Source organism: Streptomyces longispororuber (assembly GCF_024448165.1).
GTDB lineage: Bacteria > Actinomycetota > Actinomycetes > Streptomycetales > Streptomycetaceae > Streptomyces > Streptomyces longispororuber_A.
Window position 1 is genome coordinate 1 of record NZ_JAMOLN010000014.1, and the last position, 81,633, is coordinate 81,633.

Here is an 81,633-nt window from a genome sequence, read left to right on the forward strand (position 1 = left end):
GGCCGGGGGTGTCGCGGTGGCGGCGCTGCCCGCGCGGGTGCGGATGCGGGCCGAGCTGCGCAGACGGTGGCGGAGCTGGGCCGTGGCCGCGCCGCTCTTCCTCGGGGCCTGTCTGGCGGGGCCGGTCGGCGCAGTCGCGCTGGCGGCCGGTCTCGGGGTCGTCGCCGTGGGCGAGTACGCGCGGATGGCGGGGCTCGGCCGGGGCGAGCACGGGGTGCTGGTCTGCGCGGCGGTCGCGGCGCCGGGGCTGGCGTGGGCCGCGCCGGGGGCGGACGCGCTGCGGGTGGCCGGGGTGCTGCTGGTGGCGGCCGTGGCGGTGGCCGTCGTCCGGGGCGACGCGACGGGCGGGTTCACCCGGGCGTCGCGGACCCTGTTCGGGCTCGTGTGGATCCCGGTGGCGCTGAGTTGTCTGGTGCTGCTCGACGCGGACACGGCGCTCGCCGTGGGGATCGCCGTCGCGTTCGGGGACGTCGGGGCGTGGTGCGGCGGCACGGCGCTGGGGCGGCGCGGTCCGCTCGCCCGGCCGCTGTCGGCGCTCTCGCCGAACAAGACGTGGGCCGGTGCGGCGGGCGCGGCCGCGGCAACCGCTGGGGCGCTGGCCGCCGTCGGGGCGTTCTCCCTCGCGCTGTGGGCCGCGGTGCTGGCCGGCGGGGTGCTCGGGGATCTCATCGAGTCGATGGTCAAGCGGGAGGCGGGCGTGAAGGACGCGGGGAACTGGCTGCCGGGGTTCGGGGGGCTGCTGGACCGGATCGACTCGCTGCTCGTGGCGCTGCCGCTGGTGGCGGCCCTGGGGGTGACGGCATGACGGCGGACCTCGGGACGCGGCCGGTCCCTACGAAGGGGCCGGGGGCGAGGCTGCGGCGCGCGCTCTGGCGCACCGTCCTCACGCTCACCGGCGGCGTCGAGACCAAGGGGCGGCTGCCGCGCGGCGGTTGCGTGGTGGTGGCCAACCACTCCTCGCACGCCGACACCGCCGCCCTCCTCGCCGCCCTCGACGCCCGGCACGCCCCGGCGATCGGCGCGGCGGCGGACTACTGGTTCGCGTCGCGGTACCGGGCGCGGATCTGCCGCCGGCTGGCCGCCGGGTTCCCGGTGCGGCGCACGGGCGGCGGCCTGGACGACCTGCTGGCCCACGTCCCGGCGCTGCGCGCGGGCGGCGCGGTCGTGCTGTTCCCGGAGGGGACGCGGGGGCGGGACGGTGCGCTCGGCTCGTTCCACCGCGGCGCCCTGGTGCTCGCCGAGCGCGCGGGCGTCCCCGTCGTGCCGGTCGGCATCGCGGGCACCGCACGGCTGCTGCCCAAGCACGGCCGCCTGCGCCCCGCGCTGGTCCGGGTCCGGATCGGCGCGCCCCTGCCGCCGGACGCCACTCCCGACGAGGCCAGGGACGCGGTGGCCGCCCTGCACGACCGCACGGTCGCGGAACCGCTCGCCGACTCCCCCGTCCGCAAGCCGGTCGCCCGGCTGGTCGGCTCCCGCTGGGGCCTGCCGCTCGCCTTCGCCTGGGCGTTCGCCGAGGCGCTGAGCTGGCCGCTGATGCCGGAGCTGCTCCTCGCGGTGGCCTGCGTGGCGGTGCCGCGCCGTGCCCTGAAGCTGTCCCTCTCCGCGCTCGCGGGCAGCCTGGCGGGCGGCCTGCTCGCCCTCCAACTCGCCGCGTCGGGAGTCCAGTTGCCCGCGCCGCTCACCACCGACCGGATGCGCGCCGAGGTGCGCCAGGAGCTGGCCGTCGAGTCCGCCGCGGCCGTCCGCCACCAGCCCTGGAACGGCATCCCGTTCAAGGTGTACGCGAAGGAGGCGGGCCGCGCGGACGTCCCGGCCGCCGACTTCCTCGCCGCGGCGGCCCGCGCCCGGGGCGCCAGGACGCTCGCGGTCGGCCTCGCGTTCGGCGCGTTCGGCTTCCTGGCGCACCGGATGCGCCGCAGGTACGGGACGTATCTGGTGCTGCTCGGAGCCGGGTTCGCGGTCGGACTCACGATGATCGTGGCGGGGTGGTCCTGAACGGTCCGCACCGCCGCCCGCTGCTGACCCACGGATCAGCAATCCGACGAATATGGCGCCACAAGCCTTGACTGGCCTGTCACGCCCCTCCATGCTCCGATTCATCGGATGTCTCAGTGATGTGGAGTACGCACATGGAGGCTCAACCCCGTTTCCGTACGCCCCTGTTGACGCTCACCGCACTGCTCACCGCCGCCCTGCTCACCGCCCCGACGGCCCGCGCCGCACCCGCCCCCGAGGAGCGCCCCGCCCACGGGGGCCCCGCCGCGACCGTGACGCTCGACGACGGCAGACCCACCCTCTCCGTCACCACCGGCGGCCGGCAGGTCGTCACGCCGTCCCCGCTGGGCCTGGTCACCGAACACGCCGATCTCAGCGCCGGCCTGCGACTCGACGGCCGGCCCACCACCCGCGCGGTCGACGAGACGTACCGGACGGCGGCGGGCAAGTCCCGGCTGCGCCAGGTGCACGCCCGCGAGACCACCTACCGCTTCGCCTCCACCACCACCGACGCCCGGCTCGACGTCCTCGTACGGGAGTCGGCGGACGGCGTCGCCTACCGCTACCGGCTGCCCGCGGCGACGACGGCGGCCTCGGGGAACATCCTGCGCGAGACGTCGGCCTTCACCTTCCCGGCCGGCACCGACGCCTGGCTGAACGTCTACCGCCAGGACAACGAGAACCAGTTCAAGCAGTACACCGCGGCCGCCGCGCCCACCGGGAGCTACGGCATGCAGGGCCTGTTCCGCACCGGCTCGACGTACACGCTCGTCGCCGAGTCCGATCTGACCGGCCGCTACGCGGGCGCCCACCTGACGCACACCGCGGGCTCGTCGACGTACGGCGTCGGCCTGTGGAACGACGACCCGGTGCGCGTCACGGCGGGCGAGACGCTCGCCACGCCCTGGCGGGCCCTCGTCACCGGCTCCCTCGCCACGGTCACCGAGTCCACGCTCACCGACGACCTCGCACCCGCCTCCCGGGTCCGGGACACCTCCTGGATCGAGCCGGGCGCGGCCCTGTGGACCTGGCTGGCGGGCGGCAAGGAGGCGGGCCAGAGCCTGGAGGCGCAGAAGAAGTACGTCGACTACGCGGTCGAGCGCGGCTGGCCGTACGAGGTGGTCGACGCGGGCTGGTACTACCTGCCCGGCCAGTGGGAGGTCGTCGATCCCGAGTGGCAGGCCCGCAACTGGATGCCCCAGCTGGTGAGTTACGCGAAGGAGCGCGGCGTCCGGATCCAGGTCTGGCTGCACTACACCCTCCTCACCGACCCGGTGGAGCGGGAGAAGTGGCTGTCGACGCTGGAGCGCTGGGGCGTCGCGGGCGTGAAGATCGACTTCATGGACAGCGAGTCCCAGGACCGCTTCCGGTGGTACGACGAGATCCTCCCGGCGACCGCGAAGCACCACCTCCTGGTCAACTTCCACGGCTCGACGATCCCCAAGGGCATGCAGCGCACCTGGCCGCAGGTGATGACGATGGAGGGCGTCGGCGGCGAGGAGAAGCGCACCAACACCGCCGAGCACCTGGCCACCCTGCCCTTCACCCGGAACGCGATCGGGTCCATGGACTTCACCCCGGGCGCCTTCCACCGCCCCTACCGCCCGAACGTCGGCTCCGACGCGGGCGAACTGGGGCTCGCCGTCCTGTACGAGTCCGGCGTCACCAACCTCGCCGGCACCCCGGAGTCGTACGACGAACGCCCCGAGGCGCGCCGCTACCTGGAGCAGCTGCCGCGCGCCTGGGACGCCACCCGGCTGCTCGTCGGCGATCCCGGCCGGGCCGCGGTCACGGCACGGAAGGCGGGCGGGCGCTGGTTCATCGGCGGCACCTTCGCGGGCCCGGCCCGCACCGTCGACGTACCGCTGCGGCTCGGCCCCGGCCGCTGGCTGGTGGAGACGGTCACCGACGGCCCGGCCGGGCTCGTGCGCACCCCGTACGTCGTCCGCGGCGACGCCACGCTCTCCGTCCCGGTGCAGGCCGACGGCGGCTTCGCGGCACTGGCCTGTCGCCGGAGCCCCGCACGCACCACGTGTGACCGATGAAATCCCTTTGCGTTCAAGGGAGTTGACGTACCGCACACTCCCCGCACGATGGACCCAGAACCGGCCGGGCCGCGGTGGCCCGGCCGGACCCTGGGGAGGTCCCGCCATGAGCGCCACCATGCGTGTCATCAGCCAGCGCCGCCTCGGCGGCCCCGAGGTACTCGAAGTGGTGGAAGCGAAGCGCCCCGAGCCGCGCGGGGGCGAGGTGCTCGTCCGGGTGCACGCGGCGGGCGTCAACCCGGTCGACCTGCTGGCCCGCAGCGGCGCGGCGCCGATCTTCGGCGACCCGCCGTTCACGCTCGGCTGGGACGTCTCCGGGGTGGTCGAGGAGGCGGGCCAGGACGTGGACGGGTTCCGGCCGGGCGACGAGGTGTTCGCCATGATCCGGGGCGGCGGCTACGCCGAGTACGTCCTCGTCCGCGTCGAGCACCTGGCCCCGAAGCCGTCGACGGTCGACCACGTGCACGCCGCCGCGGCCCCCGCCGCCGCGCTCACCTCCTGGCAGGCCCTCGTCGACCTCGGCCAGGTCGGTCCGGGGCGCCGGGTCCTCGTGCACGCGGCGGCCGGCGGCGTCGGCCACATCGCCGTACAGATCGCCAAGGCCGAGGGCGCGCACGTCATCGGCACCGCCCGCGCCGACCACCACGACTTCCTGCGCGGCCTGGGCGTCGACGAACCCGTCGACTACACGACCACCGACTTCGCCCGGACCGTACGGGACGTGGACGTCGCCTTCGACCTGGTCGGCGGCGACTACGGCCCGCGCAGCCTGGCCACCCTGCGCCCCGGCGGTCTGCTGGTCTCCGCGATCCTCGCCGACCTGGGCGTCACCCCGGAGGAGGCGGAGACGCGCGGGGTGCGGTTCGCGCCGGTGGCGGTGCAGCCGTCGGGCGCCACGCTGCGCAAGGTGGCGTCGCTGATGGCGGCGGGCCGGGTGCGCCCGCACGTCGCGGCGCTGCTGCCGATGGAGGAGGTCGGCAAGGCGCACGAGATGGCGGCGACGCACCGCACGCAGGGCCGGATCGTGCTGACGGTCACGGACGGCTGACCGCGAGGTCGTCCAGGGCCGGGTAGTCCGTGTACCCCTCGGGGCCGTGCGTGTAGAGACGGCTCTCGTCGACGGTGTTCAGCGGCGGCGCGTCCGCGGTCGCGAAGCGGCGCGGCAGATCCGGGTTGGCGAGGAAGGCCCGCCCGTACGAGACGAGGTCGGCGCGCCCCGCGTCGAGCACGGCCTCGCCCTGGGCGCGGGTGGTGGGCTCGTGGTTCTCCCCCACGTTGGCGATCAGGGTGCCGCTCCAGCGGGGCCGCAGGTCGGCGAGTGCCGGGTAGCGGTCGTCGTCGGTGAGGTGGAGGTAGGCGAGGCCGAGGCCGTCGAGCTCGGCGAGCAGGGCGCGGTAGACGGGGCCCGGGTCGGCCTCGGCCATGCCGAACTGCGGGTTGCCGGGCGAGAGGCGCAGGCCGAGCCGCCCGGCGCCGATGGCGTCGGCCACGGCGCCGACGACCTCGACGGCGAACCGGATGCGGTCGGCGACGGAGCCGCGGCCGTACCGGTCGTCGCGGAGGTTGGTGTTGTCGGCGAGGAACTGGTGGATGAGGTAGCTGTTGGCGCCGTGCAGCTCGACGCCGTCGAACCCGGCGTCGAGGGCGTTGCGCGCGGCGGCCACGTGGTCGTCGACGGCCACGCGGATGTCGTCGAGGGTCATCACCCGCGGCACGACGGCGTCGGCCTTGGCGCCGTCGCGCACGTGCACGGGTCCCGGCTGGGCGACGGCGGACGGTCCGGCGGGGACGTCCGCGTCGATCCGGTTGAGCGGGTGGCCCTGCCGGCCGCCGTGCATCAGCTGGGCGAAGATCCGCCCGTCGGCCCGGTGCACGGCGTCGGTGACCCGCCGCCAGCCCTCGACGTGCGCGGGCGTCTCCAGGCCGGGCAGGCGCCAGCCGCTCTGGCCGCGGCTGCTGGGCCAGATGCCCTCGGTGACGATGAGCCCGGCGCCCGCCCGCTGGGCGTAGTGGTCGGCGACGACCGGCAGCGGGGTGCCGTCCTCGGTGGCGCGGTAGCGGGTCATGGGGGCCATGACCATCCGGTTGGGCAGGGCGAGTCCTGCGGGGGCGAGGGAATAGGGGCGCAGAAGCGAACTGTTCGACATGCCGGGACGGTAGATCCTGACACCAGTGTCAATTTCAAGTCCGGAGGTGAACGGCCCGTGCGCATCGGCGAGTTGGCGCGACGCACCGCCGTCAGCGAGCGCTCCCTGCGCTACTACGAGCAGCAGGGTCTCCTCGCGGCCGACCGTACCCCGGGTGGGCACCGCGCCTACCCGGAGTCCGCGGTGGCCCGTGTCGTCCGCATCCAGGAGCTCTTCGCGGCGGGCCTGTGCAGCACGAAGATCGCGCAGCTGCTGCCGTGCACCCGTGACGAGGACGGCGCCCCTTCGGCGTCGGCCACGCCGTGGCTCCTCACGGAGCTGGCCGGTGAGCGGGCCCGCATCGACGAGACGATCGCGGAGCTCTTGCGTGCGCGGGCGGTTCTGGACGAGGTGATCGAAGCGGCGCGGGTCGCTCCGCGGGTGTGACGGTCGTGGGCGGGTGCCGGTCCGGTGGGGGCTGGTCGCGCCCCGCGGCGGAGCCGCCAATGACACAGCCCCCACCGGCCCGCAGCCGGAAAAGACAACACCGCCCTCGGCCGGGGTGGGGCCCTGGCCGAGGGCGGGGGTCAAGGGGTGGGCGTCAGCCCATGTGCGGGTACGTGTAGTCCGTCGGCGGGACCAGCGTCTCCTTGATGGCGCGGGTCAGCGTCCACCGCATCAGGTTCTGCGGGGCACCGGCCTTGTCGTTCGTACCGGAGGCGCGACCGCCACCGAACGGCTGCTGGCCGACGACGGCACCGGTCGACTTGTCGTTGATGTAGAAGTTGCCCGCGGCGTAGCGGAGCTTCTCCATCGTGGCCGCGGCGGCGGCACGGTCGTTGGAGATGACCGAGCCGGTGAGCGCGTAGTCCGACACCGACTCCATCTGCTCCAGCATGGCGTCGTAGTTCTCGTCCTCGTAGACGTGGATCGCGAGGATCGGGCCGAAGTACTCGGTCGTGAAGACCTCGTTGGCCGGGTCGGTGCACTCGATGACCGTCGGGCGCACGAAGTAGCCGGTCGAGTCGTCGTACGTGCCGCCCGCGACGATCGTGCAGGACGCGTCGCCCTTGGCGCGGTCGATCGCGGCCTTGTTCTTCGCGAAGGAGCGCTCGTCGATGACGGCGCCGATGAAGTTCGACAGGTCGGTGACGTCACCCATGGTGATGCCGTCGACCTCGGCCGCGAACTCCTCCTTGAAGCCGTCGTTCCAGATGGACGCCGGGATGTAGGCGCGCGAGGAGGCCGAGCACTTCTGGCCCTGGAACTCGAAGGAGCCGCGGGTCAGGGCCGTCTTGAGGACGGCGCGGTCGGCGCTCGGGTGGGCGACGACGAAGTCCTTGCCACCGGTCTCGCCGACGAGGCGGGGGTAGGTGCGGTACTTCTCGATGTTGGTGCCGACCGTCTTCCACAGGTGCTGGAAGGTCTTGGTCGAGCCGGTGAAGTGGATGCCGGCCAGGTCGCGGTGGTTCAGGGCCACCTCGGAGACGGCGAGGCCGTCACCGGTCACCAGGTTGATGACGCCCTTGGGGAGACCCGCCTCCTCCAGGAGCTGGAGCAGCAGGACGGCGGCGTGCGTCTGCGTCGGGGACGGCTTCCAGACCACCACGTTGCCCATGAGGGCGGGGGCGGTGGGCAGGTTGCCCGCGATGGCCGTGAAGTTGAACGGCGTGATCGCGTAGACGAAGCCCTCCAGCGGGCGGTGGTCCATGCGGTTCCACACGCCGGTGGAGTTCGCCGGCGGCTGCTCGGCGAGCAGGTTGCGGGCGTAGTGGACGTTGAAGCGCCAGAAGTCGACGAGCTCGCACGGGGTGTCGATCTCGGCCTGCTGGGCGGTCTTCGACTGGCCGAGCATCGTGGAGGCGGCCAGCGTCTCGCGCCACGTGGTGGAGAGCAGCTCGGCGGCGCGCAGGATGATCGCGGCGCGGTCGTCGAAGGACATCGCGCGCCAGGCCGGGGCGGCGGCCAGGGCGGCGTCGACCGCGTCCTGGGCGTCCTGCTCCGTGGCGTTCGCGTACGTACCGATGACGGCCTTGTGGTTGTGCGGCTGCACGACGTCGAAGCGCTCGCCGCCACCCATCCGCCGCACGCCGCCGATGGTGCAGGGCAGCTCGATCGGGTTCTCGGCCAGCTCCTTGAGCTTGGCCTCCAGGCGGGCGCGCTCCGGGGAACCGGGGGCGTAGCCGTGCACCGGCTCGTTGACCGGGGCGGGGACCTGGGTCACGGCGTCCAGCGTCATGGGTCCGTATCTCCTTCGGGGGGTCGGGGAGTTATCGGTTGAGCGAGTGGGCCCTACGAGTAGGGGGCTCAGCCCTTGGTGAGGATCGAGCGGGCGAAGAAGAGCAGGTTGGCCGGCTTCTCCGCGAGGCGGCGCATGAAGTATCCGTACCAGTCGGTGCCGTACGCGGTGTAGACACGCATCCGGTGACCCTCGGCGGCGAGCCGCAGGTGCTCGTCGCTGCGGATCCCGTACAGCATCTGGAACTCGTACTCGTCCAGCTTGCGCCCGGCCTGCCGGCCGAGCTCCTGGGCGATGGAGATGAGGCGGGGGTCGTGGGACCCGATCATCGGGTACCCGTCGCCCTCCATGAGGATGCGCATGATCCGCACGTAGGCCTTGTCGATCTCGGCCTTGTCCTGGTACGCGACCTCGGCGGGCTCCTTGTAGGCGCCCTTCACGATCCGCACGCGGCTGCCGGCGGCGGCCAGGCGGCGGGCGTCGTCCTCGGTGCGGAAGAGGTAGGACTGGATGACGCAGCCGGTCTGCGGGAAGTCCTTCCGCAGCTCCTCGTGGATGGCGAACATCGAGTCGAGGGTGGTGTGGTCCTCGGCGTCGAGCGTGACGGTGGTGCCGATGGCGGCGGCGGCCTCGACGACGGGGCGGACGTTCGCGAGGGCGAGCTCGTGGCCGCCCTCCAGCGCCTGTCCGAACATCGACAGCTTCACGGACATCTCGGCCTTGGTGCCGAGGCCGAGCACCTTGAGGCGCTCGATCAGCTCCAGGTAGGCGTCGCGCGCGGCGTGCGACTGCTCGACGGTGGTGATGTCCTCGCCGACGACGTCGAGGGTGACCTCGAGGCCCTTGGCGGCGGCGTCCTCGATGATCGGCACGACCTGCTCGACCGTCTCACCGGCGATGAACCGGTCGACGACCTGCTTGGTGCCCGGCGCCGCCGACACGAAGGAACGCATCTTGTCGCTGCGCGACGCGGCGAGGATCAGGGGAGCCAGCACGGGGCACCTCCACGGAGCATGAGTTGAGGACAGGCCGAACCACCGCAAAGGGGGAACGGCACGGGGAACCACCGTGAAATCTAAGGATCCCCCCGATCCTGTGCCATCGACAGCTGTCACGCATCTGTGGCCGCCACCTCAGACATATGTATGAAGCCCTGCATGAGATGCGTGAGAATGGTGGGGTGAAGGGTGACTACCAGGAACTGGTCGACGAGATCTCGGCGCTGCTCGGCGCCCCCGCGACCCTGGAGAACCGCGACTTCCGGCTGATCGCGTTCGGCGCGCAGCTCAGCGACGGCGAGGACGGGGACACCGACTTCGACGCGTCGACCCTGGACCCGGTCCGCACCCGTTCGATCCTCACGCGCAGCTCCACCGCCGCCGTCCGCGCCTGGTTCGAGGGCTTCGGCATCGCCCGTGCGACGGAACCGGTCCGGATCCCGGCGACGCCCGAGGCGGGGGTGTACCGGGGCCGGATCTGTCTGCCCGTGCGCCACCGGGGCATCGTGCTCGGATACGTGTGGCTGCTCGACGACGACCCGGGGCCGACCGGGGAGCAGCTGGACGCGGCCATGGAAGTGGCCGGCCGGATCGGCGCGCAGCTGGCCGACGAGGCGCAGGCGGGCGCCGATCTGACCCGCGAGTTCCACTCCGTGCTCACGGCCGAGCGGGGCTGGCAGCGGGACATGGCGGTGGCGGCGCTGCGCACGGCGCTCGGCTCCCGCGCGGACGGCCTGCACACGGTGGTGTGCGTGGCGCCGTGGCCGTCGGCCGACCCGGCCGACGCCCCGTCGGTCCGTACGCTGCCGGCCGCGGACGCGCTCTGCACGGTGCCGTGGGGCCTCACGGGCCAGTGCCTGGCGCTGCTGGTGCGGCTGCGGTCGGCCGAGGTGCTGGCCCCGGCGCTCACGGCGGCGGCGAAGCTGCGCGCACGGGCCGGTGCGGGGCCGGTGGCCGCGGGCATCGGCGCGCCCCGCACCGATCTTGCGGAGCTCGCCACGGCCTGGCAGGAGGCGACGGCAGCGGCCCGTACCGCGCTGGCCAATCCCCGGCTCGGCCCCGACACCCGGTGGTCGGCGATCGGCCCCTACCGCCTGCTGACCGCCCTGCCCACCGAGGCGGCCCACGATCCGGTGGTCGCCCCGCTGCTGGCCCCCGCCCACCGCCAGCTCGCCCGCACCGCCGAGGTGTTCCTCGACTGCGCGGGCCAGGCGGGCCGCACGGCGGCGGCGCTGGGCATCCACCGGCAGACCCTCTACTACCGCCTCTCCCGCGTCGAGCAGCTCACCGGCCTCGACCTGGACGAGGGCGAGGACCGGCTGCTGCTGCACATGGGCCTGAAGGCGGCGCGCCTCTAGAAAGTCAGGCGGCGCGCCAGGACGACGTCCCGTGGATCGTGTCGCAGGAGAGCACGGCGCAGCCCGTGCGGCGGACGGCGTCCAGCACCGCGCGGCGGGCCGCCTCGCTGTCGGCGGGCGGGAAGGCGACGCGGAGCGTGTGGCCGTACGCCGTCTCGTAGGTGAGGTGCCAGCCGGTCCGGGTGACGAGGAAGTGGTCCTGGCGGGCGCCGTCGTGCTCGAAGGAGCCGCGGTCCGCGGTCGGGCCGAGGGCGTCGCGCAGGATGCCGAGCCGCTCGTCGTACGGGAGGTCTCCGTCCGCGAGCCGCACGTAGACGTGGTCCTGGGCGATCGCCGCGTCGAAGTACGGGGCGAGGCCCGGCTCGGGCCGCAGGAGCTCGCCGGGGAGCCGGCCGGCGGTCCACTCGTCGAGGAAGGCGGCGGCGCCGCACGCGAAGCGCTCGTACTCGTCGTCGCGCGACCACACGACGACGGGCCAGGCGTCGGGCTCCCCCTCGGTCAGCCAGCACACGTGTCCGCCGCTGTCGGTCAGCGCCCAGGAGAACAGGCCGCCCGGCTCGGGGAAGAGGGGGTAGGGGTAGTCCTCGGGCGACATCTCGCGCAGCGGGCCGAAGTCCGCGGCGAGGTCCGCGGCGAGCCGCAGCGGCCCCGCGCCGCCGAACGGCGTGCGCAGGCTCAGCACGTCCCAGAAGGTGCCGCGGCCGTACGTCTCCACCAGCCGTCGGTAGTCGTCGGGCAACCGGAGGCCGAGCGCCCGCTCCGCGGCGGCCCAGTCGCCCTGTGCGTCGACGGCCGCGGCGGGCGGCGGCAGGCGTGCGGTCAGGCGGTCCAGCGGGGTCTGCTCCGGCTGCTGCTCGGGCACGCGGCTACTTCGCCTTCGCCACGGACTCGGTCAACTGCCGCAGCCCCTCGGTGAGTTGCTCCGCGCTCGGCGAGAACTCCGGGTCGAAGGTGTGCTGCGCGATCAGCCCGAGCACCAGCACCGAGAAGAACTTGCCGAGGGTGTCCACGCTCGGGTCGTCGGCCGGCGGCTCCTCGCCGCCCATGATCATGCCGATGAAGCCACGGCCGGCCTCCCGCTGGGCCGCCGCCAGGTACTCCCGTACGGCCGGGAGCTTGTCGCCCATCGTGATGAGCTCGATGCTCAGGTGCCAGATGGAGCCCGGCTTGCCGAGGCTGCCGGTGATCCCCGACATCACGGCGCCGAACCGCTCCAACGACCCGGGCTCGCCCGGCAGTTCGTCCTGCTCGCCCCAGCCCTCCGACGCCACCTCGGCCAGCGCCACGTAGGCCTGCGCGAGCAGCGCGTCCTTCGACCCGTAGTGGTAGCCGATGGACGCCAGGTTGGTCCCCGACTCCTTCACGATGTCGCGCGCCGTCGTGCGCACGAACCCCTTCTCCAGCAGGCAGCGCTTGGCGCCCTCGAGCAGATCTTCGCGATGTCCCATGCCCCCACCCTACCCAGGATCCAGACGACTGTCTTATACATTCGTTCTAGACAAGCGTTTAAGACGCCCGTACAGTTCCTGGCATGACGAACCCGACGAGCACCACCACGAGCCCCGACTCCCTTGCGGGGCGCAAGGAATGGACCGCGCTGGCGGTCCTGATGCTGCCGCTGCTGCTGGTCTCCATGGACGTCTCGGTCCTCTACTTCGCGATCCCCGAGATCAGCGCCGACCTGGAGCCGTCCGGCACCCAGCAGCTGTGGATCTTCGACATCTACGCGTTCGTGCTCGCGGGTCTGCTGATGACGATGGGCTCGCTCGGCGACCGCATCGGGCGCCGCAAGCTGCTCCTGATCGGCGCCGCCGCCTTCGGCACCGCCTCCGCCCTGGCCGCCTACGCGAACAGTGCCGAGACCCTGATCGCCGCCCGCGCCCTGCTCGGCATCGGCGGCGCGACTCTCATGCCGTCCACCATGGCGATCGTCCGCACGATGTTCACCGACGCCGGCCAGCGCGCGAAGGCGATCGGTCTGTGGTCGGCCGTCATGACCGGTGGCGTGGCGCTCGGCTCGGTGATGAGCGGCGTCCTCGTCGAGTACTTCTGGTGGGGCTCGGTCTTCCTGGTCAACCTGCCCGCGATGGTGCTGCTCCTGGCCCTCGGCCCGTTCCTGCTGCCGGAGTCGAAGAACCCGGAGCCGGGCCGCTTCGACCTGCTGAGCGTGCCGCTGTCGATGGCGGCCGTGCTGCCGGTCATCTACGGCATCAAGGAGATCCCGTCCGAGGGCTGGCAGGCGCAGTACGTCGTCTCGATCGCCGTGGGCCTGCTGTTCGCCGCCCTGTTCGTCCGGCGCCAGCGCACCGCGACGTCCCCGCTGATCTCCCCCGCCCTGTTCCGCGGCCGGGGCTTCGCCCCCGCCGTCGTCCTGAACCTCGTCTCCTCCTTCGGCATGATGGGCTCGGCCTTCTTCACCACGCAGTACCTCCAGTCGGTGCTCGGCAAGAGCTCGATGGCCGCCGCGCTCTGGGCGCTGCTCCCCACCGTCCTGGTCGGTGTCGCGGCCCCCGTCTCCGCCCAGCTCGTCGCCAAGGGCGTGCACCGGGCCCACGTCGTCGCCGGCGGCTTCACCGTCGCCGCCTGCGGATACGGGCTGCTGACCCTGGCCGGCGCCGACTCGCTCTGGCTGGTCCTGGCCGGCGCGGGCGTCCTCGCCGCCGGCATCGTCACCGTGATGTCCCAGATGATGGACCTGGCGCTCGGCACCGTCCCGCCCGCCAACTCCGGCTCCGCCGCGTCCCTCCTGGAGACGGGCGCCGAGTTCGGCGGCGCCCTCGGCATGGCCGTCCTGGGCTCCATCGGCACCGCCGTCTACCGCCACGACGTCCCGGCCGACGCCCCGGCCGCGGCCCACGAGACGCTCGGCGGCGCGCTGGCCGTCGCGGGACAGCTGCCGGGCGAGGCCGGACGCGCCCTGACCGCCGCCGCACGGGAGGCCTTCACCCACGGCATGCAGGCCGCCGCGATCGCCGGGGCGGTGCTGCTCCTCGCCGCCGCCGTCCTCGCCGTGGCGAGCCTGCGCAAGGTGCCGGCCCCGGAGGCCGCGGCGACCGACACCACCGCCGCCGACGTGGCCGCGGTCTGACCCCACGACGCCCCCTGCCGACCACCGCTGACGACCACCGACGACCGCCACCGACGACCCTCACCGACGACCACCTCTGCCGGGCACGACGCCGGGCGGGCCGGACCACTCCGGCCCGCCCCGCATCGCGTCCGGCAGCACCGCGTCCCGCGCCCGGCAGTACCGGGACGCCCGGAACACCCGGGACACCCGGCGCCGGCCCGGAGCGTGCCAGGATGGGCCCGTGGCACAGACATTCGACACGCCGCTCATCGGCCGGGACGACGAACTGGCCCGGCTCACCGGCGTGCTGGACCGGGCCGCGGCCGGCGAGCCGCGCGCGGTCCTGGTGGCGGGGGACGCGGGCGTCGGCAAGACCCGCACGCTGACGGAGGCCGCGGCCCACGCCGCCGCGACCGGCACGACCGTCCTGACCGGGCACTGCGTGGACCTCGGCGACGTGGGCCTGCCGTACCTCCCGTTCACGGAGATCCTCGGCGCGGCCGCCGCGGACGAGCGGCTCGCCCCGGCCTTCGCCGCGTACCCCGCGGTGAGCCGGCTGATCGGCACGGCCGCCGGATCGGACGCGGGCGGCCGGCTCCAGCTCTTCGAGGGCGTCGCGGGGCTCCTCGCCGACCTCGCCGACCTGACCCCGCTGCTGCTGGTCGTCGAGGACCTCCACTGGGCCGACCAGTCCTCCCGCGACCTCCTCCGCTTCCTGCTCAGCCGGGGCGTCCTGCAGCGGCCCGCGCCGGGCGGCCCGCCCCGCCGCCTCGCGGTCCTCACCTCGTACCGCACGGACGACCTGCACCGCCGCCACCCGCTGCGGCCGCTGCTCGCCGAGCTGATCCGGCTGCCCGCCGTGGACCGCCTCGACCTGCGCCCGCTGGCCGACGCCGACGTGGCCCGGCTGGTGCGCGCGCAGCACTCAGGCCCCGTCCCCGACAGCACGGTCCGCCACATCGTCGACCGCGCCGAGGGGAACGCCTTCTACGCCGAGGAGTTGCTCGCCGCGCTGCCCGACGACGAGGACCCCGGCTCCCCCGCCGTGCCCGGCGGCCTGGGCGGCCTGGCCGACGTCCTGCTGATCCGGATCGAGCAGCTGACCGAGACCGCGCAGCAGGTGCTGCGCACGGCGGCCGTCGCGGGCCGCCGGGTCGGCCACGACCTCCTGCGCGACGCCGTCCAACTCCCGGAGGAGGAGCTGGAGTCGGCGCTGCGCGAGGCCATCGGGCACCAGCAGCTGGTGCCGGGCGACGACGCGACGTACTCGTTCCGGCACGCCCTCACCCGCGAAGCCGTCTACGCGGACCTGCTGCCCGGCGAACGGATCCGGCTGCACCGGCTGTTCGCCACGCTCCTGGCCGCGGACGGCCGGGCGTCGGAGAGCGCCGCCGAGCGCGCCCACCACTCGCGCGCCAGCCACGACCTGGCCGACGCGCTGGCCGCCTCCCTGGAAGCCGCCGACCACGCCCGGCGGGTGCGCGCGCCCGCCGAGGAACTGCGCCACCTGGAGACCGCGCTCGAACTGTGGGCCGTGGTGGACGCCGCCGCCCACCCCGAGCACACCGACCCGGTCACCCTCACCCTGCGCGCCTCCGGCGCCGCCGCCCACGCGGGCGAGCCGCACCGGGCCGTCCAGCTGACCCGCTCCGCGCTCGCCCGGGCGGGCTCGGACGCCGACTCCGAACTCGCCGCGCGGGTGCGCTACACCCTCGCGGACAACCTGATGCGGATCGACAACCTGGAGGCCGCGTTCACCTACAGCAGCGAGGCGCTCTCGCTGATCCCCGCCGAGCCGCCCACCCGCACCTGGGTGTGGGCGGCCGCGACCCACGTCATGGCCGCCCGGTACGTGGGCCGCGACGAGGACGCCGAGCGGGTCGCCCGGCAGGCCATCGACATCGCCGAGCGGCTGGGGCTGCCGGACGCCCAGGCGGATCTGCTGATCTCGCGGATCGGCCTGCGGACGCACAACCGGCGCACCCCCGAGGGCCGCCAGGACCTGGTGCGGGCCCGCGAACTGGCCCGCACCGCGGGGAACCTGTCGGTGGAGATGCGGGCGCTCTACAACCTCGCCATCGGCTGTTACGAATCCGGCGACCTGGACGCGTGCCTGACCTGGATCGGCGACGGCCTCGACGGCGCCCGGCGTGCCGGTGTGCTCTCCTCGCCGTACGCCCTGGAGCTGCGCTACCTCCAGTCCCTGCTGCTCTACACGCTGGGCCGCTGGGACGAGTGCGTACGGGCCGCCGCCACCGACGCCGAACTGCTCACGGCCGCGGGCGGGTTCACCACGGCGCCCGCCCTGTACGTCGTCCTGGCCCGCGGCGACCACGACGCGGCGGTCGCCGGGACCCGTGCGCTGCTCGACGCCACCAGCGACTGGATGGCGACGCTCGTCGCGAGCATCGTGCTCACCGACGACGCGGCGCTGCGCGGCGACGCCGAGGACTGCGTGCGGCAGATGCGGGACTGGGTCGACAAGCTCACCGAGAACTCGGGCTCCGAGCGCCCCGACGCCGTGGTGCGGCTCGCCGCGCTCGCCCTGTCGGCGGTCGCGGACGCGGCGGAGGAGTCCCGGCTGACCGGCGACGCGTCCGCCGCCGGACGCTGGACGGGCACCGCCGCCGAACTGGTGGAGCTGGCCCGCAGCACGGCGGCCCGGGGCGAGGACGGCACCGAGCAGGGTCCGGAGGGGCTGGCCTGGCTGGCCCGCGCCGAGGCCGAGGGGGTCCGCGCCACGACCGGTCCCGACGTCGCGGCCTGGGAGCGCGCCGTGACGGCGTTCGGCTACGGCGAACCGTACGAGCTGGCGCGCTGCCGACGGCGGCTCGCGGAGGCCCTGCTCACCGCCGACCGTCGCGACGAGGCCGCCGAGCAGGCCTACGCGGCCCGCGACACCGCCGTCCGGCTCGGCGCCGCACCCCTGCTCGACGCGCTGGACGCGCTGATCCGGCGCGGCCGGCTCTCCGACGCCCCGGCCGCCGGGGAGCGCATCGCCGCGCTGACCGCCCGGGAGAGCGACGTACTGCGACTGCTCGGCCGCGGGCGCACCAACCGCCAGATCGGCGAGGAGCTGTTCATCAGCGGCAAGACGGCGAGCGTCCACGTGTCGAACATCCTCGCCAAGCTGGGCGCTTCGAGCCGCACCGAGGCGGTGGGCATCGCCTACCGCGAGGGGCTGATCGAGCCGGAGACCAGCGCGTCCTCCTGATACGGGAACGGCTGAGGGCCGGGTCACCCGCGGGTGACCCGGCCCTCAGCCGTTGCTCTGCCTGGTCGGACCTCAGACGAGGTTGACGGATCGCGCCGAGTTGGCGCCGATCTCCGCGGCGACCTCGCTGAGGACGCCCGCCGGGACGGTGTCGTCGACGGTGAGGACCGCGAGGGCCTCGCCACCGACCGCGGCGCGCGCGACCTGCATGCCGCCGATGTTGATGCCGGCCTCGCCGAGCACGCGGCCGACGGTGCCGACGACGCCGGGACGGTCCTCGTAGCGCAGGACGACCATGTGGTCGGCGAGCGCCAGGTCCACGTCGTACTCGCCGACGGCGACGATCTTCTGCAGGTGCTTGGGGCCGGCCAGCGTGCCGGAGACCGAGATCTCCTGGCCGTCGCCGAGGGTGCCGCGCACCGTGACGACGTTGCGGTGGTCGGGCGACTCGGAGCTCGTCGTCAGCCGGACCTCGACGCCGCGCTCCTGGGCGAACAGCGGCGCGTTCACGTACGACACGGTCTCGTCGACGACGTCCTCGAACACGCCCTTGAGCGCGGAGAGTTCGAGCACCTTGACGTCGTGCTGGGTGATCTCGCCGTAGACCTCGACGTCGAGGCGGACCGCGACCTCACCGGCGAGCGCGGTGAAGATCCGGCCGAGGCGCTCGGCGAGCGGCAGACCCGGCTTGACGTCCTCGGCGATGACGCCGCCCTGGACGTTCACCGCGTCCGGCACGAGCTCGCCGGAGAGCGCGAGCCGCACCGACCTGGCGACGGCGACACCGGCCTTCTCCTGCGCCTCGTCCGTCGAGGCGCCGAGGTGCGGGGTGCAGACGACCTGGTCGAACTGGAACAGCGGGGAGTCCGTGCAGGGCTCCTTCGCGTACACGTCCAGACCGGCGCCCGCGACGCGGCCCTCCTTGAGCGCCGAGTACAGCGCCTCCTCGTCGACGATCCCGCCGCGCGCGGCGTTCACGATGCGCACCGACGGCTTGACCTTGTGCAGCGCCTCGTCGCCGATGAGACCGATCGTCTCGGGCGTCTTGGGCAGGTGCACGGTGATGAAGTCGGAGACCTCGAGCAGCTCGTCGAGGGACAGCACCTTCACGCCCATCTGCGCGGCGCGCGCGGGCTGCACGTACGGGTCGTACGCGACGACCTTCATGCCGAAGGCGGACATGCGCTGCGCGACGAGCGCGCCGATGCGGCCGAGGCCGACGACGCCGAGGGTCTTCTCGGCGAGCTCGACACCCGTGTACTTGCTGCGCTTCCACTCGCCGGCCTTGAGGGCCTGCGAGCCCTGCGGGATGTTGCGCGCGGTGGCGATGAGGAGACCGCAGGCCAGCTCGGCGGCGGTCACGATGTTCGACGTCGGGGCGTTCACGACCATCACGCCGGCCTTGGTGGCGGCGGACACGTCCACGTTGTCGAGGCCGACGCCGGCTCGTGCGACGACCTTCAGCTTGCTCGCGGCGGCGATCGCCTCGGCGTCGACCTTGGTGGCCGAGCGGATCAGGATCGCGTCGACATCGGCGATGGCGGGCAGCAGCTCGGCGCGGTCCGCGCCGTTGCACTGGCGGATCTCGAAGTCCGGGCCCAGCGCGTCGACGGTCGCGGGCGACAGCTCTTCAGCGATGAGTACGACGGGTTTGCCGTTGGCAGCAGTGCTCACGTGAGTCCTCACAAGTCCCAATGCGGACGGCCGTCCCGACGGCCGCAAGCGGTGGAGGGGTGGGTGCATGGCCGCGTGGAAGACGCACGACGCTGTGGGCCCGACGCGAATAGTTCAGCAGTGTAGTGGCGCGCGGGAGGCACTCTTGCGCCTCCCTGGAAGGATCACTCGTCCGTGGCTGGACGCCGTGGACAAGCCGGGGCCGGCCGTGTGGACGACCTATGGAGAACGGGGCCGCGGCGTGTGCCGCGGCCCCGTCGTCCCGAGACTTACGCCTCGTCGTTGTCCACCCAGCTCATGAGCTTGCGCAGCTCCTTGCCGGTGGTCTCCAGGAGGTGGTTCTCGTCCTGGGTCTTGTACTCGTTGTACTTCTTCAGACCGCCGTGGTACTCGGCCATCCACTCACGGGCGAAGGTGCCGTCCTGGATCTCGGCGAGGACCTTCTTCATCTCGGCCTTGGTGGCGTCCGTGATGATCCGCGGGCCGGTGACGTAGTCGCCCCACTCGGCGGTCTCGGAGATCGACCAGCGCATCTTCTCCAGGCCGCCCTCGTACATGAGGTCCACGATGAGCTTCAGCTCGTGCAGGCACTCGAAGTACGCGATCTCCGGCTGGTAGCCGGCCTCGGTCAGCGTCTCGAAACCGGCCTTCACCAGGGCGGCGGTGCCACCACAGAGGACGGCCTGCTCGCCGAAGAGGTCGGTCTCGGTCTCCTCGGTGAAGGTCGTCTTGATGACGCCGGCGCGGGTGCCGCCGATGCCCTTCGCGTAGGACAGCGCCAGCTCGAAGGCCTTGCCGGTGGCGTCCTGCTCGACGGCCGCGATGCACGGGACGCCGCGACCCTCCTCGTACTGGCGGCGCACCAGGTGACCCGGGCCCTTGGGGGCGACCATGCAGACGTCCACGCCGGCCGGGGGCTTGATGAAGTCGAAGCGGATGTTGAGGCCGTGGCCGAAGAACAGCGCGTCGCCGTCCTTCAGGTTGTCCTTGATGGACTCCTCGTAGACCTGGGCCTGGATCGGGTCCGGCACCAGGATCATGATGACGTCGGCCTCGGCCGCGGCCTCGGCCGGGGTGACCACGCGCAGGCCCTGCTCCTCGGCCTTCGCCTTGGACTTGGAGCCCTCGTGCAGACCGACGCGCACGTCGACGCCCGAGTCACGCAGGGACAGCGCGTGCGCGTGGCCCTGGGAGCCGTATCCGATCACCGCGACCTTGCGGTTCTGGATGATGGACAGATCGGCGTCGTCGTCGTAGAACAGCTCGGCCACTGGGGTTCTCCTTGGTGTGCTGGTGTTGCGTCCCACCGTACGGCGGGAGAAGGACAGGAAGTTTTCGGGTCTCGCTATGCGAGCAGGGTCAGGCGCTGCGGTCGAGGGCGCGCAGGCTCCGGTCGGTGATGGAGCGCGAGCCGCGGCCGATGGCGATGGTCCCGGACTGGACGAGCTCCTTGATGCCGAAGGGTTCCAGCATCTTGAGCATCGCCTCCAGCTTGTCGCTCGATCCGGTGGCCTCGATGGTGACGGCCTCGGGCGACACGTCGACGGTCTTGGCGCGGAACAGCTGGACGATCTCGACGATCTGCGAGCGCGTCTCGTTGTCGGCGCGGACCTTGGCGAGGACGAGCTCGCGCTGGACGGCGGAGCCGGTCTCCAGCTCCACGATCTTCAGGACGTTGACCAGCTTGTTGAGCTGCTTGGTGACCTGTTCGAGCGGGAGCGCGTCGATCACGTTGACCACGATGGTGATGCGGGAGATGTCGGGGTGCTCGGTGACGCCGACGGCGAGGGAGTCGATGTTGAAGCCGCGGCGCGAGAACAGGGCGGTGATCCGGGCCAGGACACCCGGCTTGTTCTCCACCAGGACGGAGAGCGTGTGCTTGGACATGTCGGTGGTCTCTCTGTCTCTCTCGCTCAGTCGTCTTCGTTGTCGCCGAAGTCGGGGCGGACCCCCCGGGCTGCCATGACCTCGTCGTTCGAGGTGCCGGCGGCGACCATCGGCCAGACCATGGCGTCCTCGTGGACGATGAAGTCGATCACGACCGGGCGGTCGTTGATCGAGTTCGCCTCCTCGATGCACTTGTCGAGGTCCTCGGGGCGCTCGCAGCGGATCGCGTAGCAGCCCATCGCCTCGGACAGCTTCACGAAGTCGGGGACCCGGGTGCCCTTGTTGGGGCCGATGTCCTCGGGGCCGCTGTGCAGCACGGTGTTGGAGTAGCGCTGGTTGTAGAACAGCGTCTGCCACTGCCGGACCATGCCGAGGGCGCCGTTGTTGATGATGGCGACCTTGATCGGGATGTTGTTCAGGGCGCAGGTGGTCAGTTCCTGATTGGTCATCTGGAAGCAGCCGTCGCCGTCGATCGCCCAGACCGTGCGGTCCGGGGCACCGGCCTTGGCGCCCATGGCGGCGGGCACCGCGTAGCCCATGGTCCCGGCGCCGCCGGAGTTGAGCCAGGTCGCCGGCTTCTCGTACTGGATGAAGTGCGCGGCCCACATCTGGTGCTGGCCGACGCCCGCCGCGAAGATCGTTCCCTCGGGGGCGAGTTGGCCGACGCGCTCGATGACCTGCTGCGGGGAGAGCGAGCCGTCCTCGGGCTGGTCGTAGCCCAGGGGGTAGGTCTCGCGCCAGCGGTTGAGGTCCTTCCACCAGGCGGCGTAGTCGCCCTGGTGGCCCTCGGCGTGCTCCTTCTGGACGGCCTGGATCAGGTCGGCGATGACCTCGCGGGCGTCACCGACGATCGGCACGTCCGCGGCGCGGTTCTTACCGATCTCCGCGGGGTCGATGTCGGCGTGGACGATCTTGGCGAACGGGGCGAAGCTGTCCAGCTTGCCGGTGACGCGGTCGTCGAAGCGGGCACCGAGGGCGACGATCAGGTCGGCCTTCTGCAGCGCGGTGACGGCGGTGACCGCACCGTGCATGCCCGGCATCCCCACGTGCAGCGGGTGGCTGTCGGGGAATGCGCCGAGCGCCATCAGGGTGGTGGTGACGGGCGCTCCGGTGAGCTCGGCGAGGACCTTGAGCTCGGCGGTGGCGTGCGCCTTGAGGACGCCGCCACCCACGTAGAGGACGGGACGCTTCGCGCTCGTGATCAGCTTCGCGGCCTCGCGGATCTGCTTGGCGTGCGGCTTGGTCACCGGGCGGTAGCCGGGCAGGTCCTGCTGCGGCGGCCAGGAGAACGTCGTCTCCGTCTGCAGGATGTCCTTCGGGATGTCCACGAGGACCGGACCCGGGCGACCCGTCGAGGCGATGTGGAACGCCTGGGCGATCGCCTGCGGGATCTCCTCCGCCTTGGTGACCAGGAAGCTGTGCTTGGTGATCGGCATCGTGATACCGACGATGTCCGCCTCCTGGAAGGCGTCCGTGCCGATCGCCTTGGAGACGACCTGGCCGGTGATCGCCACCAGCGGCACCGAGTCCATCATCGCGTCGGCGATCGGCGTCACCAGATTGGTGGCACCGGGGCCCGACGTCGCCATGCAGACGCCGACCTTGCCGGTGGCCTGCGCGTAACCGGTGGCCGCGTGCCCCGCACCCTGCTCGTGCCGGACGAGCACGTGGCGCACCTGGCTCGAGTCCATCATCGGGTCGTACGCCGGAAGGATCGTGCCGCCGGGAATGCCGAATACGGTGTCGACCCCGACCTCCTCAAGCGAGCGAATGAGGGACTTCGCACCCGTGACGTGCTCGACGGGGGCGGACTGCTGTCCTCCGGAACGGGGCCGCGGCTGCGGATGGTGGGCCCCGGTGGCCTGCTCGGTCATCGGCATTCTCTTCTCGATGCTGAGGGTTTTTGCGAGGTTTGTGCAGAGGTCTTACGAGTTGCGTCCTGTGCCGGTGCAACAAAAAACCCCTCGTGCCGTGAGGCAAGCGAGGGGAGCGCGCCGGGAGCGGTTGCTGGGGATTCCGGTGCTTCGTGATCTCAGCCCGGTGGGTCCCAGCTTCAGCCGACGCGCTTTCCAAGTACGAGAATTCGGGTGCGCATGGCATTGACCCTCCCCCCGGCACACTGTGCGTGTCAAGTAGGTGGGACGGGAGTCTCATTATGTGAGCGGAGGGCGGGCACGCCCGCGAACACCGGCTCGGCCGGACCCGTGGGCACGGGGAACTCTCCCGAGACGAGCGCGCGGCGCAGCCGGTACTCGTCGAGCGGCCCGGAGAACGCCATGCCCTGTCCGTGCGTGCATCCCATCGCCCGCAGCGCCACGACCTGTTCGGGCAGGTCCACGCCGTCGGCCACGGAGGTCAGCCCGAGGTCCCCGGCGATCCGCAGCAGCCCACTGGTGATCTTGTGGAGCCGGGCGGACTCGACGACGCCCTCGACGAGCGATCTGTCCAGTTTCAGTACGTCGACGGGGAGTCTGCGCAGCGCCGTGATGGCCGCATAGCCGCTGCCGAATCCGTCCAGCGCGATCCGGACACCGAGTCGGCGCAGCGCCGTCAGCCGCCGCTCCAGCTCCTCCAGGGGCACTCTGGGATCGCTGTCCGCGAGCTCGATGATCAGCGCGCCCGACGGCAGCCCGTGCCGGGTGAGCAGCGCTTCGATCGAGCCGAGCGGCATGGCGCGGTCGAGGAGTCTGCGGGCGCTCATCCGGACGGCGACCGGCGTCGCGTGCCCGCTGTGCCCCCGCTCCGCGGCCTGCTCGACGGCCTCCTCCAGCATCCAGCGCCCCAGCTCCGCGGTGCGCTCGCTGTCCTCGGCCACGCGCAGGAACTCGGCGGGGGTGAAGAGGATGCCCTGCGCCGAACGCCATCGGGCCTGCGCGGCGACCGCCGTGATCCGGCCGTCGTCGAGCGACACGATCGGCTGGTGGAGCAGGGCGAACTCGCCGTCGTGCAGCGCGGACCGCAGCCGCGTGGCGAGCTCCGCCTTCCGTACGACATCGGCCTGCATCTGCGGCGCGTACAGCTCGACCCGGCCCTTGCCCGCCGCCTTGGCGCGGTACATCGCCAGGTCCGCGTTGCGCAGCAGCTCGCCGGCCGTGACGTCGGTCTCGGCGAAGGCGACCCCGATGGAGGCCGCGACGCGCACGTCGTCGTGCCCGTCGATCGAGTAGGGCTGGGACAGGGTGACGCGGAGCCGGTCGGCCAGCTCGTAGATGTGCTGCTCCCTGGCGGTGTGATCCCTGCCGCCGTCTCCGACGATCAGTGCCGCGAACTCGTCACCGCCGAGACGAGCCGCGGTGTCTCCGGAACGTACGGAGTCGGCCAGCCTTCTTGCCGCCTGCACGAGCAGTTCGTCGCCCGCCTGGTGGCCGATCGTGTCGTTGACCTGCTTGAAGCCGTCGAGGTCGATGAAGAGCACGGCGGTGCCGTGATCGGTGGCCCGCCGTCCGGTGAGGGCCTGGCTGACCCGCTTGGTGAACAGGGCCCGGTTGGGCAGGTCGGTGAGCGGGTCGTGCTCGGCGTTGTGCTGCAACTGCGCCTGGAGGCGCACCCGTTCGGTGACGTCTCTGCTGTTGAGGATCAGGCCGCCGTGGTGGCGGTTGATCGTGGACTCCACGTTCAGCCAGGCTCCGGTGCCGGACCGGAAGCGGCACTCGATGCGGGTGGTGGGCTCCTCGATCTGGCTCGCGGCGAGGAATCTGCGCACCTCGTGCACCACGCGCCCGAGGTCCTCGGGGTGGATGATCGACGCGAGCTCGGACCCGACGAGCTCCTCCGCCTCGCGCCCGTAGACCCCTGCGGCGGCCGGGCTGACGTACCTCAGGATCCCGTTCGGCGCGGCGATCATGATGACGTCGCTCGAACCCTGCACGAGCGAGCGGAAGTGGTTCTCCTTCTGCGCCAGCTCCTGGGTGAGCGTGATGTTGTCGAGAAGCATGATGCCCTGGCGCACCACGAGGGCGAGCACGACCGTGCAGGCCGTGAAGAGCACGACCCGGTCGACGCTGTGGCCGTTCAGGACGTTGTAGAGAATCCCCAACGTGCAGACGGCCGCGGCCAGATACGGCGTGAGCGCGGCCAGCGATCCGGAGATGGGCCGCGTGTAACTGACCTGATAGCGACCGCCCGGCCCCTTGGGCGGCTCCTCGTGCCGCACCCCGTGCCGCGGGCCCACCCAGGGCGCGTACGCGAGCAGCAGCGACCCGGCGAACCAGCCCGCGTCGAGGATCTCCCCCGAGCGGTAACTGGCGTGCAGCAGGGGCGAGGTGAACAGGGCGTCGCACATGACGGTCAGCGCGAGGGCGCCGATCGCGGTGTTCACCGCCGTGCGGTTGCCGGGCGAGCGGCGGAAGTGCAGCGCGAGGACCATGCTGACGAGGGCGATGTCCAGCAGCGGGTACGCGAGGGAGAGCGCGGTGCGGGTGACGCTCTGCCCCTCGAACTCGGCGGTGTGCGCGAGGGCGAGGCTCCAGGAGAGGGTGATCAGCGATCCGGCGATGAGCCAGGCGTCGAGCGCGAGGCAGATCCAGCCGGCCTTCGTCACGGGCCGCTTGGCGAGGACCAGCAGGCCGATGATCGCGGGTGGTGCGAAGCAGAGGAAGAACAGGTCGGCGAGGCTCGGGCTGGGCACCGGCAGGCGCAGCACCACCTCGTACCAGCCCCACACCCCGTTACCGAGCGCTGCCATGAGGGAGGAGAGCGCGAACAGGAGCCAGGCGGGTCGAAAGCGGCTGCGGCTGCTCCGGGCGAACAGGAAGTTCGACACGGCGGCGACGAAGGCCGCGACGCTGAGGCCGAAGTCGCCCATGAACAGGGCGAGTTCCTCGGAACCCCAGCCGAGCGCCGATCCCGTGGCATACCCCGTGCACAGCAGGGCGAGCACCACCTGGGTCCCCATGCCGCCACCGCGCCCCTGCGCGCGCATCGACAACGGGCCGCCGGGGTGCAGCGCGGCACCCAGCGCGGTGCCCGGCGGCGGGTGGGCGGTCACCGGGCCGCCTCGGTCCGTCGGGCCGCTCCCCTGTCCCGCTTGCCCTGCCCGGTGTGCGGATGCCTCCTGCGGCCGCCGCGCGGGCCGCTCCGGTGGGCATGGCTCCTGCGGCAGCCGGGACTTCGCCCGTGCATCGGTGCGCGTGAGGGTCCCCGTCGGTGGCCCCGTCGCGTCGGATCGTTCGCCCATAGGCCGTGCATCGCCCGTCGCCCCCCTCGCAGTCCGTCACTCATCCCCGGCGCCGCGTGCTGCGCGGCGCTGCCCCAGTCGGGACGATACACCAGTCTCGTCACTCAGGGACATAGTTCCTCTACTCTCCGTGACGACCAGCGGAGATGCGGGCACTGGGTGCAGCCGGACGGGCGCGGAGCGTGGGCGCCCAACGGCGAGCGACCGCACGGGGGTTGTCCGTGGGGCCGGTGGGGCTGCTGTCGACCGGTGTCAACCGACGGTGAGCACGACGTTGTCGAGCGGCTCCCCTGCCGCGAACCGAGTGAGCTGTGTGGCGAGAAGCCTCTTGGCCCGCGGCATGAAGGCGGACGTCGGACCGCCGACGTGCGGGGAGATGAGCACTCCCGGAGCCTGCCACAACGGGTGGTCCCGGGGCAGCGGTTCGGGATCTGTGACATCAAGTGCCGCGCGGATCCGGCCGCTCTCCAGTTCGGCGAGGAGCGCCTTGGTGTCGACGACGGGGCCGCGGCCGACGTTCACCAGGAGGGCGCCGTCCTTGAGCCGGGCGAGGAAGGCGGCGTTCACGAGGCCGCGGGTGTCCTCGGTGAGCGGGGTCACCAGGATGACCACGTCGGCCTCGGGCAGCAGCGCCGGAAGGTCGGAGAGCGGGTGCACGGGACCGCGCTCCGTCGTGCGGGCGGAGCGCGCGACGCGCACGACGGGCGCGACCTCGAAGGGGACGAGCCGGTCCTCGATCGCGGAACCGATGGCGCCGTAGCCGACGATCAGGACGCTCTTGTCGGCGAGCGCCGGACGGAACCCGGATCGCCACTCCCCCAGGTCCTGCCCGCGCACGAAGTCGGGAACGCCGCGCAAGGAGGCGAGGATCAGGGTGAGCGCGAGCTCGGCGGTGCTCGCGTCGTGCACCCCGCGCGCATTGCACAACTGAACGCCAGGACGCAGGTACTTGAGGCCGCCCTGTACGTGGTCGACGCCCGCGGAGAGCGTCTGCACGGCGCGTACGGAGGTCATCTCGGGCAGCGGTCGCACCCCGACGCCCGGGGGCTTCATGTAGGGGACGACGTAGTACGCGCAGTCGGCGGGGTCCGCGGGGTAGTCGGGCTCACCGTTCCAGAAACGGTAGTTGAGCCCCTCGGGGAGCCCCGGAACCTCGTCGGCGGGGAAGGGCAGCCATACATCATCAGTCATGGTCAGGAGGCTATGTCAGACGTGCCGACGTGCAGAGGTTAGGTTGGTGACCTCTGACGGGGAGGGCCAGGGGGGCCAGGGAGGGTCACGAGCAGGTGGAGCGCAAGGCGATCGGCGCGGCGGCACTCGAAGTGGGGGCAGTCGGACTCGGCTGCATGCCGATGAGCTGGGCGTACACCGGCTCACGGCAGCGCGGCGAGGAGTCCCTGCGCACCGTGCACGCCGCGTTGGACACGGGGTGCACGCTCCTCGACACCGCGGACATGTACGGGCCGTTCACCAACGAGCTGCTGCTCGGCCGCGTCCTGAAGGAACGGCGCGCGGACGCGTTCGTGTCGACCAAGGTGGGCCTGCTGGTCGGTGAGCAGCACATCGTCGCCAACGGCCGTCCCGGCTACGTGAAGCGGGCCTGCGACGCGTCGCTGCGGCGTCTGCAGACGGACGTCATCGACCTCTACCAGTTGCACCGGGCCGACCCCGAGGTGCCGGTCGAGGAGACCTGGGGCGCGATGGCGGACCTGGTGGGCGCGGGCAAGGTGCGCTCGCTGGGGCTGTGCGCGGTCGGCGCGCGGGCCGCGCGCCGCGACGGCCGGGCCGGACTGCATGCCGGAACGATCCGGCAGCTGGAGCGGATCCAGCAGGTGTTCCCGGTGAGCTCGGTGATGGCCGAGCTGTCGGTGTGGTCGCCGGAGGCGCTGGAGGCGCTGCTGCCGTGGTGCACGGCGCGGGGCGTCGGGTTCCTGGCGGCGATGCCGCTCGGCAACGGGTTCCTGTCCGGGACGCTGACGCCGGGGCAGGGCTTCGAGCCGGACGACGTGCGGGCCCGGCACCCCCGGTTCACCGCCGAGATGATGGCCGCGAACCAGCCGGTCGTGGTGGGTCTGCGCCGGGTGGCGGCACGGCACGGCGACGACGTGACGCCGGCGCAGGTGGCGCTCGCCTGGGTGCTCTCGCGCGGGCGGAACGTGGTGCCGGTGCCCGGCGCCAAGCACGAGCGGTGGGCGCGGGAGAACGCGGCGGCGGCCGAACTGCGGCTGACGGACGCGGACTTGGCGGAGCTCGCGGAGCTGCCGACGGCGCGGGGGTCGTGGGACTGACCTCCGCGGCCACCGGCCCGCCCGCCGGCTGTCGTCGTCGGCACCGGCAGTCGTCCCCGGCTGCCGTCTGGCCGGATTGTGTGCGTGGAGATCGGGAACCTGGGCGGCGCGAGCGGTGTATGAACAGTAGAACCTCGCGTCGAAGGGATCCTGATCGTGCTTCGTCCAGCTGTGCGGCCCACCGTGGCCCTGGCCGCTTGTGCCACGCTCCTGCTCACGGCCGGATGCTCCTCCGGCGACGACGGGCAGTCGAGCACCGACAAGAGTTCCGCGCCGAGTGCGAGCGATCCGGGCGGCTCCGCCGCGCCGAAGTCGGACGACGTGCCGCCGGCGAAGGGCTCGGTGAGCGTCGTGCGCACGGTCACCGAGGACCTCAAGTCGCCGTGGGGCCTGGCCCCGCTGCCCGAGGGAGGTCTGCTGGTCTCGTCGCGTGACGAGGGCACGATCACCCGGGTCGACACGAAGACCGGGAAGAAGACGGAGCTCGGCTCGGTCCCCGGGGTGGCGCCGGCGGGCGAGGGCGGACTGCTCGGCCTCGCGCTCTCCCCTTCGTACGCGTCGGACCACATGGTGTACGCGTACTTCACGACGGAATCGGACAACCGCATCGCGCGCATGCAGTACGACGAGAAGAAGCCGGCCGGTGAGCAGCTGGGCGCGCCGGACACGGTGTTCAAGGGCATCCCCAAGGGCACGAACCACAACGGCGGGCGGATCGCTTTCGGCCCCGACGACCTGTTGTACGTGGGCACGGGCGAGACGTACAAGACGGAGCTGGCGCAGGACAAGAAGTCCACGGGCGGAAAGATCCTGCGGCTGACGCCGGAGGGCGAGCCCGCCCCGGGCAATCCGTTCGGCGACTCTCCGGTGTACTCGTACGGGCACCGCAATGTGCAGGGCCTGGCCTGGGACAAGGACAAGCGGCTGTGGGCCTCGGAGTTCGGCCAGGACACCTGGGACGAGCTGAACAACATCGTGGCGGGGGACGACTACGGCTGGCCGGACGCCGAGGGCAAGGGCGGCGGCTCCGGGTTCCACGACCCGATCGCCCAGTGGCACACCCAGGACGCCTCACCCAGCGGGATCGCCTACGCGGCAGGGTCGATCTGGATGGCGGGCCTGCGCGGTGAGCGGCTGTGGCGGGTCCCGCTGGACGGCACCAAGGCGGCACACGATCCGCAGGCGTTCCTGGAGGGGAAGTACGGGCGGCTGCGCACGGTGGTCGCGGCGGGCGGCGACAAGCTGTGGCTGGTCACGAGCGAGACGGACACACGGGGCACGCCGGGGAAGGGGGACGACCGGATTCTGGAGCTGAAGGTCAGCTGACGGCACCCGGACCACTCGGGCCGGCGACATCTTCGCCGCGCTCGCCGTCCTCGCCGTGCTCAGGGTGGCCGTCACCACCGTCACCACCATCTCCGCCGTCACGGCCATCGGCGTGATCGTCCTCATCGGGTGCGTCCCGCTGCTGGACGCGTACGACGACCTTGCCCGAGGTGAGGTCTATGGGGCCACGGCCGGGATCACCGTCGTTGAGGTCGACGCGGGTGAGCTCCAGGCGCTTGCGCTCGTCGTTGGTGTGCTTGCGGCCAGGGGCGAACAGTTCCTCGAACATGTTGAACACTGCGCCTCCAGGGGTCCTGGCCGAGCCTCCCGTCCAGCGTACGGGAGGCCCCTGCGGGCGGGCTCAGGCGGTCGGCTGGGGGAAGAGGCGCAGCCGGTGGGCCAGGGCCGCCGCCTCGCCGCGGCCGGCGACGCCCAGCTTGGCGAGGATGTTGGAGACGTGGACGCTGGCGGTCTTAGGGGAGATGAAGAGCTCCTCGGCGATCTGCCGGTTGCTGCGGCCGGCGGTGACGAGGCGGAGGACGTCCCGTTCGCGGCTGGTGAGGCCGAAGTCCTCGGCGGGGTCGGCCGGGCCGTCCGGGCGCGGCACGTCGCGGGTGAGGCTGAGCCGGGCGCGCTGGGCGAGCAGGGCGACCGACTCGGCGAGCGGGCGGGCGCCGAGGTGGTCGGCGACGGCGGAGGCGAGGCGGAGCAGTTCGGTGGCGCGGTCGCGGTCGTCGCCCTCGGCCCTGGCGAGGAGGGAGTCGGCGAGGCGGGTGCGGGCGCGGGCCAGGTCGTAGGGGCGGTCGACGGGTTCGAGGGCGGTGACGGTGGCGGACCAGTCGTCGGGGGTGACGCGGCCCTCGGCACGCAGGAGCTCGGTGCGGACCCACAGTTCGTACGCCTGCCAGACGGGGACCGGGGTGGCCTGGCGCTTGGCGGCGTCCCGGATGCGGGCGACGGCCTCGGCGCGGCCGGCGTCGGCGGCGGGCAGGCCGCGGGCGTCGGCCTCGGCCTCGGCGGCGGCGAGCAGCAGGGGCCAGATGTAGCGCTGCAGGGAGGGCGGCAGGCCGGCGGTGACGAGGCGGTCGAGTTCGGCGCGGGCGTCGAGCAGGCGGCCCTGGGCGGCGGCGAGTTCGATGGCGCGGTGGGCGAGGGGGAGGTCGTGCTGGGGTTGGGGATCGTGGGTGCCGAAGTACCGGCGGGCGGCGGCGAGGTGGTCGGTGGCCTCCTGGAAGGCGCCGCGGCCGAGGGCGACGGACGCGAGGTGGGTGGTGGCCGTGGCGCGCGGCTTGTCGCTCAGGGCGAAGCGGGACGTCCAGTTCGCGGCCTTGACGGCGTCGTCCCAGCGGCCGAGCGAGACGAGGGACTCGGCCTGGTTGGAGCGGACCCAGGCCTTGGTGTCGGTGAGGCCGAACCGGCGGCACAGCTCGACGCCCTCGTCGCAGATCCGGACGGCTTCGGCGGAGCGGCCGGCGCCTTCCAGGTGGGAGGGGAGGTTGACGTTGACGTTGCTGATCCGGGCCATCAGGCCGAGTTCGGCGGAGCGGTCGCGCACGGCGTACATCTCGGCGAAGCCCTGCTCGATGGAGCCGGCGTCGACGAGGAGGCCGCCGCGGATGAGGCGGGCGTGCAGTTCGGTCTCGTCGTCGCCGACCATCTGGGCGTACTCGACGGCCCGTTCGGCGGCGGCGAGGGTCTCGCCGCCCGGGTTGTGCAGCATGCCCCAGGCCGCGGCGTGCGCGAGGACCTCGGCGTGCACGGCGGACGGGGGCAGGCCGCGGACCAGTTCCTGGGCCTTGGCGATCTCGTCCCAGCCGTTGCCGCGGGCGATGTGGGAGATGATCCGGGAGCGCTGGATCCAGAACCAGGCGAGGCGCAGCGGGTCGGCGGCGCCGCCGGCCGCGGCCTCGTCCAGGATGCGGATCGCGCGCTTGCCGATCTTGAGGGCGCGCTCCCGCTCCCCGCAGAGGCGTCCGGCGGCGGCTGCCTCGGCCATCAGGTCGAGGTAGTCGAGGCGGGTCTCGGCGGGGTCGCAGCCGCAGGAGAGATAGGCGACCGCGTAGTCGCCCATCCGCAGCTGCGCGCGGATCTCCTCGGGTGCTTCGTCCCACAGCTCCATCGCCCGCTCCAGGAGCCGGAGCTGCTCGGAGTAGGCGTGCCGGCGGCGGGCCTCGACGGAGGCGTCGAGGACGGCGGGCAGGGCCTTCGCCGCGTCGTGGGCGTGGTACCAGTAGCTGGCCAGGCGCATGACGCGGGCCTCGGCGGGGACCAGGGCGGGGTCGTCCTCGAGGGCTTCGGCGTAGCGGCGGTTGATGCGGGAGCGCTCGCCGGGCAGCAGGTCGTCGCTGACGGCCTCGCGGACCAGGGAGTGGCGGAAGCGGTAGCCGTCGCCGTCCGTGGAGGCGAGCAGGATGTTGGCGCCGACGGCGGCGCGCAGCGCCTCGATGAGGTCGTCCTCGCCGAGCCGGGCGACGGCGGCGAGCAGCGGGTACTCGACGGTGGAGCCGCCCTCGGCGCAGATCCGGGCGACGCGCTGGGCGTCCTCGGGCAGCGACTCGACGCGGACGAGGAGGACGTCGCGCAGCGAGTCGGTCAGGCCCGTGGCGCAGCCCTCGGCGGCGGAGACGGCGAGTTCCTCGACGAAGAAGGCGTTGCCGTCGGAGCGGCGGAAGATGTCGTCGACGACGGCGCGGTCGGGTTCGGCGGCCATGATCCCGGCGACCTGGCGGGCGACCTCTTCGCGGCTGAGGCGGCCGAGCTCGATCCGGGTCACGGTGCGCAGCCGGTCGAGTTCGGCGAGGAGGGGGCGCAGCGGGTGGCGGCGGTGGACGTCGTCGGCGCGGTAGGTGGCGACGACGGCGAGGCGGCCGTTGCGCAGGGTGCGGAAGAGGTAGGAGAGCAGGTGCCGGGTGGAGGCGTCGGCCCAGTGCAGGTCTTCGAGCACGACCACGACGGTGCGCTCGGCGGCGACGCGTTCCAGGAGGCGCCCGGTGAGTTCGAAGAGGCGGGCGGTGGCGCTCTCGTCGCCGCGTGCGTCCGATCCCGGCACGGTCCGGTCGCCCAACTCGGGGAGCAGTCTGGCCAGTTCGTCCTCCCGGCCGGCCGCTGCCGCGTCGACCTCGGCGGGCAGGGTGCGGCGCAGGGAGCGCAGGGCGGTGGAGAAGGGGGCGAAGGGCAGCCCGTCGGCGCCGATCTCGACGCAGCCGCCGGTGACGACAACGGCGCCCTGCTTGCAGGCCTCGGCGGCGAACTCCTCGACGAGTCGCGTCTTGCCTACGCCGGCTTCGCCACCGAGCAGCAGCGCCTGGGGTTCACCGGCGGCGGCTCGCTCGAGGGCGGTGTTCAGTATGCCCAGCTCGTCGGAGCGACCGACGAACACCGGGCTGACGGACCTGGTCTCCACGTCGCCGAGCATCGCACACGAATACGTGACCTGGGCAGCGATTTCAGCGGCGGGCGAAGCCGGTGCGCGGCGGCCCTGGGCGGGCGGCGCGGCCTGCGACGGCACGGGGGAAAGCGGAAAGGGGAGGACGGCAGGCAGTCCGTCCTCCCCCGCTCCCCCGTGCCGGGGTGCCGCGCTCACGCGGTGCGCGCGGCACGGTGCCGACGCGGGCGGTGGGTACTCACCCGCCCCTCGGCGTCCTGGCTGTCCGAACCGCCCTGCGGGCGGCGGGACTTGCGGGCCGCGCGCGCCTCGCGGGCCAGTCGGTAGTTGTCGGCCTCCCGGATGAGCTCGGCGGCGCGGACCTGGTGAAGCTCGTACTCGAACATGCCGTCTCCCTGGTGACGATCCCTGTCGGTCTCGCGGGGTGTTCCCTGCGATGCCTCAAGATTCGTCTCCCAGGGGGGTGCGGCACATCGGGAGAGTGCCGGATCTCCTGGGGCGGGGATGCCTTAGCCCCCGCCTGAGGGGCCTTAGGTACCCCCGGTCCGGGGGCTCACCGCCTTAGGCGGGGCCTCAGCTGGTCTTCGGCAGGCCCAGAAGGATGTCCGAGTACTTGGCCACGGCGAGCAGCAGACCGAGGACGGCGAGCGAGACGCCGGCCCACGCGGTCGACCTGATCCACAGCGCCTGCGGCTTGCCGGGGACGCCGAACGCGGGCTTGACCAGCACGAACGCGCCGACCAGCAGGGCGATGAGCGAGATGGTCCCGCCGACCACGGCGGCGGCGTGCCAGGAGTCGCCGTAGACCTCGGAGACCTGCTGGGCGACGCTCGCGGACTGCGAGGTGTTGAGCTGGCCGATGAGCGACTCGCGGGCCGAGGCGATCGTGCCGAGCCAGCTGCCGCTGAGGGCGACGATGCCGAGGGCCACGGACACGATGGCGCCGGCGCCCTGGCCGACGCCGGACGGGCCGGACTGGGCCTCGGCCTCGGCCAGAGCGGCGAGCTCGGCCTCGGCGGCGGCCTCCGCCGCGTCGTCATCGGCGTCGGCGGCGGCGCCATCGGCGTCACCGGCAGCGGCCTCGGCCTCCGCCCGGTCCACCGGCTCGGCCGTGTCCGCCTTCCCGGTCTTCTCGGCCTTCTCCGTCTGCTCGGCCGTCTCCGTCTGTTCGGCGGCGGCCTCGGCCCCCTCCGTGACGGCCGTCTCCTCCGCAACCTCGGCGTCGCGCTGCGCATCAGTCTTCGTAGTCATGCTGCGCACCGTACGGACGGAGTCTGAGAGGTCTCTTAACGTTTCTTGTGTCCGTCGCGTGCGCTGCGCCACTCCGGCGCGAGCACGGACCAGACCTCCAGGTCATGGCGGATCCCGCGCCACGGACGGGCCTCGCGGTGCACGCCTTCCTGGGTGAATCCGAGGCGGCGGGCGACGTTCAGGCTCGGCGTGTTGCCGGACGCGGCCACCCATTCCACCCGGTGGAAACCGCGCTGCTCGACGAGCGAGTCGATCAGGAGGCGCATGGCGCGGGTGACCAGACCGCGGCCGGACGCGGCGGGCTCCAGCCAGCAGCCGACCTCGGCGTTGCCGAGCTCCGCGTCGACGTTCAGCGTGAGCACACCGCCGACCAGCTTTCCGTCCAGCCAGATGCCGTGGAGCCCGCCGGTGTCGGCGCAGCGCATGTCGGCGTACCGCTGGAGGGTCGCGCGGGCGGAGGCGACGTCGGTGGCCTTCGAGCCGAAGGGGATGAACTGCCCGATGAAGTCCCGGCCGCGGTCGAGGTGCGCCAGGAACTCCTCGGCGCGCCAGGGGTCGAGGGGACGCAGTTCGGCGCCGTCGTCACCCAGGGATATCGCGTACATCAGGCTCCTTCGCCAGCAGATCGTCCAGCTCGGCGACGGTGCCGCGCTGTCCCGGGATCCTCGCATCCGCGGCGGCCCGGCACTCCGGCGGCTCGATGCTGAGGCGGGGCAGGCGCCGGTCGAGCCACTTGGGCAGCCACCAGTTGGCGCCGCCGAGCAGGTGCATCAGGGCCGGCACCAGGAGCGTCCGCAGGATGAACGCGTCGACGGCGACGGCGACCGCGAGCGCGATGCCGAACATCGCGATCACCCGGTCCCCGCTGAGCACGAAGGCCAGGAAGACCGAGATCATGATCACGGCGGCCGAGTTGATCACGCGGCTGGTCTCGGCGAGCCCGACCCGCACGGCCCGCCGGTTGTCGCCGGTCTCCAGCCACTCCTCGTACATCCGGCTCACCAGGAACACCTGATAGTCCATGGAGAGCCCGAACAGGACCGACACCATGATCACGGGCAGGAAGGGTTCGATGGGCCCCGAGCGGCCGAGCCCGAGCAGTTCGCTCCCCCAGCCCCACTGGAAGATCGCGACGACGACGCCGAAGGCGGCGGCGACGGCGGCGATGTTCATCGCGGCGGCCTTGAGCGGGATGCCGATCGAGCGGAAGGCGAGGAGCAGCAGGAGGCAGCCGAGTCCGACCACGACGCCCACGAACAGGGGCAGCTTGCCGACGATGACCTCGGCGAAGTCGTCGTAGCTGGCGGTGACGCCGCCGATCTGCGCGTCGAGTCCGGAGTCCGGGACGACGTCCGTGCGCAGCCGGTCGACGAGCGCGCTGGTCTGCTCGGACTGCGGGGCGGAGGTCGGGACGACGGTGAGGTAGGCGGTGCTGTCGTCGGCGTTGTAGGTGATCGGGGAGACGGAGGCGACGCCGTCGGTGGTCCGCAGGGCGCCGGTCAGCTCGGTCAGGGCGGCCTTGTCCTGGGCGCCGTCGACCTCGGTGACGAGGGTGAGCGGCCCGTTCACGCCGGGTCCGAAGCCGTCGGCCAGCAGGTCGTAGGCCTGCCGGGTGGTGGCCGACTTCGGGTTGTTGCCCTGGTCGGAGGTGCCCAGGTGCAGCGACATCATCGGCAGCGCGAGGACCGTGATCACGGCGAGGGCGATGCCGCCGAGGAGCTTGGGGTGGCGCTCGACGAAGGCGGCCCAGCGGGCGGCGAGCCCGGTGGGCAGCTCCGGCTCGGGCCCGTGCTCGGCGAGCCGGCGCCGCTCGCGCCGCGACAGGGCGCGCATCCCGATGAACGAGAGCAGGCCGGGCAGCAGCGTCACCGACGCGGCGACGGTGAGCAGCACGGTCACGGAGGCGGCGATGGCGACCCCGTTGAGGAAGCTGAGCCGGAGGATGAGCATGCCGAGGAGGGCGATGCAGACGGTGGCGCCCGCGAAGACGACGGCGCGGCCGGTGGTGGCGACCGCCCGTTCGGCGGCGACCGCCACCGGCAGTCCGCGCTTGAGGCCCTTGCGGTGCCGGGTCACGATGAACAGCGCGTAGTCGATGCCGACACCCAGCCCGACGAGCATGCCGAGCATCGGCGCGAAGTCCGCGACGGTCATGGCGTGTCCGAGCAGCACGATGCCCGCGTACGCGGTGCCGACGCTGACCAGTGCGGTGGCGATGGGCAGCGCGGCCGCCGCGAGGGAGCCGAAGGCGAGGAACAGGACGACGGCCGCGACGACGACGCCGACGATCTCCGAGGTGTGCGCGGACGTCGACTCGGTGAGCGCGACGGCGCTGCCGCCGAGCTCGACCTGCAGCCCGTCCGGGCCGTGGTTCTCGGCGTCGAGCGCCGTGTCCACGACGGCCCTGGCCTGGTCCTTCGGGATGTCGTCGGCCTGCTGGTCGAAGGTGACCGTGGCGTACGCGGTGTGGCCGTCGGCGCTGATCTGGGCGGCGCCGGCCGCCTCGTACGGGGAGCCGACCGACGAGACGCCCGGCAGCTTGCCGATCTCGTCCACCGCGTTGCTCATGGTGGTCTCGACGTCGGCGGCGCGCACCGTGGAGCCGTCGATGTGCCAGACGACGGTGTCGCTGTCGCCGCCGAGGCCGTGGAAGCCCTCGTCCAGGAGCTGGGTGGCGCGGCCGGACTCGGTGCCGGGTGCCTCGTAGTCGTTCGAGTACGCGGACCCGGCGACCGCGGCCGCCGCGCTGGTCCCGCCGAGGGCGAGCAGCCACAGCAGAACGACGACGAGCCGATGACTGACACACCAGCGTGCGAGTGCGGCCACGGACGTGCTCCCTGGGTGTTTCGTGGATCTTTATCGGGAACAGTCGGTGATCGCCTGAACAGCCCGCAAAGAACACATGAGCAATGGCCAGACACTCTTGCAGTCAGACGTGATCGTTTGTCGCTTTCGTGCGCTTACTCACACGAGGCGTCGGTCAGCCCGAGACGCTGGGCCGTCCGTTCTCGATGTGCCCCATGAGCCGCCGGTACGGGCCGTCCGTTCCGTCCGGGCCGGCCGTGGCGACCTCGACGTCGTACCAGCCGTGCTCCTTGCCCGCGTCGTGCACGACGGTCACCGTCCGCCCGGCCCGCACGGTGACGGTCCGCTTCCCCACGGTGAACGTCCGTGCCGTGTCCCCCGTGGCGCGCAGCCGGATCCGGAGCGCACGGGCCCGCGCGTCCACGGTGGTCGTGACGTCGGCCCCGGCGTCCACCCGGCCCCGGAACTCGCGCCGGAAGCCGTTCGGCCCGGTCACCACGAAGTCGTAGGCGCCGTCCCGGACGGGCACGGCCACGGCCGCCTCCCGTACGACGTCGACGTGGAGCGGCGCCGTGAACTCGCCCGCGTACGGGTAGAGCGCGAAGTGCGCGCTGGAGCGGCCGGAGTTGTCGAGGTGCAGCGTCAGCTTCCCGTCGGCCGTCCGCACCCAGGCGTCCGGCTGGTACGGCAGCGGGCGGGCGGGCCTGCTGCCGGGCTCCTGCTCGGGCATCGTCTGGTTCAGGGGCGGCTGCGGGGCCCAGCGGCCGCTGAACTCCGGGACCGGGCCCGGCTGCTCGACGGAGGGCCGGCGCGCTGCGTGCTTGAAGTCGAAGGCGCCGGTGAGGTCGCCGGTGACCTGGCGGCGCCACGCCCCGATGTTGGGCTCGCGCACCCCGGTCCACTGCTCCAGGAAGCGGATCACCGAGGTGTGGTCGAAGACCTCCGAGCACACGTAGCCGCCCACGGTCCACGGCGAGACGACCAGCATCGGCACCCGCACGCCGAGCCCGGTGGGCAGGCCCTTCCAGTGCTCCTCGGTCACGTCGGCGCCCGGCACCGGCGGCGGCACGTGGTCGAAGAAGCCGTCGTTCTCGTCGTAGTTGATGAAGACGGCGGTCCTGCGCCACACGTCGGGGTGCGAGGCGAGGGCGTCGAGGACCTTGTAGACGATGGTCGCGCTGTGGATCGGCGACGACACGGAGGGGTGCTCGGAGTCGACGGCGGACGGCACGAGGTAGGAGACGCGGGGCAGCTTCCCGGCGGCGACGTCGGCCGCGAAGGTCTCGGCGAGCTTCCCGGTGGGCACGCGGCGCAGCGCGCGCTCGAACAGCGACCGCTCGCTCTTGGTGAGCGTGGCGACGCCCTTGTCGAGGCCGGCCAGCAGCGTCGCGCGCTCGGCGTCGTCCTTGGCGTCGCGGACCTTCGCGTAGAAGGCCTCCATGTAGGTGAGGCCGGTCCCGGCGAGGACCTTCTTCGCGATCGCCTTGAAGGTGGTGAAGAACTCGATCTGGTTGTCGGTGAAGTTCTCCCACTCGGTGTACGTCCGCCAGCTCACGCCGGCCTTCTCCAGGCGCTCGGCGTACGTGCCCCAGTCGTAGCCGGGGTGGGTGCCCTCGTCGTACGCGTCGTTGCCGACGGCCCGGTTGCCGTTCGCCTCGTAGCCGGTCTTGCCGCTCCACAGGTGGTTGCGGTTGGGGCTGGTGGAGGAGTGGATCGAGGAGTGGTAGGCGTCGCAGACCGTGAAGGTGTCGGCGAGCTCGTAGTGCAGGGGGATGTCCTCGCGCGTGTAGTACGCCATGGTGGCCGCGGTCTTCGCGGTGATCCACCCGTCGTGCCAGCCGTCGTGCCAGGCCTTGGCGCCGCCGGACCACGAGTGGTCGAGGGCGCCGATGTACTGGAGGTCCTTCTTCTGCGTCGCGGCGGCCTCGCGGACCGGGAACGGCAGGACGGTGCGCAGCGCGCCCGGCTGCTCCAGAACGCTCTTGCCGCTGGGCAGCCGGATCGCGTTGCGGTCGCCGAAGCCGCGCACGCCGCGCAGGGTGCCGAAGTAGTGGTCGAAGGACCGGTTCTCCTGCATCAGGATGACGACGTGCTCGACGGCGTCGAGGCCGCCGCGGGGCGGCGCCCCCGCCTCGGCCTGTGCGGCGAGGGCCTGTTGGAGGGAGGGCGGCAGGAACGACCCGACGGCGGCGACGCCGAGCGCGCCTCCTCCGACGGCCATCAGGCGTCTGCGGGACAACTCCGGGGACTCCGGGGACACGGGGACCTCCGCGCGTAATGGTCTGCTACCGACCCATTGACTCTTTCGGCGGGGACGGTAGCGAGGCCAGATGTCCCTGGGAAGTACGAGAACCAGCCAAGACGTAAACGTCCAAGCGTCCGTGACAAAGGTCCAACTGCTAGCCGAGGAGCGCGAGTCCGGCCCAGAGCGCGACGGTCGAGGCGAGCAGCGTCGCGGGCACGGTCAGCAGCCCGAGCCGGGTGAACTCCCCCAGCTCCGGTTCGGTGCCGTGGGCGTGCACGATGCGCCGCCACAGCAGGGTCGCGAGCGAGCCTACGTAGGTGAGGTTCGGCCCCAGGTTCACGCCGATCAGCGCGGCGAGCACCGGGCCGGGACCGGCCGGGCCGACCACGGGCAGCAGGGCGAGGATCGCGGGCAGGTTGTTGATGAGGTTGGCGAGCACCGCGGCCACACCGGCGATCGCGAGCAGCGCGGGCAGCGACGAGCCGTCGGGCAGGAGGCGCCCTATGGCGTCGCCGAGGCCGTTGTCGACGACGGCCTTGACCACGATGCCGAGGGCGAGGACGAAGACGCAGAAGGGCAGGTTGGCGGCCTTGAGCAGTTCGCCGGGGGTGCTGTGGCGCCGGGCGAGCGCCCTGGCGCCCAGGACGGCGGCGCCCGCGAGTGCCGCCCACAGCGGTTCGATCCCGGCGAAGGACGTGACGACGAAACCCACGAGGGTGAGCGCCAGCACGGTCAGCGTGAACACCGGGACGCCGGTGGGCGCCTCGGCGTCGGGCTCGTGCGCCGGGGCGGCCAGGTCGTCGGCGAAGTAGCGCCGGAACGCCGCGTACTCGACGGCGATCGCGACCAGCCACGGCAGCGCCATCAGCCCGGCGAAGCGCAGGAAGGTGAGCCCGCTCGCGGCGAAGGCCAGCAGGTTCGTCAGGTTGGAGACGGGCAGCAGGAGGGACGCCGAGTTGGCGAGGTGGGCGCTCGCGTAGACGTGCGGGCGCGGGCGGGCGCCGATCCGGGCGGCCGTGGCGAAGACGACCGGGGTGAGCAGGACGACGGTGGCGTCCAGGCTCAGTACGGCGGTGACGGCGGCGGCCACGGCGAAGACTCCGCCGAGCATCCGGGTCGGGCTGCCGTGGCAGGCGCGGGCCACGGCGTCGCCGGCGGCCCTGAACAGGCCCTCGTCGGCGCAGAGTTGCGCGAGGAGGAGGATCGCGGCAAGGAAGCCGACGACCGGGAGCAGGTCCTTCGTCTCGGCCCAGGCGTGGGTGACGCTGACGCTGCCGGTGGCCACGGCGACCGCGGCGGCCGGTACGGCTACGACGGCCTCCGGCCAGTTGCGGGGACGGACCACCGCGAAGGCGAGGGTGAGCAGGAGGAGGGTGACGGCCAGCACTTCGGCCGAGGTCGTACTCAAAGGGTGCTGCTCCGTTCCACGGGGCTCCGCCCCGGACCCCGCTCCTCAAACGCCGGAGGGGCTGGACGTGCCCAGCCCCTCCGGGAAAGACCCACTCAGCCTTCGCTGACGCCCAGCTTCTCCAGGATCAGTTCCTTGACGCGGGCCGCGTCGGCCTGGCCCCGGGTCGCCTTCATGACGGCGCCCACGAGCGCGCCGACGGCGGCGACCTTGCCACCGCGGATCTTGTCCGCGATCGCGGCGTTGCCCGCGATCGCCTCCTCCACGGCCGTGGTCAGCGCGCCCTCGTCGGAGACGACCTTCAGGCCGCGCTTCTCGACGACCTCGTCGGGCGTGCCCTCGCCCTTGAGGACGCCGTCGATGACCTGGCGGGCCAGCTTGTCGTTCAGGTCGCCCTTGGCGACCAGCTCCGACACGCGCGCCACCTGCTCCGGCGTGATGGGCAGCTCGCCGAGCTCGACGCCCTGCTCGTTCGCGGAGCGGGCCAGCTCGCCCATCCACCACTTGCGGGCCGACGTGGAGTCCGCCCCGGCGTTGATCGTGGCGACGATCGGGCCGACGGCCGCGGCGTTGCGGATCGACTGCATGTCGTGGGCGGTGATGCCCCACTCCTCGATCAGCCGGTTGCGCTGCGCGAGCGGCAGCTCCGGCAGACCGGCACGCAGCGCCTCGACCCACTCGCGGGACGGGGCGACGGGGACCAGGTCGGGCTCCGGGAAGTACCGGTAGTCCTCGGCGTTGTCCTTGATGCGGCCGGAGGTGGTGGAGCCGTCCTCCTCGTGGAAGTGCCGGGTCTCCTGCACGATCGTGCCGCCGGAGGAGAGCACCGCCGCGTGGCGCTGGATCTCGAACCGGGCCGCACGCTCCACGGAACGCAGCGAGTTCACGTTCTTCGTCTCGCTTCGGGTACCGAACTTCTCGGTCCCGTGGGGACGCAGCGACAGGTTCACGTCGCAGCGCATCTGGCCCTTGTCCATCCGGGCCTCGGACACGTCGAGGGAACGGATGACCTCGCGCAGCTCGGCGACGTACGCCTTCGCGACCTCGGGGGCCCGCTCGCCCGCGCCCTCGATGGGCTTGGTGACGATCTCGATGAGCGGGATGCCGGCGCGGTTGTAGTCGAGCAGCGAGTGCGAGGCGCCCTGGATGCGGCCGGTGGCACCGCCGACGTGCGTCGACTTGCCGGTGTCCTCCTCCATGTGGGCGCGCTCGATCTCCACGCGGAAGACCTCGCCGTCCTCCAGCTGTACGTCGAGGTAGCCGTTGAAGGCGATGGGCTCGTCGTACTGGGAGGTCTGGAAGTTCTTCGGCATGTCCGGATAGAAGTAGTTCTTCCGGGCGAAGCGGCACCACTCGGCGATCTCGCAGTGCAGCGCGAGGCCGATCTTGATGGCCGACTCGACGCCGATCTCGTTCACGACCGGCAGCGCGCCGGGCAGACCGAGACAGGTCGGGCAGGTCTGGCTGTTGGCGTCCTGCTTCAGCTCGGTGGAGCAGCCGCAGAACATCTTCGTCTTGGTGCCGAGCTCGACATGGACCTCAAGGCCCATGACCGGGTCGTACGACGCGAGTGCGTCCTCGTACGACAGCAGCTCGGGAGTGGTCGTGGCAGTCACGATTTCTGGTACTTCCCTCTCAGCCCAGCAGGACGTCGTCGTCGCCCAGGCGCTTCAACTCGCGCAGGAGCAGGGCGAGGCCCGTGGCGATGGCGGCGGCGGAGACGACGGCGTCGACGAGGCGCAGCGTGTCGTTCTCGCTGCGGGCCTTCTTCGCCTGCTTGGCGACGCTGAGCGCGCCGAAAGCGGTCGTCCCGATCGACAGGTACGTGCCGGACTTGGACTTCTTGAAGCCCTTGGCCTTACCGATTGCACTCACAGCGACGGAGCCTCCTCGAGCAGCGGGTGGCCCCACTTTTCCACGAAGGCGGCCTCGACGGCGGCGCCCACCTTGTACAGGCGGTCGTCCTTCATGGCGGGGGCGATGATCTGCAGGCCGACCGGCAGGCCGTCCTCGGGGGCCAGGCCGCAGGGCAGCGACATGGCGGCGTTGCCGGCCAGGTTGGTCGGGATGGTGCACAGGTCCGCGAGGTACATCGCCATCGGGTCGTCGGCACGCTCGCCGATCGGGAAGGCGGTGGTCGGCGTCGTCGGGGAGACGATGACGTCGACCTGCTCGAACGCGGCCTCGAACTCGCGCGTGATGAGCGTACGGACCTTCTGGGCGCTGCCGTAGTACGCGTCGTAGTAGCCGGAGCTCAGTGCGTACGTGCCCAGGATGATGCGGCGCTTGACCTCGTCGCCGAAGCCGGCCTCGCGGGTGAGCGCGGTGACCTCCTCGGCGGAGTGCGTGCCGTCGTCGCCGACCCGCAGGCCGTAGCGCATGGCGTCGAACCGGGCGAGGTTCGAGGAGCACTCGGACGGCGCGATCAGGTAGTACGCGGACAGCGCCAGGTCGAACGTCGGGCAGTCCAGCTCGACGATCTCGGCGCCCAGCGACTTCAGCAGCTCGACGGACTCGTCGAAGCGCTGCACGACGCCGGCCTGGTAGCCCTCGCCGCGGAACTGCTTGACGACACCGACGCGCATGCCCTGCACCGAGCCGTTGCGCGCGGCCTCGACGACCGCGGGGACCGGGGCGTCGATGGACGTGGAGTCGAGCGGGTCGTGCCCGGCGATGGCCTCGTGCAGCAGCGCCGCGTCCAGGACCGTACGGGCGCAGGGCCCACCCTGGTCGAGGCTGGAGCTGAACGCCACCATGCCGAAGCGGGAGACTCCGCCGTAGGTCGGCTTGACGCCGACGGTGCCGGTGACGGCGGCGGGCTGGCGGATGGAGCCGCCGGTGTCCGTGCCGATGGCGAGCGGCGCCTGGTACGCGGCGAGGGCGGCGGACGAGCCACCGCCGGAGCCGCCCGGGATGCGGGTCAGGTCCCACGGGTTGCCGGTGGGCCCGTACGCGCTGTTCTCGGTCGAGGACCCCATGGCGAACTCGTCCATGTTGGTCTTGCCGAGGATGACGACGTCGGCGGCCTTGAGGTTCTTGACCAGCGTCGCGTCGTACGGCGGGATCCAGCCTTCGAGGATCTTGGAGCCGACCGTGGTCGGGATGCCCTCGGTGGTGAAGATGTCCTTCAGCGCGAGCGGGACACCGGCCAGCGGGCCGAGCTTCTCGCCCGCGGCGCGCTTCGCGTCGACGGCGGCGGCCTGCTTCAGGGCGCCCTCGCGGTCGACGTGCAGGAAGGCGTGCACCTTCTCGTCGACGGCTTCGATCCGGGCCAGGTGGGCCTCGGTGACCTCGACGGCCGTGAGCTCGCCGGAAGCGATCTTCCCGGCGATCTCGGCGGCGGTGAGCTTGATGATGTCCGTCATGGTGATTAGTCCTCCCCCAGGATCTGCGGCACCTTGAAACGCTGCTGCTCCTGGGCCGGGGCGCCGGAGAGCGCCTGCTCGGGGGTGAGCGACGGACGGACCTCGTCCGCGCGCATGACGTTCGTCAGCGGCAGCGGGTGGGAGGTCGGCGGTACGTCTTGGTCGGCGACCTCGCTGACGCGGGCGACCGCGCCGATGATGTCGTCGAGCTGGCCTGCGAAGTGGTCGAGCTCTTCGGGCTTCAGCTCCAGACGCGCCAGCCGGGCGAGGTGGGCGACCTCCTCGCGCGTGATGCCAGGCATGCAGCGATCCTCTGGGGTGAGTGTGTGTGGTTTGGGCCCAATCCTATGGGGCGGGGGCCCGTGACCCCTAAACGGTTTCCCCGGAGCCGCCGATCACCTCGGCGTCGCGCTCACGAACGAGCACACATCGGGTGACCTTTCTCGGGGGCGCGGGGACCTGCGCGCCCGGCCACGACGAACCCGCACCCGCCGACGAACCTCACAGCCCTCCCCCGGAGGGCGCCCCCGATCCCGCTCCGGGCCGAGCTCAGCTGAAGGGCCGGGGATCGTCCCCCTGGGCGGCCGGAAGCGCCGCAGGCTCCCGCTGCCAGCCCCGGTCGCCCCGGGCCCGCAGCCACGCGGTCGTCTCGTCCGGCGGCATCGCGGCGGCGACCAGCCACCCCTGCACCGCGTCGCAGCCGAGGTCCCGCAGCCGCTCCCACGTCTCGTCGTCCTCGACGCCCTCCGCGACGACCAGCAGTCCGAGGGAGTGCGCGAGGTCGACGGTGCAGCGCACGATCTCCGCGTCCTCGTTGTCGACGGCGAGGCGGGCCACGAAGGAGCGGTCGATCTTCAGCTCGCTCACCGGGAGCCGCCGCAGGTGCACGAGCGACGAGTAGCCGGTGCCGAAGTCGTCGAGCGACATCTTCACGCCGTGCCCGGTGAGCCCGGCCAGGGTGTCGGCGGCGCGCTGCGGGTCCTCCAGGAGCACGTGCTCCGTTATCTCCAGCTGCAGCGATCCGGCCGGGACGCCGTGCCGGGCGAGCCGCGCCGCGACCGCCCCGGCGAACCCGGGCGTGTGCACGTCACGCGGTGACACGTTCACCGCGACCGGCACGTGCAGGCCCTGCGCCCGCCAGCGGGCGACCTGCGCCAGGGCGGTCTCCAGGACGTACTCGGTGAGGTGCGGCATGAGCCCGGACGACTCGGCGATGGCGATGAACTCGTCCGGCGGAACCTTCCCTCGCTCCGGATGCACCCAGCGGACGAGCGCCTCCAGACCGGCCACCTGCCCGTCGAAGCGCACCTTCGGCTGGTAGTGCAGCTCCACGTCCCCGGCGTCGAGCGCGCGGCGCAGATCGCCCAACAGGCCGAGGCGGTCCGGGGTGTTGGAGTCCCGCTTCGACTCGTAGACCTCGACTCCCGTGCGGTCCCGCTTGGCCTGGTACATCGCGACGTCGGCCCGGCGCAGCAGCCCCTCGGCGTCCAGCGCGTGGTCGGGGAAGACCGCGAGTCCCGCGCTCGCCTCAAGGACCAGCGTCAGCCCGTCCAGGTCCAGCGGCGAACCGAGCGCCGCGACGAGGTTGCGGGCCACGCGGGTCGCGGACGTCGTGGAGTCGGCGACCGGGAGCAGCACGGCGAACTCGTCGCCGCCGAGCCGCGCGGCCTCCGCCCCGCGCGGCAGGGCGGCCCGCAGCCGGTCCGCGATCTGCAGCAGGAGCCGGTCACCGGCGAGGTGACCGAGGGTGTCGTTGACCGACCGGAACCGGTCGAGGTCGATCAGCATGAGCGCGCTGCGCGCCCCGATCCGCTCGGCGTCGTCGAGCGCGGTCCAGGTCCGCTCCAGCAGCCACTGCCGGTTGGGCAGTCCGGTGAGCGGGTCGCGCAGCTGCTCCTCGGCGCGGGCCCGCGCGATCCACAGCGTCGAGTCGAGCGCGATCAGCGGGACCGCGAACAGCGGGAGCAGCACGGGCAGGGCGATCGCGACGACGCAGACCAGCGGCGCGATGCCGAGCAGCGCGACACCGACCAGGCCCTGCCGGACGAGCGCCGTGCGGGCGACGGTGGGCAGTCCGTGGGGGCGCGGTGCGTGCACGTACCAGAGCAGCGCCCGCGTGACCAGCAGGTACGCGGACGCCACGAGGATGACTTCGGGGACCGCGTACAGGTCCCAGGTCTCCGGTTTCCACGGGGCCTCGACCGACGGCACCCGGCCGAACGCGGCGAGCACGAGCGCGCCCGCCCCGATCCCGAGGATGTCGATGGCGCCGTGCAGCACGCCCTGGCGCCAGCGGTGCCGGCGGGCGGCGCCGACGAGGACGACGACGGTGAGACTGACCATCCCGGCGGGCACCCAGCCGTACAGGAGCAGCACGGCGAGGGTGAGGGCGGCGCCCGATCCGGTGCCGCCCCACCAGCGGTCGCGGCCGAGCGCGACGAGATGGCCGACGATGATGCCGGTCAGGACGGCGAGGGACCAGCCGACGGTGCCGGACGGGAAGAGTGCGTGGCTGCCGGTGAACGCCCGGTAGAAGCCGGCGGCGAGGACCACGGCGGCGCCGGTGACGATCGCGCCGGGCAGCAGCGGGAGCGCGGCGGCCCGCGAGGTGTCGGCCGGGCCCGTCTGGTGGTTGCGGGCGGGGGTGGCCGCGCCGACCCGGCCGCTGCCGGGCGGCCCGACGGGTACGCCCGGCACGCCGGCGTCCGCGGTCACTCCGGTGGCGAGGCCGCCGTGCACCGCGGGAGCGCCAGGGACGCGGGCACCCGCCGTGCGGCGCTCGCCCGGCACGACGGTCGCGCCGGGGCCGGTGCCCTCGGGGCCGGCCGGGCGTGAACTGCCGCTGCCCGCAGGGGGCGAGAGGCCCGGTGGGCCGTCGGCCGCGGCCCTTCGTGTCCGATCCGCGCCCGGGCGGACGAGACCCAGTCCGCTCCCGCGCCACCAATTGCGCCAGTTCACCACACCACCGCGCTCGTTCTCCCCGCGACCGCTCTCGATGCCGTCGCCCCCGTCCGTGCTTCGAGCCGTGCCGCCGCGCCGAACGCGTCGGCGCGGGCGCAGGCGTGAGTCCGGGGCGGCGCTATCGGTCGGTTCCATTCCCGTCCCTCTCACAGCCGGCGGTGCCCACGTCCGCTGCCCGCTCCCCCGCTCCGGATGAGCTTCTGATGAGCAGGAGATGCCCCATCCGCAGCAGGACACGGCAGGCGCACACCTCAACAGTAGGCCGCAGAAGGCTTCCACGGGCACCAGACGGACGCGCCCGAGCGCGGTTGCCCGAATGCGACCCGGCCACTCGTATGCATCTGGTATGCGCTGAACGGGTGGTCTTCAACCGCTACTGCTCGGTCGGCTCTTCGGCGGGAAGCGCCACGTCGATGGCTGCTTCCGGCCCCTGTTCGAGCAGGACGGCGAACCCGTCCTCGTCCAGAACCGGAACCTTCACCTGCATGGCCTTGTCGTACTTGGATCCCGGGTTGTCCCCGACGACGACAAAAGACGTCTTCTTGGAAACGGAACCGGTCACCTTGGCGCCTCTGCTCTGCAGGGCCTCTTTTGCGCCATCTCGCGTGAAGTTCTGCAGGGTGCCGGTGACGACGACGGTGAGACCTTCGAGGGGCCGCGGCCCCTGGTCCTCGCCCGCGCCCTCCTCCTCCATGCGGACACCGGCCTCGCGCCACTTGCGCAGGATCTCGCGGTGCCAGTCCTCGGCGAACCACTGCTTCACGGAGGCGGCGATGATCCCGCCGACGCCGTCGGTCGCGGCGAGCTCCTCCTCGGTGGCCTCGTCGATGCGGTCGATGGAGCGGAACTCGCGGGCGAGCGCCTCGGCGGCGACGGGGCCGACGTGGCGGATCGACAGCCCGTTGATGATCCGGGCCAGGGGGCGGTCCTTGGCCGCGGCGATGTGCTCCAGCATCGCGACCGCGTTCTTCTTCGGCTCGCCCTTCTGGTTGGCGAAGACCGTGACGACCTTGTCCTCACCGGTCTTCGGGTCGCGCTTGGGCAGTCCGCTGTCGGCGTCGAGGACGTACGCCTTGATGGGCAGGATCTCCTCGATGGTGAGGTCGAAGAGGTCGCCCTCGTCGGTGAGCGGCGGCTCGGCGGGCTCCAGCGGGGCGGTGAGCGCGGCGGCGGCGACCGCGCCGAAGTTCTCGATGTCGAGGCACTGGCGGCCGCCCAGGTAGAAGAGGCGCTCCCGCAACTGGGCGGGGCACGTCCGCGCGTTCGGACAGCGGAGGTCGATGTCGCCCTCCTTCATGGCCCGCAGCGGGGTGCCGCACTCGGGGCAGTCGGCGGGCATCACGAACTCGTACTCGCTGCCGTCGCGCAGGTCGACGACGGGGCCGAGGATCTCGGGGATGACGTCACCGGCCTTGCGGATGACGACGGTGTCCCCGATGAGGACGCCCTTCTTCTTGACGATCTCCTGGTTGTGCAGCGTCGCGAACTCGACCTCGGAGCCCGCCACGGTGACCGGCTCCACCTGCGCGTACGGGGTGACACGGCCGGTGCGGCCCACGCCCACGCGGATGTTGACCAGCTTGGTGTTGACCTCTTCGGGCGGGAACTTCCAGGCGATGGCCCAGCGCGGAGCGCGCGCGGTGGAGCCGAGGCGGCCCTGGAGCGGGATCTCGTCGAGCTTGATGACGGCGCCGTCGATCTCGTGCTCCACGGAGTGGCGGTTCTCCCCGAAGTACGCGATGAACTCCCGGACGCCCTCGAGGTCGTCCACCACCTTGTTGTGCTTCGCGGTCGGCAGGCCCCATTCGTGGAGGAGCTCGTACGCCTCCGAGAGGCGGACGATGTCGAAGCCCTCGCGGGCGCCGATGCCGTGGACGACCATGTGCAGCGGGCGCGTGGCGGTGACGCGCGGGTCCTTCTGGCGGAGCGAACCCGCCGCCGCGTTGCGCGGGTTGGCGAAGGGCTTGTCGCCCGACTCCACCAGGCGCGCGTTCAGTTCCTCGAACTTCTCCATGGGGAAGAAGACTTCGCCGCGGATCTCGACGAGGGCGGGGATGCGGTCGCCCTTGAGGCGGTCGGGGATCTCGGCGATCGTGCGGACATTGGGCGTGATGTCCTCGCCGACGCGGCCGTCGCCGCGGGTGGCGGCGCGCGTCAACCGCCCGTTCTCGTACGTCAGGTTGACCGCGAGGCCGTCGACCTTCAGCTCGCACAGGAAGTGGTAGTCGGTGGTGCCGACGTCCTTCTGGACGCGCTCGGCCCAGGCCGCCAGCTCCAGGTCGTCGAAGGCGTTGTCGAGGGAGAGCATGCGCTCGCGGTGCTCGACGGACGTGAACTCCGTCGCGTAGTTCCCCGCGACCTTCTGCGTCGGGGAGTCCGGGGTGCGCAGCTCCGGGTACTTCTCCTCCAGCGCTTCCAGGGAGCGCAGCAGCTTGTCGAAGTCGGCGTCGGAGACGACCGGCGCGTCCTTCACGTAGTACCGGAAGCGGTGTTCCTCGATCTGCTCGGCCAGCTGGGCGTGCTCGTCCCGCGCCTCGGCGGGCACGGAGTCCTTCGTCTCCGGCGTGTTTCCAGCGCTTGCGGCAGCCACCGTCTCGTCCTCCCGATTTCCTTCGTCCCCGGTCACTCAGGGTTGTCCGCGAGTGATCTCGCCGCCCGGGCGCAGTGGGCGAGGGCCGCACGGGCGTACGCGGGAGAGGCGCCCGCGAGTCCGCACGACGGGGTGACCACGACCGCATCCGCGAGCGATCCCGGATTCAGCCCCAGCCTGCGCCACAGCGTCCTGACACCCATGACGCTACCGGCAGGGTCTGACAATGGAGCGTCCACGCCGGGCACGACACCGGCGAACAGCTTCGTGCCCGCCTCGACCGCCTCACCGATCGATTCCTCGTCACGCTCCGTGAGGAGGGCGAGGTCGAAGGAGACGGCGTCGGCGCCGGACCGGCGCAGCAGGGCGAACGGCACGTCGGGGGCGCAGGAGTGCACGACGGTGGGGCCGTCGTGCACGTCGATCACGTCCCGCAGCGCGCTCTCGACGAGCTGCCGGTCGACGGCGCGGTGCGTGCGGTAGCCGCTGGCGCTCTTGATCTGTCCGCGCAAAACGGCGATGAGGGAGGGTTCGTCGAGCTGGAGGACGAGCCGGGCGCCGGGGACCCGGCGGCGGACGTCGGCGAGGTGGGCGCGCAGCCCCTCGGCGAGGGATCCGGCGAGGTCGCGGCAGGCGCCGGGGTCGGAGAGCGCGACCTCTCCGTTCCTCAGCTCCAGTGCGGCGGCGAGGGTCCACGGCCCGACGGCCTGCACCTTGAGCGGGCCCTCGTACCCCTGGGTGAACTCCTCCAGCGCGTCGAGGTCCTCGCCGAGCCAGGACTTCGCGCGCTTGGTGTCCCGGCCCGGCCGGTCGCCGATCCGCCAGCCGCTGGGCTCCACGCGCGCGTAGAGGTCGACGAGCAGTCCCGCGGTCCGGCCGATCATGTCGGCGCCGGGACCGCGCGCGGGCAGCTCGGCCAGGAACGGGAAGTCCTCGAAGGACCCGGTCACGGTCTTGGCCGCCTCGCGGGCGTCACCGCCGGGCATCGAGCCGATGCCCGTGGCCGGCCCCCACCTGAAGTCGCTCTTTTCGCTCACCCAGGAAGGGTACGTAACGCCCGGGGCGGCCCGTCCCTCAGCGCCCGGGGCGCACCGTCAGGTCGTTGACCTCCGCGTCGCGCGGCAGGTCGAGCGCCATGACGATCGTGGTGGCGACCGACTCGGGGTCGATCCAGCGGGACGCGTCGTACTCCTTGCCCTCCTGCTGGTGCACCTTGGCCTGCATGGGGCTCGCGGTGCGGCCGGGGTAGACGGTGGTGACGCGCACCCCGTTGCCGTGCTCCTCGTGGCGCAGCGAGTCGGCGAGCGCCTTCAGGCCGTGCTTGGAGGCGGCGTACGCGGACCAGTCGGCGGAGGCGTTGAGCCCCGCGCCGGAGTTCACGAAGAGCACGTGTCCCTGGGCGACGCGGAGTTGCGGCAGGAAGTGGCGGGTCAGCTCGGCGGGGGCGACGAGGTTCACCTTGAGCTGGTGCAGCCATGTCTTCGGGGTGAGCTCGCCGACCGGGCCGAGGTCGACGACGCCCGCGATGTGCAGCAGCGAGTCGATCCGGTCGGGCAGCGTCTGGTGCGAGAACGCCCAGGACAGCTTGTCGGGGTCGGAGAGGTCCCCGACGAGCGTCCTGGCGCCGGGGAACTCGGCGGCCAGCTCCTTCGCGCGCCCCGCGTCGCGCGCGTGCAGGAAGAGTTCGTCCCCGCGCGCGTGGAGGCGGCGGGCGACGGCGGCGCCGATGCCGGAACCGGCACCGGTGATCACATGGGTGGTTGTGCCTGTCATGGCCGCCATGCTCGCACTACTCGATGCCGCGCGACTCTTCCAGGTAGGCCAGGGCGCCGACGGGCTCCTCGGCGAAGAAGACGAGGTCGGTGAGGGGGATCGGCAGGAACCCCTCGTCCTCCATGCGCCGGAACTGCTGCCTGAGTCCGTCGTAGAACCCGGCCGAGTTGAGCAGCACGACGGGCTTGTCCGTCTTCCCGTGCTTCTTCAGCTCCAGGATCTCGGTGGCCTCGTCGAGGGTCCCGGTGCCACCCACCATGATCACGACGGCGTCGGCCTTCTCCAGGAGCAGCGCCTTGCGCTCGGCGAGGTCCTTGGCGATCACCATCTCGTCGGGCGCGGTGACGGCCCGCGCCTTGGCGGCGAGGAAGTCCACGGAGACCCCGACGAGCCGCCCGCCGGCCTCGGCCACCCCGTCCGCGACGACCTTCATGAGCCCGCTCTCGCTGCCGCCCCACACGAGCGTGTGGCCGCCCTTGCCGAGCAGCTCGGCGAATTCGCGGGCGGGGCGGGTGTAGCGGTCGTCGAGGTCGGCGGCGGAGAGGAAGACACAGATGTTCATGGCGTCCACGGTACGGCCCGCCGCCCGCGGTCCTCCCCGGCCCTCATGCGCCGCCCTTCCCGCCGAGCGGGACCCGGCGTGCGACCACCTTCCGGTGCGCGATCCGCCAGCCGTCGGCGCCGCGGACGACGGTGTCCTCGTAGGTCACGCTGCCGGTGGTGCCGTCGGCAAGGACGCCGAGGCCCTTGGACAGGACCAGGGCCCGGTCGTCGGTCACCTCGGTCAGGACGACGTTCGTGATGTGGTGGGCGACCGGATTGCCGGCGCCCAGGGCGAGCGCCGCGTCGCGGAGGGCGGCCACGCCCCGGAGCGGTGGCCCGCCGAAGTCCGCGACGTCGTAGACCACGTCGACGGTGAAGAGCTCGTCCAGCCGGTCCAGCTCACCGGCGTCGAACAGGTGGCCGTGCAGCGCGAGCAGTTCGGTGACGGCGGTGCGGTCCTCGTGGGTGAACGCCATGGCAGTCCTCTCGTCGCCGGTGATCCTCCCAGACGGCCCCGGACGAGTGCCGTGCGCCGGGAAGAACGCCCGCGCGCCGGGCGCTGCCCTATACATGGCTCACATGACGCAAGGATCCGCAGGACACACGATCACTGTCGAGCAGAGCGCCGAGCACGTGCGCGTCGTCCGTGACGGGCACGTGCTGGCCGACAGCACCCGCCCGCTGGTGCTGCGCGAGACGGGCTGCCCCGTCCGCTACTACCTCCCTCCGGAGGACGTCCGCACGGACCTCCTCTCCCCCTCGGACACCACCACGTACTGCCCCTTCAAGGGCACCGCCTCCTACTGGTCGCTCCCGGACGCGCAGGACCTCGTCTGGGCCTACCCGGAGCCGAAGAGTGAAGTGGCCGCCATCAAGGGGCACTTGTGCTTCTACGAGGTCGAGGTGGTGGGATAGGGCGGTGGGGCAGGCCCGGCGGAGCGGTCCCCCACGCACACGAAGGAGCGGGCAGAAGTGACACAGGGACCGGGGTACGGGCACCAGGGCGGCGCGCCGGGCGGTTTCGGCGCGCCGCCTCCCATGTTCCAGCCGGTGCCGGTGCCCGTGGCGTCACCAGGGACGGGGCCGGAGTTCGTGGCGGCGGACCAGTACAACGGGCTGGTCGTCGACGCCGACGGCGTCCACCTCGAACAGGGCCCGCACGCCATCGACCTGCCCTGGGCCCGCCTCCGCACGGTCCAGTTCCAGCCGCTGGACGCCGGGGTGAGCGTCACCGCGGTGACGGTGGACGGCCCGGTCTACACGTGCGCGGTGCGGGCCCGCCGCCGCTCCCAGGCCCGGACGTGGTGCGCCGAGCTCCCCCCGGTCCTCGCCCACTACTTGCGGGGCCGCGCCTGATTCACCATTCACCTCCGCCGGACGGGAGTTGACTCCTCGCCCGATCGGATGAGGCGGTGCGGCGGCGCGCGATCAAGACCCCGTTGAGCGGTTTCGTTTCGCCCGGGGCCGCGCCGTCGCTCGGTGTGCTTTTCGCAGGGAATGACATCACTACTGTGCCGCTCTCCCGCGCTACCGCACCGAGGAGACGCCTGGTGACCCCCGAGACCCCGCCCCCGCTCGACCGGGCGGCGTACATGGACCTGACGGACGATCCCGTCCAGCAACGCTTACTGCGCAAGGCGCTGGAGGTGTTCCGGCAGGGCGGGGGTGGCCCCGTCCTGAAGGAACTGGCCCAGGAGGTGCTGGCCGGGCGGGTGGGGTTAAGAGAGGCCACCCGTATTCCTGCATATGCGGAGGCGGTCCTCGACCAGGGCCACGAGTTCCGCACGCGGTGGGATTCGATGCCGGACTCCGAACGGGAGGCGCTCGCGCGTGACGGCGAGCGGCAGGTGGCGGAGGAGCGGGCGCGTATGGATGCGGAGCGTGTGGGGCGGGGGCGGTTGTGACGCTGACTGTGAGGTCGGACGACCTGGTCGGATACGCAGACCTGGTGCGCCGGGCAAGCGAGGACAGCGGGAGCGCAGGCGCGTATCTGGCCCGCAGCACCGGCATCGAAGCTTCGGCAACTGCACCTCTCTGGGACAAGGTGCTGGGGCACCACGAGGAGCAGGTACGAGACGCCCGCAACCTCCTGAGCCGCTTCGGCACGATCCTTCAGGCGTCGAAGAGCGAACTGAAGAAGACCGCCGCCTGGTACGACTCGATGGACCTCGACACGGCCAGAAAGCTGGACGCCACCTACCCGTCCGGGCATTCCTCCGCCCCGGTTCCCCGTGTCGTGCCCCACGGCGCCACCTCGTTCCGCGATGTGCGCGATACCGTCAGCCGACTCAAACCCCCCGGAGGGGCGGACAGCTGGCTGCAAGGACATCTGGCAGAAGCCGCATTTGCCCCCGCCAACAAGGGGGTCGGCACCCTGCTTGATTTCGGCAGCCCATCGGCCCTGGTCAACGAAGGCCTCAAACTTGCTTTCGGATGGGACATTCTGGGCTATTTCGCCAATCTCTTCGGAGGTGACTGGCAGAACTACGCAGGATGCGCCGATGCCTGGAAATGCCTTGGCGACGCCTGTGCCGACATGGCCGAGAACATCCGGCACGGAAACGGCGTGCTGAGTACCACGTGGCGCGGAAATGCTGCAGAGGCCGCAGGGAAGTACTTCGACAACATCGCCAAGAAGCTCGATGCTGCGCGCGACGCCTTTTACGATCTGCGTGACCTCTACAAGAGAGTGGCCACGATGGTCTACTCGGTCGCCGAAACGGCCAAAGGGGTCCTGGCAGAGGTTTGCGACGAGGGCGTGCAGGCCGCCGTGGCAGCCGCGGCTTCGACTGCCATGGCGGCATCGGGAGTCGGGTTCACCGGAGCGTTCGTGGGCGCGGCATTCGCCGCGCAGCGTGTGGCCTCCATGGTCGCGAAGTACAAGAGTCTCGTGGAAAAGTACGAGCACCTCATGCAGGCAGTCAACGCGGCTTTCGCCGCGGGCGGATTCATCTGCTCCGTCAGCAAGGACGTGCGGGACTTCCCGGTCGTTGGCAAGAGTTACGACAACGCACTCGTCTAGTCACCGATCGAGAAGCAAGGAATTCACGTGGAACTCGGGCAGCGGAACCGCCCCAGAACACAGGCGGAAAGAGTTCAGGAGAAGGTGGCGTTCCTGACTGCCATGCTGTGCGCGCTTGCGACAGGGAATCTGATGGTGGATCTCTGGAAAGGGATGTTCTCCCTTGCCTGGTTCGCCGCCGATCTCGTCTTGATCTGCAACGGGTTCATCGCATTCCAGGGCTGGCGAAAGAAGCGCTTCCCACTTACCGCCATCGCCGTAGTCGTGCTGCTCGGGTTGGCAGGCGTGAGCCGTCTGTTCATGTCTGCGTGACCACCCGGCAGTCACGTTCCATTCCGCCATGAGAGATCAGATGAACTTAGAACATCCCATGCCCAGTGAGGCAGAATTTCACCACAGCCAGCGCATTATCACTGCCTGGGTGAGCGTCTTCACCGCCGTCTGTGGGTACGTGACGGTGCCCCGGGCACTGCGCGGCGTCATCACCTGGCCCCTGATCGGCCTCCAACTGGTCCTGCTCTACGGCCTCTGCCTGGCTGTCCAGGGGTGGCGGCGCAAACAGCCCATGCCGTCGTGTGCCGCACTGCTGGTGGTGCCGGGCATGCTGTTGGCCGCGTGCCTCTTGAAGTTCACGTAAGCCGTCAGACCCCCGCCGCCACCCGCTCCGTAGTCGCAATGGTCGCCGACCCCACCACACGCGTCCCGTCGTACAGGACGATCGCCTGGCCCGGTGCCACGCCCCGGGCCGGCTCCGTGAAGTGGACGTGGAGTTCGTTGTTCAGGAGGTCCGCGGTGACTTCCGTCTCGCCGCCGTGGGCGCGCAGCTGGGCCGTGTACGTGCCGGGGCCCGAGGGGGGCGTGCCGCACCAGCGGGGCTTGATCGCTGTCAGGGACGTGACGTCCAGGGAAGTGGCGGGGCCCACCGTCACCGTGTTGTTCACCGGGGAGATGTCCAGGACGTAGCGCGGCTTGCCGTCCGCCGCGGGGGTGCCGATGCGCAGGCCCTTGCGCTGGCCGATCGTGTAGCCGTAGGCGCCCTCGTGGGTGCCGAGCTTGGTGCCCTGCTCGTCGACGATGTCGCCCTCGGACTTGCCGAGGCGGGCCGCGAGGAAGCCCTGGGTGTCGCCGTCGGCGATGAAGCAGATGTCGTGGGAGTCGGGCTTCTTGGCGACCGCGAGGCCACGCCGCTCCGCCTCCGCGCGGATCTCCTCCTTCGTCGTCTCCGTGTCGCCCAGCGGGAACATCGCGTGGGCGAGCTGCCGGTCGTCCAGGACGCCGAGGACGTACGACTGGTCCTTGGCCATGTCGGAGGCCCGGTGCAGCTCGCGCTCGCCGGACTCGGTGAGGATCACCTGCGCGTAGTGGCCGGTGCAGACCGCGTCGAAGCCGAGGGCCAGGGCCTTGTCCAGGAGCGCGGCGAACTTGATCTTCTCGTTGCAGCGCAGGCACGGGTTCGGCGTACGGCCGGCCTCGTACTCGGCGACGAAGTCCTCGACGACGTCCTCGCGGAAGCGGTCGGCCAGGTCCCACACGTAGAAGGGGATGCCGATGACGTCCGCCGCGCGGCGCGCGTCGCGGGAGTCCTCGATGGTGCAACAGCCGCGGGCGCCGGTGCGGAAGGACTGCGGGTTCGCCGAGAGGGCCAGGTGGACGCCGGTCACGTCGTGGCCCGCTTCCGCGGCGCGGGCCGCCGCCACGGCGGAGTCGACGCCTCCCGACATGGCGGCGAGGACGCGGAGGGGGCGGTCGGCGGGGAGCATCGAGGTCTGCGAAGTCATAGCACTAACAGGGTAAGGGGCCGCGGGAACCGAATCCCGCGGATATCCGTTGTGGATCTCGTACGGGCTGGTGGGGGACGGGGGCGTCACATGGGGAAGCAGGGAGCCGGCAAGGGCCGGGACGGGGACCGGGTGATCAGCCGGCGGACCCTGATCGTGGGGGGCGCGGCGTCCGCCGTGGGCATCGGGCTGCTCGCCCGCAGTGATCTCGCCCGCATGTGGTGGCAGGTGCCGGGCGTCGACAAGCCGCGCAAGTCAGGCGAGGTCGACTTCAAGGGCGCGGAGTGGGTGGCCGCGGCCGCGGCGAACTGGCGGCGGGCGGACCGGCCCGCGGACTACGCGATCGACCGCGTGATCATTCACGTCACCCAGGGCAGCTACCAGGGGACCCTGAAGGTGTTCAAGGATCCCTGGCACGGTGCCGCCGCGCATTACGTCGTGCGCCAGGACGGGCACATCGCGCAGATGATCCGGGAGCTGGACGTCGCGTTCCACGCGGGGAACAAGGACTTCAACCAGCGCAGTATCGGCATCGAGCACGAGGGATTCGTGGACCGGCCGCAGGACTTCACGACCGCCATGTACGAGGCGTCGGCGCGGCTGACCGCCCGCATATGCAGACGCTACGACATACCGGTCGACCGGGAGCACATCATCGGGCACGTGGAGGTGCCGGGGACGGACCACACCGATCCCGGTCCGCACTGGGACTGGGACCGGTACATGAAGCTGGTGCGGGCGGCCTACGACCGGGCGGGGTCCGCCAAGGCGTAGCCGCACGTCGCCGCACGCAGCCGCATGTAGCCGTCGCGGCGCTACGAGAGCCCCGCCGACCTCGCCCGCTCCACCACCGGCCCGATCGCCTGCGCCACCGCCTCCACGTCCGCCTTGGTCGACGTGTGGCCGAGGGAGAAGCGGAGGGTGCCACGGGCCAGGTCGGGGTCGGTGCCGGTGGCGAGGAGGACGTGGCTGGGCTGGGCGACGCCCGCGGTGCAGGCGGAGCCGGTGGAGCACTCGATGCCCTGGGCGTCCAGGAGCAGCAGGAGCGAGTCGCCCTCGCAGCCGGGGAAGGTGAAGTGGGCGTTGGCGGGGAGCCGGCCCGCGCTCGCCGGGTCGCCGCCGAGGATCGCTTCGGGGACGGCCGCGCGGACCGCCGTGACGAGGGCGTCGCGCAGTCCGCCGATCTCCCGGGCGAACCAGTCGCGCTGCTCGGCCGCGATCCGGCCGGCCGTGGCGAAGGCGGCGACGGCCGGGACGTCGAGGGTGCCGGAGCGGACGTGCCGCTCCTGGCCGCCGCCGTGCAGGACGGGGACGGGGGTGTGCTCGCGGCCGAGGAGGAGGGCGCCGATGCCGTAGGGGCCGCCGACCTTGTGGCCGGAGACCGTCATCGCGGCGAGTCCCGAGGCGGCGAAGTCGACCGGGACCTGGCCGTAGGCCTGGACCGCGTCGGCGTGCAGAGGGATCGCGAACTCGGCCGTGACGTCGGCGAGTTCGCGGACCGGCTGGATGGTGCCGATCTCGTTGTTCGCCCACATGACCGTGGCCAGGGCGACGTCGTGAGGGTTGCGTTCGATCGCGTCCCGGAGCGCGTCGGCATGGACGCGGCCGTGGGCGTCGACGGGCAGGTACTCCACCGTCGCGCCCTCGTGCTCGGCGAGCCAGTGCACGGCGTCGAGGACGGCGTGGTGCTCGACGGGGCTGGCGAGGACGCGGGTGCGGGCCGGGTCGGCGGCGCGGCGCGCCCAGTACAGGCCCTTGACGGCGAGGTTGTCGGCCTCGGTGCCGCCCGAGGTGAAGACGACCTCGCTGGGGCGGGCGCCGAGGGATTCGGCGAGGGCCTCGCGGGACTCCTCGACGGTGCGCCGGGCGCGGCGTCCCGCGGCGTGCAGGGACGAGGCGTTGCCGGTGACGGCGAGCTGGGCGGTCATCACCTCGACGGCCTCCGGAAGCATCGGAGTGGTCGCGGCGTGGTCGAGGTAAGCCATGGTGGGCACGATTCTACGAGCCCGTCGGCGGCCCTCCGCCGCCGCGTGGGGTCCCGTCCCACACGGTGGACATCGGACGGCGGAGATCGGCGGGGTGTCAGCCCGTGATGCTCCAGGACATCGTGCCGTCGGCGGCGATGAGCGCGCCGAGCACGACGAGGTCGGCGATGCCGAGACCGAGGCCGAGCAGGGCGCGCCCGCGGCGGGCGGTGCCGCGCCACAGGGCGAGGCCGGCGAGGACGATCGCGACGGGGCCGAGGAAGACGTTCAGGACGAGCAGGCCGACGAGGCCGAGGACGAACGAGGCGACGGCCATGCCGTCGGTGTCCCGGCGGCCGACCGGACGGTCCGCACGGTCCTGACCGGCCTGACCGGCCTGACCGGCCTGACGGACCGAGGACTCGGACTCTGCGGTGAGTTGCATGGTGTACCCCCTGATGGACATGGACACGGGCGCGGTGTCAGTGCTGGTGGCGGCGGGCGTGGCGCTCGCGGATCGCGAAGACGGTCAGCCAGACGCCGATGACGGCGGCCGCGACGAGAGTGAAGGAGAGCGGGGCGTGGGCCACGGTGCCGAGGGCGAAACCCAGGAGCAGGAGGGCCGCTACGAGGAACAGCATGGAGAACCTCTCGAGGACGTCACGGAGTTGGTTCGAGTTGGCCCGGGTGAGCGGGTTACAACTGTTCACTGACTGACGAGTCTAGCGCCGGACACGGGTTCCCAAATACAGAGAACAGTTGTTAACTGGATGACATGAGTCACACCCTCGGCATCCGGCAGGCGCAGAAGCAGAAGACCCGACAGGCGCTCCTGGACGCCGCGTTGGAGCTTCTGGAGGAGCAGAGCCTCAGCAGCCTGGGGCTGCGCGAGGTCACGCGCGCCGTGGGCGTGGCCCCGACCGCCTTCTACCGGCACTTCGACAGCACGGCCGACCTCGGTGTCGCCCTGGTCGAGGAGGCGCTCGGCAGTCTGCACGCGGTGATCCACGACGCCCTGACGGCGACCTGGGACAGCGACGAACGCATCGCGCGCACCGTCGAGTTGATCGCCCGCCACGTCCGGGCGTACCCCGCCCACGTCCGCTTCATCGCCCGCGAGCGGCACGGTGGGGTCCGGCGGGTGCGGGAGGCGATCAGCGAGCAGCTCGGACAGTTCGCGGACGAGGTGCGCGCGGCGCTCCGGCTCGACCCGGAGGCGGCGGGCTGGACCGAGGAGGACCTGCTGATGCTGGCCTCCCTGTACGTCGACCACATGGTGATCACGGCATCGGCGTTCCTCACCACCGCCCCGGAGGACCTCGCCCGGGTGTCCGGCCTCGCCGAGCGGCAGCTGCGACTGGTGACGCTCGGGCGAAAGCACTGGCTCGACCTGTCATGAGCAACTAGCCTTACGCTCATGACAGCAGTCGTGTGGAACCTCGACCGCAGCTACTCCAGCCCGTCCGGCGAGATCCGGTGGGCCGCGCTCGGCCCGGCGGACGCACCGCCCGTCGTCCTCGTCCACGGCACGCCGTTCTCGTCCTACGTGTGGCGGGGCCCGGCCCGCGCGCTCGCCGCCCGGCACCGCGTGTACGTATGGGACCTGCCCGGCTACGGCGCGTCCGCGAAGCACCCGGGCCAGGACCTCTCGCTGGACGCGCAGGCCCGGGTGCTCGCCGATCTGCTCGACCACTGGGGCCTGGCCGAACCGGCCGTCGTCGCCCATGACTTCGGCGGCGCCATCGCGCTGCGCGCGCTGCTGCTGCACGGCGCCCGGTACTCCCGGCTCGCCCTGGTCGACCCGGTGGCGATCGCGCCGTGGGGCTCCCCCACGTACCGGCTGCTCGGCGAACACTCCGACGTCTTCCGCCAGTTGCCCGCCGATCTGCACGAAGCCCTCGTGCACCGGTACATCAGTTCCGGCAGCCACCAGGGCCTGCACCCCGACACGCACACACGGCTCGTGGAACCCTGGCTGACCGAGGCGGGCAAGGACTCCTTCTACCGGCAGATCGAGCAGAACGACCAGCGCTTCACCGACGACATCCAGGGCCGCTACGGGGAGTTGGATCTGCCCGTGCTGGTCTGCTGGGGTGCCGAGGACACCTGGATCCCGGTGGCCCGGGCGCACGAGCTGGTCAAGCTGATCCCCGGTGCCGAGCTGCGGATCGTCGAGGGCGCGGGGCATCTCGTACAGGTGGACGCTCCGGCCGAACTCACCGTGGCACTGCGGGAGTTCCTGCGTACAGCCGGGTGACGGCGGCCGCCGCGTTCGCCAGCTCCTCGCGCACCTCGGGCGGGTCGAGTACTTCGAGGTGGTCGGCGAAGGGGAGCAGGGTGCGGGCGGCCTGGAGGATGCCGAAGCCGAGGCGGACCGTGATCCATTCGGCGGCGCCGTCGTCCTCGGGGTGCTCGGGGTGCTCGGGGTGCTCGATCAGGGAGTTGCCGCACATCTTCAGGAACAGGTCGTAGCGGCTGCGATGGACCCGGGCGGTGACCGCGATACCGCCCGGGCGGACCTCCACGCGGTGCTTCAGGACGGCCCAGACGTCGGCGAGTTCGATGCCCGCGCGCCGTTGGACGGGTGCGTCGGTGACGGTGGCCGCGTGCACCCGGTCGGCGCGGAACAGCCTGGGTACGGCGCGGCGGTCGGCGACGAGGTACCAGACGCCGGCCTTGGAGACGAGGCCGTACGGGTCGACGGTGTACGTGCGCGGGGTCTCGGTGCCGCTGTGCCGGTAGCGGATGCGCAGGCGGCGGTCGGCGAAGACCGCGTCCTGGAGGGCGCTGACGTCGACCTCGCGCGGGGGCGGGCCCATCCACCGGGACGACTCGACCAGGATGCGGCGGCGGGTCAACTCGGCGGCTGGGCGGTGGGGTTCGGGCAGGGCGGCCATCACCTTGCGCAGGGCCGAGCCGAGGGCCTCGTCCAGGCCGAGGGCGGCGTGGGCGCCCTGGGCCGCGAGGATGAACAGGGCGCGGGATTCGTCTGCCGTCAGGCCGGTGACGTCCGTGCGGTAGCCCGGCAGGAGCGTGATGCCGCCGTGGCGTCCGCGCTCGGCGTAGACCGGGACGCCGGAGGCCGAGAGGGCTTCGATGTCGCGGTAGATGGTGCGGACGGAGACTTCCAGGCGGGTGGCCAGGTCGTGGGCGGGGACGCGGCCGCGGGTCTGTAGCAGCAGGAGGATCGAGAGCAGGCGGTCGGACTTCACGCGCTCAGCCTGCCGCGTACGGTGGGCTGCCGCCATGTTCGGGTGCGGGTCCGGTGGGGGTTGGTCGCGCATTTCCCCGCGCCCCTGAAAGCCGACTGCGTCTGCTCGGATGGGGTTTCGTCGCGGGCCGCGGGCCGGTGGGGCTTCTCGCGCAGTTCCCCGCGCCCCTGGGGAGATGCGCCCTTCGGGCGGCATCTCCCCAGGGGCGCGGGGAACTGCGCGGCCGACCCACCACGCACCCGCGGACGCCGCTATCCGAGGCGGACCCTTGCCAGTTGGCGGGACTGGGCCACCAGGCGGTCGGCCGAGTCCCAGACCTCCGCGTCCTCCTCCAGGAAGCCACCGGCAAGGTTCCGCGTCGTGATGGACACGCGCAGCGGGCCGGGGGCCGGGCGGCAGCGGATGTGGGTGGTGAGTTCGACCGTGGGGACCCAGCCCTTGAGGCCGAGCTCGAACGCGGTGGGCGGCAGCGCGTCCACCGCGAGGAGCAGCGAGAACGGGTCGGCGTCACGCCCGTCGGCCAGGCCGAACCACGCGCGCATCTCGCCCTTGCCGGAGGGCGCGCCGAGCGCCCAGCCCAGCGTGGCCGGGTCCAGCTTGAGGGCGAGACGGTCGGTGATCGCCGAGCTGCCGGGGACCGGCGGCGCACCCTCGGGCGCGTCACCGGCGCCGAAGCACTGGTCGATCGGCGGGATGGCGGGCGGGGTGGCGCTGGTGCGCACGTCGTCGGGGAGCGCGTCCAGGTCCCCGTACGACGCGAGGACGCGGATGCGCTCGACCTCGGAGCCGTCCTCCGCGTACTGGAACAGGGAGGCCTGCCCGGTCGAGAGGGTGCGGCCGGTGCGGACGACGTCGGTGCGGATCACGGCCGGGCCCGGCGCGGACGCCGTGAGGTAGTGCGCCGAGATCGTGAACGGGTCGGCGTGCGGCAGGGCGTCCGCGAGGGCGCGGCCGAGGACTGCCAGCAGGTAGCCGCCGTTGACGGCGTTGATGATCGTCCAGCCCTCGGAGAGATCGATGTCGTAGACACCGGGCTCGCCCGGCCGCCGGGTGACGGCGGTGTCGCGGTCGAACTCACTGTCCCCGATGCGGGCCTGCGTGGATGCTGCTTCTGCCATGCAGGAAACATACAACAGGAAATTACTAAGCGGTAGCTTCGGTAGCCGACGGGCTCCGCGCTAGAGCGTCTCCTCCGTCACGTCCACCCCTGTCGACCTGCGGTTCCAGGCCCGCGGCGCCCGCCAGTGGTAGCGCATCGCGAGCAGCCGCAGGATGAAGGCGGTGAGCACGGCGGTGCTGCTGCTGAAGGCGTTGAGGGTGTCGAACCGGATGCACAGGACGACGATCACGGCGCCGACCATGGCCGGGACCGCGTACAGGTCGCGGTCCCAGCGCACGAGCGAGGGCACCTCGTTGGCGATGATGTCGCGCAGCACACCGCCGCCGACCGCTGTGGCGAGGCCGAGCGCGGCGGACGCGGTGAGGCCGAGCCCGTAGTCGTACGCCTTGGTCGTGCCCGTGACGCAGAACAGGCCGAGGCCCGCCGCGTCGAAGACGTTCACGGCCGTCTGGGTCCGCTCGACCTCCGGGTGCAGGAAGAAGACGAGCGCGGCGGCGACCAGCGGGGTCGTGAAGTAGCCCAGGTCGGTGAAGGCGGCCGGCGGTACGGCGCCGATGACCAGGTCACGGAAGACCCCTCCGCCCAGGGCGGTGACCTCGGCCAGCGCGGCGATCCCGAAGACGTCCCAGTTCTTGCGGACGGCCATCAGGGCACCGGAGATCGCGAAGACGAAGATGCCGATGAGGTCGAGCCAATGCTGGACGGAGGGGGTGAACAGTTCCTGGATCACCCGAACATTTTGCCTGCCGGTCAGGGCGCTACAGACTCGGCTTGCCCGTCGTGAACAGCCAGGTGTCGAAGAGGTCGTCCAACTGCTGCCCGGAGACCCGCTCGGCGAGGGCGATGAAGTCGGACGTCTGCGCGTTGCCGTAGCGGTGCAGCTTCGTCCACGTCGGCAGCAGCTTGAAGAACGCCTTGTCACCGATGCGCTCGCGGAGCATCTGGAGGGTCATCGCGCCGCGCTGGTAGACCGCGGAGACGAACATCGTGTCGCGCTGCGGGTCGCCGACCTTCGTCTGCCAGAAGGCGGAGTTCGCCGGTCGGGAGTTGTAGCCCGCGAGGAACGAGTCGTGGGCGGAGGCGCCGCCCTTGTGCTCGGTCCACAGCCACTGCGCGTACGTGGCGAAGCCCTCGTTCAGCCAGATGTTCTTCCACTGCTCGACGGAGACGGAGTCGCCGAACCACTGGTGGGCCAGCTCGTGCACGATCGTCGACTCGGAGCGGACGGCCGAGTAGATGGGCTTGGACTGGGTCTCCAGGGAGAAGCCCGCCTGCGGCATGTCGTCGACGATCGCGCCCGTCTCCTCGAACGGGTACGGGCCGAAGACGCTCGCCCAGTAGTCGGTGGCCTCGGCGGTCACCGCGTACACGTCGACGGTGTTGCTGTTCGCGAGGACCGGGTCGATGGCGACGTAGATGGGCGTGCCGGCCGGCGTCCGGCCCGACTTCACGTCGAAGGTGCCGATCGTGGCGGTCGCGAGATAGGTCGCCATCGGCTTCGACTCGCGCCAGTGGTGGACGGTCCGCGTGCCCTTGTCGGTGTCGTACGTGTCGACGAGCCGGCCGTTGGACACGCCCGTGAGGCCCTTGGGGGCCTTGATGCGGATGTCGTACGTCGCCTTGTCGGCGGGGTGGTCGCTGGACGGGAACCAGGTGGAGGCGGCGTTCGGCTCGCACGCGACGAAGACGCCGTCGGTGGTCTTCATCCAGCCGTAGTCCGAGCCGAAGACGATGGGGCCGCTGAGGGCCTCGGGGACGCCGCCGTACGTGACCGTGACCGTGAACGTGGCGTTCTTGCGCAGCGCGGTGCGCGGGGTGACCACGATCTCGTCGCCCGAGCGGCTGAACTGCGCGCGTCTGCCGTTCACCTCGACCCCGGTGACCGTGAGCTTCTGCAGGTCGAGGTCGAAGGAGGAGAGGTTCTGGGTGGCGCGGGCGGTGAGGGTGGTGCGGCCGTCGAGGCGGTCCGTGGCCGGGTCGTACGCGACGTCGAGCGCGTAGTGGCGGGCGTCGAAGCCGCCGTTGCCGAGCTGCGGGAAGTACGGGTCGCCGATGCCGTCGGAGCCGGGGGTGGGGGCTGGAGCCGCGGCGATCAGGGTGAACGAGGCCGCCGCGACGGTGAGGGCGGCGAGGCGTGCCGAACGGGAGAGAGCCATGGGCGTGCGTCCCTTCGAGCGTGTTCCGGTGTATCGGACACGGAGACACTGCCGTTCGAAGGGCGACGTGTACATGACCCTTGCGGGTCATATCGGGTGCAGATACGGCGAAGGTGCCGCCGCCCCGGGTGACGGGGCGGCGGCACCTCGGGGTGCTACTTGTCGTCCGCGGCCGGGGCGTCGGACGCGGTCGGCGCGTCGGCCGCGGGGGCGTCGGCTGCCGGGGCGTCCACCGCCGGGGCATCGGCTGCCGGCGCGTCTGCCGCCGGGGCGTCGGTCGCCTGGGCGTGCGCCGCCGGAACCTCAGCCGCCGGGGCATCGCCTGCCGGAGCCTCAACCGCCGAAGCCTCAACCGCCGAAGCCTCCGCCGCCGGGGCGTCCGCCGCCGGGTCGTCTGCCACCGGGGCATCGCCTGCCGGAGCGTCGGCCGCCGGAGCATCGCCTGCCGGAGCCTCCGCCGCCGAAGCATCGGTCGCCCGGGCGTCGGTCGCCGGAGCAGCCGCCGCCGAAGCCTTCACCGCCGAAGCCTCCGTCGCCGAGACGTCCGCCGACGACGACGCCTCCGTCGTCTCCGGCTCGTCCGCCGGTGCCGCCGGGGCCGGGACCGTCACCACGTCGATCGCCTCCTTGGCCACCGAGAGGAGCTGGGTGTCCTCGGGGGCCTGGTCGGCGGCGTTCTCCGGGTGGTGGCAGGCGACCTGGTGACCCGTGGCGAGCGGGATCAGCGGCGGCTCCTTCGTCGCGCAGATCTGCGTCGCCTTCCAGCACCGCGTGTGGAAGCGGCAGCCGGAGGGCGGGTCGATCGGCGAGGGCACGTCGCCGCGCAGCAGGATGCGCTCGCTCTTGGTGCCGCGGCGCTTGGGGTCCGGCACGGGCACCGCGGAGAGCAGCGCCTTCGTGTACGGGTGCATCGGCTTCGAGTAGAGGTCGTCGCGGTCGGCCAGCTCCACGATCTTGCCCAGGTACATCACCGCGATGCGGTCCGAGACGTGCCGGATGACCGAGAGGTCGTGCGCGATGATCACGTACGTCAGGCCGAGCTCGTCCTGGAGGTCGTCCAGCAGGTTGACGACCTGCGCCTGGATGGAGACGTCGAGCGCCGAGACCGGCTCGTCGGCCACCACGAGCTTCGGCCGCAGGGCCAGCGCCCGGGCGATGCCGATGCGCTGCCGCTGACCGCCGGAGAACTCGTGCGGGTAGCGGTTGTAGTGCTCCGGGTTGAGGCCGACGCGCTCCAGGAGGTCCTGGACCGTCTTCTTCACCCCGCCCTCGGGCTTCACGCCCTGGAGGCGGAACGGCGTGCCCACGATCGTGCCGATGTTGTGGCGCGGGTTCAGCGACGAGTACGGGTCCTGGAAGATCATCTGCACGTCACGGCGGAGCGGACGCATCCCGCCCGTGCCGAGGTGCGTGATGTCCTTGCCCTCGAACTCGACGCGGCCGCCGGTGGGTTCGAGCAGCCGGGTGATCAGCCGCCCCATCGTCGACTTGCCGCAGCCGGACTCGCCGACGACACCGAGGGTCTCCCCCGCGCGCACGTCGAAGCTGATGCCGTCGACCGCCTGCACGGCCGCGACCTGCCGCTTGAGCAGGCCCTTCCTGATCGGGAAGTGCTTGACCAGGCCGTCGACCTTGAGCAGCGGTTCGCCGGCCTCGGCGTCCGGTGAGGTCGTCACCTGCTGGGGGATCGAAGGGGTCGTCATCTCGGGTTCGGGTCCTTTGGCGTCCGTCACAGCTTCGGCGCAATCTCTTCGGTCCAGATCCGCTCCCGCTCCTCGGCCGCCATGTGGCAGGCGGAGAAGTGGCCGGAGCCGACCTCGCGCAGTTCGGGGCGCTCGGTGCGGGTGATGTTGTCCTTGGGGACGTCCGCGTAGGGGCAGCGCGGATGGAAGGCGCACCCGCTCGGCAGGTTGATCAGGCTGGGCGGGGAGCCCTTGACCGGCGTGAGGCGCTCGGTCTGCTCCCGGTCGATCCGCGGCATCGACCCCAGCAGGCCCCAGGTGTAGGGGTGTTGGGGCTCGGTGAAGACCTTGGTGGCGTTGCCGCGCTCGACGCACCGGCCGCCGTACATCACGAGCAGCTCGTCGGCCATCTCCGCGACGACACCGAGGTCGTGCGTGATCATGATGACGGCCGAGCCGAACTCCTTCTGGAGGTCGCGGATCAGGTCCAGGATCTGCGCCTGCACCGTCACGTCGAGGGCCGTGGTCGGCTCGTCGGCGATGAGCAGCTCGGGGTTGTTGACGAGCGCCATGGCGATCATCGCGCGCTGGCGCATGCCGCCGGAGAACTCGTGCGGGTAGGCGTCGACCCGCTTGTCGGGCTGCGGGATGCCGACCCGGTCGAGCATCTCGATCGCCCGCTTGCGCGCCGTCTTCTTGTCGACGTCGTGGTGGACCCGGTACGCCTCCACGATCTGCTTGCCGATCGTGTAGTACGGGTGCAGCGCGGACAGCGGGTCCTGGAAGATCATCGCCATGTCGCGGCCGCGCAGCTTGCGCACCTTGTTCGGGTCGCCCGTGAGCAACTCGGTGCCGTCCAGCCAGATCTCGCCGCTGATCTGCGCCTTGCGCCGGCCGTACTGACCCGCTGTGTGCAGGCCGAGGATGCCGAGCGACGTCACCGACTTGCCCGATCCGGACTCGCCGACGATGCCGAGGGTGCGGCCCTTCTCCAGCGAGAAGGACAGCCCGTCGACGGACTTGACCAGGCCGTCGTCGGTCGGGAAGTGCACCTTGAGGTCGCGGACCTCGAGGAAGGCGCGGGGTGCACCGGAAGCGGAGACGGGTTCACCGACCGCCGCTCCGGTCTTGTGCAGATCGGTCATCCCAGCCTCACTCGCGGGTCGATGACGGCGTACAGAAGGTCCACGACGAGGTTGGCGACGGCGATCGCGAGGGCCGCGAAGAGCGTCACGCCGAGGATCACGGGCAGGTCCTTGTTGCTGATGGCCTGGACCGCCGCGAGGCCGAGGCCCGGCAGGTTGAACGTGGACTCGGTGAGCACGGCGCCGCCGAGCAGCACACCGAGGTCGAGTCCGAAGACGGTGAGGATCGGGGTCATCGCGGAACGCAGGGCGTGCCGGGTGATGACGGCGGGTTCACCGAGTCCCTTGGCGCGCGCGGTGCGGATGTAGTCCTCGCCCAGGATCTCCAGCATGGTGGCTCTGGTGAGGCGGGCGTACATCGCGGCGTTGAGGAAGGCGAGCACGATCCACGGCAGGATCAGCGTCTGCAGCCAGGTGCCGATCGAGTCGTCGGTCGAGAGGCTGTCGGCGATCTTGACCCAGCCGAGGCTGTGGACGAAGACCCCCATCGCGACCATGCCGGTGAAGAAGACCGGCAGGGAGACACCGCCGAGGGCGATGGTCATGGCGGAGCGGTCCCAGACGGTGCCGCGCTTGAGGGCGGAGAGCACACCGGTGGCGACACCGGCGGCCAGCCACAGGACACAGGCACCGGCGGCGAGCGCCAGGGTGACGGGCAGCGCGTCCTTGAGGGTGTCCCAGACGGGCGCTTCGGTGCGGAACGAGTACCCGAAGCAGGGCGCTGCGCAGTGGGTCACGTCATTGCCGTTGACGTAGTCCCGGCCCATCGGGATGCCCTTGACGAAGTCCCAGAACTGGACCAACACGGGGTCGTCCAGGCCGAGTTTGACCCGGATACCGGCGAGCTGCTCGGCTCCGGTGGCCTTGCCGGCGAAGAGGACGGCGATGTCCTGACCCGCCCATTTGGGCAGCATGAAGAAGATGGTGAAGGTCGCGAGCAGAACGACGAGCACCATGATGACTACGGCGAACAGGCGCCGGATGAGATAAGCAAGCACTGTGCGCGGCCGCGGCGGTCACCGGCGCCCCTTGTGGGGGCCTCGGTCATCGCCAGGGGCCATCACCTGCCCTTCGGACTGGCGGGTTTCGGCGGCTAAGCAGGAGAGGGGCCGGGCACCGGATCGACTCCGGTGCCCGGCGGGGGTGTTACTTGACGACGCCCAGCGAGGCGTAGTCGTAGCGGCCGTTGTACGCGTCGGACATGTAGACGTTCGTCAGACGCGGACCACGCCAGGTGATGTTCTTCTCGTAGATGAAGGGCATCCAGTCGGCCTGGTCGAGGATCCGCTTGTCGAGCTCCTCGTAGATCTTGCCGGCCGCCTCGGGGTCGGTCTCGGCGATGGCCTTGTCGAAGAGGCCGTCGATCTTCTTGTCCTTGATCTGGGACTCGTTGTAGTTACCCGTGTCCGCGAGGAAGCGGCTGTCCCACAGCGGCTGGCCGAAGCCCTGGCCGGACGGGAAGTCCGGGCCCCAACCGCTCATGGTCATGCCGTAGCCGCGGGCCTTGACGACCTTCGGCGAACCGGTGATCGCGGAGGTCTCGGCGCCGTCCAGGGCGTCCACCTCGAGCTTGATGCCGACCTTGCCGAGCTGCTCCTGGAGCGCCTCGGCGGTGTCGACCTCGCCCGGGTTGTTGTTGCGCGCGGTGATCTTCGTGGAGAAGCCGCCCGGCTTGCCGCACTGCTTGAGCTCGTCCTTGGCCTTGGCGGCGTCCGGCTTGCCCTTGCGCTCGATGACGCCGTACGGGTCGTAGTCGCTGTGACCCTTGATGGAGACCGGCAGGGTCGAGTTGGCGATGTCGCCACCGGCCAGCTTGCCGCCGCGGACCTGCTGGAGGCCGGCGAAGTCCGTCGCGTAGAACACGGCCTTGCGGCAGTGGACGTTGTCGAACGGCTTGGCGGTGTGGATCAGGGCGACGTAGCGGACGAAGGAGGTCCGCATGTTGTCGACGCTGTCACGGTGGTCCTGGACGGCGGTGACGCGACCCGACTGGGTCATGCCGGTGCCGTTCAGGTCGACGTCGTAGTCGCCTTCCATCAGGCGCTTGTCGTTCTCCTCCAGGTTGGCGGAGATCGTCACGTCGATCTTGTCGGGCAGCGCCGCACGGATCGGGTCCGAGGCCTTGGACCACTTGTCGTTGCGGACCAGCACGATCTTCTTGTTGGCCTTGTACGACTCGAACTTGTACGGGCCCGCGGAGAACGGCTTCTGGGTGTACTTGGCGCCCGTGTCCTTGTCCTGCTTGACCGGCGAGCCGGACGGCATGGCGAGGAACTGCTCGAAGTCACCGTTGGGCTTGGGCAGCTTGAAGACGATCGTCTTGTCGTCGGGCGTCTCGATCGCCTTCAGGCCCAGCTTGTCCTTGGCCTTGTCCTTGTACGGACCCTTGTACTCGAGCTTCGGGTCGAGGTTCTGCTGGAGGTACTGCGGACCACCGGTGATGGTGTCCTTCGCCCAGATGCGCTCGATGCCGTACTTGACGTCCTTGGAGGTGATCGGCGAGCCGTCCTCCCACGTCACGCCGTCGCGCAGCGTGTACGTGTACGTCTTGCCGCCGTCCGTGATCTTGGCGTTGTCCGTGGCCAGGTCGGGGACCAGCTCGGTGGAGCCGGCGCCCGCCTTGGGGGCGTAGGTGACCAGCTGACGCGTGTAGAAGCGCATGAAGTCCCACGACATGCCGTAGTAGGCACGCTGGGGGTCGGCCGAGTCGAGGTCCTGCTTGCCGACCATCTTCAGCGTGCCCCCCTTCTTCGTGGAGGCGTTGGCGATCTTGTTGTACGCCGCGTCGTAACCGGCGCCCTTCGACGAACCCTTGGAGTTGTCGTCGCCGTCGCCGCCGCCGCACGCCGTGGTCGTCACCAGCGCCGCGACCACGAGGGCCGCGCCGGCGGCGAGCCGTCGTTTCGAGGAACTTGTGGGCATTTTCTCGTAACCTCCGAGATCGCGGTCCTGGGCACACTGCCGGAGAACCATGGAGTCAAGCCACCTGACGGTGCGGCAGGGGCAGGTCGTGTGGGCCTGTCGGGCCTTACCGGGTGCCCTTCGGGTCGAGCGCGTCGCGCAGCCCGTCACCGAAGAGGTTGAACGCCAGGACCGTGATGAAGATCGTGACGCCGGGGAAGACCATGAACATCGGGTCGTGCTCGTACGTCTCCAGGGCGTCGCGGAGCATGCCGCCCCAGGACGCCGTGGGCGGCCGGACACCCGCACCGAGGAAGCTGAGCGCCGCCTCCGTCAGGATGTTCGTCGGGATCATCAGCGTCATGTAGACGACGATCGGCGCGACCAGGTTCGGCAGCAGTTCACGGAAGAGGATGTGCCGCGAGCCACCGCCCAACGACCGTGCCGCTTCGACGTATTCGCGCTCGCGCAGCGAGAGCGTCTGGCCGCGCACGATGCGTCCGATGTACGGCCAGCCGAAGAAGCCGATGACCAGGACGAGGACGGCGATGCGCACCCCGCTGCCCGTCAGACCCAGCAGGTCGTCCGGGAGCACCGAGACCAGGGAGATGATGAAGAGCAGCTGCGGGAACGAGAGCAGCACGTCCATCACACGGCTGATCAGGGCGTCGATCCAGCCGCCGAAGTAGCCGGCGATGATGCCGAACAGCGTGCCCAGCGCCACCGCGACGATGGCGGCGAGGAACGCCACGAGGAGCGAGATCCGGGCGCCGTAGACGACCCGGCTGAACACGTCCCGGCCCTTGTTCGGCTCGACGCCGAACAGGTAGTCACCGCTCACGCCGCCGAGCGAGCCGGTGGGCAGGTTCGTCAGGGGGTCGAGCTTGTCCTGGTGGAACTCGTTCGGCGGGTGGCCGAGCAGACTGACGATGAGCGGGGCGAAGATCGCCACCAGAACCAGGAAGACGACAACGATGCCACCACCGAGGGCGACCTTGTCCCGCTTCAGGCGGTTCCAGGCGATCTGCTTCAGCGACCGACCCTCGACCTTGCGAACACCTTCGCTCGCGGCGGCGTCGACCGGTGCGGTCGGTTCCGCTTCCGCAGTCGTGTCGTGCAATGGTGCCGTCATCGTGGCAAGGACCCCTCTCAACCGGCGGTGACCGGCCCGCACTTGCCGCTGTAGCGGCTTTGGTTCAGTCCGTGGAACTCGTCGTACACAGAGGCGAAACCCCTTGGAGCGGGAGTCTTCAACCTGTGTGCGATCTGTTGCCAGACTTGACGGGGAAAGGATGCCTAAACGTGATGCTGTCTGGGGGGTTCCGTTATCCGGACGGCCGTGAACGGCGTGCGGACGGTGGGCAGTTGGGGTGGAAGTAGCGCCAGTCCGGACATTGGGGCCACAAGCGCCGTTCTCTCCGCAACCCGCCCCTTCCCGAAATCACCGCCGTGCGGAGGGAGTTGAGGGAGGCCGAAGAGGACAAAGCGGTCAGTACGACGCGCCGTACGGCGGCGGATACCCGTAGCCCCCGCCGGCCTGCCCCGCGGGAGCGACGTGCGCCTCGCGGTCGTAGAACGGCCGCGCGTTCGCGCGCAGCCACATCGCGACCGGGTCGTACTCGTCGGACATCGCGACGGTGGACACCGGCAGCCCGTCCGGCACCGAGGAGATCGACTGCTGCATCATCGCGCGGACCGCGTCCACCGACGCCGGGGACGTGTCGTACACGTCGAGGCCGATGGCCAGGTACGGGGCGCCGAGCGTCGGCTGCACCCAGGCCCGGCGCAGCGAGCGGACCGCCGTCGTGCGGTGCGCGTTCTGCGCGAGCACCGCGTAGAACTGGGGGATCTCGATGGTCGGCTCGGAGAGCCGGAGCGGTCCCGCGGGCTGTCGGTCCAGGCCGCCCGCGATGCGCCGCAGGTCCAGCCAGGGCACACCGACTCCCCCGCCGGGCGCGTGCGGGTTCAGCCAGAGGCCGTAGTGGTCGGGGTAGAGCGTGCGGGCCGCGTCGACGCCGCCGACCACCTCGTAGGCACGGGACCAGCCGGAGGCGGAGAGCTCCTGGGCGGAGGTGACGCAGGGGGCGTACGAGAAGCCGTCCACATCCATGTTCCCGTACTGGGCGTCCGGGGAGCCGGCCTGGCCGTGCCAGAGCAGCATCCAGACCTGGCCCGACGCGGGGTCGGCGAGGGCCTTGAGGAGCGCCTCGTACGCGTCGTAGCGCCCGGGGGTCACCTGGCGCAGCATGTGCTCGACCTGTCCGGCCGCGGCCGTGCCCGACGCACTCACCCGTAACCGCCCCTTCGTGAACTGCTGCCAGTCCGTGTTTCGCCAGTTCGCCCGATCGTCCATCACCGGTGGGTGTGACGCCGCCCGGTCAGGTCATGAAACCAGCTTAAGCGGCGTTACTGACACCGACTTGACGGACGGCGTCACCGTTCCTGTACGTAGAACGGACGTACGTGCGTGCGTAGCCAGTCGGCCACCGGGTCCTGGGTGACGTCGAGGAAGACCAGGTTCACCGGCCAGACGACCCCCGCACGGCCCAGCGCGCGGCCGAGCGCGTCCAGCGGGACGTCGCGCGCGGCGCCGGGCTCACCGGCCAGTTCCACGCCGATGAAGAGGGACGGCGCGCCGTCCTCGACGACCGCGAGGCAGCGCCGGGCGGTCAGCACCGTGCCGGCCGCCGCGAACTCCTCGCGCACGGCCGCCAGGAAGTCGACCGGGTCGTCCTGCCAGTCCGGCTCGGACAGCACGACGCGCCCGCCGGTGGACGGGCCGTCCAGCGGGGTGCGGCCGCCGCGGGCCAGTTCGGCGACGGCGGGCGGCGGCAGCGGGACGCCGATGGTGCCGTCGGGGTTCACGGCGAGTCCGACCTGCGGCGGCAGTCCGCGCGCGAACTCGACGGCCGGGGCCACGGTGCAGTCCATCCGGCCGCCGGTGACCTGCATGAACTCCTGCTCGGAGCTGAACACGGGGACGTAGGCCTGGCCCTCGATCTCCAGGGTGGGCAGATCGAGGTCGCGGCTGGCCTGGCCGCCGCCCTTGGGCAGCGGGATCCACACGTGGCTGCGGCCGAGCACCTCGACGATGCGGCCGCCCGCCTCGGGCCGGCCGAGCGCCGCTGCGAGGACCTCCTCCAGCTCGTTCGCGGGCCAGCCCTGCGAGGGGTGGGCGTGTCCGCCCTCCTGGCCCTGGGAGTAGTGCTCGTGCCCCTGCTCCGGGGTGCCCGGCGTGTCCATAGCTGTCTTCAACCTCTGCTCTGCCCGCGCGCGGCCTCTCCTGCGCGAGGCCGACGATAACGCCTACCCCCGGGGGACACCCTCCGCATCCGTCCGGTCGCCCAGGGCCGCGGCGGGCGGCGGGCGGCGGGCCGGTCAGTCCTCGCGGAACGTGATGCCGCTGAGCACGTCCGTCGCCGCGCGGTCGAGCAGCACCGCCGACTCGATGCCGGCCGGCAGGTCGCCGCGCTCCGTCGACGTGACGAGCGCGCCCACCGCCCTGCGGTGCCGGGCGAAGGCGTACCGCGACACGCCCCGGCCCCGGTCCCGCTGGCCCGCCAGGGCGGTGTCCGGCGGCACGTCGAGGAGCATCAGGTGGACGGCCGCGCCGCGCCGCCTCGCGGTGCGCGTCACCCAGCGGCGCACCCAGGCCTGGGTGCCGCAGTCGTGCACGACGACGCTGGCGCCGGAGCGCATGGCCCGGCGCAGCCCCACGTAGTGCGCGACGCGGACGAGGGGCCGGTACAGCGCGTACGGGACGAAGCGCGGCACCCGGGCCGCCCAGCGCTCCCGGGTGTCCTGCGAGTCGACGCGCACGACCGTGACGGCGCGCCGCATCAGGGTGGACTTCCCGCTGCCGGGCAGTCCGGAGATCACGACGAGATCACCCGCCGCGAAGCCGATCCTGCGCGGGGTGCGGCCGCCGCGCCCGCGCAGGTCCCGCACCGAGCGCTGGCGCGGGATGCGCACTCCGGCCACCGCTCCCGCATACGCACCCGCGACTGCCTTGTGCACCGTGATCGTCCTCCCCGTTCCGGTCACGCCACTGTTGCCCGCCAAGTGTAAAGAGAAGGTAATGCCCTACGGAGGGTTTCCCCGTTCCACGGGCATGCAATGATGTGCGCGCAAACTGCATACCGGCCGCTTGAATCCGCGCGGGAGAGTTCCGGAACTCGTCGAAGACTGTGACGAGTGCCCGGACGCCGAAGGAGCAAGTTCCTCCCTTGAATCTCTCAGGCCCCGTACCGCGCGGGCGAGGCAGATCTGAAAAGCGGGCCGCCCTGCGACACGGCGGCCCCACCCAAGGTGCAAGCCCCTCGGGGCGAACCTCTCAGGTTCCGATGACAGATGGGGAGGACTACCTCGCCATCTGCCATGCCCGGGAGCACCAGCCATGACCGTCACCCCTCCTCGTCTGACCGCCCTCGACGCCCTGCACCGTTCGCTGGGCGCCACGATGACCGACTTCGCCGGCTGGGACATGCCCCTGCGCTACGCCAGCGAGCGTGACGAGCACAACGCCGTGCGTACCAAGGCCGGTCTGTTCGACCTGTCCCACATGGGCGAGATCACGGTGACCGGTCCGGCCGCCGCCGACCTGCTCAACCACGCACTCGTGGGCAACATCGGTTCCGTCGGCGTCGGCCGCGCCCGGTACACGATGATCTGCCGCGAGGACGGCGGCATCCTCGACGACCTGATCGTCTACCGGCTCGGCGAGACCGAGGCCCCCGAATACCTGGTCGTGGCGAACGCGGGCAACGCCCAGGTCGTCCTCGACGCCCTCACCGAGCGCGCCGCCGGGTTCGACGCCGAGGTGCGCGACGACCGGGACGCGTACGCGCTGATCGCCGTGCAGGGCCCGGACTCCCCGGCGATCCTGAAGTCGGTCACCGACGCCGACCTCGACGGCCTGAAGTACTACGCGGGCCTGCCCGGCACCGTCGCGGGCGTCGACGCGCTCATCGCGCGCACCGGCTACACCGGTGAGGACGGCTTCGAGCTGTTCGTCGCGCCGGCCGACGCCGAGAAGCTGTGGCAGGCGCTGACCGAGGCGGGCGCCCCGTACGGCCTGATCCCCTGCGGTCTGTCCTGCCGGGACACGCTGCGCCTGGAGGCGGGCATGCCGCTGTACGGGCACGAGCTGACCACCGCCCTCACCCCCTTCGACGCCGGTCTGGGGCGCGTCGTCAAGTTCGAGAAGACGTCGCACGGGGACGACTTCGTCGGGCACGACGCGCTGGTCGCCGCCGCCGCGCGCGCCGAGACCGCGCCGCCCCGCAAGCTCGTCGGCCTGATCGCCGAGGGCCGCCGGGTGCCGCGCGCCGGGATGTCGGTGGTGGCCGGCGGACAGGTGATCGGCGAGGTCACCTCCGGCGCCCCGTCGCCCACCCTCGGCAAGCCGATCGCCATCGCGTACGTGGACGCCGCGCACGCGGAGCCCGGCACGGCGGGCGTCGGCGTCGACATCCGCGGTACCCACGAGCCGTACGAGGTCGTGGCCCTGCCGTTCTACAAGCGCCAGAAGTAGCGCCTCCCAGCCCCGCCGTCAGCAGCACCTTCCCGCGTACAGGAGAATTCGCATCATGAGCAACCCCCAGCAGCTGCGTTACAGCAAGGAGCACGAGTGGCTGTCGGCCGTCGAGGACGGCGTCGCCACGATCGGCATCACGGAGCACGCGGCCAACGCGCTCGGTGACATCGTGTTCGCCCAGCTCCCCGAGGTCGGCGACACCGTCACCGCGGGCGAGAGCTGCGGCGAGCTGGAGTCGACCAAGTCGGTCTCCGACCTGTACTCCCCCGTCACCGGTGAGGTCGTCGAGGCCAACCAGGACGTCGTCGACGACCCGGCCCTGGTGAACTCGGCCCCCTTCGAAGGCGGCTGGCTGTTCAAGGTCCGCGTCTCCGAGGAGCCGAAGGACCTGCTCACCGCCGACGAGTACACCGAGTTCTCCGGGAGCTGACCCCTGATGTCCGTACTGAACGAGTCCCTGCACGAGCTTGACCCGGACGTCGCGGCCGCCGTCGACGCCGAGCTGCGCCGCCAGCAGTCGACCCTGGAAATGATCGCGTCGGAGAACTTCGCTCCGGTCGCCGTCATGGAGGCCCAGGGGTCGGTCCTCACCAACAAGTACGCCGAGGGCTACCCCGGCCGTCGCTACTACGGCGGCTGCGAGCACGTCGACGTCACCGAGCAGATCGCGATCGACCGGGTCAAGGAGCTGTTCGGCGCCGAGTACGCCAACGTGCAGCCGCACTCGGGCGCCTCCGCGAACCAGGCCGCCCTCTTCGCGCTCGCCAAGCCCGGCGACACGATCCTGGGCCTGGACCTGGCGCACGGCGGCCACCTCACGCACGGCATGCGCCTGAACTTCTCCGGCAAGCAGTTCGACGTGGTCGCGTACCACGTCGACGACTCTGGCCTGGTCGACATGGCCGAGGTCGAGCGCCTGGCGAAGGAGCACCGCCCGAAGGTGATCATCGCCGGCTGGTCGGCGTACCCGCGCCAGCTGGACTTCGCCGAGTTCCGTCGCATCGCCGACGAGGTCGAGGCGTACCTGTGGGTGGACATGGCCCACTTCGCGGGTCTCGTCGCCGCCGGTCTGCACCCCAACCCGGTGCCGTACGCCGACGTCGTCACGTCCACCACGCACAAGACGCTCGGCGGTCCGCGCGGCGGCATCATCCTCGCCAAGAAGGACTTCGCGAAGAAGCTGAACTCGTCCGTCTTCCCTGGCTTCCAGGGCGGCCCCCTGGAGCACGTGATCGCGGCCAAGGCGGTCTCCTTCAAGGTCGCGGCGAGCGAGGACTTCAAGGAGCGCCAGCAGCGCACGGTCGAGGGTGCCCGCATCCTGGCCGAGCGGCTGACCTCCGAGGACTCCCGCGCCCACGGCGTGAACGTGCTCTCCGGCGGCACGGACGTGCACCTGGTCCTCGTCGACCTGCGCGACTCCGAGCTCGACGGCCAGCAGGCCGAGGACCGGCTCCACGAGGTCGGCATCACGGTCAACCGCAACGCGGTCCCGAACGACCCGCGCCCGCCGATGGTCACCTCCGGCCTGCGGATCGGCACGCCGGCGCTCGCCACCCGCGGCTTCGGCGCCGAGGACTTCCGCGAGGTCGCCGACGTGATCGCCGAGGCCCTCAAGCCGTCCTACGACGGTGCCGCTCTGAAGGCCCGGGTGACCGCTCTGGCCGAGAAGCACCCGTTGTACCCCGGCCTGTAAGGGTTCCGAGGGAGTTACGTACCCTGGCGTACGTACGAACTTCCGGGGCACCGCGCACACTGGAACCACAGGAACCAGCGCGCGGTGCCCCTGCCGCTGTTCCCGGCGGTCACCGCTCTTCACGTTCCACGCTTTGCCGCACCACCCGGCAGACAACGGCGTCTACCACCCACCATTGGAGTACCACCGTGGCCATCTCGGTCTTCGACCTGTTCTCGATCGGCATCGGCCCGTCCAGCTCCCACACGGTCGGCCCGATGCGCGCGGCCCGCATGTTCGCGCGGCGCCTCAAGAACGAGGGCCTGCTGGCCCACACCGCCTCGATACGCGCCGAGCTGTACGGCTCGCTGGGCGCGACCGGTCACGGGCACGGCACCCCCAAGGCGGTGCTGCTCGGCCTGGAGGGCGAGTCCCCGCGCACGGTGGACGTCGAGACGGCCGACGAGCGCGTCGCGACGATCAAGGACTCCGGCCGGATCAACCTGCTCGGCGTGCACGAGATCGGCTTCGACCACGACGACGACCTGGTCCTGCACCGCCGCAAGGCCCTGCCGTACCACGCGAACGGCATGACGCTGTGGGCGTACGACGCCGACGGCGGGGAGCTGCTGAGCAAGACGTACTACTCGGTGGGCGGCGGCTTCGTCGTCGACGAGGACGCCGTCGCGGGCGACGACCCGATCATGCCGGACGACACCGTCCTCAAGTACCCCTTCCGCACCGGTGACGAGCTGCTGCGCCTCACGCAGGAGACGGGCCTGTCCATCCCGGCGCTGATGCTGGAGAACGAGAAGGCCTGGCGGACGGAGGAGGAGATCCGCGCGGGGCTGCTCGAACTCTGGCGGGTCATGCAGGCCTGCGTCTCGCGCGGCATGTCCCGCGAGGGCATCCTGCCCGGCGGCCTCAAGGTCCGCCGCCGCGCGGCGAGTTCGGCCCGCAAGCTGCGCGCCGAGGGCGAGCCCCTTGCCCACGCCATGGAGTGGATCACGCTGTACGCGATGGCCGTGAACGAGGAGAACGCGGCCGGCGGCCGGGTCGTCACCGCTCCGACGAACGGCGCGGCCGGCATCATCCCCGCGGTGCTGCACTACTACGTGAACTTCGTGCCCGGGGCCGACGAGGAGGGCGTCGTCCGCTTCCTGCTGTCCGCCGGGGCGATCGGCATGCTCTTCAAGGAGAACGCCTCGATCTCCGGCGCCGAGGTCGGCTGCCAGGGCGAGGTCGGCTCGGCCTGCTCGATGGCGGCGGGCGCGCTCGCCGAGGTCCTCGGCGGCTCCCCCGAGCAGGTGGAGAACGCGGCCGAGATCGGCATGGAGCACAACCTCGGCCTGACCTGCGACCCGGTCGGCGGCCTCGTGCAGATCCCGTGCATCGAGCGCAACGGCATGGCCGCGGTGAAGGCCGTCACCGCCGCCAAGATGGCGATGCGCGGCGACGGCTCCCACAAGGTGTCCCTCGACAAGGTCATCAAGACCATGAAGGAGACGGGCGCGGACATGAGCGTGAAGTACAAGGAGACCGCGCGGGGCGGTCTCGCGGTGAACATCATCGAGTGCTGAGCACCGCCCGGTACGGGCGCTCAGCCCACCCCGTGCGCCCTGGCCCGCTCCCGTAGCGTGCCCGGCGGCAGGCCGAGCCGGGACTCGGCGGCCTCGATCACCAGGTCGCCGAGGTCCAGGCCGTCCACCTGCGGGTCGCCCGAGTCGTCGGCGTTGGCGTACGTGCCCATGCCGTCGACGGCGATCAGGATGTGCACCGCCGCCCGCAGCGCACCCCCCTCGGCCTCGAAGCCGCCCTCCCCGATCAGCGCGACGAGTTCGCCGCGCGTCGCCGTCTCCTGGGCGGCGACCGCCCTGCGCAGCGGCTCCTTGAACCGGCTCAGGTGCCGGGCGTTCAGCCACAGCCGGCTCAGGTCGGCGTAGTCGCCGCCGGTCAGCCGCACGAGGAAGAGGCCGAGCCGGTCGACCGGGGCCAGCTCCCCTTCCGCCGCCGGCAGCAGCGTCTCCCGCTCCCCCGTGGCGGCGTACCCGAACGCCTCCGCGACCAGGTCGTCGGCGGCCGGGAAGTAGTGGCCGATCAGCCCCGGCCGCACCCCCAGCTCGTCCGCGACCCGGCGCAGCGTGATCAGTTCCAGGCCCTCCGCGAGCGCGACGCGGGCCGCTGCGCCCACGATCTCCGCGCGGCGCTCCTCGGGCGGCTTCCTGGTCCGCTTGGGCCGGTCCTCTTCCGCGGCTCTTGACGTCATACCGCGCAGCCTATTGGATGGGCGCCCAACAGCTTATTGGTCAGTCAACCAATAACCGTGCGAATGCGGCAGTGCCGCCGCAGTCCGAGAGGCCACGATGACCACACAACCGACCGAACGCGCAGGTCAGCCGGAGACCAGAGGCATCGACCTGGTCCTGGACGAGGAGCGCTCCGGACACCCCCGGCAGCTCTTCGCCGTCTGGGCCGCCCCCAACGTCAGCTATCTGAGCTTCGCGGTCGGCGCCTCCCTCATCCTGATGGGGCTCACGCTGCCCCAGGCGATCGGCGTGATCCTGGCCGGGAACCTGCTGTGGATCTGCACCGGCGTCCTGGCCGCGAGCGGACCGGCGGCCGGCACCAGTGGCTCGGTGATCTCCCGGGCGTTCTACGGAACCGTCGGCAACAAACTGGTCCTCGTCGTCACCGGCTGGCTGATCGCCTCCGCCTACCTGGCGCTCAACTGGTCGGCCGCCTCCGTCGCGGGCATCGGCCTCGCCGGGCAGTGGGGACTGCCGGACTCCGCCGCCCTCGACGCGGTGATCATCTGCCTCGTCGCGGGCGTCACCCTGCTCGTCGCCATCTACGGCTACGCCACGATCGTCCGCCTCTACGCCGCCCTCAGCGTGCTGCTCACCGTCGTGTTCATCGTGGTCACCGGGTACGTGCTGCACGCCGCCGACTGGTCCTACGCACCGGCCGAACCGCTGCACGGCGCCGCGCTGGCCGCCGCGCTCGGCGCCGGATTCACCATCATCGGGTCGACCGCGCTCTCGTACAGCAACAGCCCGGACCTCGCCCGCTACCTGCCGCGCGACAGCTCGATCACGGCCGTCGCGGGCTGGACCGCGTTCGGCGCGTACCTGCCCGGCGTGGTCTTCACCGCCGTCGGCGCGCTCGCCGCGACCGCCCTCGACATGACCGACCCGCAGGCGGCCCTGGAGTCGGTGCTGCCCGGCTGGTTCGTGCCGGTCTTCGTGCTCGCCGTCGTCCTCAACACCGTCGCGAACAACGGGATGACCGCCTACAGCGCGAGCCTGTCCATCCAGTCGGTGGGCGTCCGGCTCGCCCGGATCCCGGCCGTCCTGGTGATCGGCGCCCTCGGCACCGCGATGACGCTCTACGCGATCCTCGTCTTCGACTTCCTGACCAGCGTCAACACCATGCTCCAGCTGGTCGTCGTGATCACCGGACCGGCGATGGCCGTCGCCGTCACCGACCTCGCCCTGCGGCGCAACCGCTACCACGGCGCTGAACTGCTGCGCCAGGAGCGCGGCGGCCCGTTCTGGTACCGCGGCGGCATCCACTGGCCGGGCCTGCTCGCCCTGCTCACCGGCGGCCTCGTCTCCCTGATGTGGGTCAGCACCACCTTCTGGACCGGCCCCGTCGCCACCGCCCTGGGCGGCGTCGACCTGTCGATCCCGTCCGGCATGGCCGTCGCCGCCCTCGTCTACGGCG

The 81,633-nt window shown here is 71.7% G+C and carries 70 protein-coding genes and 2 riboswitches; of the genes, 24 read left to right on the forward strand and 46 right to left on the reverse strand.

Translation table 11 applies throughout. The features are described 5' to 3' along the window. The 4 genes from M4J07_RS06105 to M4J07_RS06120 all read left to right on the forward strand — a co-directional run. Positions 1–805: phosphatidate cytidylyltransferase (locus M4J07_RS06105; RefSeq protein WP_255968069.1), on the forward strand; the 805-nt coding region annotated here is incomplete at its 5' end. After that, positions 802–1,995, forward strand: a complete 1,194-nt coding sequence (locus M4J07_RS06110) for a lysophospholipid acyltransferase family protein (protein ID WP_255968071.1) — start codon at positions 802–804, stop codon at positions 1,993–1,995. The genes M4J07_RS06105 and M4J07_RS06110, both read left to right, overlap by 4 nt. 134 nt (positions 1,996–2,129) lie before the next feature. Next, positions 2,130–4,040 (forward strand): glycoside hydrolase family 97 protein, encoded by a 1,911-nt coding sequence (locus M4J07_RS06115; protein ID WP_255968073.1) that lies wholly within the window; start codon positions 2,130–2,132, stop codon positions 4,038–4,040. A 106-nt stretch (positions 4,041–4,146) separates the two neighbouring features. Continuing rightward, on the forward strand, positions 4,147–5,088 hold the full coding sequence (locus M4J07_RS06120) for an NADP-dependent oxidoreductase (protein ID WP_255968075.1): 942 nt from the start codon (positions 4,147–4,149) through the stop codon (positions 5,086–5,088). Here M4J07_RS06120 and M4J07_RS06125 read toward each other — a convergent pair. Further along, positions 5,075–6,187 (reverse strand): alkene reductase, encoded by a 1,113-nt coding sequence (locus M4J07_RS06125; protein WP_255968078.1) that lies wholly within the window; start codon positions 6,185–6,187, stop codon positions 5,075–5,077. The genes M4J07_RS06120 and M4J07_RS06125 overlap by 14 nt on opposite strands. 57 nt (positions 6,188–6,244) lie before the next feature. Here M4J07_RS06125 and M4J07_RS06130 point away from each other — a divergent pair, with 57 nt between their 5' ends. Next, positions 6,245–6,613, forward strand: coding sequence for a MerR family transcriptional regulator (locus tag M4J07_RS06130; protein ID WP_255968080.1), 369 nt, complete (start codon positions 6,245–6,247; stop codon positions 6,611–6,613). A 154-nt stretch (positions 6,614–6,767) separates the two neighbouring features. Here M4J07_RS06130 and pruA read toward each other — a convergent pair whose 3' ends face one another. Together pruA and M4J07_RS06140 are read right to left on the reverse strand one after the other, a co-directional pair. After that, the gene (pruA, locus tag M4J07_RS06135) at positions 6,768–8,399 is read right to left on the reverse strand and encodes an L-glutamate gamma-semialdehyde dehydrogenase (RefSeq protein ID WP_255968228.1); all 1,632 of its coding nucleotides are present in this window, start codon (positions 8,397–8,399) and stop codon (positions 6,768–6,770) included. A gap of 74 nt (positions 8,400–8,473) precedes the next feature. Beyond that, positions 8,474–9,400, reverse strand: coding sequence for a proline dehydrogenase family protein (locus M4J07_RS06140; protein ID WP_255968082.1), 927 nt, complete (start codon positions 9,398–9,400; stop codon positions 8,474–8,476). Between the two features lie 167 nt (positions 9,401–9,567). Between M4J07_RS06140 and M4J07_RS06145 the strand changes: the two genes are divergently transcribed. Then, on the forward strand, positions 9,568–10,761 hold the full coding sequence (locus M4J07_RS06145) for a PucR family transcriptional regulator (RefSeq protein WP_255968084.1): 1,194 nt from the start codon (positions 9,568–9,570) through the stop codon (positions 10,759–10,761). Positions 10,762–10,765: 4 nt separating this feature from the next. Here M4J07_RS06145 and M4J07_RS06150 read toward each other — a convergent pair whose 3' ends face one another. Together M4J07_RS06150 and M4J07_RS06155 are read right to left on the reverse strand one after the other, a co-directional pair. Beyond that, positions 10,766–11,623, reverse strand: a complete 858-nt coding sequence (locus tag M4J07_RS06150) for an SMI1/KNR4 family protein (RefSeq protein WP_255968086.1) — start codon at positions 11,621–11,623, stop codon at positions 10,766–10,768. 4 nt (positions 11,624–11,627) lie between these two features. Continuing rightward, on the reverse strand, positions 11,628–12,209 hold the full coding sequence (locus tag M4J07_RS06155; protein ID WP_255968088.1) for a TetR/AcrR family transcriptional regulator: 582 nt from the start codon (positions 12,207–12,209) through the stop codon (positions 11,628–11,630). An 83-nt stretch (positions 12,210–12,292) separates the two neighbouring features. Between M4J07_RS06155 and M4J07_RS06160 the strand changes: the two genes are divergently transcribed. Further along, on the forward strand, positions 12,293–13,849 hold the full coding sequence (locus M4J07_RS06160) for an MFS transporter (protein ID WP_255968090.1): 1,557 nt from the start codon (positions 12,293–12,295) through the stop codon (positions 13,847–13,849). Between the two features lie 223 nt (positions 13,850–14,072). After that, complete coding sequence (locus tag M4J07_RS06165; protein WP_255968092.1) at positions 14,073–17,045, forward strand: helix-turn-helix transcriptional regulator; 2,973 nt, start codon at positions 14,073–14,075, stop codon at positions 17,043–17,045. A gap of 72 nt (positions 17,046–17,117) precedes the next feature. Here M4J07_RS06165 and serA read toward each other — a convergent pair whose 3' ends face one another. The 6 genes from serA to M4J07_RS06195 all read right to left on the reverse strand — a co-directional run bounded on the left by serA (position 17,118) and on the right by M4J07_RS06195 (position 26,973). After that, positions 17,118–18,719 carry a phosphoglycerate dehydrogenase gene (serA, locus tag M4J07_RS06170; RefSeq protein ID WP_255968094.1) on the reverse strand — a complete coding sequence of 534 codons (1,602 nt, stop codon included), beginning with the start codon at positions 18,717–18,719 and terminating at the stop codon, positions 17,118–17,120. A gap of 269 nt (positions 18,720–18,988) precedes the next feature. Continuing rightward, complete coding sequence (ilvC, locus tag M4J07_RS06175; protein WP_255968096.1) at positions 18,989–19,990, reverse strand: ketol-acid reductoisomerase; 1,002 nt, start codon at positions 19,988–19,990, stop codon at positions 18,989–18,991. 88 nt (positions 19,991–20,078) lie between these two features. Further along, positions 20,079–20,606, reverse strand: a complete 528-nt coding sequence (gene ilvN, locus M4J07_RS06180) for an acetolactate synthase small subunit (RefSeq protein WP_255968107.1) — start codon at positions 20,604–20,606, stop codon at positions 20,079–20,081. A gap of 26 nt (positions 20,607–20,632) precedes the next feature. Beyond that, complete coding sequence (locus M4J07_RS06185) at positions 20,633–22,480, reverse strand: acetolactate synthase large subunit (protein WP_255968118.1); 1,848 nt, start codon at positions 22,478–22,480, stop codon at positions 20,633–20,635. Between the two features lie 254 nt (positions 22,481–22,734). Then, positions 22,735–25,527, reverse strand: a complete 2,793-nt coding sequence (locus M4J07_RS06190) for a putative bifunctional diguanylate cyclase/phosphodiesterase (RefSeq protein WP_305127351.1) — start codon at positions 25,525–25,527, stop codon at positions 22,735–22,737. A 507-nt stretch (positions 25,528–26,034) separates the two neighbouring features. Then, entirely contained in the window at positions 26,035–26,973 is a 939-nt protein-coding gene (locus M4J07_RS06195) for a 2-hydroxyacid dehydrogenase (RefSeq protein WP_255968123.1), read from the reverse strand. A 95-nt stretch (positions 26,974–27,068) separates the two neighbouring features. On the opposite strand from M4J07_RS06195, the gene M4J07_RS06200 reads away from it, so the two are divergent. Next, positions 27,069–28,070, forward strand: coding sequence for an aldo/keto reductase (locus tag M4J07_RS06200; protein WP_255968126.1), 1,002 nt, complete (start codon positions 27,069–27,071; stop codon positions 28,068–28,070). 150 nt (positions 28,071–28,220) lie between these two features. Then, entirely contained in the window at positions 28,221–29,396 is a 1,176-nt protein-coding gene (locus M4J07_RS06205; protein ID WP_255968230.1) for a PQQ-dependent sugar dehydrogenase, read from the forward strand. Here the strand turns inward: M4J07_RS06205 and M4J07_RS06210 are convergent. The 18 genes from M4J07_RS06210 to M4J07_RS06295 form a co-directional block, all read right to left on the reverse strand. Beyond that, complete coding sequence (locus M4J07_RS06210; RefSeq protein ID WP_255968128.1) at positions 29,389–29,694, reverse strand: DUF6191 domain-containing protein; 306 nt, start codon at positions 29,692–29,694, stop codon at positions 29,389–29,391. The two genes, M4J07_RS06205 and M4J07_RS06210, sit on opposite strands and share 8 nt — an antisense overlap. 63 nt (positions 29,695–29,757) lie before the next feature. Further along, positions 29,758–32,811, reverse strand: coding sequence for a helix-turn-helix transcriptional regulator (locus tag M4J07_RS06215; RefSeq protein WP_255968232.1), 3,054 nt, complete (start codon positions 32,809–32,811; stop codon positions 29,758–29,760). A 164-nt stretch (positions 32,812–32,975) separates the two neighbouring features. Continuing rightward, a complete protein-coding gene (locus M4J07_RS06220; protein WP_255968130.1) occupies positions 32,976–33,167 on the reverse strand; it encodes a hypothetical protein in 192 nt (63 codons plus the stop codon). Positions 33,168–33,354: 187 nt separating this feature from the next. Further along, positions 33,355–34,032, reverse strand: a complete 678-nt coding sequence (locus M4J07_RS06225) for a hypothetical protein (protein WP_255968133.1) — start codon at positions 34,030–34,032, stop codon at positions 33,355–33,357. Between the two features lie 35 nt (positions 34,033–34,067). Beyond that, the gene (locus M4J07_RS06230; RefSeq protein WP_255968135.1) at positions 34,068–34,637 is read right to left on the reverse strand and encodes a GNAT family N-acetyltransferase; all 570 of its coding nucleotides are present in this window, start codon (positions 34,635–34,637) and stop codon (positions 34,068–34,070) included. Further along, positions 34,615–36,858: an MMPL family transporter gene (locus tag M4J07_RS06235; protein ID WP_255968137.1), complete on the reverse strand. Its 2,244-nt coding sequence runs from the start codon at positions 36,856–36,858 to the stop codon at positions 34,615–34,617. The genes M4J07_RS06230 and M4J07_RS06235 overlap by 23 nt, the downstream gene beginning before the upstream one ends. Positions 36,859–37,012: 154 nt before the next feature. Further along, positions 37,013–39,058, reverse strand: a complete 2,046-nt coding sequence (locus M4J07_RS06240; RefSeq protein ID WP_374215002.1) for a phosphocholine-specific phospholipase C — start codon at positions 39,056–39,058, stop codon at positions 37,013–37,015. A 178-nt stretch (positions 39,059–39,236) separates the two neighbouring features. Then, positions 39,237–40,490, reverse strand: coding sequence for an SLC13 family permease (locus M4J07_RS06245; RefSeq protein ID WP_255968141.1), 1,254 nt, complete (start codon positions 40,488–40,490; stop codon positions 39,237–39,239). Positions 40,491–40,585: 95 nt separating this feature from the next. Further along, on the reverse strand, positions 40,586–42,106 hold the full coding sequence (gene gatB / locus M4J07_RS06250; RefSeq protein WP_255968144.1) for an Asp-tRNA(Asn)/Glu-tRNA(Gln) amidotransferase subunit GatB: 1,521 nt from the start codon (positions 42,104–42,106) through the stop codon (positions 40,586–40,588). A gap of 19 nt (positions 42,107–42,125) precedes the next feature. After that, positions 42,126–42,365, reverse strand: a complete 240-nt coding sequence (locus tag M4J07_RS06255) for a hypothetical protein (RefSeq protein ID WP_255968146.1) — start codon at positions 42,363–42,365, stop codon at positions 42,126–42,128. Continuing rightward, positions 42,362–43,855, reverse strand: coding sequence for an Asp-tRNA(Asn)/Glu-tRNA(Gln) amidotransferase subunit GatA (gatA, locus tag M4J07_RS06260; RefSeq protein ID WP_255968148.1), 1,494 nt, complete (start codon positions 43,853–43,855; stop codon positions 42,362–42,364). Before gatA ends, M4J07_RS06255 begins: the two co-directional genes overlap by 4 nt. A gap of 5 nt (positions 43,856–43,860) precedes the next feature. Next, complete coding sequence (gatC, locus tag M4J07_RS06265) at positions 43,861–44,157, reverse strand: Asp-tRNA(Asn)/Glu-tRNA(Gln) amidotransferase subunit GatC (RefSeq protein ID WP_018531282.1); 297 nt, start codon at positions 44,155–44,157, stop codon at positions 43,861–43,863. A 247-nt stretch (positions 44,158–44,404) separates the two neighbouring features. After that, the gene (locus tag M4J07_RS06270; RefSeq protein WP_255968158.1) at positions 44,405–46,951 is read right to left on the reverse strand and encodes a putative bifunctional diguanylate cyclase/phosphodiesterase; all 2,547 of its coding nucleotides are present in this window, start codon (positions 46,949–46,951) and stop codon (positions 44,405–44,407) included. Between the two features lie 238 nt (positions 46,952–47,189). Continuing rightward, positions 47,190–49,406 (reverse strand): NAD-dependent DNA ligase LigA, encoded by a 2,217-nt coding sequence (gene ligA / locus M4J07_RS06275; protein WP_255968161.1) that lies wholly within the window; start codon positions 49,404–49,406, stop codon positions 47,190–47,192. A gap of 32 nt (positions 49,407–49,438) precedes the next feature. Beyond that, the gene (locus M4J07_RS06280; RefSeq protein ID WP_255968163.1) at positions 49,439–50,443 is read right to left on the reverse strand and encodes a methionine synthase; all 1,005 of its coding nucleotides are present in this window, start codon (positions 50,441–50,443) and stop codon (positions 49,439–49,441) included. 37 nt (positions 50,444–50,480) lie between these two features. Then, positions 50,481–51,179: an SDR family oxidoreductase gene (locus M4J07_RS06285; RefSeq protein ID WP_255968165.1), complete on the reverse strand. Its 699-nt coding sequence runs from the start codon at positions 51,177–51,179 to the stop codon at positions 50,481–50,483. A gap of 16 nt (positions 51,180–51,195) precedes the next feature. Beyond that, positions 51,196–51,741 carry an LOG family protein gene (locus tag M4J07_RS06290; protein ID WP_255968167.1) on the reverse strand — a complete coding sequence of 182 codons (546 nt, stop codon included), beginning with the start codon at positions 51,739–51,741 and terminating at the stop codon, positions 51,196–51,198. Positions 51,742–51,784: 43 nt separating this feature from the next. Continuing rightward, positions 51,785–52,198, reverse strand: coding sequence for a nuclear transport factor 2 family protein (locus tag M4J07_RS06295; protein WP_255968169.1), 414 nt, complete (start codon positions 52,196–52,198; stop codon positions 51,785–51,787). 103 nt (positions 52,199–52,301) lie between these two features. Here M4J07_RS06295 and M4J07_RS06300 point away from each other — a divergent pair, with 103 nt between their 5' ends. The 6 genes from M4J07_RS06300 (at position 52,302) to M4J07_RS06325 (ending at position 55,381) form a co-directional block, all read left to right on the forward strand. Continuing rightward, on the forward strand, positions 52,302–52,637 hold the full coding sequence (locus M4J07_RS06300) for a DUF427 domain-containing protein (protein WP_255968172.1): 336 nt from the start codon (positions 52,302–52,304) through the stop codon (positions 52,635–52,637). Positions 52,638–52,694: 57 nt separating this feature from the next. Next, positions 52,695–53,078 (forward strand): hypothetical protein, encoded by a 384-nt coding sequence (locus M4J07_RS06305; protein WP_255968174.1) that lies wholly within the window; start codon positions 52,695–52,697, stop codon positions 53,076–53,078. Between the two features lie 194 nt (positions 53,079–53,272). Beyond that, complete coding sequence (locus M4J07_RS06310) at positions 53,273–53,626, forward strand: hypothetical protein (RefSeq protein WP_255968176.1); 354 nt, start codon at positions 53,273–53,275, stop codon at positions 53,624–53,626. Further along, on the forward strand, positions 53,623–54,744 hold the full coding sequence (locus tag M4J07_RS06315; RefSeq protein ID WP_255968178.1) for a hypothetical protein: 1,122 nt from the start codon (positions 53,623–53,625) through the stop codon (positions 54,742–54,744). Before M4J07_RS06310 ends, M4J07_RS06315 begins: the two co-directional genes overlap by 4 nt. A 27-nt stretch (positions 54,745–54,771) precedes the next feature. After that, the gene (locus M4J07_RS06320) at positions 54,772–55,056 is read left to right on the forward strand and encodes a hypothetical protein (protein ID WP_255968180.1); all 285 of its coding nucleotides are present in this window, start codon (positions 54,772–54,774) and stop codon (positions 55,054–55,056) included. Between the two features lie 109 nt (positions 55,057–55,165). After that, positions 55,166–55,381, forward strand: coding sequence for a hypothetical protein (locus M4J07_RS06325; RefSeq protein WP_255968182.1), 216 nt, complete (start codon positions 55,166–55,168; stop codon positions 55,379–55,381). A 4-nt stretch (positions 55,382–55,385) separates the two neighbouring features. On the opposite strand, the gene mnmA is transcribed toward M4J07_RS06325, so the two are convergent. Continuing rightward, positions 55,386–56,522, reverse strand: a complete 1,137-nt coding sequence (gene mnmA / locus M4J07_RS06330; RefSeq protein ID WP_255968184.1) for a tRNA 2-thiouridine(34) synthase MnmA — start codon at positions 56,520–56,522, stop codon at positions 55,386–55,388. 90 nt (positions 56,523–56,612) lie between these two features. Here mnmA and M4J07_RS06335 point away from each other — a divergent pair, with 90 nt between their 5' ends. Continuing rightward, on the forward strand, positions 56,613–57,296 hold the full coding sequence (locus M4J07_RS06335; RefSeq protein ID WP_255968186.1) for an N-acetylmuramoyl-L-alanine amidase: 684 nt from the start codon (positions 56,613–56,615) through the stop codon (positions 57,294–57,296). Between the two features lie 41 nt (positions 57,297–57,337). Here the strand turns inward: M4J07_RS06335 and M4J07_RS06340 are convergent, their stop codons facing one another. The 3 genes from M4J07_RS06340 to M4J07_RS06350 all read right to left on the reverse strand — a co-directional run bounded on the left by M4J07_RS06340 (position 57,338) and on the right by M4J07_RS06350 (position 59,127). Further along, the gene (locus M4J07_RS06340) at positions 57,338–58,507 is read right to left on the reverse strand and encodes a cysteine desulfurase family protein (RefSeq protein ID WP_255968188.1); all 1,170 of its coding nucleotides are present in this window, start codon (positions 58,505–58,507) and stop codon (positions 57,338–57,340) included. Positions 58,508–58,604: 97 nt separating this feature from the next. Next, positions 58,605–58,931 (reverse strand): hypothetical protein, encoded by a 327-nt coding sequence (locus tag M4J07_RS06345; protein ID WP_374215001.1) that lies wholly within the window; start codon positions 58,929–58,931, stop codon positions 58,605–58,607. A 37-nt stretch (positions 58,932–58,968) separates the two neighbouring features. Then, positions 58,969–59,127, reverse strand: coding sequence for a hypothetical protein (locus tag M4J07_RS06350; RefSeq protein WP_255968190.1), 159 nt, complete (start codon positions 59,125–59,127; stop codon positions 58,969–58,971). A 134-nt stretch (positions 59,128–59,261) separates the two neighbouring features. Between M4J07_RS06350 and M4J07_RS06355 the strand changes: the two genes are divergently transcribed. Together M4J07_RS06355 and M4J07_RS06360 are read left to right on the forward strand one after the other, a co-directional pair. After that, complete coding sequence (locus M4J07_RS06355; RefSeq protein WP_255968192.1) at positions 59,262–59,885, forward strand: TetR family transcriptional regulator; 624 nt, start codon at positions 59,262–59,264, stop codon at positions 59,883–59,885. Between the two features lie 18 nt (positions 59,886–59,903). Further along, positions 59,904–60,743 (forward strand): alpha/beta fold hydrolase, encoded by an 840-nt coding sequence (locus M4J07_RS06360; RefSeq protein WP_255968194.1) that lies wholly within the window; start codon positions 59,904–59,906, stop codon positions 60,741–60,743. Here M4J07_RS06360 and M4J07_RS06365 read toward each other — a convergent pair. From M4J07_RS06365 to M4J07_RS06420, 12 genes are all read right to left on the reverse strand, one after another. Continuing rightward, complete coding sequence (locus M4J07_RS06365; RefSeq protein WP_255968196.1) at positions 60,703–61,698, reverse strand: helix-turn-helix transcriptional regulator; 996 nt, start codon at positions 61,696–61,698, stop codon at positions 60,703–60,705. The two genes, M4J07_RS06360 and M4J07_RS06365, sit on opposite strands and share 41 nt — an antisense overlap. 251 nt (positions 61,699–61,949) lie before the next feature. Then, positions 61,950–62,816, reverse strand: a complete 867-nt coding sequence (locus M4J07_RS06370; protein WP_255968199.1) for a thioesterase family protein — start codon at positions 62,814–62,816, stop codon at positions 61,950–61,952. Positions 62,817–62,876: 60 nt separating this feature from the next. Next, entirely contained in the window at positions 62,877–63,548 is a 672-nt protein-coding gene (locus M4J07_RS06375; RefSeq protein ID WP_255968201.1) for a trimeric intracellular cation channel family protein, read from the reverse strand. A 28-nt stretch (positions 63,549–63,576) separates the two neighbouring features. Beyond that, positions 63,577–64,974, reverse strand: coding sequence for a M1 family metallopeptidase (locus M4J07_RS06380; protein WP_255968203.1), 1,398 nt, complete (start codon positions 64,972–64,974; stop codon positions 63,577–63,579). A gap of 155 nt (positions 64,975–65,129) precedes the next feature. Then, positions 65,130–66,677 carry an ABC transporter ATP-binding protein gene (locus M4J07_RS06385; RefSeq protein WP_255968205.1) on the reverse strand — a complete coding sequence of 516 codons (1,548 nt, stop codon included), beginning with the start codon at positions 66,675–66,677 and terminating at the stop codon, positions 65,130–65,132. A 26-nt stretch (positions 66,678–66,703) separates the two neighbouring features. Further along, complete coding sequence (locus M4J07_RS06390; RefSeq protein WP_255968207.1) at positions 66,704–67,801, reverse strand: ABC transporter ATP-binding protein; 1,098 nt, start codon at positions 67,799–67,801, stop codon at positions 66,704–66,706. Further along, the gene (locus M4J07_RS06395) at positions 67,798–68,799 is read right to left on the reverse strand and encodes an ABC transporter permease (RefSeq protein WP_255968209.1); all 1,002 of its coding nucleotides are present in this window, start codon (positions 68,797–68,799) and stop codon (positions 67,798–67,800) included. The genes M4J07_RS06390 and M4J07_RS06395 overlap by 4 nt, the downstream gene beginning before the upstream one ends. A gap of 148 nt (positions 68,800–68,947) precedes the next feature. Next, positions 68,948–70,723, reverse strand: a complete 1,776-nt coding sequence (locus M4J07_RS06400) for an ABC transporter substrate-binding protein (RefSeq protein WP_255968211.1) — start codon at positions 70,721–70,723, stop codon at positions 68,948–68,950. A 106-nt stretch (positions 70,724–70,829) separates the two neighbouring features. Further along, positions 70,830–71,834, reverse strand: coding sequence for an ABC transporter permease (locus tag M4J07_RS06405; protein WP_255968213.1), 1,005 nt, complete (start codon positions 71,832–71,834; stop codon positions 70,830–70,832). 357 nt (positions 71,835–72,191) lie between these two features. Beyond that, a complete protein-coding gene (locus tag M4J07_RS06410; protein WP_255968236.1) occupies positions 72,192–72,992 on the reverse strand; it encodes an enhanced serine sensitivity protein SseB C-terminal domain-containing protein in 801 nt (266 codons plus the stop codon). Between the two features lie 143 nt (positions 72,993–73,135). Further along, the gene (locus M4J07_RS06415) at positions 73,136–73,945 is read right to left on the reverse strand and encodes an enhanced serine sensitivity protein SseB (protein WP_255968215.1); all 810 of its coding nucleotides are present in this window, start codon (positions 73,943–73,945) and stop codon (positions 73,136–73,138) included. 135 nt (positions 73,946–74,080) lie between these two features. Next, the gene (locus M4J07_RS06420; RefSeq protein WP_374215003.1) at positions 74,081–74,650 is read right to left on the reverse strand and encodes an AAA family ATPase; all 570 of its coding nucleotides are present in this window, start codon (positions 74,648–74,650) and stop codon (positions 74,081–74,083) included. A gap of 200 nt (positions 74,651–74,850) precedes the next feature. Continuing rightward, positions 74,851–74,962: riboswitch (glycine riboswitch) on the forward strand. Further along, a riboswitch (glycine riboswitch) is annotated at positions 74,963–75,062 on the forward strand. Positions 75,063–75,098: 36 nt separating this feature from the next. Between M4J07_RS06420 and gcvT the strand changes: the two genes are divergently transcribed. The 4 genes from gcvT to M4J07_RS06440 all read left to right on the forward strand — a co-directional run bounded on the left by gcvT (position 75,099) and on the right by M4J07_RS06440 (position 79,490). Further along, positions 75,099–76,235, forward strand: a complete 1,137-nt coding sequence (gene gcvT, locus M4J07_RS06425; RefSeq protein WP_255968217.1) for a glycine cleavage system aminomethyltransferase GcvT — start codon at positions 75,099–75,101, stop codon at positions 76,233–76,235. A gap of 55 nt (positions 76,236–76,290) precedes the next feature. Beyond that, positions 76,291–76,668, forward strand: coding sequence for a glycine cleavage system protein GcvH (gene gcvH / locus M4J07_RS06430; RefSeq protein ID WP_255968219.1), 378 nt, complete (start codon positions 76,291–76,293; stop codon positions 76,666–76,668). Positions 76,669–76,674: 6 nt separating this feature from the next. Beyond that, positions 76,675–77,931: a serine hydroxymethyltransferase gene (gene glyA / locus M4J07_RS06435; protein ID WP_255968221.1), complete on the forward strand. Its 1,257-nt coding sequence runs from the start codon at positions 76,675–76,677 to the stop codon at positions 77,929–77,931. Between the two features lie 188 nt (positions 77,932–78,119). Next, positions 78,120–79,490: an L-serine ammonia-lyase gene (locus M4J07_RS06440; RefSeq protein ID WP_255968223.1), complete on the forward strand. Its 1,371-nt coding sequence runs from the start codon at positions 78,120–78,122 to the stop codon at positions 79,488–79,490. A gap of 20 nt (positions 79,491–79,510) precedes the next feature. On the opposite strand, the gene M4J07_RS06445 is transcribed toward M4J07_RS06440, so the two are convergent. Continuing rightward, positions 79,511–80,176 (reverse strand): TetR/AcrR family transcriptional regulator, encoded by a 666-nt coding sequence (locus M4J07_RS06445; protein ID WP_255968224.1) that lies wholly within the window; start codon positions 80,174–80,176, stop codon positions 79,511–79,513. A 97-nt stretch (positions 80,177–80,273) separates the two neighbouring features. Here M4J07_RS06445 and M4J07_RS06450 point away from each other — a divergent pair. Then, positions 80,274–81,633 (forward strand): purine-cytosine permease family protein (locus M4J07_RS06450; protein WP_255968226.1); only part of this gene is annotated, 1,360 nt, incomplete at its 3' end.

What these genes read in the sequence shown, in the direction of transcription:
- M4J07_RS06360 (WP_255968194.1), top strand. Translation starts at nt 59,904, where the DNA reads ATGACAGCAGTCGTGTGGAACCTCGACCGCAGCTACTCCAGCCCGTCC.
- M4J07_RS06335 (WP_255968186.1), top strand. Translation starts at nt 56,613, where the DNA reads ATGGGGAAGCAGGGAGCCGGCAAGGGCCGGGACGGGGACCGGGTGATC.
- M4J07_RS06445 (WP_255968224.1), bottom strand. Translation starts at nt 80,176, where the DNA reads ATGACGTCAAGAGCCGCGGAAGAGGACCGGCCCAAGCGGACCAGGAAG.
- M4J07_RS06125 (WP_255968078.1), bottom strand. Translation starts at nt 6,187, where the DNA reads ATGTCGAACAGTTCGCTTCTGCGCCCCTATTCCCTCGCCCCCGCAGGA.
- M4J07_RS06350 (WP_255968190.1), bottom strand. Translation starts at nt 59,127, where the DNA reads ATGCTGTTCCTCGTAGCGGCCCTCCTGCTCCTGGGTTTCGCCCTCGGC.
- M4J07_RS06190 (WP_305127351.1), bottom strand. Translation starts at nt 25,527, where the DNA reads ATGCGCGCGCAGGGGCGCGGTGGCGGCATGGGGACCCAGGTGGTGCTC.
- M4J07_RS06155 (WP_255968088.1), bottom strand. Translation starts at nt 12,209, where the DNA reads ATGGGACATCGCGAAGATCTGCTCGAGGGCGCCAAGCGCTGCCTGCTG.
- M4J07_RS06195 (WP_255968123.1), bottom strand. Translation starts at nt 26,973, where the DNA reads ATGACTGATGATGTATGGCTGCCCTTCCCCGCCGACGAGGTTCCGGGG.
- M4J07_RS06355 (WP_255968192.1), top strand. Translation starts at nt 59,262, where the DNA reads ATGAGTCACACCCTCGGCATCCGGCAGGCGCAGAAGCAGAAGACCCGA.
- gcvH (WP_255968219.1), top strand. Translation starts at nt 76,291, where the DNA reads ATGAGCAACCCCCAGCAGCTGCGTTACAGCAAGGAGCACGAGTGGCTG.
- M4J07_RS06300 (WP_255968172.1), top strand. Translation starts at nt 52,302, where the DNA reads ATGACGCAAGGATCCGCAGGACACACGATCACTGTCGAGCAGAGCGCC.
- gatA (WP_255968148.1), bottom strand. Translation starts at nt 43,855, where the DNA reads ATGACGGACATCATCAAGCTCACCGCCGCCGAGATCGCCGGGAAGATC.
- M4J07_RS06285 (WP_255968165.1), bottom strand. Translation starts at nt 51,179, where the DNA reads ATGACAGGCACAACCACCCATGTGATCACCGGTGCCGGTTCCGGCATC.
- ilvN (WP_255968107.1), bottom strand. Translation starts at nt 20,606, where the DNA reads ATGTCCAAGCACACGCTCTCCGTCCTGGTGGAGAACAAGCCGGGTGTC.
- glyA (WP_255968221.1), top strand. Translation starts at nt 76,675, where the DNA reads ATGTCCGTACTGAACGAGTCCCTGCACGAGCTTGACCCGGACGTCGCG.
- M4J07_RS06415 (WP_255968215.1), bottom strand. Translation starts at nt 73,945, where the DNA reads ATGGACACGCCGGGCACCCCGGAGCAGGGGCACGAGCACTACTCCCAG.
- gatC (WP_018531282.1), bottom strand. Translation starts at nt 44,157, where the DNA reads ATGCCTGGCATCACGCGCGAGGAGGTCGCCCACCTCGCCCGGCTGGCG.
- M4J07_RS06380 (WP_255968203.1), bottom strand. Translation starts at nt 64,974, where the DNA reads ATGGCTCTCTCCCGTTCGGCACGCCTCGCCGCCCTCACCGTCGCGGCG.
- mnmA (WP_255968184.1), bottom strand. Translation starts at nt 56,522, where the DNA reads ATGACTTCGCAGACCTCGATGCTCCCCGCCGACCGCCCCCTCCGCGTC.
- M4J07_RS06405 (WP_255968213.1), bottom strand. Translation starts at nt 71,834, where the DNA reads ATGACGGCACCATTGCACGACACGACTGCGGAAGCGGAACCGACCGCA.
- M4J07_RS06220 (WP_255968130.1), bottom strand. Translation starts at nt 33,167, where the DNA reads ATGTTCGAGTACGAGCTTCACCAGGTCCGCGCCGCCGAGCTCATCCGG.
- M4J07_RS06345 (WP_374215001.1), bottom strand. Translation starts at nt 58,931, where the DNA reads ATGCAACTCACCGCAGAGTCCGAGTCCTCGGTCCGTCAGGCCGGTCAG.
- M4J07_RS06110 (WP_255968071.1), top strand. Translation starts at nt 802, where the DNA reads ATGACGGCGGACCTCGGGACGCGGCCGGTCCCTACGAAGGGGCCGGGG.
- M4J07_RS06115 (WP_255968073.1), top strand. Translation starts at nt 2,130, where the DNA reads ATGGAGGCTCAACCCCGTTTCCGTACGCCCCTGTTGACGCTCACCGCA.
- M4J07_RS06215 (WP_255968232.1), bottom strand. Translation starts at nt 32,811, where the DNA reads ATGCTCGGCGACGTGGAGACCAGGTCCGTCAGCCCGGTGTTCGTCGGT.
- M4J07_RS06385 (WP_255968205.1), bottom strand. Translation starts at nt 66,677, where the DNA reads ATGACGACCCCTTCGATCCCCCAGCAGGTGACGACCTCACCGGACGCC.
- M4J07_RS06390 (WP_255968207.1), bottom strand. Translation starts at nt 67,801, where the DNA reads ATGACCGATCTGCACAAGACCGGAGCGGCGGTCGGTGAACCCGTCTCC.
- M4J07_RS06225 (WP_255968133.1), bottom strand. Translation starts at nt 34,032, where the DNA reads ATGACTACGAAGACTGATGCGCAGCGCGACGCCGAGGTTGCGGAGGAG.
- M4J07_RS06160 (WP_255968090.1), top strand. Translation starts at nt 12,293, where the DNA reads ATGACGAACCCGACGAGCACCACCACGAGCCCCGACTCCCTTGCGGGG.
- M4J07_RS06290 (WP_255968167.1), bottom strand. Translation starts at nt 51,741, where the DNA reads ATGAACATCTGTGTCTTCCTCTCCGCCGCCGACCTCGACGACCGCTAC.
- M4J07_RS06295 (WP_255968169.1), bottom strand. Translation starts at nt 52,198, where the DNA reads ATGGCGTTCACCCACGAGGACCGCACCGCCGTCACCGAACTGCTCGCG.
- M4J07_RS06340 (WP_255968188.1), bottom strand. Translation starts at nt 58,507, where the DNA reads ATGGCTTACCTCGACCACGCCGCGACCACTCCGATGCTTCCGGAGGCC.
- gcvT (WP_255968217.1), top strand. Translation starts at nt 75,099, where the DNA reads ATGACCGTCACCCCTCCTCGTCTGACCGCCCTCGACGCCCTGCACCGT.
- M4J07_RS06240 (WP_374215002.1), bottom strand. Translation starts at nt 39,058, where the DNA reads ATGGCCGTCGGAGGAGGCGCGCTCGGCGTCGCCGCCGTCGGGTCGTTC.
- M4J07_RS06185 (WP_255968118.1), bottom strand. Translation starts at nt 22,480, where the DNA reads ATGACCGAGCAGGCCACCGGGGCCCACCATCCGCAGCCGCGGCCCCGT.
- M4J07_RS06120 (WP_255968075.1), top strand. Translation starts at nt 4,147, where the DNA reads ATGAGCGCCACCATGCGTGTCATCAGCCAGCGCCGCCTCGGCGGCCCC.
- M4J07_RS06145 (WP_255968084.1), top strand. Translation starts at nt 9,568, where the DNA reads ATGCGTGAGAATGGTGGGGTGAAGGGTGACTACCAGGAACTGGTCGAC.
- M4J07_RS06400 (WP_255968211.1), bottom strand. Translation starts at nt 70,723, where the DNA reads ATGCCCACAAGTTCCTCGAAACGACGGCTCGCCGCCGGCGCGGCCCTC.
- M4J07_RS06270 (WP_255968158.1), bottom strand. Translation starts at nt 46,951, where the DNA reads ATGGAACCGACCGATAGCGCCGCCCCGGACTCACGCCTGCGCCCGCGC.
- M4J07_RS06370 (WP_255968199.1), bottom strand. Translation starts at nt 62,816, where the DNA reads ATGGCAGAAGCAGCATCCACGCAGGCCCGCATCGGGGACAGTGAGTTC.
- M4J07_RS06230 (WP_255968135.1), bottom strand. Translation starts at nt 34,637, where the DNA reads ATGTACGCGATATCCCTGGGTGACGACGGCGCCGAACTGCGTCCCCTC.